Annotated in this window: 96 protein-coding genes, 1 pseudogene and 2 riboswitches (2 of these 99 only partly in view); of the genes and pseudogenes, 12 read left to right on the forward strand and 85 right to left on the reverse strand. The window is 43.9% G+C overall.

Annotated elements, in window-relative coordinates; translation table 11 throughout:
• A protein-coding gene (locus V1499_RS21220; protein ID WP_409272359.1) for an LTA synthase family protein crosses the window boundary here: on the forward strand, positions 1 to 1084 show its 3' portion. It extends 803 nt beyond the left edge of the window; 1084 of the gene's 1887 nt are visible here — the last part of the coding sequence; its start codon lies off the left edge, out of view; its stop codon occupies positions 1082 to 1084.
• 130 nt (positions 1085 to 1214) lie between these two features.
• Here V1499_RS21220 and V1499_RS21225 read toward each other — a convergent pair whose 3' ends face one another.
• From V1499_RS21225 to V1499_RS21320, 20 genes and pseudogenes are all read right to left on the reverse strand, one after another.
• A complete protein-coding gene (locus V1499_RS21225) occupies positions 1215 to 1547 on the reverse strand; it encodes a hypothetical protein (RefSeq protein WP_409272361.1) in 333 nt (110 codons plus the stop codon).
• 42 nt (positions 1548 to 1589) lie between these two features.
• Positions 1590 to 1883 carry a hypothetical protein gene (locus tag V1499_RS21230; protein WP_409272362.1) on the reverse strand — a complete coding sequence of 98 codons (294 nt, stop codon included), beginning with the start codon at positions 1881 to 1883 and terminating at the stop codon, positions 1590 to 1592.
• A 622-nt stretch (positions 1884 to 2505) separates the two neighbouring features.
• Positions 2506 to 2692: pseudogene (locus tag V1499_RS21235) on the reverse strand (transposase); the annotation flags it as partial.
• Between the two features lie 37 nt (positions 2693 to 2729).
• Positions 2730 to 4166, reverse strand: coding sequence for a lipopolysaccharide biosynthesis protein (locus V1499_RS21240; RefSeq protein ID WP_409272364.1), 1437 nt, complete (start codon positions 4164 to 4166; stop codon positions 2730 to 2732).
• Positions 4167 to 4503: 337 nt separating this feature from the next.
• Positions 4504 to 5787, reverse strand: coding sequence for an O-antigen ligase family protein (locus V1499_RS21245; protein WP_409272366.1), 1284 nt, complete (start codon positions 5785 to 5787; stop codon positions 4504 to 4506).
• Positions 5781 to 6938 (reverse strand): glycosyltransferase, encoded by a 1158-nt coding sequence (locus V1499_RS21250; protein WP_409272367.1) that lies wholly within the window; start codon positions 6936 to 6938, stop codon positions 5781 to 5783. The genes V1499_RS21245 and V1499_RS21250 overlap by 7 nt, the downstream gene beginning before the upstream one ends.
• Before the next feature lie 132 nt (positions 6939 to 7070).
• On the reverse strand, positions 7071 to 8279 hold the full coding sequence (locus tag V1499_RS21255) for a glycosyltransferase (RefSeq protein ID WP_409272368.1): 1209 nt from the start codon (positions 8277 to 8279) through the stop codon (positions 7071 to 7073).
• Positions 8280 to 8407: 128 nt separating this feature from the next.
• Positions 8408 to 9658: a glycosyltransferase gene (locus tag V1499_RS21260; RefSeq protein WP_409272370.1), complete on the reverse strand. Its 1251-nt coding sequence runs from the start codon at positions 9656 to 9658 to the stop codon at positions 8408 to 8410.
• A gap of 11 nt (positions 9659 to 9669) precedes the next feature.
• On the reverse strand, positions 9670 to 10806 hold the full coding sequence (locus tag V1499_RS21265; RefSeq protein ID WP_409272372.1) for an N-acetyl sugar amidotransferase: 1137 nt from the start codon (positions 10804 to 10806) through the stop codon (positions 9670 to 9672).
• Positions 10807 to 10818: 12 nt separating this feature from the next.
• Positions 10819 to 11943, reverse strand: a complete 1125-nt coding sequence (gene wecB, locus V1499_RS21270) for a non-hydrolyzing UDP-N-acetylglucosamine 2-epimerase (RefSeq protein WP_409272373.1) — start codon at positions 11941 to 11943, stop codon at positions 10819 to 10821.
• A gap of 2 nt (positions 11944 to 11945) precedes the next feature.
• A complete protein-coding gene (locus V1499_RS21275) occupies positions 11946 to 13058 on the reverse strand; it encodes a capsular polysaccharide biosynthesis protein CapF (protein WP_409272375.1) in 1113 nt (370 codons plus the stop codon).
• 14 nt (positions 13059 to 13072) lie between these two features.
• Complete coding sequence (locus V1499_RS21280; protein ID WP_409272376.1) at positions 13073 to 14110, reverse strand: polysaccharide biosynthesis protein; 1038 nt, start codon at positions 14108 to 14110, stop codon at positions 13073 to 13075.
• Positions 14111 to 14113: 3 nt separating this feature from the next.
• A complete protein-coding gene (locus tag V1499_RS21285; protein ID WP_409272378.1) occupies positions 14114 to 15301 on the reverse strand; it encodes a glycosyltransferase family 4 protein in 1188 nt (395 codons plus the stop codon).
• Positions 15302 to 15321: 20 nt separating this feature from the next.
• A complete protein-coding gene (locus V1499_RS21290; RefSeq protein ID WP_409272380.1) occupies positions 15322 to 16215 on the reverse strand; it encodes an NAD-dependent epimerase/dehydratase family protein in 894 nt (297 codons plus the stop codon).
• A 12-nt stretch (positions 16216 to 16227) separates the two neighbouring features.
• The gene (locus tag V1499_RS21295; protein ID WP_409272382.1) at positions 16228 to 16866 is read right to left on the reverse strand and encodes a sugar transferase; all 639 of its coding nucleotides are present in this window, start codon (positions 16864 to 16866) and stop codon (positions 16228 to 16230) included.
• A gap of 268 nt (positions 16867 to 17134) precedes the next feature.
• Entirely contained in the window at positions 17135 to 18955 is a 1821-nt protein-coding gene (locus V1499_RS21300) for a polysaccharide biosynthesis protein (RefSeq protein ID WP_409272384.1), read from the reverse strand.
• A 1442-nt stretch (positions 18956 to 20397) separates the two neighbouring features.
• A complete protein-coding gene (locus V1499_RS21305) occupies positions 20398 to 22629 on the reverse strand; it encodes a hypothetical protein (protein WP_409272386.1) in 2232 nt (743 codons plus the stop codon).
• Between the two features lie 419 nt (positions 22630 to 23048).
• Entirely contained in the window at positions 23049 to 24614 is a 1566-nt protein-coding gene (locus V1499_RS21310; RefSeq protein ID WP_409272388.1) for an O-antigen ligase family protein, read from the reverse strand.
• 22 nt (positions 24615 to 24636) lie between these two features.
• Positions 24637 to 25125 carry a tetratricopeptide repeat protein gene (locus V1499_RS21315; RefSeq protein ID WP_409272390.1) on the reverse strand — a complete coding sequence of 163 codons (489 nt, stop codon included), beginning with the start codon at positions 25123 to 25125 and terminating at the stop codon, positions 24637 to 24639.
• A 156-nt stretch (positions 25126 to 25281) separates the two neighbouring features.
• Complete coding sequence (locus tag V1499_RS21320) at positions 25282 to 28671, reverse strand: hypothetical protein (RefSeq protein WP_409272392.1); 3390 nt, start codon at positions 28669 to 28671, stop codon at positions 25282 to 25284.
• 1026 nt (positions 28672 to 29697) lie between these two features.
• On the opposite strand from V1499_RS21320, the gene V1499_RS21325 reads away from it, so the two are divergent.
• The gene (locus V1499_RS21325; protein ID WP_409272394.1) at positions 29698 to 30813 is read left to right on the forward strand and encodes a LysM peptidoglycan-binding domain-containing protein; all 1116 of its coding nucleotides are present in this window, start codon (positions 29698 to 29700) and stop codon (positions 30811 to 30813) included.
• A 212-nt stretch (positions 30814 to 31025) separates the two neighbouring features.
• Positions 31026 to 32543, forward strand: coding sequence for an ATP-binding protein (locus V1499_RS21330; protein ID WP_409272396.1), 1518 nt, complete (start codon positions 31026 to 31028; stop codon positions 32541 to 32543).
• Positions 32544 to 33077: 534 nt separating this feature from the next.
• On the opposite strand, the gene V1499_RS21335 is transcribed toward V1499_RS21330, so the two are convergent.
• A complete protein-coding gene (locus V1499_RS21335) occupies positions 33078 to 37184 on the reverse strand; it encodes a 5'-nucleotidase C-terminal domain-containing protein (RefSeq protein WP_409272397.1) in 4107 nt (1368 codons plus the stop codon).
• Between the two features lie 686 nt (positions 37185 to 37870).
• On the opposite strand from V1499_RS21335, the gene V1499_RS21340 reads away from it, so the two are divergent.
• Positions 37871 to 38746 carry an STAS domain-containing protein gene (locus V1499_RS21340; protein WP_409272398.1) on the forward strand — a complete coding sequence of 292 codons (876 nt, stop codon included), beginning with the start codon at positions 37871 to 37873 and terminating at the stop codon, positions 38744 to 38746.
• Between the two features lie 62 nt (positions 38747 to 38808).
• Here V1499_RS21340 and V1499_RS21345 read toward each other — a convergent pair whose 3' ends face one another.
• The 3 genes from V1499_RS21345 to V1499_RS21355 form a co-directional block, all read right to left on the reverse strand.
• A complete protein-coding gene (locus V1499_RS21345) occupies positions 38809 to 39753 on the reverse strand; it encodes a type II CAAX prenyl endopeptidase Rce1 family protein (protein WP_409272399.1) in 945 nt (314 codons plus the stop codon).
• 438 nt (positions 39754 to 40191) lie between these two features.
• The gene (locus V1499_RS21350) at positions 40192 to 41373 is read right to left on the reverse strand and encodes a toxic anion resistance protein (protein WP_409272401.1); all 1182 of its coding nucleotides are present in this window, start codon (positions 41371 to 41373) and stop codon (positions 40192 to 40194) included.
• Positions 41370 to 42026 (reverse strand): 5-bromo-4-chloroindolyl phosphate hydrolysis family protein, encoded by a 657-nt coding sequence (locus tag V1499_RS21355; protein ID WP_409272403.1) that lies wholly within the window; start codon positions 42024 to 42026, stop codon positions 41370 to 41372. The genes V1499_RS21350 and V1499_RS21355 overlap by 4 nt, the downstream gene beginning before the upstream one ends.
• A 431-nt stretch (positions 42027 to 42457) precedes the next feature.
• On the opposite strand from V1499_RS21355, the gene V1499_RS21360 reads away from it, so the two are divergent.
• A complete protein-coding gene (locus V1499_RS21360) occupies positions 42458 to 42946 on the forward strand; it encodes a sigma-70 family RNA polymerase sigma factor (RefSeq protein WP_409272404.1) in 489 nt (162 codons plus the stop codon).
• A gap of 81 nt (positions 42947 to 43027) precedes the next feature.
• On the opposite strand, the gene V1499_RS21365 is transcribed toward V1499_RS21360, so the two are convergent.
• Positions 43028 to 43192, reverse strand: coding sequence for a hypothetical protein (locus V1499_RS21365; RefSeq protein WP_409272406.1), 165 nt, complete (start codon positions 43190 to 43192; stop codon positions 43028 to 43030).
• Positions 43193 to 43881: 689 nt separating this feature from the next.
• On the opposite strand from V1499_RS21365, the gene V1499_RS21370 reads away from it, so the two are divergent.
• Together V1499_RS21370 and V1499_RS21375 are read left to right on the forward strand one after the other, a co-directional pair.
• Positions 43882 to 45501 (forward strand): SWIM zinc finger domain-containing protein, encoded by a 1620-nt coding sequence (locus V1499_RS21370; RefSeq protein ID WP_409272408.1) that lies wholly within the window; start codon positions 43882 to 43884, stop codon positions 45499 to 45501.
• On the forward strand, positions 45494 to 48589 hold the full coding sequence (locus V1499_RS21375; RefSeq protein ID WP_409272410.1) for a DEAD/DEAH box helicase: 3096 nt from the start codon (positions 45494 to 45496) through the stop codon (positions 48587 to 48589). Before V1499_RS21370 ends, V1499_RS21375 begins: the two co-directional genes overlap by 8 nt.
• 143 nt (positions 48590 to 48732) lie before the next feature.
• On the opposite strand, the gene V1499_RS21380 is transcribed toward V1499_RS21375, so the two are convergent.
• The 3 genes from V1499_RS21380 to V1499_RS21390 form a co-directional block, all read right to left on the reverse strand.
• Complete coding sequence (locus V1499_RS21380) at positions 48733 to 49098, reverse strand: hypothetical protein (RefSeq protein WP_409272412.1); 366 nt, start codon at positions 49096 to 49098, stop codon at positions 48733 to 48735.
• 352 nt (positions 49099 to 49450) lie between these two features.
• Positions 49451 to 49681, reverse strand: a complete 231-nt coding sequence (locus V1499_RS21385; protein WP_409272414.1) for a hypothetical protein — start codon at positions 49679 to 49681, stop codon at positions 49451 to 49453.
• Entirely contained in the window at positions 49674 to 50291 is a 618-nt protein-coding gene (locus tag V1499_RS21390) for a single-stranded DNA-binding protein (RefSeq protein WP_409272416.1), read from the reverse strand. The genes V1499_RS21385 and V1499_RS21390 overlap by 8 nt, the downstream gene beginning before the upstream one ends.
• Positions 50292 to 50552: 261 nt before the next feature.
• Here V1499_RS21390 and V1499_RS21395 point away from each other — a divergent pair, with 261 nt between their 5' ends.
• Positions 50553 to 50990: a YwpF-like family protein gene (locus tag V1499_RS21395; protein WP_409272418.1), complete on the forward strand. Its 438-nt coding sequence runs from the start codon at positions 50553 to 50555 to the stop codon at positions 50988 to 50990.
• Positions 50991 to 51415: 425 nt separating this feature from the next.
• Here the strand turns inward: V1499_RS21395 and V1499_RS21400 are convergent, their stop codons facing one another.
• The 10 genes from V1499_RS21400 to spoIIID all read right to left on the reverse strand — a co-directional run bounded on the left by V1499_RS21400 (position 51416) and on the right by spoIIID (position 62526).
• Positions 51416 to 51640: a hypothetical protein gene (locus tag V1499_RS21400; protein ID WP_409272420.1), complete on the reverse strand. Its 225-nt coding sequence runs from the start codon at positions 51638 to 51640 to the stop codon at positions 51416 to 51418.
• Positions 51641 to 51986: 346 nt separating this feature from the next.
• Positions 51987 to 52421, reverse strand: coding sequence for a 3-hydroxyacyl-ACP dehydratase FabZ (gene fabZ / locus V1499_RS21405; RefSeq protein ID WP_316570515.1), 435 nt, complete (start codon positions 52419 to 52421; stop codon positions 51987 to 51989).
• 86 nt (positions 52422 to 52507) lie between these two features.
• Positions 52508 to 52783: a DNA-directed RNA polymerase subunit beta gene (locus V1499_RS21410; protein ID WP_409272422.1), complete on the reverse strand. Its 276-nt coding sequence runs from the start codon at positions 52781 to 52783 to the stop codon at positions 52508 to 52510.
• A 369-nt stretch (positions 52784 to 53152) separates the two neighbouring features.
• Positions 53153 to 54154, reverse strand: a complete 1002-nt coding sequence (locus V1499_RS21415) for a rod shape-determining protein (protein WP_409272424.1) — start codon at positions 54152 to 54154, stop codon at positions 53153 to 53155.
• Between the two features lie 402 nt (positions 54155 to 54556).
• Entirely contained in the window at positions 54557 to 56755 is a 2199-nt protein-coding gene (locus V1499_RS21420) for a PKD domain-containing protein (protein WP_409272426.1), read from the reverse strand.
• A 181-nt stretch (positions 56756 to 56936) separates the two neighbouring features.
• Positions 56937 to 58079 carry a copper resistance D family protein gene (locus V1499_RS21425; RefSeq protein ID WP_409272428.1) on the reverse strand — a complete coding sequence of 381 codons (1143 nt, stop codon included), beginning with the start codon at positions 58077 to 58079 and terminating at the stop codon, positions 56937 to 56939.
• Positions 58080 to 58085: 6 nt separating this feature from the next.
• Entirely contained in the window at positions 58086 to 58661 is a 576-nt protein-coding gene (locus V1499_RS21430) for a copper resistance protein CopC (protein ID WP_409272430.1), read from the reverse strand.
• A 107-nt stretch (positions 58662 to 58768) separates the two neighbouring features.
• On the reverse strand, positions 58769 to 60082 hold the full coding sequence (locus V1499_RS21435) for a multicopper oxidase domain-containing protein (RefSeq protein WP_409272431.1): 1314 nt from the start codon (positions 60080 to 60082) through the stop codon (positions 58769 to 58771).
• 42 nt (positions 60083 to 60124) lie between these two features.
• A complete protein-coding gene (locus tag V1499_RS21440) occupies positions 60125 to 61636 on the reverse strand; it encodes a multicopper oxidase domain-containing protein (RefSeq protein WP_409272432.1) in 1512 nt (503 codons plus the stop codon).
• A 617-nt stretch (positions 61637 to 62253) separates the two neighbouring features.
• On the reverse strand, positions 62254 to 62526 hold the full coding sequence (gene spoIIID, locus V1499_RS21445; protein ID WP_053368343.1) for a sporulation transcriptional regulator SpoIIID: 273 nt from the start codon (positions 62524 to 62526) through the stop codon (positions 62254 to 62256).
• 521 nt (positions 62527 to 63047) lie between these two features.
• Here spoIIID and V1499_RS21450 point away from each other — a divergent pair.
• Positions 63048 to 64073 (forward strand): Gfo/Idh/MocA family protein, encoded by a 1026-nt coding sequence (locus V1499_RS21450; protein WP_409272434.1) that lies wholly within the window; start codon positions 63048 to 63050, stop codon positions 64071 to 64073.
• Between the two features lie 105 nt (positions 64074 to 64178).
• Here the strand turns inward: V1499_RS21450 and V1499_RS21455 are convergent, their stop codons facing one another.
• From V1499_RS21455 to V1499_RS21480, 6 genes are all read right to left on the reverse strand, one after another.
• Complete coding sequence (locus tag V1499_RS21455) at positions 64179 to 64973, reverse strand: nucleotidyltransferase domain-containing protein (RefSeq protein WP_409272435.1); 795 nt, start codon at positions 64971 to 64973, stop codon at positions 64179 to 64181.
• Positions 64974 to 65587: 614 nt separating this feature from the next.
• On the reverse strand, positions 65588 to 66193 hold the full coding sequence (locus V1499_RS21460) for a pyroglutamyl-peptidase I (protein WP_409272437.1): 606 nt from the start codon (positions 66191 to 66193) through the stop codon (positions 65588 to 65590).
• A gap of 14 nt (positions 66194 to 66207) precedes the next feature.
• Entirely contained in the window at positions 66208 to 67812 is a 1605-nt protein-coding gene (locus tag V1499_RS21465; protein WP_409272439.1) for a gamma-glutamyltransferase family protein, read from the reverse strand.
• 517 nt (positions 67813 to 68329) lie between these two features.
• On the reverse strand, positions 68330 to 68833 hold the full coding sequence (locus tag V1499_RS21470) for a GNAT family N-acetyltransferase (protein ID WP_409272441.1): 504 nt from the start codon (positions 68831 to 68833) through the stop codon (positions 68330 to 68332).
• 163 nt (positions 68834 to 68996) lie between these two features.
• On the reverse strand, positions 68997 to 71006 hold the full coding sequence (locus V1499_RS21475; RefSeq protein WP_409272442.1) for a penicillin-binding transpeptidase domain-containing protein: 2010 nt from the start codon (positions 71004 to 71006) through the stop codon (positions 68997 to 68999).
• 163 nt (positions 71007 to 71169) lie between these two features.
• Complete coding sequence (locus V1499_RS21480; RefSeq protein ID WP_409272444.1) at positions 71170 to 72012, reverse strand: peptidoglycan DD-metalloendopeptidase family protein; 843 nt, start codon at positions 72010 to 72012, stop codon at positions 71170 to 71172.
• 120 nt (positions 72013 to 72132) lie between these two features.
• On the opposite strand from V1499_RS21480, the gene V1499_RS21485 reads away from it, so the two are divergent.
• Positions 72133 to 72570, forward strand: a complete 438-nt coding sequence (locus tag V1499_RS21485) for a VanZ family protein (protein ID WP_409272445.1) — start codon at positions 72133 to 72135, stop codon at positions 72568 to 72570.
• A 457-nt stretch (positions 72571 to 73027) separates the two neighbouring features.
• Here V1499_RS21485 and spoIID read toward each other — a convergent pair whose 3' ends face one another.
• From spoIID to V1499_RS21505, 4 genes are all read right to left on the reverse strand, one after another.
• Entirely contained in the window at positions 73028 to 74059 is a 1032-nt protein-coding gene (gene spoIID, locus V1499_RS21490) for a stage II sporulation protein D (RefSeq protein WP_409272447.1), read from the reverse strand.
• A gap of 260 nt (positions 74060 to 74319) precedes the next feature.
• The gene (gene murA, locus V1499_RS21495) at positions 74320 to 75630 is read right to left on the reverse strand and encodes a UDP-N-acetylglucosamine 1-carboxyvinyltransferase (protein ID WP_409272449.1); all 1311 of its coding nucleotides are present in this window, start codon (positions 75628 to 75630) and stop codon (positions 74320 to 74322) included.
• Positions 75631 to 75662: 32 nt separating this feature from the next.
• Positions 75663 to 76397 carry a YwmB family TATA-box binding protein gene (locus tag V1499_RS21500; RefSeq protein WP_409272451.1) on the reverse strand — a complete coding sequence of 245 codons (735 nt, stop codon included), beginning with the start codon at positions 76395 to 76397 and terminating at the stop codon, positions 75663 to 75665.
• 308 nt (positions 76398 to 76705) lie between these two features.
• Positions 76706 to 76942 carry a DUF1146 family protein gene (locus V1499_RS21505; protein WP_409272452.1) on the reverse strand — a complete coding sequence of 79 codons (237 nt, stop codon included), beginning with the start codon at positions 76940 to 76942 and terminating at the stop codon, positions 76706 to 76708.
• 282 nt (positions 76943 to 77224) lie between these two features.
• Between V1499_RS21505 and galU the strand changes: the two genes are divergently transcribed.
• Positions 77225 to 78103, forward strand: a complete 879-nt coding sequence (galU, locus tag V1499_RS21510; protein WP_409272454.1) for a UTP--glucose-1-phosphate uridylyltransferase GalU — start codon at positions 77225 to 77227, stop codon at positions 78101 to 78103.
• A 576-nt stretch (positions 78104 to 78679) separates the two neighbouring features.
• Here galU and nuoN read toward each other — a convergent pair.
• The 26 genes from nuoN to V1499_RS21640 all read right to left on the reverse strand — a co-directional run bounded on the left by nuoN (position 78680) and on the right by V1499_RS21640 (position 106582).
• Entirely contained in the window at positions 78680 to 80197 is a 1518-nt protein-coding gene (nuoN, locus tag V1499_RS21515; protein WP_316570540.1) for an NADH-quinone oxidoreductase subunit NuoN, read from the reverse strand.
• A 6-nt stretch (positions 80198 to 80203) separates the two neighbouring features.
• Positions 80204 to 81724, reverse strand: a complete 1521-nt coding sequence (locus V1499_RS21520; protein WP_409272456.1) for an NADH-quinone oxidoreductase subunit M — start codon at positions 81722 to 81724, stop codon at positions 80204 to 80206.
• The gene (gene nuoL, locus V1499_RS21525; RefSeq protein ID WP_409272458.1) at positions 81724 to 83589 is read right to left on the reverse strand and encodes an NADH-quinone oxidoreductase subunit L; all 1866 of its coding nucleotides are present in this window, start codon (positions 83587 to 83589) and stop codon (positions 81724 to 81726) included. Before nuoL ends, V1499_RS21520 begins: the two co-directional genes overlap by 1 nt.
• Before the next feature lie 168 nt (positions 83590 to 83757).
• Positions 83758 to 84075, reverse strand: coding sequence for an NADH-quinone oxidoreductase subunit NuoK (nuoK, locus tag V1499_RS21530; RefSeq protein WP_316570543.1), 318 nt, complete (start codon positions 84073 to 84075; stop codon positions 83758 to 83760).
• Between the two features lies 1 nt (position 84076).
• Entirely contained in the window at positions 84077 to 84586 is a 510-nt protein-coding gene (locus V1499_RS21535; protein ID WP_316570544.1) for an NADH-quinone oxidoreductase subunit J, read from the reverse strand.
• A complete protein-coding gene (nuoI, locus tag V1499_RS21540; RefSeq protein WP_316570546.1) occupies positions 84583 to 85002 on the reverse strand; it encodes an NADH-quinone oxidoreductase subunit NuoI in 420 nt (139 codons plus the stop codon). The genes V1499_RS21535 and nuoI overlap by 4 nt, the downstream gene beginning before the upstream one ends.
• Positions 85003 to 85083: 81 nt before the next feature.
• On the reverse strand, positions 85084 to 86094 hold the full coding sequence (gene nuoH / locus V1499_RS21545) for an NADH-quinone oxidoreductase subunit NuoH (protein ID WP_409272461.1): 1011 nt from the start codon (positions 86092 to 86094) through the stop codon (positions 85084 to 85086).
• On the reverse strand, positions 86094 to 87194 hold the full coding sequence (locus tag V1499_RS21550) for an NADH-quinone oxidoreductase subunit D (protein WP_409272463.1): 1101 nt from the start codon (positions 87192 to 87194) through the stop codon (positions 86094 to 86096). The genes nuoH and V1499_RS21550 overlap by 1 nt, the downstream gene beginning before the upstream one ends.
• A 3-nt stretch (positions 87195 to 87197) precedes the next feature.
• Positions 87198 to 88439 (reverse strand): NADH-quinone oxidoreductase subunit C, encoded by a 1242-nt coding sequence (locus V1499_RS21555; RefSeq protein ID WP_409272465.1) that lies wholly within the window; start codon positions 88437 to 88439, stop codon positions 87198 to 87200.
• A gap of 3 nt (positions 88440 to 88442) precedes the next feature.
• Positions 88443 to 88955, reverse strand: coding sequence for an NADH-quinone oxidoreductase subunit B family protein (locus V1499_RS21560; protein ID WP_316570553.1), 513 nt, complete (start codon positions 88953 to 88955; stop codon positions 88443 to 88445).
• Positions 88946 to 89320, reverse strand: a complete 375-nt coding sequence (locus tag V1499_RS21565; protein WP_409272467.1) for an NADH-quinone oxidoreductase subunit A — start codon at positions 89318 to 89320, stop codon at positions 88946 to 88948. The genes V1499_RS21560 and V1499_RS21565 overlap by 10 nt, the downstream gene beginning before the upstream one ends.
• 524 nt (positions 89321 to 89844) lie before the next feature.
• Positions 89845 to 90660 (reverse strand): transglutaminase-like domain-containing protein, encoded by an 816-nt coding sequence (locus tag V1499_RS21570; protein ID WP_409272469.1) that lies wholly within the window; start codon positions 90658 to 90660, stop codon positions 89845 to 89847.
• Between the two features lie 15 nt (positions 90661 to 90675).
• Positions 90676 to 90767: riboswitch (cyclic di-GMP riboswitch) on the reverse strand.
• 158 nt (positions 90768 to 90925) lie between these two features.
• Positions 90926 to 91699: a class D sortase gene (locus V1499_RS21575; RefSeq protein WP_409272471.1), complete on the reverse strand. Its 774-nt coding sequence runs from the start codon at positions 91697 to 91699 to the stop codon at positions 90926 to 90928.
• A 58-nt stretch (positions 91700 to 91757) separates the two neighbouring features.
• Complete coding sequence (locus tag V1499_RS21580) at positions 91758 to 94592, reverse strand: LPXTG cell wall anchor domain-containing protein (protein WP_409272473.1); 2835 nt, start codon at positions 94590 to 94592, stop codon at positions 91758 to 91760.
• Positions 94593 to 94770: 178 nt separating this feature from the next.
• A riboswitch (cyclic di-GMP riboswitch) is annotated at positions 94771 to 94861 on the reverse strand.
• A 284-nt stretch (positions 94862 to 95145) separates the two neighbouring features.
• A complete protein-coding gene (locus tag V1499_RS21585; RefSeq protein ID WP_409272475.1) occupies positions 95146 to 96066 on the reverse strand; it encodes a DL-endopeptidase inhibitor IseA family protein in 921 nt (306 codons plus the stop codon).
• A gap of 466 nt (positions 96067 to 96532) precedes the next feature.
• Positions 96533 to 96940: a F0F1 ATP synthase subunit epsilon gene (locus tag V1499_RS21590; RefSeq protein ID WP_316570559.1), complete on the reverse strand. Its 408-nt coding sequence runs from the start codon at positions 96938 to 96940 to the stop codon at positions 96533 to 96535.
• A 20-nt stretch (positions 96941 to 96960) separates the two neighbouring features.
• Entirely contained in the window at positions 96961 to 98382 is a 1422-nt protein-coding gene (gene atpD / locus V1499_RS21595; protein ID WP_409272477.1) for a F0F1 ATP synthase subunit beta, read from the reverse strand.
• A 100-nt stretch (positions 98383 to 98482) separates the two neighbouring features.
• Positions 98483 to 99340, reverse strand: coding sequence for a F0F1 ATP synthase subunit gamma (locus V1499_RS21600; RefSeq protein ID WP_409272478.1), 858 nt, complete (start codon positions 99338 to 99340; stop codon positions 98483 to 98485).
• 151 nt (positions 99341 to 99491) lie between these two features.
• The gene (gene atpA / locus V1499_RS21605) at positions 99492 to 101000 is read right to left on the reverse strand and encodes a F0F1 ATP synthase subunit alpha (protein WP_409272480.1); all 1509 of its coding nucleotides are present in this window, start codon (positions 100998 to 101000) and stop codon (positions 99492 to 99494) included.
• Positions 101001 to 101024: 24 nt separating this feature from the next.
• On the reverse strand, positions 101025 to 101561 hold the full coding sequence (locus tag V1499_RS21610; protein ID WP_409272482.1) for a F0F1 ATP synthase subunit delta: 537 nt from the start codon (positions 101559 to 101561) through the stop codon (positions 101025 to 101027).
• A complete protein-coding gene (locus V1499_RS21615) occupies positions 101558 to 102079 on the reverse strand; it encodes a F0F1 ATP synthase subunit B (RefSeq protein ID WP_409276360.1) in 522 nt (173 codons plus the stop codon). The genes V1499_RS21610 and V1499_RS21615 overlap by 4 nt, the downstream gene beginning before the upstream one ends.
• Before the next feature lie 187 nt (positions 102080 to 102266).
• A complete protein-coding gene (atpE, locus tag V1499_RS21620; protein ID WP_316570565.1) occupies positions 102267 to 102473 on the reverse strand; it encodes a F0F1 ATP synthase subunit C in 207 nt (68 codons plus the stop codon).
• 68 nt (positions 102474 to 102541) lie between these two features.
• Entirely contained in the window at positions 102542 to 103255 is a 714-nt protein-coding gene (atpB, locus tag V1499_RS21625; protein ID WP_409272484.1) for a F0F1 ATP synthase subunit A, read from the reverse strand.
• 23 nt (positions 103256 to 103278) lie between these two features.
• Positions 103279 to 103650 carry an ATP synthase subunit I gene (locus tag V1499_RS21630; protein WP_409272485.1) on the reverse strand — a complete coding sequence of 124 codons (372 nt, stop codon included), beginning with the start codon at positions 103648 to 103650 and terminating at the stop codon, positions 103279 to 103281.
• A 6-nt stretch (positions 103651 to 103656) separates the two neighbouring features.
• Positions 103657 to 103878: an AtpZ/AtpI family protein gene (locus tag V1499_RS21635; protein WP_409272486.1), complete on the reverse strand. Its 222-nt coding sequence runs from the start codon at positions 103876 to 103878 to the stop codon at positions 103657 to 103659.
• 394 nt (positions 103879 to 104272) lie between these two features.
• Positions 104273 to 106582, reverse strand: coding sequence for a S8 family serine peptidase (locus V1499_RS21640; protein WP_409272488.1), 2310 nt, complete (start codon positions 106580 to 106582; stop codon positions 104273 to 104275).
• 145 nt (positions 106583 to 106727) lie between these two features.
• Here V1499_RS21640 and V1499_RS21645 point away from each other — a divergent pair, with 145 nt between their 5' ends.
• Positions 106728 to 107510, forward strand: coding sequence for an AAA family ATPase (locus tag V1499_RS21645; protein WP_409272490.1), 783 nt, complete (start codon positions 106728 to 106730; stop codon positions 107508 to 107510).
• A 104-nt stretch (positions 107511 to 107614) separates the two neighbouring features.
• On the opposite strand, the gene upp is transcribed toward V1499_RS21645, so the two are convergent.
• From upp to V1499_RS21700, 11 genes are all read right to left on the reverse strand, one after another.
• A complete protein-coding gene (upp, locus tag V1499_RS21650) occupies positions 107615 to 108244 on the reverse strand; it encodes a uracil phosphoribosyltransferase (protein WP_409272491.1) in 630 nt (209 codons plus the stop codon).
• 227 nt (positions 108245 to 108471) lie between these two features.
• A complete protein-coding gene (glyA, locus tag V1499_RS21655) occupies positions 108472 to 109713 on the reverse strand; it encodes a serine hydroxymethyltransferase (protein WP_409272493.1) in 1242 nt (413 codons plus the stop codon).
• Positions 109714 to 109796: 83 nt separating this feature from the next.
• The gene (locus V1499_RS21660) at positions 109797 to 110372 is read right to left on the reverse strand and encodes a TIGR01440 family protein (RefSeq protein WP_409272494.1); all 576 of its coding nucleotides are present in this window, start codon (positions 110370 to 110372) and stop codon (positions 109797 to 109799) included.
• Positions 110373 to 110492: 120 nt separating this feature from the next.
• On the reverse strand, positions 110493 to 110939 hold the full coding sequence (gene rpiB / locus V1499_RS21665) for a ribose 5-phosphate isomerase B (protein WP_409272495.1): 447 nt from the start codon (positions 110937 to 110939) through the stop codon (positions 110493 to 110495).
• Between the two features lie 37 nt (positions 110940 to 110976).
• Positions 110977 to 111432, reverse strand: coding sequence for a low molecular weight protein arginine phosphatase (locus V1499_RS21670; protein ID WP_409272496.1), 456 nt, complete (start codon positions 111430 to 111432; stop codon positions 110977 to 110979).
• A 133-nt stretch (positions 111433 to 111565) separates the two neighbouring features.
• Entirely contained in the window at positions 111566 to 112120 is a 555-nt protein-coding gene (locus V1499_RS21675) for a manganese efflux pump MntP family protein (RefSeq protein WP_409272497.1), read from the reverse strand.
• A 180-nt stretch (positions 112121 to 112300) separates the two neighbouring features.
• Complete coding sequence (locus V1499_RS21680) at positions 112301 to 113353, reverse strand: L-threonylcarbamoyladenylate synthase (protein ID WP_409272499.1); 1053 nt, start codon at positions 113351 to 113353, stop codon at positions 112301 to 112303.
• Between the two features lie 177 nt (positions 113354 to 113530).
• On the reverse strand, positions 113531 to 113974 hold the full coding sequence (locus V1499_RS21685) for a GNAT family N-acetyltransferase (RefSeq protein ID WP_409272500.1): 444 nt from the start codon (positions 113972 to 113974) through the stop codon (positions 113531 to 113533).
• Positions 113975 to 114173: 199 nt separating this feature from the next.
• On the reverse strand, positions 114174 to 114644 hold the full coding sequence (locus V1499_RS21690) for a hypothetical protein (protein ID WP_409272501.1): 471 nt from the start codon (positions 114642 to 114644) through the stop codon (positions 114174 to 114176).
• A 22-nt stretch (positions 114645 to 114666) separates the two neighbouring features.
• The gene (locus V1499_RS21695; RefSeq protein WP_409272502.1) at positions 114667 to 114849 is read right to left on the reverse strand and encodes a hypothetical protein; all 183 of its coding nucleotides are present in this window, start codon (positions 114847 to 114849) and stop codon (positions 114667 to 114669) included.
• Positions 114850 to 114986: 137 nt separating this feature from the next.
• Positions 114987 to 115343 carry the 3' portion of a KGG domain-containing protein gene (locus tag V1499_RS21700; protein ID WP_409272503.1) on the reverse strand. Its footprint extends 30 nt past the window's final position, so only the last 357 of its 387 coding nucleotides appear in the window; the start codon falls outside the window, past its right edge; the stop codon is at positions 114987 to 114989.

The following is a 115343-nucleotide window of genomic DNA, read 5'->3' on the forward strand; positions in this document are numbered from 1 at the left end:
GCTAATCAGTGAAAGCCACTATTACCCGAATACGTACCTTCAGATTGGAAGGGGAAATACATCCGATGCGGAGTTCGTCGCCAACAACTCCCTTTATCCGATCGGATATATCGGCGCCTATAAGGGATATCCAAATAACCAGTATCTATCCCTGCCCGAAGTACTGAACCAGTATGGCTATTCAACAAGTGTAACGCACGGCAATACGCCCGAATTCTGGAACAGGCAAACAGCCTATAAAAGCCAAGGATATGGCGAATTTTACTACCGGGGCCATCCGGAGTTTAAGGACGATGAAATTATCGGGCTTGGCATTTCGGATAAAAGCATTTTCCATCAAATGGCCGCGATGTACAAAAAGGAAAATAAGCCATTCTTTAATTTCATTGTTTCACTGACGAGCCACCGGCCATTCATTCTTGATGAAAAATACCAATATCTAACCCTTCCATCCAAGTTGGAAGGAACTTCAACAGGCAATTACTTGCAGAGCATCCGCTATTTTGACGAAGCGCTTGGTGAATTCATAGCCGAGTTAAAAGAGGAAAACATTTGGGACGATTCGATTTTCGTCGTTTACGGGGACCACTACGGGCCGCTTCCGACTGATCAAGAAGAAATCCGTAGCCTCCTTGGTATTAACTTTAATCAAAAAACAAGGTTCAACATCCCATTGATCATCCATCATCCTGGACAGACAGAACCGGTAGCGAATGGAGGAACCGGAAGCCAGATGGATATCTACCCCACCCTTACCGCCCTGTTAGGGATTGATGATCAGCTTGTCCAGCTTGGCACGACCCTTGATGCGAACCATAAAAGGATTACCGGTTTCGCATTTGAAACAACCCGCTATTCCTTCTTTTCGGACGATTATGATTACCTCGCCTCACATGAGGGAGTATTTGAAAAAGGAATCTGTATCGATAACCGAACCCGAAAAAAGACCGATGTCCAGCTATGCCGGGAAGGCTATGATGATGTATACAAGGATATTCGGATTTCAACACTTCTATTGGAAAATGATTATATTGGAAGAATATTTGATACCGGCACTTTGAGGGCAACGGGGAAAAACAAATAATTCATGTAAAAGGAGCGTTCTCCACAAAGTTTAGCGGAGAACGCTCTATTATCTACATTGCTTATTATTTTTTATAAAAAATGAGCACCAGTAATGACTGATGCCCGTTCCCACTTTGGTATCAAATTAACTATTGGTTTAGTTTCTCAACTGGAATCATGTAAAGATTTGCGAAATTCCGGTAATAGATATTCCCCCGGCCATCCTGCGTAATTTCGTATGCGCCGCTCTCTAGGAGGATTTTATAGGACATATCAGCTGGATTGATTCTGAAAAGCCTGCCTTCCATCGTTCCGTACACAAAGCCATCTTTCCCGGCAATAAGCCTGGCATTGCTGAATCTTCCGGAAATGGCATTTAACAGCTTAACAGACCTGAATTTATTCAGATTAGGATTATAGGAGAAAATCGTCCCGTCCGCAGCTCCCCAAATATCCCCGTCCGGACCCTTTATTAAGGACATGACCATTGTTGCTCGGACAGGAAGAAAAAAGAATTCCTTTTCTTACGGATTAGCAGGGTTAAAACGGAAAAACTTCGCACTGAATTGGTCACGCTGGTAATTCGAATGGATGGAAGTCCCGCCGTATATATATTGATCATCTTGAAGCAATGAGATGATGCTCTGGTTTGTTATATAGTCTTCATGTACCTTGTAGGTCCCAGTTGCCACATTATAATTGAGCAGCAGGCCGCCCTTAAGGGAATCCTGGGCATATGTCCCCGCAAACAAGTGCGTATTGTTGTAGCCAGCCATTGCGGTAATCCGTTCCTGCCTGTACTTATCAAGGGCAATCATCTCTCTTATAGATGATTGATCCCATAATTCATTTGGAGTAATTTCAATAAGTCTTGCTTTTGGGTAGGCACCCCCATATAGCTTCCCATTATGGCACTTTCTAGCTGGTTTACTCCACCAAGCTGGACTCCCTTTCTTTCTATTGTGTGCAAACTTGGTTAGACTGCCAATCAAAAATCCATTTACGTAAACATGTCGATTGGCCGGATCTGTAAATAAGGTATGGAGGTTAACCGGGGGTGAAGGCACTAATGCCTTTTTAACCATAACTACATTTGAAAAGATTTGTAGAGAAAATAATTCCCTTCATTATCTGTAAAGGATTATAAGCACGATTTTATTCGACGCCTCTCTTCAGCGTTTGAGTCAACCCACATTTTCTTTTGGCCAAGTACCAGAACAGCCTCTAAATCATCGAGTACTGCGCTTGGAAACTACACTGTTTTTCATTTAATCTTTTTACTGCACCGCAGGAATACTTGTATTCCCACTTTAAGGATGATGCCTAAATCATCAAACCGTGTGAGACCTTTAAAGAGCTTGAGCGAGAGATTAAGGATAATATGTTGCATTACAACCGCTACAGTATCAATGGGCATAAAAAGATGCCCCCGTACAGGACCAGGAAATATTTAAAAGACATATCATATTTGGACCGCTCTACAACATCAACGTCAGAAATGTCGTAAATGGTTTTAAGCATAATGAATTTAAACATAAGGATGGGATTGATTGCATTCCGGCCATTATCCAAACAATACTTCTCCAAGTTCCTCATAGACAAAGGAAAAATTAACAAGCTCATTGATTCTCCTTAATAATCCCTAAGTCCCTTGTTCGTCATCTCTAATCTGAGTGATTTTTATTTTTATACTTGTAATTCATCAGATGAAAATTCATTTTCATAAACGTGCCAATTTCATAAACTTCTTGTTTAAAAAGAATAAATAGTAATGTGACCAGAAATGAACCTCCTAGGAACAGTATGAGCTTATTACCAATAAAAACCACAAGACTTATCCAAAAAATTAGGAGACTTAACATTATAATTGTTTCCCATATTTTAATATTAAAGTAAAAATATTTAAGTCCAAAATAGGTCCGTAACAAATAAAATACAAAATAGGACAAACAGAGCGCCACTGCTGCGCCTATAGTTCCTAGGCGCGGAATAAACAATAAACATAACAAAATATTTAAAATTAATGAAACACTCGATATTATAATATGAATATAGGATTTCAAAACAAAGTTAACACCTTGGACAGTTGTTTCAGACATAGTGTATAGAACAGGCATTAAAGTTAAAAATGCAATAATTGATGAAGCTTCTCGATATTCTGATCCCAAAAACAAAACAATTATATCTTTAAACAAAACAACCAATATACAAACCATAATCATAGTAATTGTTATGATTTTAGAAATTTTACTAAAAAAATCCCGGTTTTCTGGATTTTTTTTGTAATTTTCAATGCTAACGGGTGCCCATATTACGGCAAAGGAACTTTGAATAATATTGAGAATAGCTATTAATTTAAATGCAGCTGTGTAAATCCCCAATTCTTCATTAGATACCCATTTATTTAATAGCAACTTATCCGTAGATTGAAATAAAATTGCCATAAACGAAGCTCCCAATAGGGGAATAGAATATTTAAGAAGTTCTTTATAACTTATTTTTCGTGTTTCGTTGTCATTGATTTTCCAAAAAGGACGAGATAGATATAAGGTTATTAATGAAAGGATTGAAAATGTGATAATTGTTCCAATAATTACAGCGTATCTGTCCGGTGAAAACAAAAATACAAGGGAAACAATAAACAATAAATCAAATATTTTTTGAAGTACTTGTATTAAAGAATATCGATACCCATATTGCATCATTCGCAAAATTAATACACTAAATTGGAAAATCATTAAAGTCAAAATATATAAAATTAATAGTATCGAAAAGGAACTGTCCGGAGAAATCAATCTAGAAAATTTACTATCAAAAAACACTAGAAAAACCGAAAGGATTAAAGTAATGGTTAAAGTTACAATAAGACATTTCTTTAATAAATCTATTTTCTTTGTTTCATAGAAGAATCGAACAAATGCTTGATCTAGACCTGCTAATGAGATAATACTTAGAAGACTCCCTACTGTAACAAATAGATTGGCTATACCATATTCAGCCGGGGGGATGAGCCTTGTAATAATGGGTATACTTATAACTCCAATAAATAAAGCTGCAATGTTTCCAATTGAGAAAGAAAACATTTTTTTTAGAAAATGCACAATTCATTATCCTTATCTGAATTTTTTTTAATTGATACGTCTGCAAGATTTGATATTCTTTGTTCAGGGATGCTAATTAATCGGTTTACAGTAGATTAAGTGAAAAAAGGTGCTTTTTTTGTTCTTTAGTAGTTATATGGATGCTTCTTATATGTTCATTATGTCTTAATACCGAGTTTCCGAACTTGGTCCATAATGGTATTTCCCATAAAATATCATTTGTTTCCTATAATCAGCAACAGATCATTGCCAGTATTGAATGGTTAGAAAAGAGATTCCTCGTTATAACTGGATCGTTTATAGAACCACCATTATTCCTAAGGAGTTTTATCTTTTTTTAATTTCCCTTTATAAATTCTTCTTTCTTTTTCTCATACAAGCTTATAACAAAATAAAGCAATGTAATAATAATCCACGTAGCTCTGATCCTAACAGCTCCACTTGAAGCAATACTAATTAGAGCAAATGCTGGAGGAAATGACATTATACAAAGAGTTAAAAATTCAGGTAATTTTTGCTTAAAGACTTTTAGTAATTGTATAAATATCATTAGGATTCCCCCAAAAATAATTAAACCGTACTCAGCCATTATCTCCAGGAAGAAATTATGTACATTTATTCCCAGCAAGTTTATGCTTTGCCCTGGGCCCATACCTAGTAAGTTTGAATTCACAAATCCCTCAATTGCAGCTTTCATAAGATTTAACCTTAATATGTCACTTTCTAAATTACCAGCTGAACTTATCTTAAATACCAATTCCTCTGACGAAAAGCTAGCAAGTAAAGTAATAATACTAATTATGAAAAATGATAAAATCATAGAAGTTACGACCTTAAAAGCTAACTTATTATTTTTATATATTTTGAACAATATATATAAAGAAATAAAACAGAGAACATATATCAGCATACCATATATTGGGGCTCTTGCATTTATGTTAATAAGCACCATTATTGATATTATTATTAAAGTAAACGTTATTAATCTATTCGCCTTTGTAATAGCGTAATTTAGAAGCAGAGATACAATGCCAAAACAAATAAATGTTGCTAAATCATTACCGTTAACAAATACACTTACTGGTTTATAATAATAAAACAAAAAGTCTTCAGGACTTAAATCTACAATATGATTACCTGTAGTGATTTCCCAAATAGCGATACTTAAGTGTATTACCAAAGCAACGATTAATCCTTTATTTATAAAAACTAAATCTTCAATACTATGAATATTTAACGCCAATATGATAACAATAAATATATTTACAATTAAAGATAAATAACTAGAAATTGCATAATCATTGTTTAAAATGAACGGCATCTGTAGTGTTGCATAGCCAAACCAGATGATAAAAAAATAGACATATTTTTTAATGTCACATGTTGAGAATCTGATTTTTTTATTTTTATTCTCAAATATAAAAAATAAAATAGTAATTATAGCAACTATCCAAGATAATTTTATTCCAAAAATATTAAAGGCTTCACCTAAACAACTCGTTATAACCAAAAAAAATAAGGCGTAGAGGGTACGGGTACGCTTTACAGATTCCTCACTAACATTACTCGCTTTATTATTTTCAGTAATCCCCTTTTTTTTTGTAAAACGTCCTTTCAGCATCGTTGAATACACCCTTCATAAATAACATTCAATTTGTTAGTTATTGATTTTTCTCCGTATTTCTTTATTGTTATGGCGCTAATTTCCTCTTTTTTATACTTATCATAATTTCCAACCATTTCTCTCATTGCTTCAGTTAATTGATTTTCATTATCTACATCAATTAATATACCGTTTTCTTGATTTATTATGCTATCGGCTCCTCCGTTTCGAGTACCTATAACTGGTTTACCACAAGCCAAAGCCTCAATATATACAACTCCAAAGGTTTCAAAAGCACTAGCTAGTACAAACGCATCACTATTTTGCATATGATACGCTACTTTTTCTCTAGGCAATACTCCAAGCAATGATATTTGATCCCTCATACCAAGACTATCAATCTGGTTTTTCAACTTAGTATACTGTTCCCCTTCTCCAATAATTTTTAATTTAATTTGACTGTTTCCTTTGAAAGCACTTGTAAAAGCAGATATAGTTGGTCCAAACCTCTTTCCAATATTTAGATTGCCAACGCTGCAAAATGTAAACTCATTATTTATTCTATTCCTATGTTTAAACTGAAATAGTGGAGAAACAATGTTGGGGATTACCTCTATATATTTTTTTGTACCTGTTAATTCGATAATACTTTGTTTCAGTCCCTCTCCAACACAAATAATGGCATTGGATAACTCTATACTTTTTTTAAAATAAGAGACTTCTATAGCAGACAGACTTTTATTAATAATACTGCTTGCATGTTCTGTGATCACAACTGGTATATTATGTTTCTTTCCTATCACACTAGCGCCGTATCCTGCCGGAATAAAAGAATGAGCATGTATTACGTCTACCTGTTCACCATCAGCTTGTATTTTTCGAAATAGTCTCTCTAATCGTCTTAAAAAATGATTAAACATTATTCTTTTTGTTCTTGTTATACCAAATGCAGGTGTTACATATGAATATACTAAAACACCCTCATCATAGTATTTTCTTAACTTATAGTTGTCAGAGTCAAAATATCCAGTTCTATCTTTATAGGTAGCATTCAAAATTATTACGTGATGTCCCGCTTTTTTTAAAGCTATTGCTTGTTCCCTAAAAAATGAACCTTTTATTGAATTGTTCTTACTTGAATACCAAGAGGGTATTATTAGGATATTCACAGGTTTAATTGGCCCCCTCAATTTTGTTTTTTAAAATTTAGCAATTATATTTTTAAAACTTCAACTGAAAAAAGGGAAATAATAAATTCCAAATTATCAACATATCAGATCGTACGTTTTAATCTAAGAAAATTAATACTTTTGGAGGTTAAATCTATTATATTCTTCAATTAATATATCTGTGATTTGATTTGATATATCTTCATAATTATAGTTTTGTTTAACATAGTTATAGGCATTTTCCCGCAGTTTTTCATATTCACCTTTATCCATTTCTATACACATTAATATTTTCTCTCTAAAATCATTAACATCATTAGCTTTAAAATTGTATCCATTATTAAATTTCAACCTTTCAATATTAATTGCATTATCCTCAGATAATACTGGTAATGCACAAGCTTGTGCATCATAAAAACTCAGACTACATTCTTTAGGAAAAACTGACAAATCTGCCGATTGATAAAATTTAGGCAGTTCGTTATATTTTTGTGTTGGAAAACGTAAAATTTTATTTTCAGATGACTGGAATATTTCTTCCATTTCATTTATATATTGTTCTGTTCCATTTGAATTTCCAACTATTATTAGAACTATATTTTTATTCTTCTTATTGATAAATTTCTTTTTAAATGCTTCTGCTAAAAATTTCCCACCTTTTGTTTCATCAAGTTTCCCTGTATACACCACAACAAAATCTTCTTCTGATATTGAATACTCTTTTCTAAAATCTTCTCTAACAGAATTATTTGGATAAAATAATAATGTATCGGATCCAAAAGATACAAATGGACATTGAGTTAACGGGATTCCCAAACATTTTTCAACATAATCATCATTTACTGTTCTAATAACTTTAATTTCATGCTTTTTTACTATTGGTGCTATCACTGATTTATAAAAAACTCTATAAATCTTTCTAAATGGATTAACCGAAGACATTTCTACCATATGATTATCCATAATAATAGGGTATTTTAATGTTTTCAATTTAAGTAAATATAGCATTCCGATGTAAGTATCATTACCATGTATATATAAAATATCTGGGGAAAGAGACTCAACTCTTTCAAATATACTTTTCCCAAATATAGCCCTTCCACTAATAAAGGCTTTAATTGGAAGTCTGATAATTTTAACTCCTGTTTGTTTTGTGAATTTCTGATCATATTCCTCAATATTTTCTTTACCAAAAAATTGAGTTAAGAAATTCGGCATTTTTTCCATTTCCGCTGTAATAATTGTCACGTCATGTCCTTGTTTTGACATAAATTTACTTAATATATTTAATTGATATCCTGCATTAGGATGAAAGTAATCCTCGATATGAACAATTTTCATTGTATCAGTCCTCGTATTGTAGTGGTAGAGCTCATTCTAGAAGAATTCCCCTATTTAGAATTCTCTGTTAAAAATCACAATAGTTGGTATAGCACCTAGAAAAAAATTTTTTTTAAAAGGAAAATCCTTTAATAATTCCCATGATAAATTTTAGAATATTTCTCACACATAACTAATTTTGAATAATTATTAAACCCATATTCTGCACATTCATTAATGGATTTAAAGTACGTATTATCTGCTAAGGCGGTAATTAGTTTACTTTCAAGCTGGTTTATATCCCCATATGGAACAAAAACTCCATATCCGTCTGGAGCAGTTTCTTTTGTACCCCCCTCATCAAAGCCAATTACTGGGGTTCCACAAGAAATTGCTTCAATACACGTAGTTGGGAAATTTTCCCTCTCACTACAAATAATAAAAACATCAGCCATTGAATAATACTCTGCAAGTTCATTTTGATTATTTGTTTTGCCTAGGGCTATAATATTCTCCCCGAAACTTTCACTAAGATCTTTGACACCTATTAATATGAACTTAATTTTTGTGTTCTTAATTTTTTCTGCTAATTCTAAAACCCAACGGCCGCCTTTACGAGAAGACATTAAATCAGGAGCTACTGCAAGAACTATCTTTTCATCTGTAATATTATGCTTTTTTTTAAGATGTTTATAAGTTCTAGGATAAAATACTTTCTCTGTATCAATTCCGTTATGTACAACGTGTACATCTTTGTCCTTTAAAAAGGATGCTTTTACTCTATCTGCTAACCATTTTGACGGTGTTACAATTGAAAGGTTATCAAATCCCTCAAACAGTTTTTTCTTTTCATTAAACATTTTCCTCGTAAAATCAAAATACATACTTGAAGGGTATTCTTTCAACCGCGGGCATTTCCCACATTCTGTCTTCCATTTATCACAATCGTATGCATACCCACATTTTCCTGTGTACATAAATTCACAATGAAAGGTCCATACAGTTTTAATATTTTTTTCTTTTAAGTAATTTATCACCGGTGCATAATTCACAAAATAAGCATGAAGTTCATGTATATGAACAACATCAGGCTTAAACTCTTCCATAAATCTGATTAACTTTTTCGTTGCAAAATAAGAATAATTTCCTGTAAGACCTGTTACTCTTGTAAGAAATGCATGAGCATATACTTCCAAATTGCTACTAAATTTATATACGCCAGGTTCATCTGCAATTGGGCCTCTACCGTAACAGACTGCTACAGTATGTCCCTTTCTATTAAGTGAGTCATACAAATCGTATACGATCTTTCCAGTACTGCTATTTTTAAAATTTACATCTATCAGTAATACTCTCACTAATTCTTCATCCCCTGCACTACGCATAATTATATTTATCATCCATAACCTTATTATCGAAAATTCCGTTTTTCCACTCCCAATTTTCTCGCTATTTTAATCGAAAGTTCAATCAACCCTAAAGAATTTTTATAATCTTTATAGGTCTTGTTTTCACCGTTAATTATTTCTTCGAATTCGGATTTGGAGATACCTAACTTACTTGCGATATATTCCTTATCTTCTTGCATAACCTCTTCGTCATAAGGTGACTCTGCCAGCTTTTGCAATGCTTCTTCCCTTGTCATTTGCCCAGTTAAAATTAAATTAGAAAAGTATGATTTTCTTTTGTCATATCCGAATTTCTTTGGTAAATAATATCCCTCATAAAACCTCGTAAAGATATTTTCATAATGCTTATTCTCATATTTTTGCCAGCCAAATTTGTCATACAATTCCTTTTCGGCTGCATCTTTATCATAATGAATAATATCTAAAGGAGCTACACGTTTCATTCCCTTAATGTAAGCATAGTTCAATCTATACTTAAACATGCCGCACATTGGAAGTGTCTTTAAATTAAGCGTTCCAAATTTATTGTGGATGTCTTTTATTAATGTTAAGTCGTTAAGATGTACCCATTCGATGGGCGGTCTAACAGCTTCGGTTGCAATATTAGATCCTGTTAAGACATATTTAATTCCATGCTTGACTGCATAATTGTATAACCCAGCAAATATTACATGATCTTGAGGAAGATCCTGATATGCAACTTGAGACTTAAAAAAAGCAAGCTGCAGATCTTTCATTTCCTCCCAATTAACCGTTTCCGTATACAAATCCAAATCCAATGCTTTAACAAGTCTCTCCATATTTTCTACAGCTACATCTAAATTCCATCCAGTGTCAACCGAATAGAGCAATGGTCTTAAACCCATTTTTTCTTTAGCGATGTAAGCCAGGTATGAACTATCAGTACCACCACTGAATCCAATGATACAATCATATTTTTTTCCTTTGCCTGCTTCACGAATCTCTTTTGAGATTCTTTCTAGTTCTGCATCATTAGTCCTATTTGGCTGCCAGTGCGGCAAGATGTCATTATAATAGCTATTACAATAATCACAAACACCTTTTTCATCAAAAACAATTTTACTATCAGTCGTATCCATCATACAGTTCGTACAAATTTGATATTCGCGCTTTTCCATTTTTCGCTCTCCTTACTTACTCCAGACCACCCTATTTATATAATCTGTATAAGACAGTATTATTCTTAGTACCTTATCAGAAACGTTTGGCATGCTATAATCAGAAACAGTTCTCAATGTATCAGATTCTTGCGTTTCTAATATCTCTAACCCTTGTAAAATTCTTTCGCTTTTCAACCCCGTCATCATAACCGATGCTTCTTCCATTGCTTCAGGTCTTTCATGGGCTTGTCTAATATTTAGAGCTTTAAAACCTAGAATTGAGGATTCCTCACTGATCGTACCACTATCACTAAGTACTGCTTTAGCTTTTATTTGAAGTTTCACATAATCGTTGAATCCTAATGGTTTCAAAGTCTTTACAAGTGGATTAAATTCGATGCCTTTAGCTTCAATCATTTTTTTTGTTCGTGGATGCGTACTTACAATTACTGGCATGTCGTACTTTTCCGCAATAGCATTTAAACTGCCAACTAAATCAAGGAAATTAGTTTCCGAACTTATATTTTCTTCCCTATGAGCTGATATAACGAAGAAATTTCCTTCTGTAAGTTGTAATCTTTCTAATACATTTGATTCTTCAATCGAATTTTTTCTGGAATTTAATACCTCAAACATTGGGCTGCCAGTCTTGATAATTCTATCAGCCGGAAGACCTTCTCTAAGTAAATATTCTCTAGCAATATCACTGTATGTTAAGTTGATATCCGCTATATGATCAACAATTTTTCTATTTGTTTCTTCTGGCACTCTTTGGTCAAAGCATCTATTTCCAGCTTCCATGTGAAAGATTGGAATTTGCTTTCTTTTTGCCGCAATAGCACATAAGCAGCTATTCGTATCTCCCAACACTAAAAAAGCATCTGGTTTTACCTCTTCAAGTATTGGATCAATTTTAATTAAAATATTCCCAACCGTTTCAATTGCAGATCCAGTAGCAGCATCAAGAAAATAATCGGGTTTTTTTAGATTGAAGTCATTAAAGAAAACTTCATTTAATTCGTAGTCATAGTTCTGCCCTGTATGGACAAGTGTATGATCTATTGCATTCGATGCTTCCAATTTATTTATAACAGCCGATAGCCTGATGATTTCCGGCCTGGTTCCCACAACTGTCATGACTTTTAGTTTTTTCATTACTATACCTCCACAAAATATGTGTCCGGTTTAGTTGGGTCAAAGCACTCATTCGCCCACATTACTGTTACCAAGTCACTTACTCCTATATTCACAATAGAGTGTGTATATCCAGTAGGAATATCAACAACTTGTAATTTTTCCCCACTAACTCTATATTCTATGATTTCATCGGAATCAATTTTTCTAAAGCGAATCAAACCTTCTCCACTAACAACTAGAAATTTTTCGTTTTTCGTATGATGCCAATGATTACCCTTTGTAATCCCGGGTTTTGATACATTGATAGACACTTGCCCTCTATCAGCAGTTCTTATAAATTCTGTAAAAGAGCCTCTATCATCACAATTCATTTTAAGATCATATGAAAATTGATTTTCGGGTAAAAAACTTAAGTAAGTACTATAAAGTTTTTTTGTAAGAGGATCCTGCATATTTGGAATGTATAAACTTGTTCTGCTTTCCTTGAACCCCATTATTAATTTTGCCAATTCTCCAAGCTTGATAGTATGTGTTATAGACACTATACAAAAATCGTCCTCTTGCATAGTAGGGTTTCCCTCAAGCGCGCTCATAAATTCTTCTAATACATCGTCTATATAACAAAGGGTTAGTTCTGCGTCTGGATTGCTTATTTGTATATCGATGCCTCTTGCTATATTATGACAAAAAGTAGCCACTACCGTATTGTAGTTCGGCCTACTCCACTTACCGAATAAGTTTGGCAATCGATATACATATACTTTATTATCCGTTTCATAAAAATAATTAAATAATAAATCCTCCACAGCTTTCTTACTTCTGCCATATGGATTATCCATTGTTGCTTGAATTGAAGAAGTTATCAGCACACGCGCTTTATTATTATGTTTTTTCAGCAGCTCTAGTAGATGAGTGGTAAAACCCAAATTACCCTTAATAAATTCATCTCCATTTTTCGGCCTGTTAACTCCAGCTAAATGGAAAACAAAATCACACTCTTTTGTATATGTTTCAAGGAGTAAAGGATCAGTTTCCCTAGTAAATTCAAATATATCGTTATAGCCCTTGTTTTTAAGCTCTGCGACAAGATTTTTCCCTACAAAACCATTTGAACCCGTTACAAGAATTTTCATGAAAAGTACCTCCTTTATTTCATTGCAGGAACCTTTTTATTCCATTGTTTTAATTCGTTTTGCACATAATCCAATTCTAGTAATTTTCCTTTAATTTGTTCTACGTTAAGTATTTGTGTATTATCCGAATTATACTCTTTTCCAGAGGAAAGCATATAATTTCCCTCAGCAAAATACTTATCATAGTTAAGATCTCGTTGATCAGCAGGCACCTTATAAAAACCAGGTAAATCCTCTGCTTTTACATATTCCTCTTTGGTAAGAAGCGTTTCGTATCTTTTTTCTCCATGACGAGTTCCTATAATTTTTATTTCATTTTTCGCATTAAACAATTCTTTTATAGCTTGAGCAAGGTCCCCGATAGTGCTGGCAGGTGATTTTTGCACCATAATATCCCCCGCTTGAGCATGCTTGAAAGCAAAAACTACTAACTCAACGGCCTCCTCAAGCGTCATGAGAAATCTTGTCATATTTGGATCTGTTACCGTAATAGGCTCGCCATTTTTTATTTGTTCTATAAATAATGGAATAACCGAACCGCGAGAGGCCATTACATTACCATATCGAGTTCCGCATATTAATGTCCTATCAGGATTAACAGTTTTCGATTTAGCTATAAATACTTTTTCCATCATTGCCTTCGAAATCCCCATAGCATTAATTGGGTAAGCCGCTTTATCTGTTGAAAGACAAATAACTTTTTTCACACCGTAATCAATGGCCGCTGTCAATACATTATCCGTACCAATTATATTTGTTTTTACAGCTTCAAGTGGGAAAAACTCGCATGAAGGAACTTGCTTTAACGCTGCTGCATGAAAAATATAATCAACCCCATGCATCGCATTTTTAATGCTCGCTAGATCCCTAACATCCCCAATATAAAATTTGAGTTTGTCATTTTTATAAAGCTTCCGCATATCATCTTGCTTCTTTTCATCACGAGAAAAAATTCTTATTTCAGTTATATCTGTTTTTAAAAATCTCTTCATTACTGCATGTCCAAAAGAACCGGTACCACCAGTAATGAGTAAAGTTTTATCTTTAAACATTCATTATCCCTCCAATTTAGTCAGGGCCTCTTCTAATAGTGACATGAATCTTTGTTTGCTAAAGTTTTTGCTATAAAATTCATTGGAGTTTTGAGCCATTGCTTCTTTCTCGTTACTATTGCAGAACTGTAATATTTTTTCAGCTAATTCAACATAATCTTCAGCAGAGCAACATAACCCGCACTCAGCCTCTTTAATTAATCGATTAGTCTCACCGTTTATTGCGCCAATTATCGGTTTACCGGCAGCCATATACGATTGCACTTTACCTGGCAGCGTGTAAGAAATAAATTTGTTATTTTTCAAGGTAACTAACATTGCATCCGCTAATCCATAAAAGTATGGCATTTCGCTTAAAGGCCTTCTTCCATAGAACACAATATTATTTAACTTAAGTTTCTTAGCAAGATCTTTACATTCTTCTAATCTAGATCCATCTCCCACTATATGAAACTTAATATTTGAATGTTCACGTAATTCATTTGCTGCTTTAACTAGTGTATCCACGCTCTGCATATCACCAATATTTCCAGCAAACACAAAATTATATTTACCATCATCAACAACCGAAATGGATTCAGTAAATATTTCTTCGGCATATTGCGGTATATGGTATATTCCACTCTTATTTACATTAAGAACATTTTTAAAATAGTCTTTAAACATGCCAGATGTGACCGCTATGGAATCTGCCGAAGAATAAATCCATTTTGATATATTCTTGAAAATTTTATAAATGAATGAATTTTCTTTTATGCCGCCAGCAGCTAAACTCTCCGGCCATAAATCCAGACAATAAAGTAAAATTTTTTTCTTATGCTTTTTCTTGTAAACAATGGCCGGTATGCCCATCATAACAGGCGAAAGCTGATTCACTAATATTACGTCATAATCTCCCTTTAAAAAAAGCGCCTTAAACGATCCCGATACAGCAAAGCTAAGATAGTTTAAAAAGAGCTTTACCTTATTACTTCCACGGCCTATTTCAAAACTTCGGATAACCTTCACACCATTTAAAACTTCATTCCTTTTCTTTCCATACCGATATCCATCAAGAACTTTTCCCTCTGGATAATTTGGAAGGCCAGTTAGCACTGTTACATCATGTCCCATTTGCACTAATGATTCACAGATGTCTGAGATGCGAAAAGGTTCCGGATAGTAATATTGGCAGACAACAAGAATCTTCATACTAATTTGGCCTCCAGCTTCTATTTAACCTTTGTTAGATACTCTTTGATTTCAAGCTTTAATCCTTCAGAAAGCGGCATCGGCTTATAAGCAAAGTCCTTCGCGGCTTTTTCATGCGCGAAACTTCTATCTTCTCCCATCCTCTGAACCTTCTCTATATAATCAATCTTTCCGAACGAACATGCTTTTAGAAGCCTTGCCAAAATAACTCCTATTTCCAATGGTACACTGATAAAAGTAGTCTTCTTATCTAAAATGCGGCTAATCAGCCTAAATAAATCCTTCATTGAAATTGGCTTTTCACCAGATAAAATATAATCACCATTTAAAATATCTGGCTTCATTAACACTTGATAATATGCCTTACCTAAATCTTTTCCATTAACTGGTTGAATTAAGTTTCTTCCATGATTTATGATTGGAAACAACCTTAACTTATCAACCATTTTTATAAAAACAACCATATTTCTATCATTGATGTTTCCATAAATCATAGTAGGTCTTAAAACGATGACTCCTATATTTGAATTGTTTTCTTGTTTGATTCTTTCAATGTTTTGTTCTATATCCTTATATTCTTCTGAAGCACTTTTATATTTGGAATAAATACCAGTTGTATGGACAAGAATTACTCTCTTAACACCGTTTTTAATAGCTGCTTTCATAAGAGTTACTGAATAAAATATGGAAGCTATATGCACAACAGTGTCAATTCCATACAAAGCTTTATTCATAAACTTTTGATCGTCTAAATTTCCTATTATTTTTTCGATGTTTAAACCAGAACTATCTATCATTGATGTATCAGAATTTTCGCGGACAACACAACGAATTGGGCCATCATATTGGTTTTTAATTAGCTCTTTTAAAAAATATCTTCCACTGTGCCCCGTGATTCCTGTAACCAATATCATTTTTCTCCACCTCTATAACTTCCCTGTTGAACCAGGCATTTTAGTACTTGCAACTTCCTTTAATGCGCTAGTTCCACCTTCGACAACCCCGTCACTCTTAATAACACTTCCTATAGTTCCAAAAAAACATTTGATATCCATCCACAGGCCAAATTGTTGAACGTAGTCTCCATCCAACTTTGCCTTGACATCGATAGGCAGCTCATCTCGTCCATTAATCTGTGCCCAACCGGTCAATCCAGGTAGCACATTATTAGCATTGTATTTATCTCTTTCAGCAATCAAATCATACTGATTCCACAATGCCGGACGTGGTCCAATAATACTCATTTGTCCAATAAATATATTCCAAATTTGCGGTAACTCATCAAGGGATGTCTTTCTTAGAAACTTGCCAGTTTTTGTAATATACTGGTCAGGGTTATCCAATAAGTGAGTAGGAACGTCCTTTGGCGTATCGATTCTCATAGTACGGAATTTTAATATATTAAAATGGCTTTTATTTATTCCAACTCGTTTTTGCATAAAAAGTACTGGACCCTTTGATTCCATTTTTATAGCTATTACTATAATCAAAAAAATCGGTAATAAAAGGATTAGTGCTACGAGGGATAGGGTAATATCAATAAGTCTTTTTATTTTCGGATACATGTCTGTAACACTCCCAAATAAGCTAATGAGCAAATCAGAATGATATTGAATTCGTTCTCTTTCCAAACAACCGTTTAACCCACAAAATTTAGCCCATAAAACTGAACAATTTGCAGAATGGATTAAGTTTAGAAAAACTGCTAGATTACCATTCTAGTTTCCAATGTTCTTTTAAAATAACAAATTTAAATACAAAAAAATTACCCCTACCTAAAATCACACTAAAGTAGGAGCAATTGGTTAATTTCCGAGGTTAAACCCAATTAGATTACTTCACCAAGCTAAGAGTTATATTCTTTTTACGGTTGGCCAAATTAACCACAAATTTCTTCATATCATCATTTGAAAAATTCTCAAATCTCTCAAGAAGGTACTCAATTTCCTCTTCCTGTTCAAGCACCGCTTTCCCGATAAAAATCTTTGGATAAATTGGTACAGGGTGGACTTCTTTCTCATTAAGAAGTTCCTCAAACATTTTCTCACCGGGACGTATTCCTGAGAATTTAATTCCGATTTCTTCTATTGTATAACCCGACAGTTTGATAAGGTTTTTGGCTAGGTCTACAATCTTAACCGGTTCACCCATATCCAAAACAAATATTTCCCCTCCCTTGGCTAGGGCACCGGCCTGAACAACCAATCGTGAAGCTTCCGGGATTGTCATAAAGTAGCGGGTCATGTCTGGGTGAGTAACGGTAACCGGACCGCCCGCCTGGATTTGCTTTTTAAATAATGGAATGACGCTGCCACGGCTGCCAAGGACGTTTCCGAAACGGACTGCGACAAACTTTGTTTCGCTTTCCTGGTCAAGCTTCTGAATGATCATTTCCGCAATTCGTTTAGTAGACCCCATAACATTCGTCGGGTTGACCGCTTTGTCTGACGAAATAAGGACGAAGATTTTTACACCAAATGTTTCTGCAGCTTCTGCAACGTTTTTTGTGCCAAACACATTGTTTTTGACCGCTTCCCTTGCATTGTATTCCATTAAAGGCACATGTTTATGGGCAGCCGCATGATAAACAACGTCAGGCAGATGTTCTTCCATTACCTCAAACATCCGGTTCCGGTCTTTTATATCCCCTATTACCGGAATGATTTCAATCTTATCTCCGTACAATCTTCGCAATTCCATATCAATAAGATAAATGCTGTTCTCCCCGTGGCCAAGGAGAACAATTTTTGAAGGAGAAAAGCTGCAAATCTGGCGGCAGATTTCCGAACCGATTGAGCCGCCCGCACCTGTTACAAGTACAGTTTTACCGGATATTTTACCAGAGATTCTTTTCATATCCAGCTTTACTGGTTCCCGTCCAAGCAAATCCTCCACCTCAACGTCCCGTACATGAGTGACTGATATTTTCCCAGTCATGAGATCCTCAAGCTTAGGAAGGATTTGCGTTTTTGCTTTTGTTTTAGAGCATTCTGTAAAAATACGGTTTAGCGCAGCTTTATTCAAAGAAGGAATTGCAATGATAATATTGTCAATTCCCAAATTTTCAACAGCTTGCTGTATTGAGTCAATTCCACCAATCACCGGAATATCCAGGAAATGAAGTTTTTGCTTCCTAGCATCATCATCAATGAAAGCAACTGGAAACAATTCCGCATCAGGACTTTTAACGAGCTGTCTCACAACCATGCGTCCAGCTGACCCCGCTCCGATTATTAAAGCTTTTTTCTTCGCTTTATTCTTGTACAAATAAGAATCACGAATTGTCCGCCAAAAAAAACGCGATCCACCAATAGCCAGAATATATGTCATCCACGTACTAATAAGTGCCCGAAAGTAGAAACCATCATTGACCAAATGCTCTGTCATCGCAGTCACAATTACAGATAACGTTACAGCTTTTACTATTGCAAACAATTCAGCAGTACTCGCATATTCCCATGCCTTTTTATACAGCCCATAATAAAAAGAAAAAATATGGTGGCTTATAAGCATCGTTATTGCGCTAACGGAAATTGTACCGAAAGATGTGATTCCCAAAGATGGGTGGAGCATAATGTAGCTGATATACACCGCAGAAAGGACCAAGACCGAATCGATAAAGATAAGCAGGGCCAGGCGGGATTTGTAATTCACTTATTCATTTCCCCTTTAACTCTAAAATGCTAACAATATTATCCAATATAAATACCTAATGAAAAAATAGAATTGTAAATTACTGTTCTTTCATTAGGTATCTATCTATAAAAATGGGCATCTAACCCACCCTCACACCATGCAACCGACGACCGGCGTCTAAGGAGGATGAACTCCCACTGCATAGCCGAGTACCTACATGGATAACGGACAGGAGGCATCTCCGTTTGGCATTTGCCAAAAATCATGTTCATCATAGGTGGTGAATTAAAAAATGCCAAATATCCTTTTTGCTTGATTGGCTCTGGACTTCTTTGTATATATTTTTCACAAGCAAAAGCTACTTGGCATTTTTTTGGAGAGCTAAAGAAAGTTCCTTCCTTTACTGACCTCTACCACCTCATGCTACATCCAAATTGAACCCACGAGAATGAATATTGTTAGCATCAATACCGAACAGAATATGATATTGAATGCAATAAACAGCCCTTGTTCCCACTTCCATAATTTCACAAGTAATCCATATTTACATTTTAACCTCTACTATCACTCTAGTAAAGGAAGATACCAAAGATACCAATTTGTACCATAATGGCTGTATTGCTTTTCTGATGGATTATCCTGTAATTCAACCATTCCTAGTATGTTTATTTTCGCAGCTTGAAAAACTCCTTTGTTTTAACCGCCTTATGTTTACCTATTTTCACCTTAACGACTAAAATGGTTCTATAACATTGGTTCAAATAGTTTGCATCCGTCATGGAAAGAACCGGCGGAGTGTTGAATCCTTCCCTGTATGTGAATGTTACGGCCAAATTAGAGATAGTCTTTGATTACCCTTCTCTTTACACGGAGGAGGAAATCTCTATGCATGAATTTAATAGCAACAGCGGAAAAAATGAGGGTCAGTGAAGAAGCTTCATATTATTGGCGTTAAATCAAAATAGCTCACAAGCACGCTAATAAAGGTTATCGCAGCCGTGATGCCAAAAATCATCCCTATCCGTTTTTTATTCGTCTCAAGCAATTCTTTCAAACCAATTGTTTTGTATCTTGCTCTCCCAGCTAGGTACTTTTTTGTAAAATTTATCATCAATTGTCATAGTTTAAGATAAATTGGAATATTTTTTAATTCCACTCTATGTTAATTTAACAATTTTTTCAGGAAAAAGAAAGATGTTTTTAAATTTTATAAAACATAGTCCCAACTTTGACACACTTGAACACCTAATAAACCCTTGTCCTGCCTTAGTTCGGGGAAAACAATATCTTCCCAACGATTTAACTGATTAATAGAGCTGACGAGTCTTTTAACGATTACATCACGATTAAACTTAAGAATTAAGGAATTTACCTATTCATTACACTAAATTCACTTTACTAATTACGTTAAAATAAGAAAAAACATCGGTAATGTCCGATGCTTGGTAATTCTATGTTCATTATTCTATTGAAGGATGTAATTTCTCAACCGGAATCATGTAAAGATTCGCGAGGTTCCGGTAATAGATATTCCCTATTCCATCCTGTGCAATTTCATAAGCACCGCTTTCAAGCATGATGGTATACGACATGTCAGTGGGATTGATTCTGAAGATCCTACCTTCCATCGTTCCGTACACAAAGCCATCCTTCCCGGCAATGAGCCTCGCATTGCTGAACCTTCCGGAAATGGCATTTAACAGCTTAACAGACCTGAATTTATTCAGATTAGGATTATAGGCGAAAATCGTCCCATCCGCAGCTCCCCAAATATCCCCGTCGGGCCCCTTTATTAAGGACATGATCATTGTAGCCCGGACAGGAAGAAAAAAGAATTCCTTTTCTTCCGGATTAGCGGGGTTAAAACGGAAAAACTTCGCACTGAATTGGTCACGCTGGTAATTCGAATGAATGGAAGTCCCGCCATATATATATTGGTCATCTTGAAGCAATGAGATGATGCTCTGGTTTGTTATATAGTCTTCATATACCTTGTAGTCCCCGATTGCTACATTATAGTTGAGCAGCAGGCCGCCCTTGAGGGAATCCTGGGCATATGTCCCAGCAAACAAGTGGGTATTGTTGTAGCCCGCCATTGCGGTAATCCGCTCCTGCCTGTACTTATCAAGGGAAATCAGCTCCTTTATGGATGACTGATCCCATAGCTCATTTGGAGTTATTTCTATAAGTCTTGCTTTTGGATAGGCGCCCCCATATAGCTTCCCATTCATAACAATGCCACTTTCGAGCTGGTTTACTCCACCAAGCTGGACTCCCTTTCTTTCTAATGAGTCAAACTTCGTTAGGCCGCCAGTCATAAATCCATTAACGTAAACATATCTATTGTCAGGATCTGTCAATAAGGTGTGGAGGTTAACCGGGTGTGAAGGCAAAATTGCTTTTTTAACAGTAACTACGTTTGAAAAAGGATTGTAGAGAAAATAATTCCCTTCATTATCAATTAATCCTGTTAGAATGTTTCGTGACGGATTACTTTTTAATTGAACAAAATCAAGGGACAAAGCTGTCCGTTTTCTTGGAAGCCTTGCATTTGTGTTACGAATCGTCCCAGTTCCAAGATAATACGCATAGAAATTACCATCATACGTATAATAAAATTCATTTTTTTCATACTCTATTGGAGAGAATCCCCGGGAATCAGCCACAAATTCCTGTAAAAAGGCTCCTTTTGAAAGGCTGTATAGATTAGCTTTTTTGGAAGGAAAAAATTTAATCGCAATAAGATCATCATCGATTCGTTTCATTTTTTCCGCATAGGACTCTGACTTATAAACTTCTGTAAGAAGCGGAGTTTTGTTATCTAACCTAACATCCCATCTAAAGATGTCAGCCAAAGGCCCTATACTTACATAAAGAGAACTGTCATCCGCTTCAGCCAAGATTGATTTGGCGAATTGTTTGCCAAACGAAGCCGATCGAATAAATTCCCGCTGTCCAGTAAATTTGTTGAAAGCAAAAACAGAAGCCCCGTACGCTGTAGAGCCATATACATATTGATGTGTAACAGCCAAATCTTGAATCGTGGTTTCCGCTGTACCAACTAGCATATCTCCATGGTCTTTAAACTCATGAATATTTGGGTCATAACTATAAAGATGTCCATTGCTGGTCCCCCCTACCCAGACAATTCCGTTTTGATCAACTTCAATTGCCCAGGCACTGGTTGAATTCCCTAGTGAGAAAATACTTTTAGTTTCATTCGTATTCACATCAACCACCGCCAAGGATGAAGGGGTTCCATGAAGGATGATATACAAATAAGCATTCCCGCTTTTATCCATTCCCGCCCTTGATGCAAGTGTGCTAAGGTTGGATACTTGCGTGCCAAGGTCAAAAGGTTCCAATTTTGGCTTTTCAGGAATGACCACAACTGGAGGAGGAGTGCCTTCGTTTCCTGGAGGAGTAGGCGGAGGTGGAGCAGGAGTTTCTGGTTTCGGATTGGCGCATCTTACAGCATTCAACTTTTGCTTCGACGGCGTCCTATAATCTATACGTTCATCCCGCTTAACAAAATAGCCTCCGCCAACCCCAAGATACTCGGCTCTAAAATTATAAATCCTATAAGTGCTTCCCTTTTTTAAAATCTTATCGATTACTAGCTCACCGTCTACCAATTTATAAAGCGGGGTATCTTGTAAAATTAATAGCTTACCAATTTGTCCCGGCTTCAATTCCACACCATCCCAGTAGATTTTTTGGCCTATTTTAATTCCTGTACAATCGATTTGCGAAGCATTAGCATGATTTATTGGAAATATATTAATAATCATTATACAAACTACTAAAAAAAGAAAAAAACGTTTCATTTTAAGTAAATCACTCCTATTATCGTTTAAACCCACTAATACCCAGCCAAAACACACTTTTTCATTATACCAACAATTTGTAAATAATGAGTAATTTTAACGATAAATGGTTATTTGGGACTATAAAAAAAAGAGCATTTTTTTGTGAATGCTCTCTTTCTTGATCTGCATTTTATTTTAAGTTGTCTAGAAGATTAATTTTTTTCAATACATCTGCGATATTTTTGTTGGAAAAACTATCTTCATAAGGGTCTATCCATTGAATGTTACCAAATGAACGATAATTAAGCCCCAACTTCGTTTTTAGAGTCGTCATAAAGAAATTTCGCAGTTACTATCCCGCCAATTATCCACATATGCAAACTCGTGCCAACAATAGTATCGTTGAATAAGGATTGAAGCAGATATGCAGCCCATGCAAATAATAATGCCGTTAAGTAAATTGAATTTCCCTTTATTCTACCTTTTTTGAATAAAAAGGATACTCCATATAGCAATGACATGCCTAAAATACCCATAAAAGCAATAAAACCAAAAGTACCTGTTCCAAAAAGTACTCCAATGTACATACTATGTGGTTTATCTACCGTAACCGTATAAGTTCCTATTTGGGCATGTTTTTCTGGTTCATTTTGTGGAAAAACAAAAGGCAGAGTGTCAAGGCCGTAACCTGTAAATGGTCGCTTCATTACTAAATCAATCGTTCTTTCCCAAATATAAGTCCTTCCCGAGCCTGGTCCATAACCTGCTTCAGGTAATTCGGGAAGCTTAAATTCAGGATTATCAGATGCTTCAACTTTTGGCCCTATAAACAAATTATCCATTATCCTGGCTGTAGATTCTTTTACCTCAAAAGGATTTGAGGTTGTGAAAAATCCAACCGATTCTGTCCATACTAAGGGATTTTTTTGAGCGAGAAATGGTATTAAACCTGTAGCGCTAATTATAAATACCAATATGATTATAAATGACTTCATTCGCTGCTCTGATTTAAAAATCAGCACCAAAATTAATAACAGTAACAAACCCAGAGTAACAAATCCGCTTGTTGACATCGACATTAACATTGTTGCCACTGATATTATCGAAAATATAAAAAACATTATTGTTCTTTTAATTGAAGTTTCTAACATCGCAGTAACCAAGAATAAGATTGTAATTACCGCAAATGAACCGCTCATATAGTTAATCTGATTCAATGTGCCTACTAATTGTGATCCTTCTCCCAATCCAGAACCTTCAGGTAGAAACAATGTAATCATTTTTTTAAATTTCGGGTATTCAAGGGCGTCTTTATGCCAAAAATTCATAACTGTCAATACAAAATTAATTAATACCAGTGGGATAAATAAATAGATTATTTTTCTCATCGAATTTTCTGGATAAGTAATTTGTGTTGCTATAAAAAACAAGATTAAATAGCATAAATACATTATTGCCCCATCATATCTGCTAGGCATTCCATAGAGCGCTAATGTTTTATACGGAGAAAAAACAGTAGCAATAATAATAAATATGCCAAACATAAGCATTAACCAATTTATTGATCTGTGAACAATTTTATAATTTAGAAAAATAACCTTATACAAGAAGAGCAGTACTATTATTGACGTGGCAGTTATAGCAATATATGATTTATGCAGGGCAAATAAATCGCCCTTATATCCACTCATAAAAGTTGCTTCATTTTCAATAATTGGACTATAAAAAGAATCTATACCGGCACTAACGATAAGTGGGACTCCAACAGTTATAGCTAAAAATATGAGAAAAATCAGTCGGTCTATTTTCTTTTGATCCCTCTCATCCTCTTGAGGATCCCTTTTAATATTAAGTGTATAACTCGTCATGTTTTTCCTCCATAGCAATTACTCAAATCGCACCGAGCAATTCATCAACCCTACTGTGGTATTTCTCGTCTACTTCTTGGCCATAAAGGGTTTTGGCTTTCTCCAGGACTAATTTTGCTTCCTGCTTTTGATTGCTGAAATACAACATTTCTCCAAATTGAAGCATAAATATTGGTTCCGTAGACAAAAACGGCTTTAATTCAAGTGCTTTTTTATATTGTCTAGCTGCTGAACCATAATCTTCTTTCATAGCATATGCCATACCCAAATTACGGGTAATAGCTACCGATTCGGGTTGTTCCTTACTAAGCTTTTTTAATATTTTTATTGATGTTTCAATGTCGGTTGAATTTTTATTTTCTGTTTTCACTAATAAAGAAATAGCATATTCATATTGTTGAAATGATTCGGCAAATGCCTTATCCTGCTTATTTCCTGTGATGTTTACGAAAGTAATCGTAATTACAACTATGGCGACGAATAAAAGAAAAAAAATATTAGTTTTTGTCATAATTAGTCCTTTTTTTCATTTTACTTAATTATATTATTTTTTCTATAATCTGTCATTGTAAATCAGCAATTTACTTTATTTCTGTTTATTAATAAACTATCTATTTCACATAAAAGAGGCCTTGCGAAATGTCGCAAGGCCTCTCTTTATTGGACCTTAATTCAAAGTAATGTCAACGTAATCAGATTTGCCATCTTCAATAACGATAACGCGAATTTTTTCTCCAGCAACAGGAGTTACTAATCCATCAAGTGTGAATAGGCCTGTTGATGGGTTATAGCTGATAGTCGTTCCTGTGCCTACCGCATCACCATTACCAAGATTTAACAAAGTAATTGAATCAAATCCATCATTACCAAGTGTGTATCCACCGAACTGGTCTGTTACCCAAACTTTCGCAGAATCGAAAGTTGTAGTAGCAGCAGCTGCCGCAGTGACGGATGTCACATCAGAAGCATCAGTTGATCCTGCCACCTTGTTTTTAAATTCAACTGAAGATGCTGTCAAAGCTTGTGCAGAAACTTTTACATCTTTTGTAATTGTACGTACTCCATCGTTTGTATTGATAACAACCGATACTTGGCCGTTTACATCAGATGTAATTGCACTGTTTGCTCCAGCTACATACCACTTACCACCAACATTTTGAACCAAAATATTGGCATTGTTTGAAGTCACGCTAACAATTGCAGATGAAGGAATTACATATTTGTTTCCAGTTGCATCAGTAGCTGTGATGGATACTTGTTGAGTGTATGCTGCAGCGATATCTGCAGTTGTAATATCACTAGTTGTACCGTCTTGAGCGGATCCACCTTTATAAAGTGTTGGAATGTCAGCTACGGCGTATGTTAAACCGGTTGAAACGTTCTCTGCAACTACAAACGTTTTAGAGACTTGGCTTAATACATCATTAGTTGTTGTATTTACATATTGGAAGGTAACAGTGTATGAACCTTTTTTGCCAGCTGCAGCTAAAATACCGAAAGAAGAAGATCCGTTTGAATCGATTAGTGATTCATTATCTACGGTAATAGCATCACCAGTAGTTGATTGGCTAACAGGAGCAGTTACCGTTAATCCAGCGTCATCTCCTGAAACCTTAGATACTGAAACCTTTACAGCATGACCAGTAACATCTTGAGTTACGTCATATGCCTTGCCATACTGGTCTTTAAATGCAAGCTTAGTAGATGTAGAAGCACCTTGTACAAGGTTGCTAACAAGAGTTGATGGAAGTTCAATTGTAGCTGCTTGACGAGCTTCATTAACATCTAAAACAAAGCTTGATGATTTTCCAGTAGCATTAACTGTTACTGTAATGGTAGTTGTTCCTTTTACATTACCAAATGCTCCAGTGTTTACTAGTTTACCTTTATTTGTACCAGTTGTAGCAATTCCAAGACTGCCGCTTGCAATTACATTGTGATTGGAAGATGTAATTGTGAATGCACTTGGATTAGCTGAAGCTGCAGCAGCAATTTGGTCAACAGTCATGTCAGCTCCAAATTGATCTTTTACATTTAATGTTGCAACTAGTGAATTAGCTGCATCACCAGCAGCAATTGTAGCTGTTGGAGCAACCACGGAAACCTCAGCAGCTTCTGGAGCTTTCACTACATCAAATGTGTAGTTAACAACCTGGCCAGTTGCATTAATTACCACTGTCACGATTACAGGCTTAGCTGTTGTCATTCCAGTTGTGTTTAGGCGCAAATACGCTTTGCCGTCAACCGTTACAAAAGATGCGGATGCATTTGCATCAGAATCAATGATTGTGGTTGCTGCATTTAGTGCAGTTGCATTAGTGATGTTATTTCCATATTGATCTACTGCATTAACCTCAAGGTCAACTGCTGTCGCTTGGTTAACTTCAACTCTAGTTTTATTTGTTGGATACTTAAGTGCTCCGAAAGTTAAAGTTTGAAGAGTAGCCGCATCAGATGCAGTCAAAGTAGCTACAACTGTTGTTCCAGTTGTTCCGTCTACCCCAGTCAGAACGATAGTATCGCCCTTCTTAATCTCGGAACCTTTAACCACTGTAATTTTACCTTTATTATCATCGGTTGCGGTACCTACAGAAGATGCCCAATGAATGTTTGCAGCAATAGCTTCCTTCGTAATGTCAGTACCGTACTGATCTTTTACAGAGTATCCAACTGTCACAGTGTCATTAGTAGTTGCTGATTTCACTGCTTGATTGGATAGAACTTCAATTTTAGCTACCTTTTGAGCAGCTACAGTAACAGATGCAGTGTTCGAACCATCCTTGAACTGGCCACCTGTTACAGTGACAGTGTAGTCACCGGCTACAAGGTTAGTTGCGGAAGAAAGTTCCACAGACTGCTTATCATCAGATAGTTTTGGAGTTAATACGATTGTTGTAGTACCGCGCTTAACTGTGAAAGTAAGGCCATCAAGATTTTCGATTTTGTTGCTTAGCTCAACTTTCAACGTCTTAGCATTTGTAACTGTTAAACCTTTTACAGTTGCAGCAGCAGATTCAACTTTAAAGGAAGCAGCAGCTACAGCTGGAGCACCTTTGTAAGCTACGCTGTATACAACTGCCTGATCAGCAGTAGTTGCTACAACTTTAGGAACTGCTACAGTTAGAACTTTCTTGTCTTCACTAAGAGTGACAGCATCTGGGGTTACCGCTTTTCCTTCAGCGCCGTTGATTGATTGAACAACAACAAGGTCAGCGGTTGTAGGAGCAGCTTCCAAAGCTTTGTCGAAGTTTACTGTTAGTGTTCCGTTAACAGCAGTAACGCTTTGAACCTTAGGAAGAGCAACTCCGCCATTGTACTCGTCTTTCACTTTTTCTACTAGCGGTACAAGATATTTGCCGAATTCGCTGTTCTTATCAAGATCAGCAAGGTGCTTATCGATTTTTTCAACTTGTACTTTCGCGGCATCGAAATTCTTTTCAGCAAGTGCTTTTGTTGCGGCTTCAACAGCCATTTTGATTGTTACTTCAACAGCGATACTGTCGCGAAGCGCTTGAGCTTCTGCTTTGAACTCGCCGCGAAGAAGTTCGCGTGCAGTCTTACCGTATACACGATCAAGAATTACTGTGCGAGTTTTCAACTCGTAAGAGATGGCATGATACTGCTTTTCTGCTGCGTCCCAATTCTTGTCGTTAAGAGCTTTCGCAAGGTCTTCACGCTTTTCATCTAGTTTTGTTGCGTAGTTGTAAGCGTCGATGTATGTAATCACACGCTTACCGATGTAGTCGCTGTAATAGAAATCAAGGCTTGCAAGAAGAGCGTCCTTGTCTTTGCCGCTATAATTGCTAAGAGCCTTTTTTGCATTAGCATAAGATGCTTTTGCAGCATTGTACTCTTTGTAAACGTCTGCCAGGTCAGCAAACTTTCCGTCAGCTGTTACATCGCTGTACGTGTGATACGCTTTTTTGATTTGGGTGATTGCTTTGCTTACTTCTGTTTGGACGTTGTTTGCTGCATCAGTTTGAACTGGTGCTGCAGCAACGAATGCAGAAGCGGCGACTGCTGAAGCAGCAGCGATTTTAATAGCCTTTTTCTTCATACGTCTGGTATTCCCCTTTCGGTATTTTAGTAGTACGACAGTTTCCGCCTGAAAGGCACAAACCATCGCCTAACAAACTTAACGACAATTATACTAAAGCCATTTGGAAATATCAACTAATATATGAATTTCCTGCATACGCTTTAGAAATTTTGTGAAATTAGCCAGGTATTGAGCGGCTTACCAGCACCTTTCACAATTTCTATAATAATACATTTACCTGGGGAAATCTAGTTTTATATGTATATATTTGGCGAAAAAACGGAAACAATTATTGGTTTCGTTGGAAAACCATGGTTTTTTTATTAAAATTGTTAATATTTCGTGAATAAAATCTTTCGAAAATCTAAATAACTATCAAAACCACCACATCCTTTTAATGGATTTCCGATTCAATTTAGCTGGATGACACGAACAGTTATCAGCAGTGTTATTTTCATTTCATTGTATATTGTATGCCGACTTACTTTTCCAGCTCCGGACAGCAGTGACCTTCCCTGTTTATACCTTCGGGATTATGAGATTTAAAGGTGATCCCTTTAAAGTCTTCAAGATTCAGAGTCTAGCCTGGATCATCCCCTCCACCTAATCGTTTTGGTCGCTTCAGGCGGAACAAATTGATGTGATTTTATTCATGCTACTTTTGAATTATGGAATTACGTTTCCCTCATAAGCCATCGCATGTATCCATCCTCTCGATAAACCTCTTCTTTCTTTAATAGTATAGCCCTGTCCAGATTGATCAGGAGAGATTCCCCCCTCCGTCTTCATTCTTATAGATAGAAAAGTATCAAACCCATAGTCATTCGAAACTTCCTCTCCAATACTTCGTCGCCAGTATCAAAATCATTCCCAAGCAATCGCTAATTTCATATGACAACGTATTGTATGCCGCGGTTACTTTTACAAAATCAGTCTTGCCTTAATTGACATCCATATTTCGACTTATTTTTCAAAAAAGGGTTAGTTAAGTGTGTTTCTTATGGTAAAATATTCTTTATTAGAACATTCCTTGGAGGTGAAGTGATGAAGAAGAAAGCAGCAGCCACATTTGCGACCGTTGCCCTTCTTTCAATAGCGTATTCCTCAAGTGCATCAGCTTCGGAACTTTATACCGTGTTGAAAGGCGATACACTTTCCGGAATCGCGGTTAAGACGAATTCAACCGTGGCTGACCTGAAGAAGCTGAACAAACTGGCCTCCGATAAAATCTTCCTTAACCAAAAACTTGTCTTGCCTGGACCAGGATTAAAGGCCCCGGCTCAAGCGAAGCCGGCTGCCAACGCTAACCAGGCTAAGCCAGTAACCTACACTGTCGTAAAAGGAGACTCCTTAAGCGCAATCACTCTTAAAACAGGGGTCTCGATCGCTGATATTAAAACCTTGAACAACCTGAAAAACGATACAATTTATGTTGGCCAGGTCCTTAAGCTCCAGGACGTATCTACTGGAAATGCAAAGCCAGCGGTTCCCGTTAAGCCGGCCGCTCCTGCAAAACCTGCCGATACAACTAAAGCACCAGCTGAACCAGCAAAGGTTCCACCAGCCCAGCAGGCTAAACCATCTGCTCCATCTCAGCCCGCAACCGGCAACATTGGTTCCTACGTTGTGGTGGGCGGTGACACACTTGGGAAGATCAGCCTGCTATACAATACGACTGTGGAAAACCTGAAGGCATTAAATGGCCTTTCTTCAGATATGATCAGGGTTGGCCAGGTACTAAAGGTTCCCGTACCCGCTGAAGCGATCCAACCGGCAGCTCCTGGAGATGGCAACAACATTACTTCTACAGTTATTTCCTTAGGCAAAAGCGTAATTGGCACCCCGTATGTGTGGGGCGGTTCGACGATTGAAGGCTTTGATTGCAGCGGATTCATCTATTATGTGTATAACCAGGCGGGAAACCAACTTGTCCGCCACTCGGCTGAAGGCTACTATAACCGTTCCTATGAAGTTGATAAACCAGTGGCAGGAGACCTTGTATTCTTTGAAAATACATACAAAAAAGGAATCTCCCATATGGGCATCTACCTGGGGGACAACCTGTTTCTTCATGCTGATGCTGTAATCGGGGTTACAATCACTAGCCTTGATGATCCATATTACAAAGCACGCTTTGAAAGCTTTAAGCGGTTCTATTAAAATAGCTCTTTGCAAAAAGTATCATTTTTTAAAGGCATCCAAAGGGTGCCTTTTTTGCTGTTCTATGAAAATCCCTTTTTGCTCTGTCTTTAAGTTTACAAAATGCCGTGGGAAATTTATACTAATTATAGGATATACTGGCTATTTCCGACCTTTTTCCGGAGGGGTCTTTCAGTACGTCTTCGTATGCCATTTTTAGCGGAGGGGGAGCCATGAACAGTCAAATGAAGTATTTAGGCTGGAAAATCAAGGAGCTCAGCGGTGAAGTGGCCGGTTATTTGGACTTGTCCCGAAACAGCGGCAAGTACAGCGCCATTTATAGCCAGCTTGATAATAAACCCTATATGAAGGGGTACATCTTTTATCTGGTCGGGGAATATCTGGCTGAACAGAGCCCCGCCATTAAAGATGATTTATTTTCCTTCGCAAATTTGCTGGGTAGAAAGTCTGTCATTGGAGGCGGATCCCTTGACACTAGCATCGGCCTCTTAAATGAAACGCGTATCCAAGTATTCGACCTTATGGAAAAAGAGATTGAAGCAGGCTCCATAACAGCCAGAGATCTATTTGAGAGCATCAAAATTCTCGACCCCCTGTATCACGCAGTCCTTTCTTCAGTCGTTACCCATTATAACGAGATACTATCAACAACGAGATACGCATTGGATGAATCTGCGGAAGGGCTGAAAGTTACCCTCAATGAGCTTGCTGAGCTGAAGAAGGCACTGAATGAGGCTACAATCTTTGCTGTTATGGATGAAAACGACCGGTTTATTTATGTGAATGAAAAATTTAGTGAAGTCTCAAAGTATTCACAGGAAGAACTTATTGGAAAGCCCGCCTCCATCCTTTTTTCGGGATACCATCCAATGGAATACTTCGAAGAACTGTGGGAGCAAGCTTCTTCAGGAAAAGTCTGGAATGGGGAAATCCTCAACAGGGCCAAGGACGGAACGACTTATTGGGTGGATACGACGATAGTTCCTTTTCTTGATAAGAACGGGAAGAAGTATAAGCATATCTCCATCCAGTACGATATTACAGAGAAAAAACGGACGGAACAAACACTTCAAAAGGCGGAGAAACTTTCGATGGTCGGGGAACTCGCCGCGGGGTTTGCACATGAGATTCGCAACCCGCTGACCACGATAAAAGGGTTTGTCCAGCTTCTTACGGAGACCACAAATGAAACCTTTTTCACCAAAACAATCCTTGATGAAATAGACCGGATCAATTCAATTGTCAGCGACTTTATGATTTTCGCAAGGCCCCATCAGGCTGATTTTTCAAAATGCAACCTCACTTCCATATTACAAGGCGCGGCAAGATTCCTTGAACCTGAAGCTTTGTTGAGGAATGTAATCATTATTACCCACTTCCCCAATGATGAGGTCCTGATTTCAGGAGAAAAGAACCAACTCAAGCAGGTGTTCCTCAATATTCTCAAAAATGCGATTGAAGCGATTCCGAATGGAGGGATCGTAACGATGACGATTGAGGAGCGCGACAAGGAAGTAGCCGTTATTATTGAAGACACAGGAATCGGCATGACTGATGAGCAATTAAACAAGCTTGGCGAACCATTTTTCACTACCAAAGCCACCGGGAATGGCCTGGGGCTTATGGTGACTTATAAGATAATTCAGGACCATAAAGGCCGAATCAATGTTGAAAGTGATGGCCCAAACAAAGGAACGGCATTTATCATTACTTTTCCATACAAAAACTGAGGCTCTCAAAAGCCTCTTTTTTATTTATTTTATGTATTTATTTTCCGGGCAGGCCGTTTCGAACTTATTTCATCCAATCCTCTAAAATTTTTTCGTCATCTTTTACTCATCCTCTTTTTCATTCGCCAACTTCTTCACTCCGAAAAGTTGAACCAGGTAAAAGCTTGTCCGAATTACACCTAATTTGCAGGACGATTCATCGTTTACCCTGAACAAAATCGCGGTAAAGGAAGAATAAGTAAATGAGACATTTGGGTAAGGCCTTTCTACTAAGGAAGGAAATTCACGAGAGGAAAAGGGGAGTTGTAGGGATGAAAATAAAAGCCGGAAACTGGAGCAGGTTAACCCTGCAGGAAAAGCTGTTCATCTTACGGGCGTTAAGCTATCGATCATCAAAACTTAAGTATTAAGGGGATGCGGCATTACTGCATCTCTTTTTTTGTATTTTTTATGGTGGGGCTCCTTGCCGAAAATTTTTTAATATACAGAAAAAGCACCCGGAGCCAGAAACGGCCATCGGGTGCTTGTGTATACCTATGCAGATTTTTTACCCTTTCCAGGTGTTTCACCGGATTGTCCTGGAGGCTGGCTTCCGCCTTGTCCAGGTGTATTGCCAATCTGGCCAGGAGGCGCATTTTTCTGCTTTTTCTTCACAACGCCATCTTTGTCGAGGTGGTACCACCAGCCGTCATACTGTGACCACTTGTCGGTTTGCTGGACGCCTTCCTCGTTAAAGAGATATGTCTTGCCGTCGATTGTGACCGGTCCTACCTGCATGACGCCTTCATCATTGAAATAGTAGGTCGAGCCGTCAATCGTTTTCCAGCCGCTTACACGGGCACCGTCTGCCGAAGGGTCAAGGTAGTACTTTTTGACTTCAAGCTCAAGCCATCCGGTAACCTTCTTGCCCTCCGCATCATAGTAGAACCATTGGCCGTCTTTTTCAACCCAGCCGGTTACGATTTTCGGAGGCTCTTGGCCGGCAAGGATCCGTCCTTCGACTCCCGGTGCTAGCGGACTGTTCTTTTCAATATAAGATGCAAGCACTTCAAAGTCGACGACGAACAATTCATGGATGCGGCCGTCATCCTTGGCCTTTTTGAAGGATGTGTAGCCGTCCCCGCCGTCGGCAACAAACGCATTTGTAGCGACGCGATACGTCTTGTTCAGGTCAATCGCTTCGTATTTGTCGCCGTTCTTGACTTCGACCTTCCAAACCCTTTGCATCGGAGGCTTGGCCGGGTCGTATTGGAAGCGTAGTCCGGATACTTGCGGGAACTTGCCTTGCTTTGTTTCCACCTGTGAAACGCCGTTCTCAAGCGCCGCCCAGATTTCCGCACCGGTTAGATCAAGTGCGACGAGCTGATTTTCAAACGGCATCACTTCAAGGATTTCACCAAGCGTTATGTCACCTACATCAATCGATGCGCGGATTCCGCCACCGTTCTGGATACCGATTGTAGTTGGCAGTGATTCATTTGCTTTTGCCACCATTGCATCGGCAATCATATTGCCTAGGTTTGTTTCCTTTGATCGGACATCATCACGTACCCCGTTTAATGGAACAGTTGTGTGTCCGACGACCTGTTTCCTTAAGTCATCGAGCGGAGCCCTAAACTCTGCAACACGGGCAGCCGCTGCTTCATCTGCCGCATAGCCTTTCAATTCCAGCAACACGCCATTATGGCTCTTGATTACGCCATTTTCGTCAAACGAGACTTCTAGCTTGCCGAGATAATTCAGATACTCGTTCGCCTGGACAATCAGCGTCGGTTCTGGATTCGCAACTACGACAGGCTTGTCAAGCTTCGTGTGTGAGTGGCCGCCAACGATAACGTCGATGCCCTCGACTGCTTTAGCGAGCTCCTGGTCAGGCGCGTAGCCAAGGTGGGAAAGGGCAATGATTTTGTTTACCCCCTGCTCCTTCAAGGCCGCGACAGTGGATTTCGCTTTTGCAATTGCATCGTTGAAAACAATTTCATCGGCCGGGTTGGCAAGGAATGTCGTATCCGTCGTTGTCAGGCCGAAAATACCGACCTTTTCGCCGTCAATTTCCTTAATGATGGCCGGATAGATTTTACCGCCTTCAGGCTGGGCGGCGATTTGATTTTCAAAAAGTTTCCCTAGCGTTGCATCCTCACTTACATCGACGTTTGCGCTCACAATCGGGAAGTTTGCCTTAGAAATAAAGTTTGCCAGAGTTTCAGATGTTTTATCAAATTCATGATTTCCGAATGTCATGGCATCATAGCGGAGCTGGTTCATGAATTCAAGATCGGCTAGGCCCTGGTATTGCTTGAAGTACAGCGTTCCGGAGAACACATCGCCCGCATCGAGAAGCAGGTTGTTCTTCGCCTGGCTGCGTACTTCATTTACAGCCGTAACGAGTTTCGGATACTGCTCTACATGCGCGTGGCTGTCGTTTACGTGCATGATGGTAAGGTCAAGCGGTTTTGGTCCTGCTGGTTCCGGAGTCAGATCAATCTGTGCCACAAGCGGATCGTGGTCGCTGACACGTCCCTGGGCCGCCGAAAAGTCTGCGTTCAAGTGAACGATATCAAGCTCTGATGACTGTGCGAGCCGATTTGACACGAGCATATGGTCAAGTACTTGGGCATTGCCCTGATAATTGTACGTATAGCGCTCAGGCAGCGGAACACTTTCAATCAGATTTGTAAGGTCATCGCCTTTCAAGACTTCAAGTGGTTTGGAGAATTCAAAATCGTTCAAGTCGCCAAGAACAACCACATTCGCATCCGGATTCTTTGTTTGAACATCGGAAACGAAGTTGTTTACGATTTGCGCGATTTGCAGACGCTGGGCTTCACTGCCTAGTACCGGAGGTTGATTTTTTCCGAAAATCGGCTGGTCCCCGCCCTTGGAATTGAAGTGGTTGGCAATGACAATCACTTTTTCACCATTAAAGACGAACTCGGCGGCCAGCGGCTTTCTACTTGAGTTGAATGCTGTATTTGTTGGATCAATACGGCCCGGGTTCAGGGTAAGTGATCCATTTTCATAGTTCACAGCCTGGGTTGCCGTTCCTTTAGGAGCACCTGTTGCCAGTTGGACTCTCTCCGGATTGTAGAGGTAGCCGACACGGATGTTCCCGCCCGGTTCGCCGCCGTCCTTTAGGTTTTCAGGCGCAATATCGGTCCACGCATAGGTCGGTCCGCCGGCTGCCTTAATTGCATCAATCAGAGCCTGATAGTTCCTGGAGGCGTCAGTCGTACCGTCATTTGTCGGTCCGTTGTTGTCCTGGACTTCTACAAGCCCGAGAATATCAGGAGAGTTCAGGTGTTTCACTATTGACTCGGCGATTTTTTGTGTTTTCGCTGTTTCGGAAGCCCGGTAGTTTTCCATATTATACGTTGCAACTGTAAGCTTGTCCGCTTCTTTTTTAATGGTAGTTGTTTCACGTACTGCCGATCCTTCCACCAATTCAGGCAAGCTTGCCTTGTCGGTCAGGATTTTGTAATTCTGAAAACTGTAGCTGACAACTCCGGTTACCGTTCCGTTCAAGCGGTCACCGGTTTTGTTGACATAGTCCCTGTCTCCCATCAGGATATGCATCCGTTCAGGGTTCGCGTTGTCCTTTGTTAAAATTGTCCCGCCCGCAATCGTGTAAGGTTTGCCTGCCACTTTGCCGGCAATGACAGGGATTTCCCCGTATTTCTGTGGAGCAGTGGCAGTTGGATTCTCAATGGCCACGCGCATTCCTTCAATGCTTTCGTAAAAATCGATTCCATCTTCATTCGGGTCGAAGGTTCCGAACCGGTCGTTGTCGATGACTTGGTTTGGAGGAATGATGTCTTTTCCGATCACAAGCGGTGGTGGAAGCTCGTTGTTTCTGCTGATGACAGTTACAGAATTACCTGTTCCCGTCGCATTTAGTTCTGTCATCGCAAGGTCTGTCTGAAGCTTGTCCGAGTATCCATCAAGGACCCATTCCTTAACAAGGCCGTCAACGGATACGAGATCGCCCACTTTGACATTGTGGGTGGGCTTGTAAACAAGGATTCCTTCCGAAGTGTTCGGATCGGTATCGGGGGTTGCGGATTGCATGTAAAAGTTGCTTGCATCCACTACATACGTAACAATTCCCCGTACGCCTTTTACGTTTTGGTCTTTATATGGTGATTCATGGGAACTGCCTTGGATTTCGTGAATCTTCAAGCCTTCGGGAGATGGTTCCGGATCAGGTGAGCTTTCTCCAACGAAGCTCATAGCAGTTGGAGATTTCAAGCCTGGAACAGTGAAATACGCTTCAAGAGACCCAGTGACAAGGATTTGTTTTCCGAGGTTTTGCGGATTTGATTGTAGATTGAATTTATTTCGGAAGTCACCGCTGGGCAGCTGGACCGGCAGTATTTTTGCCGGATCGCGCTCCGTGGCTGAGTCCGCAATGGCTATGTTAGTATTTCCTCCAAAAGGAGCCTCAAAATCGTAATTCCTCGTGCCAACTGTATAAGCAACTATATATCCCTTTACTGTCGCTCTTCCCGTGTTATTCGCAATCGCCTGGGCGACGGTAATAGAATTCTCTTCCGCGCCGGCTTTGCCCGCATACGGAAATATCGTTCCGGCCAGCATGGTTAGAATGGTTGTAAAAATAAATAACTGTCTTTTTAGCGCTTTCAAATCCTGATGCCTCCTTCATAAGTTTGTCTTTCTATTACTTTGCTGAAGTTCAGGTTGCAAACTGCCGGACTTAGTTACAAAAAGTAACTCCTATCCCCTCCCGGATAATGAATTTACTCAAATGCATGTCCATTTTAGCCTACAATATAGTAATACGACTATAGGGCAAAGCTCATAATTATTGTAATTATGCCAATTTTTTGTCGACTCATTTCTGCAAATTTCCGGCTGCTTCTCTCCCCTTTTTCATTAGGGACATCCAATCATGGGAGGAATCTGGCCGAATACGCTCTTTCCCGTCATTATTTGTTGAACGATTCTCTATTCAGTTTCCATGAAGGACTAAGTATAGTGGACATATAGGCAAAAAGTTGGGGTTTGCCGAAAATGCGTTTATTTTAAAAAGCGGGGAGTGAACTTTGATGAAAATTCAAGTAAAAAACTGGAGAATGCTTTCTGCGGAGGAAAAGCAATTTTTGTTGAAGGTACTCAGCAACCGTTTCAGGCGCTAGGTTGGCTGGCACCCAATAAAAAACCTTTCAAAGAAAAAGGGCAGCGGAAAATCCGTTGCCCTTTTAGGTATCCGCAACTATCAGAAAAGGCCTCCTTCCTGTCTTGCATTTTGCCTCAATGGATGAAAATACTATATGATAGATGGGAGAGAGTATATAAAAGGGGTTCATGCTATGAAGGATGAATTGCAGTATATTGGTGAGAAAATTATTGCAAATGATCGTGTGATTGCTAGAAATGTTACGGATATCCTCGACAAGAATGATACGTTCCGCCTGCCCGGCCAGGAAATTCCCCTTGATCGGAAGGTGGATTTTTGCGCAAAATTAATCTCACACTTCGGGGAAGCATTGACTGGGAAAAGGGAGTCCATTCTGCGTGAAATTGAGGAATGGGGAAAGAAAGCTGCTCAAATGGCGATTCGCCATCATGTGTCGCTGACCGATTCCTTAAGGAGCGTTTCGTTTTTCAGGACAGTCGTTTGGGATGTTTTTACCGATGAATTGGAAAAGAAGAAATTTGCAGCGATTACGATGCTTGATGTATCCAAAATCATTGACCCTCTCCTTGACAGGGTATCGAGCGTTGTCGGAGAGGAATTCGAAGCCCATACAAACCGGTTGATGAATGTTGCCTACACCGCGCTTGAAGAACTTTCAGTCCCCGTTGTTCCCATTGTTGAAGGAGTAGCCGTTGTTCCGCTCGTCGGTTCGATCGACACAAGGCGTGCAAAATTGATTATGGATGTAGCCTTGGCCGAAAGTACACGCCTGAATGTCCGGCAAATCATTTTTGACATTTCCGGGGTTCCCGTTATCGATACGATGGTTGCCGACCAGCTGTTCCAGATTTTCAGCGCGCTTAGGCTGACGGGAGTGGAAGCAATTATTACCGGCATCCGTCCGGAAATTTCACAAACAATTGTGAACCTCGGGCTTAACTTCAATTCGGTTAAAACACGCGCCACGATGCGGCAGGCTTTGAATGACCTTGGCATTCGAATGATTGGCAAAGAATCAGATGGCAAAATAAGCCCCAACGAAAAATAAGTATAGAAATGGAAACGCCTGGCCACTTAAGTCCAGGCGTTTTTTCTATAGAATGCACTGTGCTAATCGCCTACCTTAACAGTCGTCTCCTGGAAATTCGGTTTTCTACGCGTTGCCGTTTCAACAATCCACGCCAAAATCATCATTCCAGAGAAGACCGGGGCGGCTAAGTCAAAATAATACCATTGGATTGTCATCAGGATATCGTACACTGAATGGACGGCTATCAAAAGCCAGAGATTACGGCTCCACAACAGAAGCAACCCCAAAATGAGGCCCATATTCGTAAACGTGGCAACAGTGCCAAGCGTTACACTCCACGGCTGAGGATTGGCGAGAGTGTGTCCAATTCCGAACAGGAGTGAACTGATGAATAGGACAGCCATCAGGAAAATTTCCTCCGGCCATTTTGTCCACTTTTGCGGGAATATTTTTTTAAAAAGCATGAGAAAGAGGATCATATAGGAAATCCGGTAAACTTCTTCAAATCCCGCTAGTGTATCGGATAGGAAATCATATCCGACAAGATCGAACCACTCAAATACCTTGAAAGCACCCGCTTCTTCTCCGCCGCTTTCGGCTAACCCACTTTCAACCGCAGCCGCGGATTCCTCCACGTATTCGGCGTAATTATCATTAAAATCCTCAAACAGAATATTGGAATAGAAATTCGTAATGATTGACCCAAGGTAAAACAGCAGAAAGATGACAGCAAATTGGGACACAAGCTGCCGTTTGGGAGCCCCTCCCTTAAAACCGAGGAAAGTGTCGTACTCGGAGGAGAAATGCGTGCCTCCATTATCCACTTCCGTATTTTTCCGCGAAGGCGCTAGCCGTGGATGCAGCTTCCAGGCCAACACGATCGAACCAACCATTAGCAAATTGTAAAAGTCCGAGAAAAAAAAGCTATGCCTCGAAAAATAGAGGACCGCTTCGGATCCGACTGTGACAAGGAGCATCAACAATAAAAGCCGTTTCGATACCGGCTGTACCAAATCATTAATCAAGTTTTTTCCCCGCTCCATATGAATTTATAGTTACCGGCTTTCATGCTATTTGCCGGATCCAACGACCTACCAGCGGTTGGGTGATGTTTTTAGGCAAACAGTTTTGCCAGTGCAAAACAGACCCCGTTAACAACCAGGAGGAACAATCCGCATCCTAGTATCCATCTACTGTTGAATTCCATTTAAGGCTCCTAAATTTCATTATTTTCCACTACTTTACCATAAGATTGCCATTCGGGCATTAAGAAATTTTATGTCCTTTCATACAACATTTTTCGGCATACAGAAAATCAATCAAACGTTTGATTGATTTTCTATTTTGTCCTGTCTTTCCTGGCCCTTTACTATTTTAGCGATGCAGAAAAAGTCGAATATTGGCTCTCCAAAAAACATACCGAAAAAAATAAAACTGCCGGTCCAAAACCAGCAGTTTACTCACTATTTCGTATCTCCTTTGATTTCGAGCAGTTTCTGCCTTAGGCCGCTTTCCATAAGGGCGAGGTCGTGCTCGGCCTGGCGGCGCTTGTTGCGGCCTTCTTCCTGGATGCGGAGTGTTTCTTCAAGTGTGGAAACAAGGCTTTCTTGCGTACGTTTCAATGTTTCAATTTCGACGATGCCGCGCTCGTTTTCACGGGCGGTTTCGATTGTGTTCGTTTTCAGCATTTCCGCGTTTTTCAAAAGAAGTTCGTTCGTTGTTTTCGCGACCTGCTTCTGGGCTTCAACCGCGTGGCGCTGCCTGATGAGGGTCAGGGCGATGGCGACCTGGTTTTTCCAAAGCGGGATAGCCGTCATGATCGATGACTGGATTTTTTCAGCGAGCGCCTGGTTCGTGTTTTGGATCAAGCGGATTTGCGGCGCGCTCTGAATTGTCATTTCGCGGCTCAGCTTCAAGTCGTGGATCCTCTTATCAAGCCGGTCGGCAAATTGCAGCATGTCGCTTACTTCCTGGAACTTCATTTGGTCCCCGGACGCCTCTGCTTCCTTTCTCATAGCGGGAATGACCTCTCGCTGAAGCTCATCATACTTCAATTCACCCGCGGCAATGTAAACATTCAGCGCATTAAAGTATTCCTTATTGTACTCATACAGCTTTTCAAGCATCGCGATGTCCGCAAGAAGGGTGTTTTTGCTCCTGTCTAGCTTGACGGATATCCGGTCAATCTGCGCGCCTGTTTTCTGGTATTTCGACAGTACCTCCTGAATTGAGTTGGACATTTTTCCAAACATCCTGGAAATGAGGGATTTCTTCCCATCATTCAATTCATCGGGATTCACATCGGACAAACGCTTCATGAGCTCATTTATGATTTCCCCAATCTCGCCGACATCCTTTTTCTGGACATGCTCAAGCATCGTGTTCGAGAAGGTCAGAAGCTTTGCCTGAGCCTGTGTTCCGTAGGAAATCATCGCCTGATGGTTTTTCGGATCAATCTGGCTTGCAAGCTGCAATGCCCTCGCCTTGTTTTCTTCAGGAAGCACGTCGATCAGCCGGACCTGCTTTCCTCCCCCATCTGCGGGAGCGGGCGCGATCGCTTCATTCTCCTTGGCACCGAATGGATCCGATAATATATCATCCAATAAATTATTCGTATTCATGGCAGCTGAATTGTTTTCGCTCATTTGGTCCTCCTGTTTTCTTCAATGAATTTGGTGCTTTTCTGATTCTCAAGCGCCTGCTTTGCGACATCAATCTCAAAATCGAGGGTGTCGATGTCGTCCTTGATAATGTGGTACAAATCCTGTTCAACCGCATCCGCGAGGCTGTCCAGTGTACGCTGCGTCTCGTGCAGCATCAGTTCCAGCTCCGTGCTGCGCTTTGGCTGAGAGGAGAGGAAAGCATATTTTTCCGCAAGCTCGATAAGCGAATCGAGGTGCGAAAAATAAAAGCGCTCGGCCTTGTAAAAACGCCTCGGCTCATCCTTCGTCAGCTTGTATATCTTCTTCGTGACCCTTAACAGGTCAATCCGCTGCTTCAAGGACGGAAGATTTTTTATTGAAAATAGGGATTTGTGGAGGCGGCTGATTTTCCGCTTCCCCTCTTCTAAATTCTGCTTTATATAACGATATTCCTTCCGGGTCAGCCGGTGCTGCTTCAAAAACTGTGAATTGGTGTAGATCCCGACCGTTTTGTAGGCGGCGATCCCCCCAGCGATCGATATTCCCGCTGAAAGCCCCCAGCCAACATTAAGCCCGAATACGCTTACCAAACCTGCCGTAAAGGCGGTCGGGATGGCAATGGAAGTCCGTAGTAAAAACGATAAAAATGGATTCATATCAATATCGACTCCTGACTCTATTGATCATGTACTCTTTAGTACGTACAAAACATTGGAATTGTTTCAACAAGATGTAAAAAGTTTATGGAAGTTTTTGCTTCCTGCCTTAACAATACACGAAAAATCCGTGTGTTTCCACAGCCTGTGAATGTAAAAGCAACTAAGTCTTAAGTCGTAGCCGCCCAATTTGTAAGAAAGAACGACACTTAGTCGGGAAATTATCGGAAAATTTTTAAAAAGTGCCAAAATTTGATTTTCAACGGCTATTTGGGTTAAAAAACCGTTTCTCCCAAGGTAAAAACCCCGTTTTCAAGCATTTTATCGTCCAAAAATTAAATTTTCGCGATTCGCCAAACAATTTGGCTGGCTGTATGTTGAAGATACCCGGGAATACAATGGCAAGCGCGCTTTCCTGAAAGGGATCGAAAGTGGAAAGCTTCGATTACACCGCACATCAGTTTGCGCCAATGATTAACAGTATCATCCGCACACTCCAAATTTATAAAAACAAAGACGAATTTTATCAAATAGGCTTGATTGCCCTATGGGAGGCTACCAGGGGGTTCAATCCGGAAAAAGGGAATTTCGAGGGTTATGCGTACAGTTATATTAGAGGGCGAATCTTGACGGAACTCACCAAATCGGCCGCCTTTGCGGATAGGACCGTTTATCCAAGTGAAGAATTTTGGGAATTAGCAGGTGAAGCCGCCGAAGACGAAACCCTGCCCGAGCTGTTTCTTTTATCCTACTGCAAGGACCTGACCCAAAATCAGAAAAAATGGGTCCTTTACACTTGCCTGGATTCCCTATCCATAAAAGAAATTTCCGAAAAAGAGAATGTCAGCGTATCTGCTGTGAAAAGCTGGCGGAAGGGGGCGAAAGAAAAGCTGAAAGCCGAACTGATCCATAAAAACTGATAAAACGAAAAATCCGCCTGCGGAACACCGATAATAAATCAAAAGGAGGGGTGCCAGCTTCAGGCATCCCTCCTTTTCCACTTATATAGTATCCGATTGGGCAATCGGCATATTCTTTAAGTCTACTTTTAAATCTTCAATCATTTTTTTAGATGTCATTTCATTTTCGGTACATCCCCGAACATAGGCCTTTTTAAGGATTTCTTTAAAGATGCTTTGGCCATCTGTTTTGCTGTTCTCCTTCACTCGCCTTTTCTCCTCCTTTTTCAGCTCTTTTTTACTATTCTATTAAAATTTTTGTCGAATGTAAATGTATTCCAGTAACTGCCTGCATGGCTATTTTGTGACAAAATTCGACCACAACTAGGGTTTCGCTGTTGTGAAGCTTCTTTTCCCGCTTGTCCTATTTTTAAAACTAGTACAACGTTTACGTGTTACTCATAATACACTTCGAAAGCGATACGTTTTATTTGGGGAGAGTTTCATATTCCCCGAAATCGTTCGCGGGGGGTTTCTGCGGGAAGCTAGTTTTGGGTATAATAAAAGAATATGGTTTTTGCTAAGTAAAGGTTCCATTTTCGTTGAAAATTCACAGGGTTCGGATTTGATAGGAAACCCTGTAACATACCAATCTACATCGGTATTCCATCTGAGTGGAAATACACCGTGATTCGGACAGTTGATCGCTTCGCTGCATATCAATCCACGTTTTGGGTGGGAATGTATGTAGATTCGGAAAGTTGAAAGCTTCGCCGTTTTAGGTGGAAATGTACGGGGTTCCTGGCAACGTATCGGAATCTGGGTGCGTTGACATGACGCGCACGCAAGAACGGGCGTAACGGAAACATGTATCGGATTCTAATTCCTTGTCCGTAGCGGTTTACGGGCTGCGGGCTGAAACAAGGGTTCATTTTTAAAAAAATGGGGGTGTTCGGATGCGGAATGAAAATTTGGCGGTTGTGTCGGAACGGCTTCGGGATATGCTGTCGCCGCATTCGGAGGAGGATGCACGGCTTATACAGAAGGGGATGCTCCTGTACAGACAGGGGCTTGTATCGCAGCTGCGGGTGGATGAGGAAACAGTTACGGCGGTGGTTCAGGATGTGATGCCGGTGAGGGTCCGCCTTGAGCTTTTGTTTTTCGATATGAGTGAGTGTTCGTGTCCGGGGCGCGGGGTTTGCCGGCACCAGGTTGCGGTGTTTTTCGCCGCTTATGGACGGGAAGGCAGTGTGGCCGAGTGGATTGAGGACTGGCGTTATCCAGTTAAGGAAAAGAAGAAAACGGCAAGCTGGGGAATGCAGCGCGCACGTGAAATGATTAAGGCTTCGGGAGTGGCGGACCCGGATTACAAAAGCTGGCTTCAGTCGTTTTCCGAGGGCTTTGACTCGATTATGCGCTCGAAGAAGCATTTGAATCCGTATGTGGTCGGTGAGCTGTTCGGGATTCATTGGCGCCGGGTGAGGGCCGGCTCGCCGCGCGGGGAGGAGTGGTCACTTCTTTATGAGCTTGCCGGGATCGTGCATTCCTTCCGTGAGCTCGACCAGCTTTCAACGGAACTTCGCCATCAGGCCGAGACTGCGGAGCGGTATTATGGGCATGTGTTTGATGAATTGCAAAGGGCAGCTGAACGGATTGCGAAAAAGCTGGCGGGCATGCCGTTGCCAATTTCGTTTGATCCATTTATCGAGAGCCTGAAGGAGGATGTCCGCGCGCTTTTGTCCGGGCTCCGGCTCGTCCCGTACGAGCGGGCGTTCCTTTATATCGGTGTTTGGTCAGCTCTGTTTAAAAAGAGAGGGAGCCTTGAAGATGAGGCTCGGAAGCTTGAGGAAGCCGTTGATCGGCTGGACGAAGGAGAAAACAGCCATCCGCTTCAGATTGCGAAGGCGCATATACACTTTCTACAGAAGGAAGACAGCCTGGCGCTCGAATCCCTGGCAGGGCTTAACGGGCAGGAAACAGCCCCGTTCCTTCTGCACTGGACGGATGAGCTGGCCGCACAAAAAGAGTGGAGCCGCTCGGGCCATTATATCGATGCTCTTACCCAAAATTTGCGGGAGACATTGGCGCTGATCGGAGGCTATCAGGGACGTACCCAGTTTGCAAGGGCTGTTCTTGACTCAGCCATCCCTTATGTGGAAGGGACCGGGCGCGGAGATGTACTCGAACGGCTTCTCCAGCAATCGCTCCCTTACAGTTATTATGAGTACGGAAGCCTTTTATTCGAACGAGGCGATTATGCGAAATGGGCGGACCTGCAGGCGTTCATGGGCTACCAGTACGGGGACCTGCCGACAGCAAGGCTGAAGGTACTGGAAAAAGAGCAGCCCGAAGCGGTCATTTCGATGCTGCACCAGGCCGCGGCGAAACAAATTGCCGCCAAGAACCGGTCTGGCTACAAGAGCGCTGTACGGATGCTAAAGAAACTGCGGACAATGTATAAGAAGCAAAAGCGGCAGGCTGAGTGGAATGCGTTTTTTGAAGAGCTTATGGAACGGACGAAACGGCTTCGCGCTTTCCACGAAGAATGCCAAAGGAGCAAGTTAATCGATGTATAAAGAACCGTTTATTAAATTGGTTGTCACAGTTAAGGAAAAGCGTTGCCTGATTGGAGCGCAGGGGAAAAACGGCGGATGGCTCCTCCCTGATGCATGGAAATATCCGTTGTTCAGCCGGCATCCTGAAAGCTATTATGGTGCGTTTCTCGAGCCAGCGAAGGAAAACGGGGCTGTGATGATTGAGCTGAACGCCTGGCAGCTTGTGACGCTCTTCGCACGTGAATCATTCAATCGCTTTTTTGAATGGGACTGGGACGAAGTGGCTGAAATTTGCCTCGCCTCATCCCACGTCCTTTATGAAAGCATTCTCGTAAAAGAATGGCTGCCAGATTTCGCCGCCTGGGAAGCGGGGACATTCCGTTGGCGCCTCCCTGCCAGGGTGAGCGATGAATTTGACAGCTCGTTCTGGGAACAGGAGCTTGAAGTGGGCGGCATCTGGATGACTGCCTACGATTTTGTCGAAGAGCTGTATAATCTTGCTCTCGATTCCTATTTGACACGGAATGCCGAAATGCGTGAACTGTTCGGCCCGAAGCTTGGCCTGCTTGAAAGCAGCAACATTCCTGCGGCTGCCTTGGCGCGTTATTTTGACGAAGAAAATTGGCTTGAATGGGTCGGGATCAAGGAAGACGACACACCGTTCACAGTCGGGCTCCGACTAGATGAGCCGGAGGACGGAGAAGGTTTCTGGCTGCTCGAGACGTTTTTACGCGGGAAAAAGAACCCCGATGAACTGTATCGTTCCGATGATCCAGCCATCCCTCCTTCCTGGCGTCCGTATGTGGAAAAGGCTGCCCATGAAGAAGAACGCTGGGTGGAGCTGATTCCGTCGCTAGGGGTATACGGACGGCTGAAGACTTCCCTTTCCGAAGAGGAGGCGTGGGTCTTTTTAACCGAATCAAGTGAAATGCTGTTGGCGCTCGGAGTTGAAATCCTGTTGCCCGGCTGGTGGCAGGCGATGAAAAACGCCAACCTTCGGGTCAAAGCTTCGCTCAAGGGAACGGCGAGCCATAGGCCTTCATTCGTTGGCCTCAATGCAATGCTTGATTTCAACTGGCGCTTCTCGATGAACGGGGTTGATTTGAGTGAGGACGAATTCCGTTCGCTAGTGGAAGAAAAACGCAGGCTCGTTTATGTACGCGGCCGCTGGGTCAAGCTCGATCCGCATTTCATCCGGCAAATCCAGGAAATGATGAAAAAGGCTGAAAAGGAAGGCCTCCATGTCCGCGACCTGCTTGAGCAGGAGCTTGTCGATGAACCCGAAGGCGACGAACTTGAGAACCCGCGCGCTTTTGCGAAAATCCAGATTGAACTGAACAGGCAATGGAAACAAATGATCAAGCAGCTTGGCGAACTAAAGGAAATTCCCATTGTTGATGTGCCGGACGGGCTCAACGGAACCCTCCGCCCATACCAGCAGCATGGCATGAGCTGGCTCCTGTTCCTGCGCCAATTCGGCTTTGGGGCAGTCCTCGCCGACGACATGGGCCTCGGGAAAACGATCCAGCTCATTTCCTACCTTCTTTCGGTAAAAGAAAAAGCCGCCGAAGCAGGAGGTTTGGATGAAGGCATGACGGCTCCCGCTCTAATCATTTGCCCGACTTCGGTACTCGGAAACTGGCAAAAGGAGCTCGAGCGCTTTGCCCCAAGCTTGCGCGTCCATCTCCATTATGGCCCCAACAGACAAAAAGGAGATGGCTTTGCGGAAACGGCTGCCGAAAGCGATGTCGTCCTGACATCGTATGGACTGAGCCATCTTGATGAAGAAGAGTTCAGCAGCATGGAATGGAGTACGATTGCGATTGACGAGGCGCAAAATATTAAAAACGCGAACACAAAACAATCCCGGGCTGTCCGGAAGCTTCGCGGGCTTCATCATATCGCTCTGACCGGGACACCGATGGAAAACCGCCTATCCGAGCTATGGTCGATTTTCGATTTTACGAACCATGGGTATCTTGGAAGCCTCGGGCAGTTCCAGAAACGGTTTGTCATTCCGATTGAAAAGGAAGAAAAGACTGAAAAGGTACGCGAACTCCAGGCACTCATCCGTCCTTTCCTTCTCAGGAGGACGAAAAAAGATGAGGATGTCGCGCTCAACCTGCCGGATAAGCAGGAGCAAAAGGAGTATTGCCCGTTGACAGCCGAGCAGGCATCGCTGTATGAGCAGCTTGTCCAGGATACGTTCACCCAGCTTGAGAAGCTGACCGGTTTCGAACGGAAAGGAATGATCCTTCAGCTTTTAAGCAAGCTGAAGCAGCTCTGCAACCATCCCGCACTCTATCTGAAGGAATCTTGGACTGCGGGAGAAGTTGCCGGTTTCGTTGACAGCGTGGGCAAAAATCGCGGCGTTACTGATGCCGGCGGGGAAATGGACGGCGTTGAGGAAACGGACGGCGGGTTTATGGAGGGCGGCATTCCAGAGGACGATTTCTTGGAGGACACAGTGGAGAAAGAAGGCGCCATTTCGGATGTCAATGAAATCCCCGCTGTAGAATCCATTGGGGGTGCTGAACGAGTGGGTGCGCTAACCGCCCGAGCAGGCTCCTCTCGAAGGGATCTCATTGCAAGATCGGCCAAGATGGAGAAACTCGTTGACCTTATAGACGCGGTGCTGGACCAGGGCGAAAGCTGCCTGATTTTCACCCAGTACATTGAGATGGGTGAAATGATTAAAGCCGCCTTAAAGAGGAAATTTGGAATCGATGTGCCGTTCTTGAACGGCAGCGTGCCGAAAGCCAAACGCGATGAAATGATCGCCCAGTTCCAGGAACATGCATTCCCGGTGTTCCTGCTCAGCCTGAAGGCCGGCGGTACCGGTCTGAACCTGACAGCCGCAAACCATGTCATCCACTATGACCGCTGGTGGAATCCGGCCGTCGAAAACCAGGCGACTGACCGCGCCTACAGGATTGGACAGCAGCGGTTTGTCCATGTCCACAAGCTAATTTGTACAGGTACGCTGGAAGAAAAAATTGATGCTATGCTTGAGAAAAAACAGCACCTCAATGACCAGATCATCCAGAGTGAAAACTGGATTACCGAACTGTCTACAGAGGAGTTGCGCGATCTCGTCTTTTTGAAATAACATTTTCAGAAACAACGAAAAAGGCCGCTGAATGGCAGTTCAGCAGCCTTTTTCTATATAACAGGGGGTTTTTATCCAGTATGTCCATGGAAATTACAACTATACATTCAGGGGGAAACTTTTTATCCGGACAGGGTTCCCTTTTAGGATTCTTCCCAAATTTTCTTCCTTATCGAGTCGCTCTTTAAATAAATGGCCTTAATCTCACCGTAATCCTTTTTCAGAATTTGTATAGTAAAGGAACCGTCCGGCTTGGGGTCAGGGAGCATGTTTCCTTTAATCTCGATAAAAAGATTGTTACCTTCCTTTTCCGCTTTAAAACCTCTATAGTCAGTCGCACTTTCTGCAAAATTCCCTTTTACTATAATCGCTTCTTCCCCTAATTCTACCTCGTTAATGACTATGAAATTCGGGCTCACCGTCTTGGTGAAAAGCTTCGGTAAGGCAACCACAAGCACAATGACAAAAACAACAACTCCAAAAATAATATAAACCGGCCGGTTATTCATTTTACATCCCCCTAATCGTCTCTTTTTGGCTATCTCTTGTTGGATCAGTGATTGAAGGAATATGTTATTTTTCCAATAAATCCCTTCTTTAGATTAGTATAGTTACAGAAGTGGTTGGCAGTCAATTTATTTCTGGAACAGGGAATTTATGAGTGTGGATGCCAATTAGCAGGTATAGGAGAGATTTTTTCGAAAAAAAAGCCGGCGGATGAATTCGCCGGTAGAGTTGGGGTAGGTTTCGGGGAGGCAAATTGATTTTATTTCTGTGGGGGTCTTGGTGAAGTTTTTTAAAAAGGGAGGGACTTCTCGGCAGGGGCATACACCGTACAGATGCAAGGCCGGATGCGGGGGACTAGAGGCGAAAGAGGAATCCTTGTTCCTTTAAAGGCAACTGCGGCATTCTTGCGGGACAGCCATCGCACGATTGTTTCCATTCATTCTCGTATTCAGCGAGCCGGTTCTCCAAAATTAGAATCCTGCTGTGGAGGCTACTGACATGCTCATTTGTTTTTCCTGTCATTCTAATCAGGCTTTCGAGCAGCAATTCAAGGCTTTCCGCTACATTGCTCTTGTTCCTATCCAAATGGGAACTCCTCCTTGGAAGGGGCGGATGGCTCCTTTTCAAAAGTAAAAGGTGGTGAAACCGGCTGGGAGCGATCGTAGGAATCATGGCTTGCCGCCGCGGCAGGTGGGGTTTGATGGAATTGGCTATGTCCCGCTGCCGATCCAACATGGCCGCTTCGAGTCTGTTCCTGATGCAGGGGCTGTTGCTGGCGGAATGGAATCGCTTCAGGTTCCGGGTTTTGCTGGGCGTCCATACCAGGGATTGGAACCGACCGGGAATTTTCCATTTCATGCGAAGCTGATTCGGAAGGTTTGCTGCTAAGGAAACGGATGGATTCGGCAACAACCTCGGTCACATAAACCCGTTTTCCGTCCTGGTTATCATAATGCCGTGTCTGAATCCTGCCGGTGATGCCGACAACCGAACCTTTTCGGCAATATTGAACGGTGTTTTCCGCGGCTTTTTTCCAAAGGGTGCACTGGACAAAATCGGTATCGTAATCACCATGGCTATTTTTATATTGCCTGTTCACCGCCAGAATGACATTTGAAACCGGCGTCCCTTCCGTCGTTAGCTTCAATTCGGGATTTTTGGTCAGCCGCCCTACCAGCGTTACTTGGTTTATCATACATCCAACTCCTTTCGTCGATGCGTCCATCTTAACGCCTATGAAGGAAAAATGTAAAATCACTAAAAATCGTTTTTAAGGCTCCATTTTGCCCCAAAAAGCAGTTTCCTGCTTACAAAAAGATACTTTTGCTGCGCTTTTTCTTCAATTAATGCGATATTCAGCATTTCCCTAGTTATTTTTCGACAAATCCCCTTTGGATGCATGAATCATGGATTATGATATAATACAGGCAAAATTATTGTAGGGAGGGTTGCTGAAGTGAAAACATTTAAACTGGTGTCACTCGAAATCCTCGATGGTGAGGATTCAACGGAAATTCCCCTGGAAAGCGGCCTAATCATTAACAAGGAAGACAAGCATTCCAACTGGCTTCTCGAAGCCTATACCGGGCTCGAGCATTATGATTTTTTCAGAAATTTGTTTGACGCGGGAAACGAGTTTATCGTGGAGGCAGTTATTACGCACAAGGATAACGATCCGGCGTATTTCCAGACCAGGGTTTGTTCCCTGAAAAAGTTTGAAGAGCATATCAGCGTCCTCCTGCAAGGCCAGCTAAGGAAAACGAAAAACAACTATGCCGAAATCCTTCTTGGCCAATTGCTTGACCAAGGCTATAAGGGAAACATGCTGCTTGATGAATTCAAGGACAAAATTCAGCGCAAACCTAAGCTCAAGAACCGAAAATCTGAGGTTTGACGAATAGCGAAAGACAGCTCATTCATTTGGGCTGTTTTTTTAATGAGGGGGAATTGGTGGGTTCCAGGTACAGCAAACCATAATAAATTACCTCACCCCATGACTTACATACAACAAATTCTTTCGACATTCTGAATTCAATCAAACGTTTGATTGAATTTCCCGGATTGCGCATGACAAAAGGGCTAGGAACATAAACCTCCCACGGAAATTGGCGGATTTTGGGGCGGCTGTTTGAGGAGGAATGCCAGCCATGTTTAAATGTCGAGAAAGTACTATCCGAATCGGGATAATAGACGTTGGAGGCTGCCAGTACGATGATTTCGGGTGGTGTCTTTAAAACTCAACCGGAGTCTTTCCTAATTCAAGCTGTAAATATAAAAAGGCCGGAAGATCTCCCCTCCGTCCTTACTTCACCATTTTGCTTAACGGCGTTTTTTCTCGTTGTTTGTATCGTCATTTGTATCGCTAGGAAGGCCATCCTCGTCGACCCTGCCATCGTTATTCGGGTTTACATCGTTCCCTTTATAGTCCTGGTTGCGATCTTGCGGAGGAGGATTTTGTTCATCATCATTTGTTCCACAACCTGCGAGGGTTAGCATCGCACCACAAATCATCCCTGCGAGGAGCATGGACAGCTTCTTTTTCATCAAAAAAGCCCCTTTCGTTTTGTTTTTGGGCCGGACATCGGCTTCTCTTAAAATGCCCCAAAACGAAAGGAACTTGCATCCGGGGATGGACAGAACACAAAAAACATACAGTGCCAGTTACAGTCTAGGATGAAAGTATGCGGCACTGTATGCTTTAATGTTTTTACTTAATAAACTTATTTCAAAAATGGTAAACCTTTTCCAACAAAAATAATCCAAAAGGCCCATCATTTATTGCGCCTGGCACCCAACTGGACGAAAAAGCCACACAGCAGGCTCCTAACACCCACCTGGGCAGAATACAACCGGGGCCTTGCACCTTTTGGCGTCTAATTTAGCTAAACAATCATTTGTTTTGGTCGATGAGGGCAAACATGATTTCAACCTCGCAGGCGAGTTCGCCGTCAACCGTGGCGATTCCCTTGCCTTTTCCCATTGGGCCGCGGAATCGGACCATTTCTACTTCAAGGCGAAGCTGGTCCCCGGGATAGACTTGCTTCTTAAAGCGACAGTTGTCGATGCCAGTGAAAAAAGCAAGCTTCCCGCGGTTTTCCTCACGCTTCAGCATGGCAACAGCCCCAACCTGGGCAAGCGCTTCGACAATCAAGACTCCAGGCATGACCGGGAAGTCCGGAAAATGGCCGTTGAAGAATTCCTCATTGGCGCTTACATTTTTTATACCAACCGCTCGTTTCCCTTCTTCGACTTCAACAATTTTATCTACAAGCAGGAATGGATAACGGTGAGGAATGATTTCTTTGATTTGTTTAATATCAAGCATTTTAGTACCTCCTCATAATATGAACTAATAAAACCATTTTACTGTTTCCGAATAAGAAAAGGAAGGGATTTCTCCCCTCCCCTTATTCACTTCTTGATAAGGTCAAGAATATGTGTCCATGTAGACTTATTAAAAACATCCCCGGCATTTCCATCCCCGAGCACTCCATACCCGAACATCGCCCCGCCTATTGCGCAGACGACAATCAGAAGGATGAACAGGATAATCCTGAGCCAGATTGGAATTAGCCTGATCCGGACGTATTTCCGGTTCCCGGTGGCCTTAGCTATTCTTTCCTTCTTTGATTTTTTATATTGTTCGCGTGTTTTCGGCTCTTGCTGCTTATATGAGATAGAAGACATAATGAACTCCTTTTAAACGGGAACCATGGCAAACCCGGTTCCTTTTTGAAAAATGGATCGAAAATTGCATCCTATATCCCTATTATAAGGAAAAACAGCAAATTAAACATCCTTTTTCACAATCCCCAAATTTAGGAACACTTTGGGCGGCATCATCAAGAGATTTTTTTTCGGATTCACTCAACAGGGCATTCGGCGACAACTAATTTGGGTTGCGGTCATTTTTCCGTGCATCAAAGCTTCCGTGACAGCCTTCCGCGTTTTTCCCATCTCTATCGACCGCCAAAACGCTAAAAAGCTGGCGTTCCCTCTCCAAATAAATAAAAGCCCGGCAAACTCGCCTGCCAGGCTTCCATTATTTATTCACTTTTAGCCCAATTTCCTTCTAGCAATCCGGTCGATGTTGTCGAGCATAACGCCGGTCCCGACAGCTACGCAATCCATTGGATTTTCGGCAACGAGTACAGGCACCTTCAGTTCCTCGGCAAGGAGCTGGTCAATCCCATGTAAAAGGGCGCCGCCTCCAGTCAGGATCACTCCGCGGTCAATAATATCTGCGGAAAGCTCGGGCGGGGTGCGTTCGAGGACACTCTTGGCCGCCTGGACGATTACCGCAACCGATTCACGAAGGGCCATTTCGATTTCCTCGGAATGGACTGTAATCGTGCGCGGCAGGCCGCTGACCATATCGCGGCCGCGGATTTCCAACGATTCCTTGCGTGAACCAGGAAAAACGGTCGCGATTTTTATCTTGATATCCTCGGACGTTCGCTCACCAATCAACAGCTTGTACTCGCGTTTGATATAATTGAGAATTTCCACATCAAATTTATCGCCAGCCATTTTAATCGAGGAGGAAGTAACAATGTCACCCATCGAAAGGACGGCGATATCAGTCGTTCCTCCACCAATGTCGACTACCATGTTTCCGCTTGGCTGGAAGATATCCATTCCCGCCCCGATAGCAGCCACTTTCGGCTCTTCTTCCAGGTAAATTTTCTTGCCGCCACTTTTCTCCGCAGCTTCCCTGATTGCCTTTTGCTCAACGCTCGTAACATTCGTCGGGCAGCAAATCAGGATGCGCGGCTTCGATAAAAAGCCTTTCACGTCAAGCTTGTTAATAAAGTACTTTAGCATCGCCTCCGTCACATCGAAGTCGGCGATCACCCCGTCCTTCAACGGGCGGATGGCAACAATATTGCCAGGCGTACGCCCAACCATGCGGCGGGCCTCTTCCCCTACGGCAAGAACACGGTTTGTATTTTTATCAATAGCAACGACGGATGGTTCATTCAGTACGATTCCCCGGCCCTTTACGTGAATAAGCACGTTGGCCGTTCCAAGATCTATCCCAATATCCCTTGCAAACATTGCTTCTTTTTTCCTCCTCGAAAACGGATTCCACATACTGTCCTAATTTTGTATTGTATCATAACAGTTCCGTTTTCCATACCTTTTCCGGAAGCTTCCATAGATTTTTGACGAAATTTGTTGCATTTTTATGAAAAATGGCGATTTAACAGTCTCGAGTTCCACATCTTCCTTCTGGTACTTCATCTTCGTTGCTTTCCCGCCCGTAAATGGCGATTGATTTATTGTAATTAGATTTCAGAAAAAAAAGTGAAAATACAAAAAGGGCGTAAGCAATAAACGCTTCCGCCCTTTTGAGTTGTCCCGCATTAGCAAAAAGTCAAGCCCCCACCTCTCGATTCTTGGTGTAAATGGGCAGGATAGGTTAGGGATGAATAACCCCCTACAGATTGATGTTTCAGTTTATTTTATTGTTACTCTTACATTTTCAAGTACTCCCCCTGCACTTGAAACGATTGTAAGTGTTTCGCCTGCTGTGATTGCCACACCTGTGCCTCTATATCTAAACGCTCCTAGTGTATCAACCAATCCTTTTGCCACAACCTTATTATTAGCAGGGGATCCTATATAGAAAGTAACCTCAACCCCAAGTCCAAACACTGTGGATGTACCATCGATTCTCCATTCCCTTTTATCTCTTCGATACTCTGCGGATGAGACTGTCAACACATCAGGTTTCGCAGTAATTTCAACTGTATCTGTTGAAGTGGCCCCGCCTGCACCAGTTGCTGTGAGTTCAAAAGTAAGAGTAACTGCTTTTTTAGGGAATGTAAATGTTGGTGTTGGAGTATTTTCTCCATTAAGGACAACCTCTGGTCCCCCGATTTGCCTCCAATTAAATTTTGTTGTGTTTTCCGACCCGCTTCCATTTAGACTAACAACACTATTTTGTTCAACCTCCTGGTCAGGTCCTGCATCTGCAATTGAATCTGGAGCAGAATCAAGGACTTTAACCTTAACAGTGCTGGACACAGAATCAGCAGGGCCAGTTATTGTAAGCTCAAATTCAAGCTCTTCTTCACTTGATGGAGCCGTAAATGATGGCGTTGCAGTATCCGCTCCCGACAATTCAACTTCCGTGCCTGAAAGCTGCTTCCAGGACCAGGATTTTATTGGGCCGGTTGAGCTACTACCGTCCAAAGTTACCATGTTTCCTTTTATGACTGTTTGGTTACTACCGGCAAACGCGACTACTGGCATTGATGTAAACGAAGAACCGGTGATTGTAACTGGAACGATTAAGGTGCCTCCCATGGATGACTTAATGGTGAAGCTTGGTGGTACATAATGTTGGTCAGTTATTACTAAAGTTCCACCTTCTAAAAGCCCGTAGCCCTTCACCTCCAATTGAGGAGAACCAGCTTTATCACTTGACTCAGCATTGAATGTAAGAGTTTTGTTATCAATATCATATAGGGCAGCTGCGGTAATTTTATCAACGAGCTTTATTTCTTTCGAGCTAACCGGACTGTCACCTTTATTTGTCACGAGAATTCTTTCCGGCACCGTTTCACCGCTAAAAGAAAGCCGCGCAAAATATTGGCCGTTTCCTCCTGCCATACGAACAGGATCAAAACCCGTTCCGCTTACTTCAATTGACTGATTAGATTCCTCTGAATAAGCAAATACATCAATTGTACCCCCTGTTTCATCAACACGTTCATAGGTAGCTTGTTGAATTTCCACTCCATTATTGGTTGCTATTTTGCCCATCAATGAAAAGTCATGGACTTCAATACAATCTGGATTTTTTATCGTTTGATTAGGATTATTTGGATTTGGTTCCTCACAGGCAAATGTCGAGAATACACCATTTGTTCCAACCGCTATCCCTGGTCCTTCCACCCGGAGGAAGTTTTGGGGCTTTTTCGTTTTTACATCAATAAAAACACTACCTACAACTCGGTGATTTTCGTTTGGATCACCGATATATCCTGGCGGTGCATCTGGTTTAACATCCGGGTCCCATTTTAGAAAAGTTCCAATACGGCTAGTTAGTGCGAGCTGAGGGTTCCCGCCACCCATGTCACCAATGTCTTGAGTAAATCTGATTTCGCCTAAATCAGGATTTTTTTTATCAGGCTCTGCAGTTAGTATATCCACTCCATATGGATGTGTAATTTTATACGTTTCATGTGCTTTTATGCCTTCGATTCTAAACCTGATACGCCCAAAAATCATCTGTTGCCCATCTGTCGGAACTTCCTGGGTGAAAGCAGCCTCGAGCTGAAAATTAGCAACAACTCTGCCTCCTGTCCCTGTTTCCATTTCAGCACCTGCCAGCTGGTAAAATGCCTCTGAAGGAAAATTATCAGGGAATGAGATTGGCTTTGATGGATCCGGTACATCTTCGGGCAGGATTGCGCATAATGGGTCATTTGCGTCCAGGCAAAGCTGGAGCCGCGTTCCTGCAGAATCTTTAAACCAAACTGGAAACCCGTTTTCGCTACTAATAGGACCCATCTTAGTAAGCTGTTTACCGTCTGAAACCTCATTTGCAGAAGCATTTTCCAAGTATAGTCCCCCAATGACTAACAAGCCACATATTACAACTAGAAGTAAACTTTTCGCTGTTGACTTTTTTCGAAGAAGTTTTGCCATTACGACGCTTCACCTCACAAAAAATTTTTAAAAAAATACTGGATTGTATTTTGAAGTTGATTTCCCCTACAGGCTCTATTCGTTTCGTCTCACTGTATTTGGCTAGCCAGTTAATCAATAACTTGAATGCTTTGTAGATTAGTTGCTTCGGCTGGAAAGTGGGTTTCTTACTATAATCATCTCATGGGCTGTAGTTTACAATTTCCTGCTTACTGCCTGTTTGTACTGGATTTGACTTTACTCTATCCCCTCCAATATCAACTGACAGCATAAAGCCCAAATAGAATGTCACGATAGAAAAGCAGGCTAAAGCAACCGCAAATGCCCGATTCATTTTTTTGAAGCTGATTAAAATAAAACAGATAAACAACAGCGAACATCCGATCAGACTGATGGAAGAAATGGTAGGAGACAGCCCAATAATAGTTTGAGGAAATTCTGTTTTCATAAAAAGCCAATCCACCCATGTGATTGAATTACCCGGTGTGTTGTTCATTACTGCTACGTGTGGAGGACTAAGGGTACCCATTACACCTGTGCAGTAAAATACAAGCATTAACAACAAACACTCAGCTCTAATCCATTTCCGGGGATCAAATGCGTGGTTTTTTACTAATTTTCTAGAAAGGACCCCATTAATCAATGCAAAAGCTAAAACAGGGATAATACTTAAATGCTTAAGAAGCAGCATGCGCCCATATGGAATCGCCCAGCTTTCAACATAACGAATGTCGGCCATAACCAAATCCATGAGAAAGAAACCTGTGACAGAAATAGCGGCCAGGCAACCGATTGCAAGGACGGTAAACCAGTTTAAAAACTCCCTCCAGTTTTCCGAGTCTTCGCTGAACCAGCCAACAATCAGAAGCACTCCTACCCAAACAGCGACCAAGATAAAGTGGGCTGAATGTGAGTATATTCCGTACTTGGATAGCGAAGCCACATGGCTCCCATTCGCAATTGCAAATACCATTAGCATTAACAATTGAAGCCGGTATATTTTCGACCAGTTAAAATATACATTAAGCCATAATAAAAGCGCCCATATCGTCAAAAAAATCCAAGAACGGCCTGCCTGCGTTTCGATCAAGGAGGCAGAAGCCGCACCGAGTAGCCCATAGCTATCTTTAAAAATGAAAATTATATTTAGCAGTGGGATAAAGGAAATGAACACTGTTCCTACTACACAAAGTTGTACTAGCTTTTTAGGTACTAAAATACGAGGCTTCTTTTTTTCTGGAATTAAGTCCAATAAAAAATAACCTGTCAAAAAGGAAATGAGAATGTACTGCCCAAATTCGGTTATAGGAATTAAAACACTCATCGCATTTCACTTCCTCTTTTTAAACAGGTAGGCGATACCAACCAAGCTACCTAGAATAATTGCTGCTAGAGGCAATGGCTGAAGAATAGGTTGTTGCTTTTTTTCTTCCCCTTTCTTTTCGGACAGTACTTTCGGTTGTTCTTTAGTTTCAGCTGATTTCGCAGTATCTTCTTCAAGAACGATTGTCGGTTCATTCCCGGTTTGAAACTCATCGGGATTCGAACTCATTTTCTCCCATTCTACTTGGAAATTTATTTTCCCTTTAATAGGGTGTCCATCCATACCCATCACTTGCCACTCTACAAGGTAGTTCCCTTTTTCCAATGGCTCTGTTACTTTACCTATTATCTTTGAGCCATTAACTTGAACTTGTTGCAGTTTTTGCTCCTTCCCATCCTTTAAAAGCTTCATTGTACTCATTTTTTCGATTGTGTCATCAAAAGAAACCGTTAATTCCTGGAGTTTTTCTGTAACCAGCTGGCCTTCAGCTGGAAAGGAGCTAACAACACTCGTATGTGCACTAGTCATAGATGGTGCAATAATTACAATGAAAAATAGAAAAACCAGGAGTTTTTTTATCAACTTTTACACCTGCCCAGGTTTATTAAAAATAATAGTGTTCTATAGATTAAAGAGAGCAACCTCTACTCGATTGCCCTCTACAATCATCTGCAGCTAAAATCCCTTTGTTATTTAATTTGAATCGGAATCCTGCCATTGAACAGGAATGCATCACTTAAGTGGTGCCTGTATTCCACTTGGGCAAAACCATCTATAGGCTGCTTTGCTCGAATGAGTACGTCAATGCGTTGGGCAGTACTCATCTCAATTGGAGTCCCTACTGGATGTGTGTATGGGTGATTGTATTTTCCAAATGGCGGAACACCAAGGGCACGCCCATCAACAGCAATCACAACAACATCGACTGGGAAACTGACCTTTATTTTTGTATATGCAGCACAAAGAATCCGGACTAAGATGGTTTGGTCAACCTTTGCAGCGATAGAAATTTGCATACCTTTTACTCCACTGTTTAAATCAGCGGGAAGGGAAATACCTGGTTTTATTGATGCGGTACTTCCGAGACGTCCTGGAAAATTCACTCCGGTTACGACGAAGTAATTTGGGTTGTAATCATGAAATGCAAAGAAATCATATTTCCCACTGTCATTTTCACGGAATCGATCATCTACCCCGGGTCTATTTCCATGCTTTGCGAAAGTTTGATGGGCATGGCTTGCTTGTTCACGCCATACCGAATCGATATCATCAATAACCCACAAAGCCTCTACATCATATGGAACCGTCATTGCAACAGGGTCTCCGCTTTCGAGCGTTCCACCTATGAAGCCTGGGAATTCCGGGAAATCATTCAAGTTTGCTGCAGTCCTGCGCGGATAGCCGCCTATATTTTTCCCATCAGTTGGATCAAAGGCATCCGGTGGCTCAACAATGAGAAAGCCATATAGGCCAAAATCAAAATGTTGAAGAGTATTTCGATGGCAGTGGTAAAAATAGCTGCCAATATGATTAGGCTGCCATTGGTAAGTATACTCCCCCAAATCCATTGACGTGTGGCCAACACCATCATTCATTGCTGTGGGCTCAATCCCGTGCCAATGAATGGTATGTGGTGTTTGACCATGCCCTTCTACGTGCGCATGAAAAACAACTCCCCTTGGGACTCTGATGGTTGGCCCGGGAAAGGTTCCGTTTTTTGCCGCAGGAACATCAGGATTTCCAATTAAATAAAATTCAAGCTTTTTTCCATCCCACATACTTAAGTCAGTCCCATGCATCAGGTATATCCTCTCAGTATTTGGGATGGCATTTGTTGCTCCACGAACAGTCGCGGCAACAAATGCAGGAACGGGGTTCGTCGGGTTAAGCAGTTCAGGTGTCGGCGGGCTTGCCTGCGGGGGATCGAATGACTTAACCCACTCTGCTTCATGGCCTTCAACAGACCTGCGTGGAATTAGGAAACCAGGTTTTGAAAACGACATGGCTCTTCTCCTTTATTTAAATAGCTCTTATTTGACTTAAATTTAATGGCCACCCTTATGGGAACCGTTTTCCGGAGGTTTAGGTTCAATCTGATTTCCTTGACCAGCAGCTTCTGAACTTTTCATTTGCATAGAGCCATTTCCATAGCCAGCGGCGGGCCCTGTGAATTCCGGTCCATGATTTGTTGGTGAGTTTGGAAATGTAATGACTCCCTCTGGGGTGTTTCGGTCACCAATGATTGCTAATCCGCTCATCATGCCAAGTCCATAATTTCCTCCCTGGGCGGATTGGCTTGTTTCTGCATGATCGTGCATAGGATAGCAAATCGGCGACAGGCGGACAGAAATATCGAAATTCCCTGTTCTTGTTCCAATCTCAGGAAAATGCATATTAAGTTCGTCCGTTGGCGGCCAAACAGGATGAGGCGCGGATCCCGGAATTGCAGGATTTCCAATAGACATAAGTGGCTCATCCGCAAGTCCAATTCCTCTCACATTCGGGATGTCAGGCGGCCTTGTGAACGGCACCACCCATTCGACCGTCTCAAGCGGATTAGATGTGTAAGTATCCAGCCATATTACATTGTCCATCGCTTCACCGTTTACCCCTGTAACATAAACATGGTTTCCATGGAGATGAAGTGAGTGCATGGATAAACCAGCATTCAGTATACGGATAATCGCCGGTTCACCTACCCTGTGATTTGGAGCAATATAGGGATTATGAGCAGCAAAATAACCGGATTGGCCATTTATCGTAAAAAATTCTGGTTTTTTGTTTTTTCCATCAGACCTGAATCGGTCAGTTTGGAACGATTTCACAAACTGGGCCGCTGGATAGTCTTTTCCAGCTGTATAGTTTCCTACTTCCGTGAACAAACGGGAACTCGCTTCGTGGAGAATCCAGATGTACTGCCGAAATGCAGGAGTATGCGATGCGGGATCACCCTCCTCCCACGATAAACCGGGAAAATGCTCAGAAGAACCAAGATCATCGAATAATTGCTGTACAGCTGGTGTCGGGTTCGAATAAGGCGTATAGTTATGTCCCCCCACAGGTTCATTCGGCATGACTACCAATGCTCCATGGAGCCCCATCATCCGATTTACTGGCGCATTCAAGTTATCGTAGTATAAATAGGTACCGGCTGCATCAGGGACAAATTCTACTGTTTTTGTTTCTCCCGGCCTAATCGGGCCTGTATCAACCAACCCGCTTATATAGAATGCATGAGGTTCATCCAAAGCATTGGTTACCGTGACTTTCACGGTACTACCAACTGTTGTTATAATATTTGGGCCGGGTATCTCTGCCGGAAAGTTCTCCTCTTTATAAAGCCAAAAATAGCACTGTGCTTTATTTTCCGAGTTATGCGTTACCATATTCTTCATAGCATCCGTAATCGTGAATTTTAATTCCTGTGCTAAAACCGTGGTATTGGCAAGCTGTGAATCTCCAGAAATCCAGGAGGGCATCATGCTGCCTATCAGTAATGTCGCAATTCCTCCGCCTGCATATTTTACAAATTCCCGTCTGTTCATCGTTTCTTTCATACACACTCCTTTTATGGCTCATTAGTAAGTCCAAAGTATCGAGTTTTTTCCAGAAATATTCCACAAGCATAGTAGTTTATTATTATTCAGGAGGTATTCCCAAAATAACTTGCCCCTGAAAATTTTCCCAACATGAAAATAGTGACAAATTATTTAGAAACATGGACAATTAACCACAATAGAAAAAATGAGTTATGTATTCTTCCCGGTTCAACACACGAGTGGAAACACCGTGAAATAGGTACAAGAGTAAGAGTTTGTCCCGCAATGAAGGGCAGTAAAACCCCCACTGTTTGCCCTCTAATATGGCAATCAATAAATACTGAAGGAAATCCCGCTTCTAAACACTAAAAATCACCCACTGAAACAATGGGTGATTATTAAGCCTATTACAGTTCAAATCCATTATTTTAAATACTCTTGTTTATTTATAGGTTCTAATTAAGTATCTTCTTTTCCAACTGAAACAGGAAACGAATACACTAATCTCCCGTATCCTGCTCAATTCGGGCTAAAAGGAGTAGCCAACCAGCTGCTCCTTTTTATTCATTGCCTTAAATTAAGGTGGCCAACGTTTTAATGCGACTTGAAGAAATTTGTTTTTTTCTGGAAGTTTTTTACTTTACAGGCTCGCTTTCCGCATCTTCCTTCTGGTATTTCATTTTCGTTGCTTCCCCGCCCCTCAAATGGCGGATTGATTTATGGTAATCAAGGATTTCCTTCACTTCGTTTGCAAGCTCCGGGCTGATCTCCGGCAATCTTTCCGTTAAATCTTTATGGACCGTACTTTTGGATACGCCGAACTCTTTCGCAATTACGCGAACCGTCTTCCTCGTCTCCACGATATACTTTCCAATCTTGATTGTTCTCTCTTTGATGTAATCGTGCACACCACTCGCCCTCCCTTAGGTTGGATGTGAGAAGTGTGAAATGAGACCCGTTATCACTTCGACGAATTCTGCCTTCCGCACCCATGAACCGGCGCGGCAGATGGCGGCCTTTTTCACAAAAAAAGCCCTGCCCTCTGGCCCTGTGAGGTCTAAACAAATCCCTGGCTAAATACACATTCTCCTCAAAACGACTCTTCACCTCAAACACTCTCTTGTACAGGTTTGATAACAGTTTATTAGCTTGGATAGGCGAATATGCACACCGGACAAGGAGTGCCGGGAAGTTTTTGTAAAAAACGGACAATGCACCATGTTTCCTTTCCCGCTTTTGTTCCCCGCACACGAGCGATTCCGAGGAAAAAGCAGCCGAAAAATAAGGAAATTTCCACAAAAAGGGCAAGCCCATCGGATAGGTTGGATATTTTCCTTTTTAGAACTCAATTTGATACAATAACCGTAGGTCTTTAAGTGCCCAGCTTAACAGGGCAGAAAATTCTACTTGCCAATCACAGGAGGATACAATGACTAAACTAAAGTTTGCAGTACTTGGATGCGGAAGGATTTCGTACAAGCATATCGAAGCATTAATCAAAAACAGCGAGTATGCAGAATTGGTTGCAGTGTGCGATATTGATGAGAAACAGGCTGTGGGGCGGAAGGAACAGTACGAAGCCAGTATTCAGGGCTCTGACGTAAAGGTTTATACGGATTACATAGAAATGCTTGAAAAGGAGCAGCTTGACGTCGTTACAATCGCGACAGAGAGCGGCTACCATGCTAAGCATGCCATCGACTGCATGAATAGCGGCGCCCATGTGCTTGTTGAAAAGCCAATGGCGCTTTCCGTCGAAGATGCGGACAACATGATTGCGGTCGCGAAGGAAAAAGGCAAGAAAATTTGCGTTTCTCACCAGAACAGGTTCAACCCTCCAATCCAGAAGCTTAGAAGGGCTATCGAGGAAGGGCGTTTCGGCCGCATTATGAGCGGAACAGCGCGGATCCTCTGGACGCGCGACATGAATTACTATAAGCAGGCCCCATGGAGGGGAACTGCCGCACTGGATGGCGGGACTTTGATGAACCAGTGTATCCACAACATCGACTTGTTGCAATGGATGCTTGGCGGCGCTGAAATTGAGCGGATCCACGCTGAACGGGAAACATTCCTTCGTGATATCGAAATGGAGGACTTCGGTGCTATCCTGATCAGGTTCAAGAACGGTTCAATCGGAATTGTCGAAGGCAGCGCCGTCGTCTATCCGAAAAACCTCGAAGAAACGCTGAGCATTTTTGGCGAAAAAGGAACGGTTGTCATCGGCGGCCTTGCTGTCAACGAAATCAAAACATGGCAATTTGCCGATGAGCGCGATTACGACAAGGAAGATACAAGCACCGATATCGACAGCGTCTATGGAGAGGGCCACACGCCGCTCTACAAGGACTTCATCGATGCCATTAATAAGAACAGGGAACCTCTTGTTAACGGGGAAGAAGGCAAAAAAGCGATGGAAATCATCCTGCGCGCATACGAAGTTTCACCGAAATAAGGAAGACAAAAACACAGCCGGCGCGGCTGTGTTTTTTGTTTGTGGAAGATCGTTTGTAAGAATGCGGATTTCGCCATGTTCCTTTTAGGAATGCCCGTGTATCTTCTATCTCCATGCTTCCTCCAGTGTTTCCCGGAAAAGTTGGTTCAGCTGTTCAGTCGGGTCTTCAATTTTGACATTGAGTGTTTTGGCATATTCCTCTAGGCGGCTAATTTCCTCCTCAATAAAGTGATTGATCACCTCAATTCTCGGCTCCAGGTCAAGTTCATCCCCGGCGATTTTCCGCTTAAACAAAATCATCACTTCTTCCTTTAGGACGCCAGTTGGAAGAATATCTTCGACGAGCTCCTTAAACTCCATTGGCGGAATTGTATTGTATTTTTCAATCCACTTCGCCGCCAGGATCGGACGAAGCACGTAAAAATACTTTTTAATCTTTACAGAAGCGCCTTGCAGATAATCCCGGTAATTTCCCTTTGCCATATTGAGATAATGATGGATTCCTGAGACAGGCGAGTAAATGCTTCCGCTCAGATCCCTTAATTTATCGATTGCTGTACCTGCTTGGTAATAGACAATGCTGGATCGGAGCCATTCGAGCAATGGAGGGTTGGACTTACGGAACAGCCTCAACGCCTTGGTCAGCTCCCATCCGCTCACATCGAGCAACTCATCAATCGGAATGGAAATGGGATCGTGCTTTGGGATTTCAATTACATCCCTCCCCGGGTCAATCGATAAATACCAGTCCTGTTTGTGAATGTAAATAAACCGGACATCGTAGTCGCTGTCCTTGGATGGAAACCCCCACGCCCGGCTCCCGGACTCACAGGCAAACAAAATTTTGATGTTGCAGTCTTTTTCAATTGTATTAAGAACGTCGAGGATATGGTCTCTCAAAATGACTTCCTCCTAATTTCAAAAAATAGGTTTTTGTCAGTAACAGCGGACGTTGATGATTTTATCAGCATTTGAGCGCCGTTTATCAGCGAACGCGCATGGGTTATCAGCATTTGGATGCAATTTATCAGCGAACACGTTTGGGTTATCAGTATTTGAACTCGATTTATGAGCAAACACGTTTAGATTGGCATCGAGCAGAGTTTATCAGTAAAAGTACCTGGCCTATGATTATTGAGCCCGGTTTATCAACGAACGTGCTTGTGTAATCCAAATTTTGTCGCTCTATCAGCCTTTAGATAGGTTTTATCATTAAATGCGCAGGTTTTATCAGTAAATGTACATGGTTTATCAGTAAATGTACATCGTTTATCAGTAATTGGACGGGGTTTATCAGCGAATGCAAGGATTTATCAGCGAATGCAAGGATTTATCAGCAAATCACAGCGGTTATCAGCATTCGGGGATCTCCCCCGGCTGGGTTTCCCACTAGATAGCAAAACCAGGGGATTCAGTCCCCTGGTTAATCGTTAACATAAATTTTAATAGCCTATTGGTTGTCAAGACGGGGTCAACTAGAACCCGTTATCCCTATGTAACTATCATTCTCTCTTTTACCCAAGCGCCGCAATTAAAACCTTCACTGCGTCAAGAAGGTCTCTGTCGCTCCAGGATGGCATGGTTTTTTTCCCAGCCACGGCAAGCCCATGGGAAGCCGGAATATGGACGAAACCGGCCGGAATTTCCTTACCTGCTTCAGCAAGCTCATGAAGCACGGCATACATGACATTGTTGCAAAGGTACGTTCCAGCGGTATTGGAAACCTCGGCGGGAAAGCCGCTTTCTTTCAACGTATTTACCATCCGCCTGATTGGAAGTGTTGAAAAGTAGCCGTCCGGCCCGCCCTCGACAATCGGAGCGTCCTCAAGCGTGACACCATTGTTGTCAGCAGCTCCGTCACGGCAGTTAATCGCAATCCGTTCCGGCGTGATTGATGAACGACCGGCAGCGAGCCCAAGCGAAATGACTGCGTCCGGCTCCTCCTCGCGCATTTTTTCCAAAAGCCGACCGGCAGCTGAATTATAATCCACAGGCAAAAGCAAGCCCTTAATTTGGTAACCGCCAATTTCCTGCCCGTCCAAAGCGGATACAATCTTTTCTGTCGGATTGATCGGAAAGGACAAAAACGGCTCAAAGCCTGTCAAAAGCAATTTCTTCACTTACAACCCCTCCTTTACCAGCTGGCAATGCTGCCATCGGTCCTGTGCTCGGTACCGCCCGTCAGCACGCCTGTCTGCGGGTCCCGGACGATAATCTGCCCGCGCCCGAACCCCCCTGAATCATAGGCCATCGAAATTGCATGCCCTTTGGCGGCAAGCTGTTGGATAACATAATTGGGGAATTCGTGTTCAACGTCAACCCTAAGCCCCTCGATCCATTGCCAGCGCGGAGCATCCAGGGCAGCCTGCGGGTTCAGGCCGAAATCGACCATATTCATCACGACCTGTACATGCCCTTGCGGCTGCATGAAGCCCCCCATCACGCCAAACGGGCCAATCGCTTCCCCGTCCTTCGTCAGAAAGCCCGGAATAATCGTATTGTAACTCTTCTTGCCCGGCTGCAGGCAGTTCTCATGATTTGGATCAAGCGAAAAATCGACGCCGCGGTTCTGCATGGCAATCCCGGTTCCAGGCACCACAATCCCCGAGCCAAAGCCCATATAATTGCTCTGGATAAAAGAAACCATATTGCCTTCCCCATCGGCTGTTGCGAGATAGACAGTACCTCCTTTTGGAAGGCTGCCTGGCTCAGGCACCTGTGCTGTTCCCTGAATATTCGCGCGGGCATTTTTCGCGTATTCTTCCGATAAAAAGTCATCCACTTTCGCCCTCATCGTACGCGGGTCGGAAATATAGGCTTTCCCATCCGCGAACGCCTGCTTCATCGCTTCAAGCTGGATATGGATAGCATCCGGGCTTTCCCGGTGCGTAAAATTGTATTCTTTTAAAATATTCAACGCCATCAGGGCAATCAGGCCCTGCCCATTAGGGGGGATTTCCCAAACGTCATACCCCTTGTAATTGACGGAAATTGGTTCGATCCACTCCGCCTGATAGGCCGCGAGATCCGATTCGTCAAGGAAACCACCTGCTGCTTTTGAAGCAGCGGCAATCTTCTCAGCGAGACGGCCGCGATAGAAGCTTTCCGACTTTGTCTCCGCGATTTCCCGCAGTGTGCTGGCATGGTCGGGGGACTTCCACATCTCACCTGGCTCCGGTGCCCTGCCGTCTGGCGTAAACAACTTGAACCACTCATCAAATTCCGGCCCATTGAGCCTAGTTTGAAAAATTTTGTGCGCCCTGGCCCAGTACTTCGCGGTGATTGGCGACAATGGGAAACCATTTTCGGCATACTCGATGGCGGGCCGCAGAACGTCTATGAGAGGAAGCCTTCCAAATCGTTCGGACAGCATCACCCACGAAGACGGTACCCCGGGAACGGTAACAGGTATCCACCCGGCCAAAGGCATTTTTTCATGCCCAAGCTGTTTGACCTTGTCGATTGAAATGCATGCAGGCGATGGCCCGCTCCCGTTTAATCCGTATAGCTTGTTCTGTGTCCAGACGAGCGCGAACGCATCCCCGCCAATCCCGTTTGACGTCGGCTCGACGACAGTAAGGCAAGCAGCTGTCGCAATGGCCGCATCAATTGCATTCCCTCCCTGCTGAAGGATGCGAAGCCCGGCTTGGGCCGCAAGTGGCTGCGATGTGGCAACCATTCCGTTTCTTGCAACAGCCGCCGTCCGGCGTGATGCAAATGGATAATTTAATAGTGTCAAACCCTTTTCCCCCCGGCAATAGAACATAATTTTTTAGAAACATTGCCTTCTGTTTACACTTGGATCCATGGTTTAAATCGGTAAAACTGGAATTCCTTCGTTACACGAAAAGTATACCAAAAGACCCTTTCAGCTGTCTAAAGGTTCTGAAAAATAGGTAACAAATATTTTACTGATGAGGTAAAGGGGTGTTAACATACGGTGATATTTTTGTATGTGCTTGTGTCACGTGGGACCTAACCACAGTCTACGCCATATCCCTGCTCCAACCTATTCTTGCAGCCAAATATTCCTTCAGGAAACGTTAATGGCTTTCCGCGTTTAAAACAGACAGTCTTCATAAGGGGTATTAAGACACTTTCATTTACTTTCCTCTTTCAAAACTGTCTTCATCGATGCCTTGGATACGCAAACAAAATAAAAAGGCGGGAATTAACCCGCCCCCCAAAGGGACACCATCCTATCGGGTGATGATTTATCCCTTTTTTATTATGGAAAGTCTATCAAATCAATCCGTTTACGCTTCTCTAAGGTCCATATGGAGAATATACTGTTCCCCCATCCTTCCCATAATCCGCCTTCCTCGGTCCACAAATCCTGACTTCCGGTATACGTGCTGCGCGGCGAGGTTGGCGTGGTTCACCGCAAGGATTATTTCCGTTTTACCAGGAAAATTCCGTTTAACAAAGCCCCCAAGCTGTCGAAGAGACAGCGTAGCGATCCCGAGGCCCTGATAGCTGCTGTTGATGGAATATGCCCTCAGCAGGATGGCTTCCTTATTCTCCGTAAACTGGGCAATCCCCTCTCCTTCATGCAGGACGAAAAAACCGGCAGGCTCACCGTTGTACAAAATTACGACAGGATGCCTGCCTCTGTCCTCCTCGCATGCTTTCAATGCTTCCAAAGGCATCGCTGTAAACTTCCGCTGCTCCTCAGGCAATGAATACCTTTCAAAATAAGCGCGATGCCAATCGTTATAAAATTCGAGTGCCCCCGCTTCAGCTGCTGTCCTTTGCTCCAATTGTGAATCCCCTCTTTAAGTCATTTTCTGTACTGTTCCTTACGTTCTTTCCCTTCGGTGCACTAGGCTACTTTTTGAATTTCTCCTGTAATCCGCCCGCCCGCTAACTTTTCAGCGCTAATTAATGTCCTGTCCCTTACTTTTTTTGCACTTCATTAGGCTCTTACTCTTTCTGCGCTTCAATAAAGATGTTTTTGACGAGCTTGACAGGAATTTGTGAGCCGCCGCGCTTTTGGACGTTTTCAACGAGCATGGCGACGAGCATATCCCCGGCATCGGCATTATAGGCGACAAACCAGCCGTTCTCTTTGCCAGTTTCGCCTTGGGTGGCCTTGATCTCAGCTGTGCCCGTTTTCCCTGACAAAGGATAGCCTTTTATTTCCGCCGTGCGAGCTGTCCCGCCCGGATCGGATACAACCTTCCGGAGAATCGCGCTCACCGTTGAAGCGGCTTCCGGCGAAATAGCCTGTTCCTTCAGCACCTGCCCATGCTGGTCATCTAGAAGAAGGATAGGTTTAATCATATTCCCGCCGTTCAGGAAAGGCGTGTATGTTGCTGCCAAATGGACGATATTCATCTCCAGCTGCGCTTGTCCATAGCCGGCGTCAGCAAGCAGGATATCCTTATCAAGCGAACCTAGCTGCGATGCCTGGAGCGGGAACGGGTAGCCGAAATCTTCCTCGAACGCAAGCTTCTTCATTCCTTCGCTAAAGCCCTCTTTGCCAAGCTTCAGTGCTGTCTGCGCAAAATAAATATTGTCAGAGAACACAAGCGCGCGCTCAAGATTTACATTGGCGGCCTCATTCACCCGTGTGACAAAGTATCCTCCCCACGAGGCGTCCTTCTGCCATTTCAGGCCTTTTATGTTCATCACATCCGCCGGATTGATCGCATTCGCCGTCAGTGCCGCCCCTGCGACAATCGGCTTGATGACCGATCCCGGCGCGAACTTTTTATTGAACCGCGTATTAAGCGGTTTATTCGGATTATCATCGAGCGATTTCCATTCAGCAGCCGACATCCCGAACACCACTTGGTTCGGGTCGAAGGACGGCGAGCTGACAAGCGCGAGCGTCTCCCCTGTTTTTGGGTTGATGGCGGCCACGGCCCCAGCTTCACCCTTCATCTGTTCGGTAATCTTCATCTGCAGTTCCGCATCGACCGTAAGCTTGACTGGCTGTCCGTCCGCCACCGGCTTTTCAGCAAGAACTTCCTGCCCACCGTCGTCCTTTTTAATCACAATTTGGACTCCGGGTTCGCCTCGAAGTTGTTCCTCATACACCTGCTCAATGCCGCGCTTGCCAATGATGTCTCCGCTTGAATAACCCTTGCCCTCCAGCTTCTCAAGCTCTTCCGCTGTCAATTTCCCAACATAGCCGACAAGATGGGCAGCCGCGGCTCCATACGGATAAATCCTCGATTCCACCTTCTTCGTCTGGACAGGTTTCAGCTTGATCAATTCTGCGATCAAAGTCTCATCGTTCATCGACACCTTTTTAAGCGGCACAAAATATTCCGGCTTTACCCAGCTGGCCTTCACCTGCTTTTCAATGCTTTCCGGCACCATATTGAGCAATTTTCCGAGCTGGGCAATTGTTTCCGCTTCCTGCCCTTCCATATCCTTTGGAACGACACCCACCTCATACACAAGCCCGGTCGTCGCGAGCGGATTCCCTGTCCTGTCAAAAATCTCGCCGCGTTCAGGGGTTTGCGTCGACAGGGAGATTTTATCCCCCTTTCTAAGCTGAGGGAAAATATAGGTTGTATTCCAATCGACATACCAATCTTCTTTTTTGTCCCGCTCCTCCTTCACGAGAAAGGCATCATGGCCGAACTCAATCGGGCCGGCGATGCTGTCCATACTTGCCGTAATGCCGTATGTAGCTTCTTCGCCTTCCTTCTGCTTGTCCTCTTTCGGCTTCGTAAAACTCACCTTCAAATTGCTGATCTCGAGGTCGCCATAAATCTTTTTATATCGTTCCGTAAAATCCTGTTTACTGATGGAAGCTTTTGCTTCCGTGGACAGATACGAGTACATTCCGTCAAAATCCTGTTCGTTCCACAGCTTCACGTAGTCGGAAAATCGGTCTGACGGGTCGGGTTTTTTCTCCGTACAGCCTGCCAGGACGGCTGCCAGAATCACAGCAGAAACAATCATGAACAGCTTTTTCATCACCCATCCCCCTTTTCATTTTGTCTCATTTTACCATAGGTTACGGAAATTCCTGAAGGAGGACACTTTGCGTGCAGGGGGTTGCTCCGAACCGCCAGTAGGGCGTGGGCCAATTTTTCACACAAAAAAAAGAGAGGGTTATCCCTCCCTATTCAACGTATGATTATGAACTTTTTTTAACTCCGGATTTGTCGGAAGAGTCGCCGGATGGCTCATTGAGTCCGTCTTCAGTGGATTCGGCATCTTCTTCATCAACAGGGGCATTGCTTTGCCCTTCACCCTCGGCTGCTTCTTTCTTTTTGGAGGGTTTGGCGGTCTCGCTGTTTTGGAGCGAGCTAAGCGGCTTGTCGAAAAAGTCAGCCGGATTGACCGCTACGCCGTCTTTCCGGATTTCAAAATGGACGTGCGTGCCGCCTTTTTGGTTTACCTGGCTTTGGCCTGCCGCGGCAAGTACCTGCCCTTTATCAACCTGGTCGCCAGCCTTGACCTTGATGTCTTTCACGGACTGATACTGTGTTACAATACCTTTGTCATGCTGGATTTCGATTACATTGCCAAGCAGCGAATCCTCTTCCACCCTTGTAACCGTACCGCTTAATGATGCTACGACATCAAATCCGGAACCATCCTTCATCGCAATGTTGAGGCCGGTATTCGGAACATAGGTGTTGTTGTGAACAACCAATGCTTCCTGCTGCTCTTTCGGATCGGCGGAGTTATCATAGAATTTCTTCTGAATGACCGCGTTCTCCTTGTTTGCGACCGGCATCGCGATGTTCTCAAGCGATTTGTTCACCTCAAGGGCCGGCTCGTTGAACTTCTTTTTGGCGTTTTCAGTAGTTTTGTTGTAATTGTACTTTTCCGCTGAATTTCCGCTCATTTGATACCAAAGGACACCTGTCAGAATGATTGCCGCACTTGCAATGTAGACTGCCGGTACTACCCAGCTCTTTTTAAGAAAACGTTTAAAACCTCGAGAAGATTGCTTTTTTTCTTCCTCTCTCATTATCATCACCTCAGCAATCATTCTGAACACAATGGTAGAATTATATACATTGCCAGATAAATTTTTGGAATATTTTTTGTCATTAGGCGAATTTTTATGCATCACGAAGGAGGATTTTTTATGAAATTTGTTCTTATATGGGTGGTCAGGCTGCTCCCTTTCATCTATATGGCCATGATTTGGACCATGTCCAGCCTGCCAAGCAACCACTTCGTCGAGCTCCCCGACTCGTCCCTCGACCGGACAATCAAGGAATCGCTCCACCTGATTGAATTCGCGATTCTTTACTTGTTGTACGTCCTTGCCGTTCTTTCTGGGAAAATAAAGTTCAAGAGAAGTGTGAATATGCTCCTCGCAGCCGCTGCGGCCCTTTACGGGCTCACGGATGAAATCCACCAGTCGTTCTACCCCTATCGCTCCGCATCGCTGTTTGACCTCTTTAAAGACGTCCTGGGGGTTGCTATAATCTATTACTTTGTGGATGGCGCTTTATTCAGAGGGAAGTTTAAGGGTCTGGGGAGATTGCTTTTGAAATGGAAGGAGTCCATGCAACGCTGAGGCAGTTATTACAAAACATAGAAAACAATAGCTGAATAGGAAGCACGGGATAGAGGCAAGGGTCGGAGTTATTCCATCTCACCATCTATCCTTTTTAATTTGCAATTTAACGCACTTTGCTTGTATTTATATTTATCCCGCATATCTTCCATCGAGGTTCAATTGAAAATTGCTGTTTATTTTAAGTTCCATGCGCACTATAGTACGCATGAAGTTTCCTTAGGAGAACTTTATCCGGGTATTCGGCATTATTATGCGGGTGTTCGGCATTATTATCCGGGTGTTCGGCATTATTATCCGGGTGTTCGGCATTATTATCCGGGTATTCGGCATTATTACCCGGGTGTTCGGCATTATTATCCGGGTGTTCGGCATTATTATAGGGTTATAAAAGGTGAACAACCAGCAAAACAGAAAAGCCGCCCAAGACACAGGCCGGCTTCCCAAAAACGTTATATTATTTCCTCGCAGATGCCGTAATCGTAGCAAGCAGGCTGTCGGCGGGGCTGATTTCAATTCCCTTGTAGTAGTATTTGACGATTTGCTGATAGGATTTTCCCTCTGCGGCCATACCGTTTGCTCCATATTGGCTCATTCCGACTCCGTGGCCGAAACCGCGGGTTGTAATGTGGATCTCATCCCCATGCCGCTCCCAGGTAAAATCTGATGATCTCAAATCCAACTCATCGCGGATTTTTCGCCCGGTTAGTATTTTTCCATTAAAATCAACTTTCCCGACTCGGTTGCCCGCCGTACGTCCGATTATTTTTCCGATTGTTTTTGAATTGCCCACTTTCACGCCAAGCCTTCTTTCAAAATCAGAAACGGAAATGCTCATCCTGTCTTTGAATTTTGGGGATTTCCTGTCCCAAGGACTTTCCACGCTCCGCAAATAAGGAAACGCATTTTCCCAGTAATCCTCCGAATTTTCGGTGAACCCATTGCTAGTTGAGAAAAATGTTGCAGTGATAACCTTCCCATTATATGTGAGAATCTGGCCGTCGGTTGAGCGGACCGCTTCCGCTATTTTCTTCTTTTTCCAGCTGTAATCCCTGCCCCATATTCTTTTCAACTCGGCATCGCTTTTATAAACTTGATGGATTTCGGTATCGCTCACCTGCGCCCCTTCCGGAAGGCCAGTTTTTTCCTCTGTCATCAGTTGTTTGACAATATACGTCCGCGCCGCTAGCGCCTGTGCCTTCAATGCTTCCTCTTCAAACTCGGCGGGCATTTCAGCGGCTACGACCCCTTCCAGGTACTTGTTCAGAGGCAGCTTCTCTACCTTTTTTAGCCCCGTCCTGTATACCGTGACTTCCGCTGCCGTATCGGCTTCTTGTCCGTTTTCCTCAACTGGGGCTTTTTGCAGTTTTTCACCCAGGCTCCCATCCACTCCCCTGTCCTTGTAGGGAAGAACAAGCAATGCCGGGATTACAAGCGTTACCGCAAACAGGAAAGATGCTAGTGCGATGATCGATTTCATATTTTTCATGAACGAGCCTCCATTTGAAAAGTAAACGGCCGGCATAGCCGGCTCCGCTTCAATAAAACATATGGCAATGGACAGGCAGTTATGACTGGAAATTGGCTTATGTATCCAAGCATCAAAAAGCTTTAGTTTCCATTCCTTATACAAGCCGAGCCACGTTAAAAGAAAAGCCGAAGCAAGGCATCTGTCAAACATCTGACAGCCCTTCCTTCGGCTTCCTCGTAATCGGCTCTATATAATGGCGATTAATAAAAAACAAAAAATTATGCATTCAAATCAGTAACAAGCGTTTCCTCTTCCGTGAAAACTTCTACTGGATCGGATACGCGCTCTACATCGGCTCCAAGTGCCGCAAGCTTTTGATGGAAATTTACGTAGCCGCGGTCGAGGTGTTTCAGTTCCGTTACCCTGGTAACACCTTCCGCTACCAGTCCAGTAAGGATAAGAGCAGCTGCCGCGCGAAGGTCGGTTGCAGCTACTTCCGCTCCTTGAAGGTTCGATTTACCCGGAATAATAACGGATCGTCCTTCGATTTTTATATCTGCGTTCATACGACGGAATTCTTCAACATGCATGAACCTGTTTTCAAAAACGGTTTCGGTGATCATTGAGGTGCCCTCCGTTCGGAGAAGCAGCGCCATCATTTGTGATTGCATGTCGGTCGGGAAGCCTGGATGCGGCATGGTTTTAATGTCGACCGCCTTGAGCTTATCGGTACCAATTACCCTGACACCGTCCTCTTCCTCAACAATGGTAATACCCATTTCCTCCATTTTCGCAATCAATGATGATAAATGTTCGGGAACAGCCCCCTGTACAAGGACATTGCCGCCTGTGATTGCCGCGGCAACCATGAATGTCCCAGCCTCGATTCGGTCCGGAATAATCGCATGATCCGCGCCGAACAATACATCCACACCTTCGATTCTGATCGTGCCTGTACCTGCGCCGACAACCTTTGCGCCCATCTTATTCAAAAGATTGGCCAGGTCAACAATCTCTGGCTCCTTCGCCACGTTTTCAAGGATTGTGGTACCTTCAGCAAGCGTAGCCGCCATCATGATATTTTCAGTAGCTCCTACACTCGGGAAATCGAGGTAGACTCTCGCGCCTTTCAAGCGGCCATCAACTTCCGCTTCAATAAATCCGTTTCCGACTTTTACCTTCGCACCCATCGCTTCAAAGCCTTTCAGGTGCTGGTCAATCGGGCGCGAACCAATCGCGCAGCCGCCTGGCAATGCCACGCGGGCCCTGCCATTGCGGGCCAACAACGAACCCATTACTAATACTGAAGCACGCATTTTCCGAACATATTCGAATGGTGCCTCCTCTTTCAACTCTCTGGATGCATCTACTACAACTTGATTATTTTCAAACACGACTTCTGCGTTTAAATGGCGTAATACTTCGTTGATCGTATATACATCGGAGAGAGCCGGGACATCACGTATTATGCTTTTTCCATCACTGGCCAACAATGTTGCAGCGAGTACAGGCAGTACAGAATTTTTGGCACCCTCAACCCTGACCGTTCCATTCAGCCTATTTCCGCCGCGGACGATGATTTTTTCCAAATGTATTCCCCTCCGCGTCCAAGTTCACTATATTAATATTCAATCGTAATGATGGGGGTTCCGACTGTTACAGCCGCATACTTTCCCCCTGTCGAGCGAACAGCAATTTGTACATTCATTCCATATCCAAAAGTGTCGGTAAACAATGGCGAAAACGCCGAAATTGAGATGAAATCTTTTTCCCTGATTGCCTCGGTTTCAACGGCATTTAATCGTTTCATTATGCGATTTGTTTTTTGGGATAAAGCCCTTTCCATTCTATCATCGAAAATGCCACTGATACAAGAGAAAATTGGCGGTTCGCCTCGAAATATGTCATCCATGCGATCCTTAAATACACCATTCGCAAAAAAGGCCGCACTTTCTTCATTCCATTCTCCGCCCATGACTCTATATATTATATACGCATTTACCTTATGGGGTGTGCGGGTCGAAACAATTTGAAGATATTCCCTGCCGTAACCTAATGCCGGAGATACAGCCTCCGCTTCCCATTTCTCGCCCGTTGCCGAGAAAGACCATTCCCAGCCTGGGAACTTGTCCTGAAGCCGCGCAGCATACTCCTCCAATTTCCCGGGTGAATCGGAGTCCTCAATTATTTCCCGTGAATAAACCGTCCACTCCTTAAGCAAACTATCTTCGGCTTCCAATACAGCCGCAAGCTTAATTAGTTCCGGTGCACTGTCAGCTTCAATCGTTCTATTCCCATGTTCAAACAGTACAAAACCAATAATGGCAAAAATTGATAAAACTAGCTTTGTTTTCATGCTCCGATCCCCTTCCCCTCATTAACATTTTTACCAAGGGGTTGTGGGGTATACATGGGAATTCCCGTCACTTTTAGACAATGTGCAAACAAACCGCGAAATTTGTAAAATAATGCACAATAATGATTGTACTCAAAATCAGTCGGCTTGAACACATGTATTAAGTCCTATATACAAGGCTAAAAAGCAAATTTTATAAAACCTTTCACGATGGAAAGTTCACTTTATTCAAAAAGGCACGAAAAGTCATTTTTCCGGCCGGTTTTTTAAATTTTAGAAAAAAAAGAACTGTAGAAGCGGCCTGGCCGTTAATCAAAAATAGCCGGCAGCTGGCGGGAAAGCAGAAGGTAATCGAGGAAGAAGTTGCTCACAGTGGTACCGATGGCAATTACCAGCAATATGTATAAAACCCTTGCCTGCAGTACACGGTTTGCCCTTAATAGTTTTTCAAAATTCAATGCCTGAATTGCCCACCATGCCAATGTGATGCACAATAGATGTACCAGAATCCCAACCAATGCGCCCGTTCCGAGATCAGAAATCAATAAAACGCCCCCTTCGCATGCTATATGTGCCATGCCGGATGAGCATGAGGCACTTAGAGAAACCGTCGGTAAACAAAGGGAGCATTTAGGAAATTCCCCTTGTCTGATATTATTTAGTGTGAAATCATCATTCATGATATGATAGTAGAAAAGCTTCAATCTATAGCCTCTCCCATACTATTGTATGGATAGCCGGAGGGAAAAGCAATCTTTTGAACCGCCTCCTTGAAGGGTTAAGATTCCAGAAAATGTAAAAAATAATTTGGTATGAAGGTGATTTTTATGAAGAAGGTAAGAAAAGCGATTATCCCGGCCGCTGGGCTTGGAACCCGCTTTTTGCCTGCGACAAAAGCAATGCCAAAGGAAATGCTTCCGATTGTCGACAAACCAACCATCCAGTATATCGTTGAGGAAGCAATCGAATCCGGCATAGAGGATATCATTATCGTTACCGGCAAAGGCAAACGGGCCATTGAGGACCATTTTGACCATGCATTCGAACTTGAGCAAAACCTGCTTGAAAAGGAAAAATTCGAGTTGCTTGAAAAAGTCCAGGCCTCATCAAATATGGTGGATATTCATTATATACGCCAAAAAGAGCCTCGAGGGCTTGGCCATGCGGTATGGTGCGCGCGCAACTTCATCGGCAATGAGCCATTTGCCGTCCTGCTGGGCGATGATATCGTCCAGGCGGAGGTACCGTGCCTAAAGCAGCTAATTAACCAATACAATGAAACCCTGTCGTCCGTAATCGGTGTCCAACGGGTGCCTGAAACGGAAACCCATCGGTATGGAGTAATCGATCCTTTAGAAGAGTACAACCGCCGATACCAGGTACGTCAGTTCGTTGAAAAACCAAAGCCAGGGACAGCCCCATCGAATCTAGCAATCATTGGACGCTATATCCTGACCCCGGAAATATTCATGTTCCTGGATAAGCATGAAATTGGCGCAGGTGGAGAAATACAGCTAACCGATGCCATCCAAAGCCTGAATGAAATACAGAGGGTATTTGCCTACGAATTTGAAGGGAAGCGTTTTGATGTTGGGGAAAAACTGGGCTTCATTGAAACGACACTTGAATTTGCGCTGCAAAAGCCTGAACTCAAAGAGGATTTGCTTGCCTTTATGAAAAAACAGCTTGAACTGAATGAGAAATAATGACCAGCCGCATTCATAAATGTTTGGTGGACTGAGCAAGTAACGATAACTAGCCGCATCCATATTCATGGGCGCGGCTTTTTTTGCGTATAAAAACAGATTTTGATCTGTGGAGGCGAGATTTAAAACATTTTCTGTTTTTCGGGACTCATATCGCTCTTTCAGACGCTTGTGTGTCCCGATTCCGGGGGTTTCGGGACTCACTTCACTCCTAAAACCGAATCTGTGTCCCGATTTCGGGGGTTTCGGGACTCATATCGCACCCAGACCCCAATCTGTGTCCCCCTGGCTAGCCCAAAACGCATCGTAAATCTCTCAAAACGAAACTAAGGGCCCTCCTTTCAAAGGAGCAGCCCTTAGCTTTTTTTCCCTTATATGTGTCCCCTTTGATCATTATGCGGCTTCCTTCCCCCAAAGGTCCCCGCATATCCCTTTTTCCAGGCAGCTTCCTTCCCTCAAAGGGAGCCGCATGGCATTCAATTCCGGCGAATTTCCTTCCCCCAAAGGAAGCACACCGTCTCAGCCTTCTGAAAAGCCTAGAAGCATTCAGGAAGGTACCGATAGCCCACAGTATCCCTACTTCAAAAATTCCCCGAAACCGCCGAAGTTGTTATGCAGGAAGTCCAAAGCAAGATTCGGCATGATTCCAAACAGGACGCTCGCTGCCACTGTAATGGCCAGAGCCGCTAGGATACCCGCAGGAATCTTGAATTTTGTATCATCCGCCGCTGGACGGAAGAAGATCTGTGTCAAAATACCGAAGTAGTAAACATACGATATGACAGTGGTGGCAATCATAATTGATGCAAGAACATAATGCGGGTTATTCTCATCAATGAACGCACTTAGGAAAATGTTCATTTTGCCAATAAATCCTGCGGTACCCGGAAAACCTGCCAATGATAGGATCAAAATCCCAAAAGCTGCGGAAAGCAATGGTGCTTTTTTGTATAGGCCGGCGAAATCCTTGATATCCTCCGACCCCGCCTTTTCACTCATCAGCTGGATGATGGCAAACGCCCCGATATTCATGAACGTGTATGCCATAAGGTAGAACCACACGGCATCAAACATAAAGTAGCTAAGCGATGTAAACGCGACAAGGATGTATCCCGCATGCGCGATGCTTGAATACGCAAACAGGCGCTTGATGTTCCTCTGCCTGAGTGCGACGACGTTTCCAATAATCATCGTTGCCGCCGCAAGGAATGCGATATAATCCTGCAGTTTCAGCAATAACGGCATTGATCCTGGACCCTCTGTTATCGTCATGCCAAAAACTGTAAGCATGATTCTAATTACAACAATGAATCCAGCCGCTTTGGAAACGACGCTCAAGAAAGCCGTTACCGGAGTCGGTGCTCCCTGGTACACATCCGGAGCCCACATATGGAACGGAGCCGCCGCAATCTTAAAGGAAAGCCCGACCAGAATCATGAAAAATGCGATACCAAGAAGATAGACCTGCTGGCTGGACGTGATGTTTGCAAGCGTGTTGGCAATTTCCTTAAGGTTCGTCGAGCCACCGATTCCGTACACATAGCTCATCCCGAACAAAGTGATTGCAGTCGAAATGCTGCCATTAATGACGTACTTCATGGCTGATTCATTCGAATTCAGCTGATTCCTTCGTATACCCGCTAGAACATAGGAAGAAATGGACAGCAACTCAAGTCCGACAAACAGCGTGATTAAATCACCGCTTGACGACATGATCATCCCGCCAAGAAGGGCTGTCAAAAACAGATAGAAAAATTCGCCTTTGTATTCAGCAAATCCATCCTTTGGCTCATAATGGATCGCCAACAGCATGACAAGCGCGGATCCGCCAAGCAGGATCAGCTTAAATACCTTACCGAAGCCATCAAGCCGGTACGTATCCTCGAGAATGGACGTAACTGGCGCATCAAGCATGCCCACCAAGGAAATCCCGGCCGCAACAATGGCAGCAAGTGACACCCAGCCGAACATTTTCCGGTCGCTGGACTTTGGCAAAAACAGATCGAGAATGGTTATAAGCGCGGCTGTACCGAGTATGATGAACTCAGGCGCCATAATGCCCCAGTTGTATGATAGCAATTCTTTGAGTTCCATAGTTCATCAACCCCCCAGCCCAAGCATGATAGTTTTAAGTGCGGATTCCAGCGGTGAGCTGAGCACACTTGGGTATACGCCGATCAGGACAATGAGGAACAGCAATGTCAATGCCGGCACATATTCAACCCCTTTTAAATCCAGGACTCCCGTAAATTCACGCTGCGGCATGCCATACGTGATGCCGAGGATTGCCCTGAGGAGATAGGCGGCTGTCATGATGATTCCAATGCATCCAATGGCTGCGAGGACTGGCATTTCCTTGAATAAGCCAAGGAAGGCCATGAATTCGCTGACAAATCCCGACATCCCCGGAAGGCCAAGAGATGCCATCCCTCCAGCGAGCAGGATACCGGCCGCAACCGGCATGCCTTTTGCCAGTCCGCCCAAATTGGCGATGAGCGACGTGTCCATACGCTCATAAAATACACCAACCAGGAAGAACAGCAATGCGGAAATGAGGCCGTGCGAGATTACCTGGAAGATTGCACCCTGGATCCCCGCTTCGTTCAATGCTGCAAGGCCAATCAGGACAATTCCCATGTGAGAAATCGACGAATACGCCAAAACCATTTTAAAATCCGTCTGGATAAAAGCAAGGAATGCTCCAAACAGGAGATTCACTACGCCAAGGATAGCCAGCACGACGGCGAGCTGTTTGAACTGCTCCGGAAAAATGCCCATCCCGAAACGGATTAAACCGAAGGCGCCAATTTTCAAAAGAATCCCTGAGTGAATCATGACAATCGCGGGAGGCGCCTGAACGTGGACGCGGAGCATCCAGCTATGCAATGGGAAGATTGGCAGCTTTATTCCAAATGCCACCAATAAGGCGATTAAAAGCCCCATTTTCGCCCCATCGGAAATCGGAGCCATCAATTGCGCATCCGGATTTGCCATGAGCTGCTCCAGCAGTTCGATATTCGATGTCCCTGTCCTCGTGAACAGGACCATGATAACAATCAACAGGACAGCCGAGCCAAGCCCGTTGTAAATCAGAAAGCTGTAAGCCGCTTTTTCTTTTTCAAAATAACCCCATTTTCCAATCAGGAAAAACATCGGAATGAGCGTTAATTCGAAGAAAAGGAAGAACAGGACAAGGTTTTGCGCTGTAAAGACGCCCAGCATGCCTACTTCCAGAAGAAGGAAGAGCATAAAATACCCTTTCCACTCCTTTTTGATCATGCCTGATGCGATTGCAGCCAATGAAGCGACAACAGCCGTCAGGACAATCATCAGGAGGGAGAACCCATTAATCCCTAATTCGTAATAAATGGAAAAGTACTTCTCTCCCATTTGTTTGAAACCGCCAAACTGGATCCAATCGACCCTTGTTGAGAAATCGGCCAAATCCTTACCGGCAAGATAATGCGCATAGGCCGCGAGCGATAGGAGCAGTGCCGGAAGAGTTGCAAGGAATCCAACCAGTTTTATCGCTTTTTCATTTGTTTTTGGCAAAAATGCCAGGACGATAATGCCGAGCAGCGGGGAGAACACCAAAATGGTCAGTATAGAAGAAAGGTTCACTACAAATACCCCCCTGTCAGCGCAAAGATGACTGTCAAAACGGCCAGTCCGATAAAGGCAACCGCCGCATATGTTTGGATTTGCCCGGATTGAAGCTTTGAACCCGTTTTGGCAAATGCGCGAATTGTTCCGGCAACAGCAGAAGCTATCCCTTCAACGAGGAACACATCGATATAGCGGAAGAAATGGCTAATCACTTTTGTTGGATTGATAATGGTGAGACCGTAAAACTCATCAATGAAATATTTGTTGTAAAGGACGTTGTAAGCCCCAGGCGCCGCCGAGCTGAGCCAGTCGCGGGACAGCGAACGCTTCCCGTACATGAGCCAGGCAAGGTAAATTCCAGCCAATGAGACAACTGTTGCCGCGATCATGATCCAGGCAGGGCCTTCAATATGGCCGTGGCCCAAAGCCGGATTCCCATCCACAAGCCAGTCGCCAAGGAACGTTCCGAACCATGGCGTGTTGACATAGCCGGCCACGACTGCAAGCACACCAAGCACCATCATCGGCATTGTCATACTGGCTGGTGATTCATGGACATTCTTAACGTTCGAACGGGATTCACCCCAGAAGACCATGAAGAAAAGCCGAAACATATAAAACGCTGTAAAGAATGCCGCAATTAGTGCTAGCAAGAATAATACGGGATGGCCGTTTTCCCAAGCGGCAATCAAAATTTCATCTTTACTGAAAAATCCTGAGAACAATGGCACACCGCTGATGGCGAGCGTCCCAATCAGGAATAGCGGGCCAGTTAGTTTCAGCTTTTTCCACAAACCGCCCATTTGCTCAATATTTTGTGTATGGACCGCATGAATGACACTTCCAGCCGCAAGGAACAAAAGTGCCTTGAAGAATGCGTGTGTCATCAGATGAAACACGCCGGCAACATAGCCAGCAGAACCGAGCGCAAGCATCATGTAGCCGAGCTGGCTGACCGTTGAATAAGCCAAGACTCGTTTGATGTCTTTCTGAACAAGGCCGATGCTCGCCGCAAAAATCGCTGTAAAGGCTCCGATAATCGCCACCGTCAGCAACGCAGTTTTACTGGCGGCAAAAAGCGGGAACAAGGCTGCCACCAGATAGACACCGGCCGCTACCATCGTTGCGGCGTGAATCAATGCCGAAACAGGAGTCGGGCCTTCCATCGCATCCGGAAGCCATGTGTGGAGCGGGAACTGGCCCGATTTGCCCATGGCGCCAATGAAAATCAGGATGGCAATCAGGGTGAGCATTCCTGCGGTGATGGCTCCTGCATCAACCGCGGCAAAAATTTCATCATATTCGAAGCTTTTCGTTTGCCAGAATAATAGAATCATGCCGATCAAAAGCCCGACATCCCCAATCCTGGTCATGATAAAAGCTTTTTTGGCCGCCGCCTTCGCTTCTTCCTTGTAAAAATAAAACCCGATCAACAGGAAGGAACCAACTCCGACGAGTTCCCAGAAAATATAGGTTTGCAGGAGGTTTGGCGATACGACAAGGCCAAGCATCGCAAATGTAAATAACCCAAGATACGCGTAAAAAACCGGAATGCGCTCGTCACCGTGCATGTATCCCTTGGAATAGATATGTACGAGACAGCTAACAAGCGACACGATAAACAGCATTAATGCATTAAGTTGGTTCACTTCAAAGCCCGCTGTTAATTGAAAATCTCCTATTGTAAGCCACACGGCCTCGGACTTGTATGTTGGCGCCGAGAACCGGTCTATAAGTACCGCCACTGACATTGCCAGCGAAGCGAGTGTCAGCGCGATTCCGACAAAGGCGCTTGCCTCTTTGAGCCGTTTACCAAATAGAAGAAGAATCAAAAACGATAAAAGCGGGAAAAGCGGTATGATCCATGCATTTTCCATCAATACACTATCCCCTTTATGAACGCGCGTTCTGATACAGAAGTATTTCTGGCTGCGCGCCTGATTTCACCCTGCTGCACAGGGTTTCCGCAGGTGCAGGTCCCGCGGTGGAAGAATTCCGGGCAGCCTGCTCATGGTGCCGGCAGCCCACTAATCCGGAATGAATCACAGTTAGTTTTTCATAATATCCATTTCATCTATGTTTACTGTCTTCCTGTTCCTGTAGAGGGAAATCAGGATTGCCAGGCCTACCGAGACCTCGGCGGCTGCCACTGCCATCACGAACAGTGTGAAAATCTGCCCGTCAATGGAAGGGGTGATTCCATACTTGCTGAATGTAACGAGGTTGATGTTAACCGCATTCAGCATCAGTTCGATGGATATAAGAACGATTACTGTGTTCCGCTTTGTCAGGGCTCCGTAAAGGCCGATACAGAACAAAATCAGGGCAAGCGCGAGGAAGGCAGATGCAGGAACTCCAGAGTTCATATTATTCCGCCTCCTTATCGTCTTTTTTCGCAAGAATGATTGCGCCTACAAGCGCAACAAGCAGAACAACCGAAACTAATTCAAACGGGATAATGAACCTGGAGTAAAGCGCAATCCCAATCTGCTCAGTATTGTTCACATGGAGCTCGGTTGAGCCGGGGCCAAGGTCGAGATTGTATATTCCCAAATAAAACGCCGCTGCAAATCCGGCGACGCCAAGCAGCAGTAGGAACTTTCTCCATTTCCCCGTGCTAGACTCACTTTCATCATCATGCTTTGTAAGCATGATTCCAAAAAGCATAATGATTGTAATTGCCCCGGAGTAAATGAGAATCTGGGCCGCCGCCAAAAATTCCGCGGACAGCAGGACAAATATCCCGGCGATGCTGATAAAAGTAAATACGAGAGCGACAATAATGTGGATGACCTTTGTTAGGTTCAATAAGAGCACGCCCCCGATGACTGCCACTAGCGCAAGTGACATAAAAGCCAAAAATTCACCTGAAATCATGCCTTATTCACCTTCCGAACATTCTCGTCATTTTCATCCAGCCACTCAAGGTTTTTAAAGAGGTAGTCCCGGCTATACTCGGCAAGCTCGAAATTATTCGTCATTACGATTGCTTCAGTCGGACAAACCTCTGTACATAAATCGCAAAGGATGCAAATTTCAAAGTTGATGTCATACGTATCAATCACTTTCCCCTTTTTCGTCGGGTCCGGATGTTTTTTGCCTGTCAACTGAATGCACTCTGTCGGACATATGTTGGCGCACTGGTTGCAGACGATGCACTTTTCAGGATAGAACTTCTGGATTCCCCGAAACCGGTCCGGAAGAGGAAGCGGTTTTTTTGGATATTCGTATGTGATTTTTTCCTTGGTCAGGTTTTTAAGGGTATACTTTAAGCCTTTTGCCAATCCAAGCATGTTTTTCACCCCTTTGGTGCGTGATAAAAGAAATCTGTTTTTCCTGTCGGGAACGCTAGTCGTGCCAATCCCCGTTTATGTTTAAAACAGTTTAAATAGTTCTTTGATCAATGCGGTAAGGAAGACGTTTGCCAGCGCTACCGGCAGCAAAACCTTCCAGCCGAATTCCATCAGTTTATCCGCCCGGAAACGAGGGTATGTTACGCGGAACCAGATCAGGATAAAGATGACTACGCTGAATTTCAGCGAGAACCAAACAGCTCCTGGGATGAAGTCCAGGATTGACAGCGGCGGAAGCCAGCCCCCAAGGAAAAGTACAGTTGTCAAAGCGCCCATAGCGAAAAGATAAACGTATTCCGCAAGCATGAAGAACGCCCAGCGGAAACCGGAATATTCAATATGGTAACCCGCGACAATCTCGGATTCGCCTTCAGGAAGGTCAAATGGCGTCCTGTTCAATTCCGCTACGGATGCGATTAAAAATACAATGAAACCAATTGGTTGAAGAAGGATATACCAGCCATTCCGCTGCGCATCAACGATATCGTTCAAGTTCAGGCTTCCCGTTAACAGAATGATGCCAAGGACGGACATGACAAGCGGAATTTCATAGGAAATCATCTGGGCAGCCGCCCTCATACCGCCCAAAAGCGCGTATTTATTGTTGGAGGCCCAGCCGCCAGTCACAATTCCGACCGTTGTTATGCCAGAGATGGCTATATAATATAGAAGGCCGACGCCGATATCCGCAAACTGGAATTTGTCCGTAAACGGAAGGACGGCCAGTACCATGAAAGACGGTGCAAATGCGATGACAGGCGCAAGGATGAAGAGCGGCCTATCGGCCATTTTTGGTATAACATCCTCTTTAAGAAGGAGCTTCAATACATCGGCCACAGTCTGCAGGAGACCCCAGCGGCCTCCGACATGGTTCGGCCCGTGGCGCAGCTGCATGTAGCCCATCACCTTGCGCTCGGCAAGAATGCCATATGTTACGAATGCAAGCACTACCAATAGCAAAACGGTTGCAAGCAGGAAGAATATCCCGAAGTTAACGAGCCCGGGGGATGAAGTAAGTAGTTCCTCTACCATTAACCGTCCACCTCCCCTAGGACAATATCAATTGCTCCGAGAATGGCAATCATGTTCGCCAGGTTTTCTCCGACAAGCAGCTTCGAGAGAATCTGAAGATTATAGAATGACGGCCTCCTGAATTTCAAGCGGTAAGGCTCTTTTTTCCCATCACTTGCAATGTAGCAGCCAATTTCCCCACGCGGCGATTCAATCCGTACATACGCTTCGCCTTTTGGCGCTTTGATGATTTTCGGCACTTTGGCAAGGATTTCCCCGCCTTCTGGGAATTGTTCGCATGCCTGCTCCAAAATTTTGAGTGATTCCTCAATCTCACGAATCCTTACATGGTAGCGGGACCAGCAATCCCCGCCTTCCTCTGTGATTACATCAAATTTGAACCTGTCATAGATAGAGTATGGCTCGTCTTTTCTCAGGTCGAATTTAACGCCGGTACACCTAAGATTTGGCCCTGTCAGCGAATACTGGATAGCCTCTTCCTTCGTATAGCGGCCAACTCCTTTAACCCGGTTCATGAAGATTTCATTCCCGGTGACAAGCTGGTGATAGCCTTTAAGCTGCTCCCTCATATAAGGAATAAACTCCTGTACCTTTTGGATCCAGCCCTCCGGCGCGTCCCATTTTACCCCGCCAACGCGCATGTAGTTGAAGGTCAGCCTCGCACCCGACAGCTCATTCAGCATGTTGATAATCATTTCCCTTTCACGGAAGGCATAAAGGAACGGGCTCACTGCCCCCATATCCAATAAATAAGTTCCCCACCAGACAAGGTGGCTTGCGACCCTGTTCAATTCCATCGCGATAACCCTGAGGTATTCGGCACGTTCAGGGACCTGGATACCCATCATCGTTTCGACGGCATGGCAGATGACGTAATTATTCGTCATCGATGAGATATAATCCATCCGGTCTGTATATGGGATGATTTGTGTGTATTGAAGATTTTCAGCTATTTTTTCGGTACCTCTGTGCAGATAGCCAATTACCGGCTGGGCATGAGTAATGGTCTCCCCATCAATCTTGACGACAAGGCGGAACACCCCATGGGTACTCGGGTGCTGCGGCCCTACGTTTAGCAGCATTTCTTCTGTACGTATCATTGGTTATACCTCCACGTCGTATTGCTCGTAGTCTTTTCTAAGTGGATGGCCAACCCAATCCTCTCCCAGCAGGATTCGATGTAAATGCGGATGCCCCGTGAATGTAATGCCAAGTAAATCATAAGCCTCGCATTCAGGCCAATCTGCTCCAGCCCAAAGCGGCTGCAGGGATTCAATTGTTGGCGCGTTACGGTCAATCTTTACTTTCAGGGCTACAGATTGCCTGTTTTTATATGAGAATAAATGCACATATAGTTCCAAATGGGTTTCAAAATCGCTGCCATGCAACTCGGATAAATAATCAAACCCAAGTTGTTCATTAAATTTTAGGAACTGGGCCACTTTATAGTAGGTATCATGTTTTGCGACCAGCGTCGGTACATCTTTTGAAAGTTTATTAATATAGTAATCTTCAAGAACGTCTTTCCCAAGATGCTCCTCAATGACTTTTACATATTTATCAAGATAAGGCTGATTCGGTGATGGAGCTGCCGTTGCTTCCGTATCTGCTTCCCCACCATCCTTGGCTGCTGCTGCGGCTCTTGCTTTGGCAGCTGCGGCGGCTTTTGCTTTGGCGGCTGCGATTGCTTTCGCTTTCTCATCGTCCCCGCCTGCTTCCGAAGCGCCTTCTCCTGATTGCTTTTCAAGCGCCGCTGCCTTCGCTTTCGCGGCTGCGGCCGCCTTTGCCTTTGCGGCGGCGATTGCTTTCGCTTTCTCATCGTCCCCGCCTGCTTCCGGCACTCCTTCTCCCGATTTCTTCGCTAGCGCCGCTGCCTTCGCTTTTGCTGCTGCGGCTGCCTTTGCCTTCGCGGCGGCGGCTGCTTTCGCTTTTTCATCGTCCCCGCCTGCTTCAGGTGCGCCCTCTCCCGATTTCTTCGCGAGTGCGGCCGCTTTTGCTTTCGCTGCTGCTGCCGCCTTTGCCTTCGCGGCAGCCGCAGCTTTCGCCTTTTCATCCGAAGGGCTGGAATCAGCAGGATTCGCAACCGCTTTCATATTTGTGTTATCTTCCGCTGATTGTGGAGGGGTTGATTCGGGATTTCCCTTTTCAGTAACTTCCCCAACCGCATTTTCCGTTATGGAATTTTGAGTACCGCCAGACTCGGAGCCTGCATCAACCGGTTTATCCGTTTGCGCGGATTTTCCCTCGGCTTGTGCTGCCCTTGCTGCCCTTTTCGCTGCCGCGGCTGCCTTTGCTTTCTCAACCGCTTCTTTCTTTAATTGCTCCAGATCTTTCTCCCCGCTCATCGGTTAGATCACCTTCTTCCCCGTCTTCGCCTCGTAGCGAATCTTTTCTCGAAGTTTGTTGATTCCATAGATCAACGCTGCTGGATTCGGCGGGCAGCCCGGGATATAGACATCTACCGGGACAATTTGGTCAACGCCTTTTACAACCGAATAGGATTTTATATACGGCCCTCCCGCAGTAGCGCATGAACCCATTGCAATCACCCATTTAGGCTCTGGCATCTGGTCGTAGAGCCGGCGGACAATTGGCGCCATTTTCTTGGTAACCGTTCCCGAAACAATCATACAGTCGGATTGCCTAGGCGAGGTACGGAAAAACGATCCAAACCTGTCCAGGTCGTAATGTGAGGAACCGCTGCCCATCATTTCAATCGCGCAGCAGGCAAGCCCGAAAGTCATCGGATAAAGGGAGTTGCTCCTTGCCCATGCCTTAACCTGCTCAAGCGTTGTCAAAAACACATTCCTTCTCATTTCTTCCATTTCCTGAGGTGAGATACCATCCAATTTTAAATCCATTTTAACACCTTCTTTTTCCATGCATAAACAAGCCCGAGCACAAGCATCAATACGAAAATAAGCATTTCGATCAACGCAAATATCCCGAGCTTTTCATAAGCTACAGCCCACGGGTATAAAAACACCGTTTCGACATCGAAAATAACAAACATCAGGGCAAAAATATAATAGCGGACATTGAATTGAACACGGGAATCGTGAAACGGTTCAATACCGCTTTCATATGTTGTATACTTCGCATCGCTTGGCTTATACGGACGCAGAAGCTTACCCAGAAACAATGCCACTACCGGCAGTAAAACCCCCAGACATAGAAACACAAAAACTATCAGATAATTATTCTGATATAAATTCAAGTATTCCATGCCCATCCCTCCAATGTTGTAAAATTTTCAAACTAATGAAATTTGTAACCGAATTCATTATAGCATTGTTAGATTTCTGTGTCGACAAGCCTATTGGCAAAAAGAGGCTCCCCCTTCCTTCCCTAAAAAATTCAATCCATTCCCTCCTATTTTGAAAGAATACTTGGGAAAATAATGCTTGGATACAAGGCATACATGCTATAATGGAAGCTTTGTTTCGCATCCCGGCAACAAATACGAATGTGTCCGCCCCTACACTTTACATGTGGCAAATTCGGCTGTCAGTGAGGTTTGTCAACGTACCGCATATTTTTTCCCATACTTTAGCTTTTTTCAAAAAAATGTCGAAAAAGGCGTTTGCCCCTATTCACCTTCCCCCAATATTCATTCCATTTTATTCTATATAAATTGATTCATTCCTTTCAACCCATTATTCAAAAGGAATTAGGGGTTGATTGACAAATTTTGGACACAAAAGCCCGCCTGAACGGCTTTTCATCGCACATTTAGGCGGGCAATATTGCTCAATATTCTTTTTCCTTACTATAAAGGGTACTCTTTTTATAAATGGACGACGCTTTTTTTGAACTGGCATCGACCGTTGTATCGATAACCACCCATTTATTCATTTCCTTTATATAGACTTCATTCCAGGCATGGTATCCTTTTACCCCTGGCGTATATCCCATTACAACTTTTGCGGGAATGCCTTGGCTTCTAAGCATGGCGGCGAACAAGGAGGAATAATCATAGCAGATTCCCTTATTCTCCTCGAATGTAGCTTCTATACTTGGAATGTATCCAGGCTGGACCGTTTTCAGTTTTTGAGAATCATACTTTACATTTTTTACAATATAGCTATGAATGGCTTTTACCTTATCTTCGTTCCTCTTAAACTTCGAGGTCAATTCAGCTGCCTTTTTAATCGGCTTCATTGATTTATTCCAGTGAACATTTTGGACGGATTGCAGGTAAACCTGGTTAAGATCCTTGAGCGACAGTTGTACGGCAGTTTGATGGACAGGAAGGTAGCTCGTCCCTTTAATCTGCTCGTAGACACTGACATTGTAGCTCCCATTTTTCATTTGAAGGGGAAGATAATTGATAGTACCATCGTTTGGGAGGTCATAAAAATAGACGTTCCCGGATTTCTCGATCGCAACCTTTACCCTTTTCCCTACCTGGTTGCTATACTTGACTCCGATTACCCCACTTGCAATCAAGCTTGTATCAACCGGCTGTGCAACCGCGTTGGCTGCTGCCTTTTCAGACGGCGCGGAAATTGAATATGCTGGGATGAAAAGTACTATAAAACAAAGGCAGACAAAAAATTTGCGCAAAAAAATAACTCTCCTTTCGGTAGCCAGGCTGCCACTCTTTTCATGGAAAAGACTGAGGCCCTATGGCTTTGCGTCCCTATTTTTCAATAGGTTTGCCGTTTTCGTTGAAAAGTTTTTACTATTAATATAGTAGTAGTATAATTCATACTTACAAAATTTTCTACATGCTTTTTAAAAAGTTCAGGAATTTGTCAGGATTTGTAATTCGGTAACCGGATAGTAGCTGAAAAACAGAAAAATACCACCTTATTGAAAAGGGTGGCATTTACTTGCTTTCTATTAATTCCGCCTGGACAATCAGCCGGTGGGTAGCTGTTTTTATCGGGGTGCAAGTAACGAGGGTAAGAATCCGCTTTTGCGGGATTGCATTTAGAACCGAAGTATCCGTCGGCTTAACAACCTTTATTTTATATACCTTGTAGGTATACGTCTTGTTTTTGTCTTTAATGACAATCGTATCGCCTTTCTCCATTTCATTCAGCCTGTTGAACATTTGCCCGTAGGCGCGGCTTCGGTGTGCCGCAATGGCGCTATTTCCCGGTTGGCCGGGCAGTGCTGTCCCTGTTATGAGGCCCGCCCCTTTTTTCATGTTCTTCATGGTAGCTCCCTCAAGGACTGGTATCTTTAAACCGATTTTTTTGATTTGCAAAACTGCCATAACCTGCGAAGATGCTTGCTGTTTCTTTTTCCCGGAGGAAGCATTTTGGGTTGGCACTTTTTTGTTTAAGGATTGAACCGTGGTTCCATTTTGGCCTGCCTGTTGCGTTTCACTCTTTTTCTCGGTTTCTTGTTCTTCTGATTCATCATCCGAGCTTGCTGAAGGCACTACGTCGAGATCTTGTCCGGATGAAAAGACTTCATCAAGGCCACGATAATGTTCCGCAGCGGAACTCCCAGCAGCTGCCGAAGCTTGGCCAGAAGGCTCCCATTCCTTAAGAAGTTTTTCCTGCATATATTCACTGTACATTCTGTTGGACATTGGAAATAAGAGAAATCCGCACCCTATTAAAATCAGTAAAATTGCCGCCGTCTTTTTCATTAGCAAACTCCTTCAATGAAATAGAGGGAGGAGTTCAGCCTCCTCCCTCCCATGTTATTTAGCTTTGCACTTTGCCTGCGCGTAGCATTCCAAATCCAGCAATCGCCAGCAGCATTCCAATGAAGTAGTATGGCATCGGGCTGGATTCACCCGTTTGAGGAAGCGATCCATCAAACCCGCCTACATTTCCTCCTGGTGTTTCATTGTCACCAATATTTATAGGAGGATTTTCATCACTTTCCCCGCCTGTTGCAGGATCTTCAGGATCTACCACTGTTCCAGGATCGGTTCCGCCGCCGGTACCAGGGTCAGTCCCGCCGCCATTGCCTGGGTCGGCAGGTAGTGGAGGTGGGGTGATTGATTCACAAATAAGCATTACATGGAGGATTTTGTCAACCTTATTTACCTGCAGCTTGTTCATTGTGAATGTAGTCGGAGTTCCGTTTAACTCCACCTCAATACCCATGATTTCATTCAAATCGAGGTTGACATCAACAAGGGCTCCAGATTCTTTAAGTGTGAAGGCAATAGTTTGCCCATTGTTCAGAAGGATTTTTCCGTTGGCTCCAATGTTTGCACATCCGCTGGCCAGCAGACTTATCCATGCAAGTTCTTTTGCCTCAACGATTGGCCCGCCAGGTGTTGGGTTTTCCGGAATGACGATTACTGGTGGAGCCGGTGGAGTCGTACCGCCCCCGCCACCGCTATTGTCTCCAGGAGGGGTTGTTCCGCCACCACCGTTATCTCCCGGAGGTGTTCCGCCACCGCCGCCGTTATCCGCAGGTGGTGCTGCAGGGCACTCCAGCTTTAAGGTCAGCAACCCATTTAAAACTATTTTAGATGCATCAGGTTGTTCAGATAACTTGAATGTTTTAACCTGCCCGTTAACTGTTACTTCAACGCGATCAATCAAATCCAATGCCAAAGCGGCTTTAAGATCAACCATATTGTTTAGAACTTCAATCTTTGTTCCATTTTTTAAAACCACTTCGGTTTTAGTGATCGTTCCGATACAGTTTGATAGATCTAGTTTTATTTTGGTAAAAGCACTGCCGCCTTCCGCAAGGTCGCAGTCAAGCTTCACGGTTAACGTTCCATCTTTTAATGTGATCAGGTTCGCTGCCAGATCGGCCAGTTTAATCATTTTTACTTGGCCGTACACGGTCAGCTTGAAACCTTCAATGTTATTAATGCCGAGATCCAACAACAATTCGAGTGTTTCCGAATTAATTTGTACTTCTGTTCCATTCTTCAATAATAGAACTGCATTCTCGACCGGGCCGATGCAGCCTTCAATCAACAGCTTGATTTTAGTGATAGCAGGTACAACTGGAGGCTGCTCCTTTTCACAATTAATTTTAATTATTATTGTGCTGTTTACAGTTTCTTCCGTAACATTGGAGTCAGACAGCAAATACATTTTTGTTGTATCCCCGTTTTGCAGCTTTACCCCTACGATATTCTCCAGCTTTACGCCCTCCTCAAGGGTCAGAAGGAGGTTGAGGAGCGATGTGAATTGAACTTCTTTCCCATTGGAGAGAACAAGCCACGCTTTGTCGAAAGGCCCGATACATCCTTTTACAACAAGCTTTACTTTTGTCAATTGAGGCTTTTCAGCCGGTGGCTTTTCCCCGCAATTGATTGTTATTACAATTTTCCCGTCAATCTTTTCCTTGGTTACTTTGGCGTCTGTCAGAAGATAGGTTGTCTCTTTATCTCCAACCTTTAATTTTACTCCTTGAATTCCCTCCATGTTCATGTTGCCTTCAAGCTCAAGTAGCAGCTTTCCAAGGGAGGTAAACTCCATTTCGGTTCCATCCGAAAGGATCAGCCAAGCTTTATCCACCAATCCTACGCAGCCTTTTAGGGCCACCTTGACTTTTGTCATTTCAGGTTTTTCAACCGGAGGCTTTTCGTTGCAGTGGATTTTGATCACTATTACTCCGTTTACCGTTTCTTTCGTTACCTTTGCATCTGTCAGCAAGTAATCTGTTTTTTTGTCTCCAACTTTTAACCTGATTCCAACGATATCATCAGGATTTTCATCCAGGAAAAGCATCAGATTGCTTAAGGAAGTAAACTCAATTGGGTTTTTCCCATTTAGAAGCAGCCACGCTTGGTCAAAAGCTCCAACGCAGTTTTTAACAACAAGTTTAACTGCGGCTCCGGCCTTTTCTTTACATTCAATTTTAAAAATTTTAGTCCCATTTTCATTTTTTGGAGATTTAACATAAACATCATCTTTATTGTAAACGAGTTCCTTACCGCCTTTTAGGACTACTCCTACTTTGGAGATATCATCCAGCTCAACATCCAGTTCATTCATGCCCTTGGTAAGATTGATTCTAGTATTTTTGTCGTCGTTAAGGATAAAGAAAGTACTTTCAGCCAGCGGATTGCATCCCTTAATCAAATTCACCTTATATTTGTTCTTCTTTCCGTTATCGTCCTTCCCGCTGCCGTTATCGTTTCCATTACCGGGATTCTTGTCACCTTCCTGGCCGCCACCGTTATTCTCTTCTTTTACAACATAAGAAAACGTAATGCTGGTAATATCATTACCCGCTAGAGCAGGCAAGATGCCGGATTTCCCACCACTAAAATCGTTTAATGATGATTGCCCAATGTGAATGCTTTGTATTTCAAGATTGGAGGTCCAACTCCAACCTCCCGCACCTCCCGCAGTTTCCACGGTAATTTCCAGTGGACCATCAAGATCTTTATATGTTCCCGCCACAAGGTTTGATACGTTGAGGACGAAAGTTTTAGTTTCTCCTTTAGTTTCTTCTTCTCCCCCTTGTTTCGCGAACGCGGCTCCCACAGGAAGCATATTAAAAATCATAAGTAGTACTGAAAGAAATATCGCAGCGTTTCTTACTACAATCTTTTTCAAATAATAACCCTCCTGTCCTATTCATTTATGTTATAAACAAAAATTACCGAATATTCAGTCTTATGTTGACAAGACACCTCCCTGTTGTAAATTTATATTTAATAATGATAAGGACATATCATCCTTCATTATTATTAAAAAATAATGTAAAACACCAAAAAGCTGCCAGAAAAAGGTTTCTGGCAGCTGGACGGCCATTCCGAGATAATTCGGAAGCAGGCTCCGAGGCTTTGCGTCCCACCCTTTCGAATGGTTTGCCTTTAGCTTCTAGTATGTACTTACTAACACTTAAATAGCTGATGCATTAAGCCTTGATTACAGTTTATTGATTACCCGGATATATCCTCAATAAACCAATTTGAGTATTTATTTGCAATAAAGGTAGAAAATACCTAGATGGGATGTAGGCCAATTGAATAAAATTGGCCTTTTTTACCATAAATAATTACAGAATTCGATTTTAGGGGTTGCAATAGCAATATAGTTTTATGAAGAGTAAAAAAGGGGTCCAAAAGGAAGAAACCTGCCCAAAACGGACAGGTTTCTGTTTAAATTACTTGAGGTGACGGGCGGTACCATAGCTGGCAATCCTAAAATCCATATCACCTGTTTGCTGAATGAGGAAATACATTTCATTTTCGCCAGGCTTTAATGATCCTTTATATCCTGCATCCAGTTCTACGAAGAATTTAGCCTTATATTCTACATGAACCTTTGACCTGCCAACTTCTTTCAATTCCCTTACCTCAACCTTTTTAATTCCCTTCTTAAATTCATCGACCCAGGCGGTTGTTGAAGGATCCACGAATTGTTCCTTTGATACGCTGGAATTCACGAGAAGATATTTAAAGAAAGCGAAAGCCGGGTTGATATTAAACGGCACATCCAAGTCAAGCACCGGTTCACTGCTTACTCTGTAGCCAATTGACGGATAGTAGTTGTATCTAACAATATAGGCTTCTTTTTCAACTGTATCGCCCACAGGAACTACGAGGCGGAAAACCTTCACGCTCTTGTCATTCCTTACAAATTGGGCTTCGGCTTTATCCCATTGCAGGAGTGAACCCCCGTCTGCCTCAGGCTGGGCAAGCTTTCCCTTATAAACGATAATGCCACGGTCTTTGATGAATTTTTCGGCTGCATGATGTGTTAAGGTTTTCTTTAAGTAAGCCAACAGTTCCTTTTTTGTGTCGATGGAGCTGGAAAGGTAGCGGTACGATGTTCCCTTGTAGGCAAACGTTTTATACTCTCCTTCCTTATAGGACCCTCCCATTTGGACGTAGGCTGATGCCTTCGCCAAATCCGCTGCCATTTTTACAGCCTGCTTGGCGGATAGCTCGGTTGATGCTTTTGCTTTTTGTGTTGCGGCATTTTTATTTGTTCCTGCAGCAAACGCCGCATCGGTAGTTTGCAAAAGAGGTGCTCCTAGTAATGCCAATGTAAGACCTGCAATCAATACGTTTTTGTTTCTCATGTTTATTCCTCCCACTCATTTTGTCATGCAATTGAGTAGTCGGCGGGATAATGGAAAAGGTTACATAATTTACCTTGTTTTATGAAGAAAAACAATTGTATCGTTCTTCTACACTAAATTGGCTAAGGGAGTGGCCGAACGGCAGTGTGCAACCGGGCCTTCGGGCATTAAAAGAAGTAAAGTCTTTTATTTCGGTTCAAAGATGGAAACCCATCCTTTCGTCCGACGATCATTCTCAAAGTCTGGCTGACAAATTAAATTAATCATGAAATGGGAGGATAAGCGGAATCTCCCCCTTTTTGTGTTATAAAAATTTACTTTAAAGGAGATTTTGTCTTTTACATTTTTATAGATAAACGACTTCTTATGATTGGAGAGCCCAACTGTTTATTTTCCGCAAAGAAAAAGCCCCCAATATGGAGCTTTCACTCCAATTGGGGGCGGTGTCCTAGTTAATATATTGTTTTTACAATCTTCTCTCTGCTACGGCCAGACGGTTAATGGCGCGCTGAAGCGCAAGTTCCGCACGTTTGAAATCGATATGCTCCTGCTGGCGCTCCCGGAGGCGCTGTTCGGCCCTCTCCTTCGCACGCAACGCACGCTCGACATCAATCTCATCCGATTGTTCCGCGGACTGGGCCAAAATGGTTACCTTCTCGGGACGGACTTCAAGAAATCCTCCGCTTACCGCAACCAGTTCAGTTTTTCCTTCCTTTTTCATCCGGACGGCCGCAATTTGCAGTGGTGCGACCATCGGAATGTGTCCTGGAAGAATTCCCAGTTCACCGCTTTGTGCTTTCGTGCTTACCATTTCGACATCGGCGTCATAAACCGGGCCATCGGGAGTAACAACACTGACTTTGATAGTCCTCATTTTTCACCCTCCTGGCTTGTTTAGACCTCTACGCCCATGCCTTTTGCAGCTTCGATAACGTCTTCGATGCGGCCTACTAGGCGGAATGCATCTTCCGGAAGATGATCGTATTTTCCATCAAGGATTTCACGGAAGCCTTTGACAGTTTCCTTAACTGGCACATAAGAACCAGGCTGGCCGGTAAACTGCTCGGCAACGTGGAAGTTTTGCGAAAGGAAGAATTGGATCCGGCGCGCACGATGTACCACTAGCTTATCCTCATCGGCAAGCTCATCCATACCAAGAATCGCAATAATGTCCTGAAGCTCGCGATAACGCTGAAGCGTCTGCTGAACTTGGCGGGCTACATTGTAGTGCTCCTCGCCAACAATTTCAGGCGTCAATGCGCGAGATGTCGAAGCGAGCGGATCCACCGCAGGGTAAATACCCATTTCGGAAAGCTTACGCTCAAGGTTTGTCGTTGCATCCAAGTGGGCGAAAGTCGTTGCCGGAGCCGGGTCGGTATAGTCATCGGCTGGAACGTAAATTGCCTGAATTGATGTAACGGAACCTTTATTTGTAGACGTAATCCGTTCCTGGAGGCGGCCCATTTCTGTCGCAAGCGTCGGCTGGTAACCAACCGCGGATGGCATGCGTCCGAGAAGGGCGGATACCTCCGAGCCTGCCTGCGTGAAACGGAAAATGTTATCCATGAAGAAGAGAACGTCCTGTCCCTGCTCATCACGGAAATACTCAGCCATTGTCAAACCGGTAAGGGCTACACGCATACGCGCGCCAGGCGGTTCGTTCATCTGACCGAATACCATCGCTGTCTTTTTAATAACGCCCGAGTCAGTCATTTCATGGTAAAGGTCATTTCCTTCACGTGTGCGTTCGCCAACACCGGCGAAAACGGAAATCCCACCATGCTCCTGGGCAATGTTATTGATCAATTCCTGGATAAGGACGGTTTTCCCTACACCCGCACCACCAAAAAGGCCGATTTTACCACCCTTAATGTATGGTGCAAGCAGGTCAACTACCTTAATTCCCGTCTCAAGAATTTCGACTTCGGTCGAAAGTTGCTCGAAAGTAGGAGCCTCGCGGTGAATGGAATCCCTACGGGCGCTAGCCGGAACTGGTGCGTCCAGGTCAATTGAATCACCCAGTACGTTAAAGACACGCCCAAGTGTTACATCCCCAACCGGAACAGAAATAGGGGCGCCTGTGTCCACTACTTCAAGTCCGCGTGTCAGCCCGTCCGTGGAAGCCATTGCAATGGTACGGACAGTATCGTCACCAAGGTGAAGGGCTACCTCAAGGGTCAGGTCGATATCGACTTCTGATTCATTGCGCGCTTTGGAACTTATCTTTAATGCGTTATAGATTTCCGGCAGGTTGCCGCTGTCAAACTTAACGTCAACAACCGGTCCCATAACTTGCAGGACATGTCCTGTGTTCATCGTTTTCCCTCCAATCTGAAAAATCCGGGGACCATGGCCATGCCATTGCCTTTTAAGGCAATACAGCAGAAGACCTTGGCCGCTCAATCGTGTCGCGTGTTTACTCCAAAGCAGATGCTCCGCCGACAATCTCCGTGATTTCCTGAGTGATTGCCGCCTGGCGGGCACGGTTATATTTCAAGCTATATGCATTGATAAGCTCTTTTGCATTGTCGGTTGCATTCCTCATCGCCGTCATCCTGGCAGCATGCTCGCTAGCCTTGCTATCTAGGAGAGCGCCATAAATAAGGCTTTCCGCATACTGTGGGAGGAGAACTTCAAGAATTTCCTCGGCATTTGGCTCGAATTCATAGGATGTAAGCTTTGTGGATGCGGAAATATCCGTTAATGGAAGCAGCTTCTTTTGGATTACTTCCTGTGAAATCGCACTGATGTAGTGGCTGTAATACATATACAGTTCGTCAAATGTACCATCGGAAAACATGCCCACCGTACTGCTTGCAATTTCCTTTATATCGTCAAATGAAGGCTGGTCGGAAATGCCGACTATATCTAGTACGACATTCATGCCTCTTTTACGGAAAAAGTCGCGTCCAATCCTTCCAATTGCAATAATGCCAAATTCATCATTCGATTTATGACGATCCTGGATTGTCTGGTACAGCTGGCGCAAAATGTTGCTGTTATATGCGCCCGCAAGCCCCCTGTCGGATGTGATGACAAGGTAACCAGTCTTTTTAACCGGCCTTGACTGGAGCATTGGATGGTTAGCATCCTTGCTGCCAACCGCAATCGAAGCCGTCACTTCCTGAATCTTTTCCATATAAGGGACAAAGGACTTGGCACTCATGACTCCACGGTTCCATTTTGCCGCCGATACCATTTCCATCGCCTTTGTAATCTGGCTCGTTTTCTTTGTGGAAACAATCCTGGATTTAATGTCGCGTAATGATGCCACTGGTTCTCACCACCCTTATCAAAGTTAAGGCCGAGAGCCGCGTTGGCCCCTGCCTGTTATTGTTGGAGAATATACCGGCCCTGGCGCCCTTCCAGGCAAGCTCCCGTTATGGGGAAATCGTGCCAACCGGAAGGGCTCAGCGCCATAGCCATTATTCCGAAACTGCAAACGTCTTTTTAAATCCGTTGATTGCAGCAGCCATATCGTCGTCGGAAGCAAGTTCCTTCGTCGTACGGATATGGTCCAACACGTCTTTGCGGTTGTGGTCGAGCCATGTGTAAAATTCATTTTCAAATCGGCGGATATCGCCAACAGGAATATCATCAAGGAAGCCGCGTGTCAGTGCATAAAGAATCATGACCTGCTTTTCAACCGCAATCGGTTTGTGCAAGTCCTGCTTGAGCACTTCTACTGTGCGTGCTCCTCGGGCAAGCTTCGCCTGGGTTGCTTTGTCAAGATCGGAACCGAACTGGGCAAAAGCTTCCAATTCACGGTAAGAGGCAAGGTCAAGGCGCAATGTACCTGATACCTTTTTCATCGCTTTGATTTGTGCGGAACCCCCTACACGGGATACTGAAAGACCAGCGTTAATCGCCGGACGTACACCCGAGAAGAACAGGTCTGACTGCAGGAAGATCTGACCGTCAGTAATGGAAATTACGTTCGTTGGGATATAAGCGGAAACGTCTCCCGCCTGTGTTTCAATGAACGGAAGGGCCGTGATTGAACCCGCGCCTTTCGCATCGCTCAATTTCGCCGCGCGCTCAAGAAGGCGGCTGTGCAAGTAGAATACATCCCCTGGATATGCTTCACGGCCTGGAGGGCGGCGAAGTAGAAGGGAAAGTTCACGGTAAGCGGCAGCCTGTTTTGTAAGGTCATCGTAAACGACAAGGACATGCTTGCCTTCGTACATGAACTCTTCAGCCATTGATACTCCCGCGTATGGAGCTAGGAACAAAAGCGGCGCCGGCTGGGATGCTGATGCGGTTACAACGATTGTGTAATCAAGCGCGCCGTACTTACGGAGCGTTTCAACCGCGTTCCGGACTGTCGATTCTTTTTGTCCGATTGCAACATAGATACAAATCATGTTCTGGCCTTTTTGATTCAAGATTGTATCAATGGCAACAGCTGTTTTACCAGTCTGGCGGTCACCAATGATCAATTCACGCTGTCCGCGGCCGATAGGAACAAGGGCATCAATCGCCTTAATCCCGGTTTGGAGCGGCTCATGAACGGATTTACGGTCCATAACCCCTGGGGCGACCGCTTCAATTGGACGTGTTTTAGTAGTATGGATTGGGCCCATGCCATCGATTGGCTGGCCTAGCGGGTTAACGACGCGGCCAATAAGCGCTTCGCCTACCGGAACCTCCATGATGCGCCCTGTACGGCGTACTTCATCGCCTTCGCGAATTTCCGTATAAGGGCCAAGTATGATAATACCGACGTTATTTTCTTCAAGGTTTTGTGCCATCCCCATAACGCCGTTCGAAAACTCAACAAGTTCCCCAGCCATGACATTGTCGAGGCCATGAGCACGGGCAATACCGTCACCAATCTGGATGACTGTACCAACATCACTCACTTGAATTTCTGACTGATAGTTTTCGATTTGCTGTTTTAACAGCGCACTGATTTCTTCAGCTTTGATGCTCATGAGTTTCACCCCTATCTACAAATCTTAGGTCAATAGTTTACGTTCAAGACGGTCCAGCTTGCCTCGCAGGCTGCCATCGAAAATTCGGTTTCCGATCCGGACTTTGATTCCGCCAAGAAGGTCGGTATCAACAATATTTTCAATCCGGAGAGCATTTTTCCCAACCCTTGCCGCAAAAGAAGCTGAAAGCGCGATGCTCTCTTCGTCCGACAATGGCCGGACGCTGTAAACTTTTGCTTCGGCTATGCCCCTCGCATCATTGGCAAGCTCGATAAATCCATCCGCCACTCCGGGAATTTCATTTTCACGATGGCGGTCAATGAGGATCATAAGGGTATTTTGGACATATGGGTTAAGGTTCGTAAAAGCGCCCTCAACAATCGCTTTCTTTTGATCCAAAGAAAGCCTCGGGGAGTTCAGAACCGCATTCAATTCCTTGTTGTTCGCAAAAACATCTTTCACAACGCGAATTTCTTCTTCAATAGCGTCGAGGAGGCCACGTTCCTTCGCAATACGGAACAATGCCAGCGCGTACCTCTTGGAGATTATCGATGTGCTCATCGGCCTCTTCCTGCCTCTTGAATGAATTCGTCAATCAGCTTTTGCTGATCCTGTTCGCCCAATTCCCTCTCAATAACTTTCGAGGCAATCATGACGGATAGGGAAGCAACCTGCTCGCGGATAGCCGCGACAGCCTGTTCCTTTTGCTGTTCGATTTCAAGCTTTGCGGATTCCTTGATCCTGTCTGCCTCGGCGCGGGCGATCGAAATGATTTCCTCGCGCTGGACATCGCCCTGTTTTCGGGCATTTTCAATAAGGCCTTGTGCTTCAAGGCGCGCTTCTTTTAAAAGTTCACGCTGCTCCTCAAGATGTTTTTTGGCATCCTGGTTCGCTTTTTCAGCCTGGCTGATCTCATTGGAAATATGTGTTTCACGCTCTTTCATGATGCCCATCAATGGACCCCATGCAAACTTTTTGAGCAGTGCCATCAGCACAATGAACATGACGAGCTGGAAAAGAATATCCCCGCCGTTAAATAGGGGCTCTGCCGCACCCAAAACAAAACTGCTTGTCAACACCCTCGAGTCACTCCCTTCAAGAGTCATTCCGGAGATAGCCCCGGATACGTGTATGTGAAAATAGTTTACAAGTCAATTACTTCTGATGGATGTTTCTATGGTTTACCCAACATAAAAACAGGGCATAAAGCAATGGCGAAGGTTCATTATGGAATGATCTTCGCCATTATTGAACAATGCCCAGCTATTATTGAACCATGAACGCGATAACAACCGCGATGATAGGAATCGCCTCAACTAACGCAACCCCGATGAACATAGTTGTCTGAAGCATACCACGAGCTTCTGGCTGGCGGGCAATGCCCTCAACTGTTTTTGAAACGATAAGACCGTTACCGATACCTGCACCGAGTGCTGCCAATCCAATTGCAATTGCTGCTGCTATAGAACCCATTTAAAAGCTCCTCCTTAATGTATGGTGAATAAGTTTATTTTTTTGTCCATATAATGAACAGGTATATATTAATGGTCGCTGCTGACCTTATGGGCCAGATAAACCATCGTTAACATTGTGAAGATAAACGCCTGGATGGCGCCGATAAAGACAGAGAATCCTTGCCAGGCCAGCATTGGGATAACTGCTGCCAAACTCCCCCAAAATCCGGTTGCCATGCTTCCGGCAATAAGAGCGAGGAGAATTTCCCCGGCATAGATGTTACCATAGAGACGCAGGCCAAGCGTGAGGGTATTCGCAAATTCCTCAATGATTTTGATTGGGAACATGAACCAGAACGGCTTGAAGAATTCTTTGCCGTAAGCTCCGGCCCCTTTCATTTTAATGCCGTAGTAGTGTGACAGTCCGACAACCATCGTCGCCAAGGTCAGTGTGATGACCGGGTCTGCGGTAGGGGATTTCCACCACAGTTCATTTTTGTAGACGATTGAGAACGGCAGACCTAGAAAGTTTGAAATCGCCACATACATAATTAGGGTGATTCCGAGGATGTGGAATCTTCCGCCAGTTTTCCAGTCCATCGTACTATTGATAATGCCTTTGACAAAGTCCATGACCCATTCCATGAAATTTTGCATTCCAGTAGGCTTCATGGCCAGCCTGCGTGTTGACAGGACTGCGATGAGGAACACAACTAACGACGCGATTGTGATCATCAGAATGTTCGCCATGTTGAAATACAGACCAAAAAACGGACCCACTATAGGATTTTCATGATGCAATAGTATTCACCTCGCTTCTCTTGCTATTTGCGTAAAAAGGCTTGCTTTAAAAAATCTATCATAATGACAATATAGGATGTCATTAATCCCACCACAACGCTGATTAAATGAAATTGTTCGGGGTACTTCAACGCGATAATTGCCGCAAGGGCAGCAGTGGCCATTCTGTTGAAAGACCCGAGTGACCGCACCTTTTTGCCCTTCATCACAGCATCGCCGAACTTGTCTGTTTTCCTTACCATGAGCCACAAATTGAACAGGCTGCAGGCTGTCCCCAAAACGAGTCCGGCAAAAATAGGTTTGTGCGCGGTAAATCCCCAGCCAAGTACATATAATGAAAGTAAAAAATAGAGGTATCTTCTGACGCGGAAATAAATGGCCCTTAAATCGGACATATCATGTTAGTCTCCTGAATAATATTGCTTAACGAGGCGGAGCATGGCGTAGATTCCGGCCGCCAATCCGAGGAAAAGCCCAACGACCAGGAAAAGCGGTTCCGTCCCAGCTTTGCCGTCGAGCCACCTGCCCGCAAAAATGCCGATGAGCACGGATCCGGCCAACTGGGCAAGGATTCCCGACATAAGCGCCATTGCCTGGAATGGGGTTCGGTCGTTCCTTCGCATACGGTTACATCCCCTGCTTCGAGAATGGAAATCGGGCAAAACATCGTAAAAAATATGTATGAAAAAATCCTGTTTCAATGTGCAACATTTCCCCAGGAATGCTATGTAAACCCTATCATTTTATGCCCTTTGTAAGCATACAATAGCACCCTGTTATTGTCAATCCAAATGCGGTTAATCTATTCACAAACATAGGGGGGAAACGACTTTTTTCGCCAGAAACCGCATATAGGGGAAGGTTTTTAAATTGGAAGCGTTTTCACTATGTGTGAAGTGAATCTTGTGTTCCATAACAAAAAGCCTTTTTTTTCATCTGTTTTCAGCGCTAAATTCCTTCTTTTTTTGTTCGTTTTTTCAAAACAAAAAAGCTCCCTTTTCTAGGAGCCGTTTTCTTTCAATTAAATTGGGCGGTCGTTTCAAAAAAATCCTCTTTTCCCGCTTTTCTCGCAAATACTTTTACAATATAAATTCCCGGTTCCGGAAGGACTACTGGATTGATTTCCCGTTTCAGCATCCCCCTGCCGACCTTCCTCCCATAATCAAGGAAGCCCACAAATCGGAAATCGTTTTGGCGGAAAAGCGCGATGCCGAATTCATCCGCACCGCCAGGTAGGTAAACCTCATAGCGGAAAACTCCCGGCCTGTCTCCCTCCCCCATGGCGAATCCCATCACCCTTGGATAGTCCGGTTCGGTAAGCGCGAGGATAAAAGGAATTCGAATAGGCTTACCATCAGCTTGTAGCAACAATGCCCCATCGACAATCCTCCCTTTATAAACGGACGGGTCTGCAGTCACTGTCACACGCACCCTCTTCTCTTCACCGGTACCCAAGGTAAAGGGGAGAGGCAGTTTCCAGGCCAGCCCATCATCCTGAGGGGGAATCGAAAACGAATAGCGTATTGTCTTGCCACTCACATTTTTAACAATCAGTTTACTGTTTTGTGATGCCTTCCAAATTGGTTTGGCAATTTTTCCGAAAGTGAGCGAGCCGGGAAGCACAAGTGTCGCCGGAGCGGCTGCTTTGTCGGCCTGGATTCTTCCAGCCCCCTGTTCAAATGTCCTGTACGGCTGGGCATGGCTATTTTTTAATACAATAGCTGTATTCATTAACGCGGCCTTCATTTCCGCCGGCTCCCATTCGGGATGCGCCTGTTTAAGGAGAGCGCACACTCCCGCGACATGTGGAGCTGCCATGCTCGTCCCATTGAGAGCAAGGTAACCGCCGGGAACCGCGCTTGTAATCGCCACCCCCGGGGCTACCACATCCGGCTTGATTTCCCATGTTCCGGTGACAGGTCCCCGCGAACTGAAAGCCGCAAGCCTGTCACTATCATCAATTAGCTCGATTCTAACGGGTCTCCCGCTTCTTAACAGCTGATTGCCAGCCGCCGCTGACACCGTCCCCACTGGTATAGGAACGGATTCCTCCAAATTGCCGTAAAAAATACCCTTTGTGTTGTTATAAATAATGACTGCTCTTGCTCCCGCCGCAAGGGCATGTTTCACTTTTTCCGTGAAGGTAATTTTTCCACGCTTGATGACGGCAATTTTATTTCTTACGCCATTTAATTCTTCCGGCCTGCCAAACTTGCCGTCCACAATTTCAGCCAATGGCCCCGGCATCCACTTTCCCGAGCCTGCCATCTTTTCAATCCGAATTCTTTTTCCTGTTTCTTCTATAATAATAGTGGGAACCTTCATGAATGGCGTCGACGCACCGACGGAAATGGCTTTGGTGGCCGTTCCCGGTGCTCCCACCGTCCATTGGCCTGGGCCTGAATTCCCCGATGAAACAACAGGGACAATCCCTTTTTCCGCGGCTCGGTTTAGCGCGGTTGAGACGGGAAGGTCGGGCCCGTTGACGGCGTTTCCAAGAGATAAATTCAGAACATCCACCCGATCTTTGATCGCTTCTTCAATGGCAGCGAGTACAAGTTCAGTCGTCCCTTTTCCGCCAGGCCCCAACGCCCTATATGCTTTGATGGTTGCACGGGGCGCCACTCCCTGGATTTTTCCGTTACCTGCGATAATGCCCGCGACATGGGTACCATGGATTGTCGCTGCCTCCCCCGGTTCCTTTGTCTCCATCGGATCCTCATCCTTATCGACCAAATCCTTGCCGCCACCATAATTTCTTCTTAAGTCCGGATGTGTATAATCTACTCCGGTATCAATTACGCCCACTATCACTCCTTCTCCGGTCAGCCTTTTGCCATTCCTGTCAAAAAAGCCACGGAGCCTATTCGCACCAATCATTGCCGCTCCATTGGCTTGAATCTCTTCTGTATCCAAGCCTCCCTGTAATTGTTTTAGATTGACGTTTATTTTGTTGGATGGAATCGGCCGGATGCCTTTATGGCTATTCCCATGACCCGACAATTCTTCTTCGATACGATAAGTTTGCAATTCGGAGAACGACTCCACATTCGAATCTTTTTCAAGCTTCCTGATTTCTTCCAGCTTTCCCTCGATTGAAAAGCCATTCAAAGCCTCTGAATAGATATGCCGCACCTTAATAGATGGAAATTTTCGCAAAACCTGATTTGCCACCTCCTGTGAAGCAGGCTCTTTCAGGATCAAAATACCTCTTTTCACTTCTTGGGGTTTCATTTCCGGTAAGGGGGGGATTTTTAATGCCCAAGCCGCCTCGGTACCCGGTTGGAGGAGAAATACAATAATAAATGTGCTTATTAGTTTTTTCATATACCCTGTCCTTTTTCTGATAGGGTTTGAATAAAAATGTCATTCTATTCGATACCTCAGACTATTCATAAAAGATAGAATGTCCTCGCCATCCTGGGTGCTTTTTGCTATTGTAAAAAGCAACAATGCTTGGAGGCGGAATTACATGGTTCTTTTACGAAAAGTGGCCTTTACAAAAAAAATAGAGGAAAGTCATTATCCATTCAACCTGCCGCTAATTAAAAATTTCAAGGAATTAGCATTCGAAAACCCAGTTACGATTTTGGTTGGAGAGAATGGGACAGGAAAATCGACTTTCCTTGAAGCAATTGCGGCAAATTGCGGCAGCATCCTGATTGGAGGCGAGCCGATTGATACCGATCCGGCTCTCGCGCCGGCCCGGGAGCTTGGGCAGAAGCTGAAACTCTCGTGGAGTGTCCGGACAAAAAATGGCTTTTTCTTCAGGGCAAATGATTTCATCACCTATTCCAGAAAGCTCGCTGAAATTAAAGCAGAGTCGCGGCAAGCCTATCGGGAAATCAAGGAACGGGATCCCTATAGCCTGGAAGTATTGCCCTACGCGCGCACGCTTTATGAACTTGAACAATTATATGGGGAGGGGCTTGAGGTCCGCTCTCATGGAGAAAGCTTCCTTGATTTGTTCCAGGCACGGTTCCGCCCCGATGGACTGTATATTCTCGACGAACCGGAAGCGCCGCTCTCCCCCATCAAGCAACTTTCGCTCATATCGTTGATTCTGGAAATGGTAAAAGAAAACGGGCAATTCATCATTGCTACCCATTCCCCCATGCTGATGGCCATACCGGGAGCCGATATTTACACACTGGATGATGGTGAATTTACGAAAACGGATTACCGGGATGTAGAGCATGTCCGGCTGACAAAGGATTTTCTCGACGATCCGCAGCGATTTTTGCGGCATCTTTAATATATGGCTGCCCTCCTATCTGGCTTTTCATTTCGCCAGTCATATTTTTCTCGCTACATGCAAAAACCGAACAGATTTGGTATCCGTTCGGTTTTTTTCGAAAATTATTTTGTTCCAAAAAGCCTGTCGCCAGCATCGCCAAGGCCAGGGATGATATACCCATGGTCGTTCAGTTTCTCGTCAAGGGCAGCGATAAAAATGTCAACGTCAGGATGAGCGTTTTTGAAAGCCTCCACGCCTTCAGGGGCGGCAATCAGGCACATGAATTTCACATGTTTGGCTCCGCGCTTTTTCAGGGAATTGATTGCTTCGATGGCCGATCCGCCTGTTGCCAGCATTGGATCGACGACAATAAATTCACGCTCCTCAACATCGCTTGGCAGCTTCACGTAGTATTCAACCGGCATCAAAGTCGCAGGGTCACGGTAGAGTCCGATATGGCCAACCTTTGCGGCTGGGATTAGCTTAAGAATTCCATCGACCATCCCAATTCCGGCACGGAGGATGGGGATAATCCCTATCTTTTTACCAGAAAGGACCTTTGATTTCGTCACACTTACGGGAGTTTCAATTTCAATGTCCTCAAGTGGCATTTCCCTGGTGATTTCAAACGCCATTAGCGTAGCGACCTCATCGACAAGCTCGCGGAACTCCTTTGTTCCGGTGTTTTTATCACGTATGTAGGTGAGTTTATGCTGGATTAACGGGTGGTCAAATACGTATACTTTTGCCAAAATAATCGCCCCTTTACTAGTAGTATCCTCTTGAATAGGTTTGCACACTTCGTCTAATTTTACAGAAAAAACTTTTGCTCGGCAACAAGGAATGCCTTTTCTAGCCATTTTCCTTAACTGGGACTTCAAGGAAATTATTCCCTTGCCTGTCCATAAAAAAACCGGCCCGTTAATTATCGGGCCGGTGAAGACATGGCAGGTTCTCCAGTCTCATTGGTTCCTACCTATCAATATTCAGGGTATAGGGTGAACTTGGAAGTGAGCGCATCGACGCGTGCCTTTGCTTCATCAAGTTTGGCTTCATTCTCATTGTTCTTCAAGGTGAACGCCATAATCGAGGCGATTTCCTTCATCTCTTCTTCCCCAAAGCCGCGGGTGGTGACGGCAGCCGTACCAATTCGGATGCCGCTTGTTACAAACGGGCTTTCAGGATCGAATGGAATCGTGTTTTTATTGACAGTGATGCCGATTTCATCAAGCACTTTTTCCCCAACCTTGCCTGTCAAGCCAATGTTGCGCAAATCGACCAAAATCAAATGGTTGTCCGTTCCGCCGGAAACAAGTGTGATCCCTTCTTCCTGAAGTGCTTTGGCAAGCGCCTTTGCATTGGAAATGACACTTCCCGCATACTCCTTGAACCCATTGTTTAGTATTTCACCGAATGCAACCGCCTTTGCCGCGATTACATGCATGAGCGGGCCGCCCTGGATGCCAGGGAATACGGATTTATCTATTTTTTTCGCAAACTCCTCACGGCAGAGAATTAATCCGCCACGCGGGCCGCGCAGTGTTTTATGCGTTGTGGACGTGACAAAATCAGCGTAAGGCACTGGATTCATATGCAGCCCAGCCGCAATAAGGCCGGCAATATGGGCCATATCAACCATCAGGTAAGCGCCAATCTCATCCGCTATTTCACGGAATTTCTTAAAATCTATTTTCCGGGGGTACGCGCTCGCGCCGGCAACAATCAATTTAGGCTTGTGTTCAAGCGCTTTTGCCCGGACATCTTCATAATTGATTCGTTGGGATTCTTCATCAACGCCGTACTCGACAAAATTATATTGGACGCCGCTAAAATTGACAGGGCTGCCGTGAGTCAAATGGCCGCCATGCGAGAGGTTCATCCCGAGGACGGTATCGCCTGGTTCAAGAATTGTAAAATAGACTGCCATGTTCGCTTGTGCTCCTGAGTGGGGCTGGACATTCGCATGCTCGGCACCAAATATTTCCTTGGCGCGGTCGCGGGCAAGGTCTTCGACAACATCGACATATTCACAGCCACCGTAATAGCGCCTTTGCGGATATCCCTCCGCATATTTATTGGTCAGAACTGACCCTTGGGCTTCCATTACAGCCTCACTGACAAAATTCTCCGAAGCGATTAACTCAATCTTTGTGCGCTGCCTTTGCAATTCCTGCTGAATCGATCCAAATACCTGTGGGTCCCGCTTTGCCAAATGCTCCATTAACTAATCCCCCTCAGAAGTCGCGTTTCTATTTATTTCGAAAATTCGATACTATTTTAGCAGTTTTTTGGCGAAAAAGATACTCACGTACAGGAAAGATTTTCTTGGGTCCGTTCGTATACGGCCCGCGGTCCGCCAATTAGCTTTGGCCTCGTTTTGGCAAGAACGACATTCGCGTGCCCAACCGCCCGCCGGCCAACCCTGACCGGGACAGCAACCGCTTTCAGGTGCATGCCGATCAGCGTGTCGCCAATATCGATTCCCGCATCCGCTTTAACCGATTCCACCACAACGGCATCGTCGATTTTTCCAAAAGCATAAGTGGCCATCGCCCCGCCGGCCGTCCGGGCAGGAATAACCGAAACTTCCTCTAGCCCCCTTCGCTCCGCAGCATTTCTACTGATGACAACAGCCCTATTCAAATGTTCACAGCATTGGAACGCAAGCTCCGCCCCTGTCCGCTCACGGAACTTGTCCAACTGCCGATAAAGCATCTCAGCGACTTCCACTGTTCCCGCGGTACCAATATGTTTCCCGGCCACCTCGCTTGTGCTGCAACCGACGATAAACAAGCTGCCCGGTTTCAGTTCCACCTTCTCGAGGAACCCGTCGAGGATTTCGCTGAATTCCTGTTCCCACTTTTCAATATCCTTCTGCATTAGTATCCCTCCTCTGATTTTTACTATTGAACAATGAAGCCCCGCGCCGTCATCAAAAACGTCCGCGGGGCACTATCTCCTACAACCCGCAAATAAATCCTCCGAAACTACTCGATGGGTTTACAGGTGTTTTTCCTCATATTCTTTTATTTTGCCAACACGGCCTGCATGGCGTCCCCCAGTAAACTCCGTTGAAAGCCAGATTTCCGCAATATCCCGCGCGAGGCCCGGTCCGATGACGCGTTCGCCCATGGCAAGCATGTTTGAGTCATTATGTTCACGAGTCGCTCTGGCGCTGAAGGTATCATGGACTAGTGCACAGCGGATTCCCTTTACTTTATTCGCGGCAATGCTCATACCAATTCCGGTTCCACAAATAAGAATGCCCCTGTCGAACTCCCCGGATGCCACTTTTTCAGCAACCGGCAAAGCATAATCGGGATAATCGACGGACGTGCTGCATTCACAGCCGAAATCCTCATATTCAATGTTCATTTCATTAAGAAGAGTTGCTATTTCCTTGCGGATGTTGATTCCCCCGTGATCTGATGCGAGTGCTACTTTCATGATTGTTTCCTCCTAAAGTAAAAAGACTATAGATCAATTATTCCCTTTTTTCAGGTTCCATGAGCTTTTTGGCTGCTTTTTCTATGAGCCTGCCAAGCTCCGAGAAGGTGTCCCGGTAAACATCGGCATCGCCTCCAAAAGGATCGCCGACATCTGGATAGCCTTCCCCTTCGGCAAACTCCTTTAGCGTATAGGTTTTACCAAAAGCCTCTGGAAACCGGCTGGTAATCGCCTGTTTATGGGTAATAGTCATGGAAAGGATGACAGTTGCCCACTCTATGTCTTCCTTTTCAAGACTCCTTGATTGATGGGAATGGCTAATCCGGTTCTCATCCATTACGAGGATGGAATTCGGTGATGCGGGCGCCCCGTTGACAGCGAAAACCCCGGCAGACCTCACTTCAACCCCGGGAAGCTGTTTGCTTTTTAAAATTGCTTCGGCCATTGGGCTCCTGCATGTATTCCCAGTACAAACAAACAAAACTCGATGCATGTTCGGGCCTCCTTTCCTTCCATTATATAGCCCGTTTGCGCTATTTTCCAATCTGCCAATTCGGGGTGCCAGTTCTTGAAAGTCCAATCAAATATAAAAACGGCCCCCTTCTGGAGAGCCGTTCCATGTTTCGTTATATTGGCAGCAGCAGTTTCAGGCCGAATGCCAGCAAAATCACACCGCCAAGGAATTCGCTGTATGATCCAAGCCACCCTTGGACCTTTCTTCCCGCCAGCAGTCCAGCCCAGGTTAATATTGTTGCAGCTAATCCGAAACAAAGGATGGCCGCCATGGTCCTCGTTCCGTAAATCCCCAGTGTCAACCCAACTGAAAAACTATCAAGGCTGACACTCAGCGCAAAAAATACAAGCCCAAAACCAAGCGGCGTAATCACGCTTTCCTGATCCTTTTTGAGCCCTGCCCAAATCATCTGGATTCCAAGCAGGACAAGCAGCAAGCCGCCAATCAGGGATGCGAATGCCCCAAACTGCTCGGACAGGAACCTGCCCGCAATCATCCCGACCAAAGGCATCCAAACGTGAAAAATGCCAATGGTAATGCCGACTTTAAAAATCTGCCGTAGCCGAAGCCTGTACATTCCCATTCCCAAGCCCACGGAAAATGCATCCATTCCAAGTGCAAACGCCATCAGCAACAGTGTTGCCAACTCTCCAACCATCATCGACATTGTGACCAGCTCCCCGGACATGCTAGTTCATCATATGCACGTCCAGGTATGTTTAGAAGGTGTGGATAACGGATTATGGACGGCCCGGCCAAGGAGCGCGACGCTTTCCTGGAGCATTCCTCTATGTTGAGCTTTCATGAAATGCGTCACTTTCCTTAGGGATCAGTTGGAAGTTCCTTATCAATTCTCATGTTCGAAAATGACCTTGTTCCCGGCAGCTTTCATCAATCGGTTCATAATGGCATGGCCAACGCCTACTTCAGGGAACATTTCGCTAAAAATCACATCGGCTTCGGATTCATTGAACATCCGAAGTGTATCATAAAGCGACGCGGCGACCGTATCGAGGCTATCCCGCTTCCCGCAGGCAATGACCACATCCGCCTTGTAGAAGCCCGCACTTTCCTCAGTCGCCAAGATGCCAGCCCGCTTACCCTCTTCCATTTGTTGTGTTGCCAGCTGCTGCAAGTATTCACGGCTTCCGGCAACCAAATAAAGCGGAGCTTCGGGGGCATAATGCCTGTATTTCATGCCTGGCGCCTTCGGATTTGCATCCTCCGCCGAAAGAGCGGGATCCACCTCGACGCTGCCGATTACCGATTCAAGCTGCTCCCTTGTAATTCCCCCCGGGCGCAGGATCGTTGGAACCTCGCTAGTACAGTCAAGGACGGTTGACTCCACGCCAACCCCCGTTGGCCCGCCATCGACAATTCCGGCAATTTTCCCGCTCAAATCAGCCGCTACATGGGCGGCTGTTGTGGGGCTTGGTTTTCCGGAACTGTTAGCACTCGGCGCAGCTATCGGAAGCCCGCATTCCTTAAGAATTGCAAGCGCGACAGGATGGTCAGGCATCCTGACCCCTACAGTCTCAAGGCCCGCAGTGGCCTTTTCCGACAATGCACTTTTTTTCTTTTGTAAAATAAGCGTCAAAGGACCTGGCCAAAACGCATCCATCAGCCTGTCCGCTACGCGAGGAATTTCCTCTACAAAGCTTGCCATCTTTTCTCTCTCAGCAATATGAATAATGAGTGGATTATCTGATGGCCTTCCTTTGGCCAGAAATATTTTTGCAACTGCCCCATCATTTTCTGCATTCCCGCCAAGTCCATATACGGTTTCCGTGGGAAATGCGACTACTTCATTTTCGGCCAGAAGCTGGGCGGCCAGTTTGATTTGTGGATTATTTATCAACTTTTCCACAGCGTTATCCACTGTCCAACGTTTTGTTTCCATCTTTTTTCACCTTAATTCATTTACGCCATTTATCTCAATACATAAGACAAAAAGGCACTTTTCGGTTTCTTTTTCCTTGAAAGTATAAAAGAAGAGATGGGTAAACACAAGGCATTATCCACAATTTGTGGATAATCCTATTGAAATGGTGGATAACTTTGTGGATATATCCACATTTTAGAATTGGAATTTCATAAAAACCGAGTTTTCCACATTTAGTATCTCCATAACATGCGCAGAGCGGAAAAATGCCTCTGGAAGCTCGCTTTTTACAATCATGCTGAAGCCGGCCATTTCAAAGAAAGGAATCGCGGCCCTCTTATTTGTCGCGAGATAAACTGCCTTTAATCCTTTCTTATTCGCCAAATGAAGCATTTGCTCAAACAGCTTGAACAATTTCTGTCCCCCAAGCCCTTCCGAAAGCGCAAGCGACCGAAGAAGCCCGAAATCACCAAATAGCATAATGCCAAGGCTTGCCTTTATTTCACCATCATTTTCAGCGATAAGGAATTGCTCTGCCATTTCCTCGTCAATACCGGCCGTACCCAAGCCCGCCTTTTCCAAAAAACCAATGATTCTGGCAAGATCCTCACGTGTGCCGCTTTTCAATGACAATTCCATCTCTCCCACTCCTGTTCTAGTAATCTACTCTATGACTATGTAGGAGGGAAAAAGAATAGAACTATCACGACTAAATGAAAAGCGTCGAAGCCTGGATACGGATGAAAAAAGCAGCATTCCATCAGAATCCTCTCGCAGATTTATTTCTGCTTCTAAACGCGTAGCCACTTCGGACTTATTCTCTATTATTAAAAACAACCTAGCTGCCTAAAAAGTTTTTGTAAAGCATCCTCTTGGGCTGAAGAGGAACTCTATCATTCAAGCCGATTTGAGTGGCATCCTTTTCGCATGTTGACCTGATAATGTCATTCAACGGGATTTGAGCGACTTCCTTTTCGCATTTTGCCCAATCAATGTCACTCATCTGGATTTGAGTGACTTCTCTTTCAGATTTTGACCAATCAATGTCACTCATCCGAATTTGAGTGACTTCCTTTTCGGATTTTGCCCAATCATTGTCACTCATCTGGATTTGAGTGACTTCCTTTTTGGATTTTGCCAAATCAATGTCACTCATCTGGATTTGAGTGACTTCCTTTTTGGATTTTGCCCAAACAATGTCACTCATCCGGATTTGAGTGACTTCCTTTTCGGATTTTGCCCAATCATTGTCACACATCTGGATTTGAGTGACTTCCTTTTCGGATTTTGCCCAAACATTGTCACTCATGCTTATTTGAGTGACTTCCTTTTCAGATTTTTGCCCAATCATTGTCACTTATCAGGATTTGAGTGACTTCCTTTTCGGATTTTGCCCAATCAATGTCACTCATCCGAATTTGAGTGACTTCCTTTTCGGTTTTTACCCAATCAATGTCACTCATCGGGATTTGAGTGACTTCCTTTTCAGATTTTGACCGATCAATGTCACTCATCCGAATTTGAGGAGCATCCTTTTTTAGGATCTGGCGAGACTTTGTCATTCATCCAAAATCGAAAAATTAAAAGTTCCTGTTGAACGTTGAAAAAGGCGCCCAACCAACCGATTGGGCACCCTTTAAATACAGAACTCTTATTTGTTGTTATTGTCCCAGCGGGCTTTTCCACCTTTTTCGCCGATTTCTTCATAGAAATTGCGGTCATGGTTATTGCTGGTTGCTTCGCCGCCTTTACGGCCAATTTCTTGATAGAAATCTTTTCCGTGGGACTCAGCTGTCGTTTCGCCGCCTTTGCGGCCGATTTCCTGGTAGAAATCTTTATCATGGGATTCAGCTGTTGCCTCCCCGCCTTTACGGCCGATTTCTTGGTAGAAATCCTTATCGTGGGATCCAGCTGTTGCTTCCCCGCCTTTACGGCCGATTTCCTGGTAAAAATCTTTATCGTGTTTTCTGCTTGTTGCTTCTCCACCCATACGTCCTGCTTCTTCTCG

The sequence above is a fragment of the Neobacillus oceani genome, assembly GCF_046237595.1.
Classification (GTDB): domain Bacteria; phylum Bacillota; class Bacilli; order Bacillales; family Cytobacillaceae; genus Bacillus_D; species Bacillus_D oceani.

What these genes read in the sequence shown, in the direction of transcription:
- V1499_RS21225 (WP_409272361.1), bottom strand. Translation starts at nt 1,547, where the DNA reads ATGTCCTTAATAAAGGGTCCGGACGGGGATATTTGGGGAGCTGCGGAC.
- V1499_RS21230 (WP_409272362.1), bottom strand. Translation starts at nt 1,883, where the DNA reads ATGATTGCCCTTGATAAGTACAGGCAGGAACGGATTACCGCAATGGCT.
- V1499_RS21245 (WP_409272366.1), bottom strand. Translation starts at nt 5,787, where the DNA reads ATGCTGAAAGGACGTTTTACAAAAAAAAAGGGGATTACTGAAAATAAT.
- V1499_RS21255 (WP_409272368.1), bottom strand. Translation starts at nt 8,279, where the DNA reads ATGAAAATTGTTCATATCGAGGATTACTTTCATCCTAATGCAGGATAT.
- V1499_RS21260 (WP_409272370.1), bottom strand. Translation starts at nt 9,658, where the DNA reads ATGATAAATATAATTATGCGTAGTGCAGGGGATGAAGAATTAGTGAGA.
- V1499_RS21265 (WP_409272372.1), bottom strand. Translation starts at nt 10,806, where the DNA reads ATGGAAAAGCGCGAATATCAAATTTGTACGAACTGTATGATGGATACG.
- wecB (WP_409272373.1), bottom strand. Translation starts at nt 11,943, where the DNA reads ATGAAAAAACTAAAAGTCATGACAGTTGTGGGAACCAGGCCGGAAATC.
- V1499_RS21275 (WP_409272375.1), bottom strand. Translation starts at nt 13,058, where the DNA reads ATGAAAATTCTTGTAACGGGTTCAAATGGTTTTGTAGGGAAAAATCTT.
- V1499_RS21280 (WP_409272376.1), bottom strand. Translation starts at nt 14,110, where the DNA reads ATGTTTAAAGATAAAACTTTACTCATTACTGGTGGTACCGGTTCTTTT.
- V1499_RS21285 (WP_409272378.1), bottom strand. Translation starts at nt 15,301, where the DNA reads ATGAAGATTCTTGTTGTCTGCCAATATTACTATCCGGAACCTTTTCGC.
- V1499_RS21290 (WP_409272380.1), bottom strand. Translation starts at nt 16,215, where the DNA reads ATGATATTGGTTACAGGAATCACGGGGCACAGTGGAAGATATTTTTTA.
- V1499_RS21295 (WP_409272382.1), bottom strand. Translation starts at nt 16,866, where the DNA reads ATGTATCCGAAAATAAAAAGACTTATTGATATTACCCTATCCCTCGTA.
- V1499_RS21310 (WP_409272388.1), bottom strand. Translation starts at nt 24,614, where the DNA reads ATGACGAGTTATACACTTAATATTAAAAGGGATCCTCAAGAGGATGAG.
- V1499_RS21315 (WP_409272390.1), bottom strand. Translation starts at nt 25,125, where the DNA reads ATGACAAAAACTAATATTTTTTTTCTTTTATTCGTCGCCATAGTTGTA.
- V1499_RS21320 (WP_409272392.1), bottom strand. Translation starts at nt 28,671, where the DNA reads ATGAAGAAAAAGGCTATTAAAATCGCTGCTGCTTCAGCAGTCGCCGCT.
- V1499_RS21325 (WP_409272394.1), top strand. Translation starts at nt 29,698, where the DNA reads ATGAAGAAGAAAGCAGCAGCCACATTTGCGACCGTTGCCCTTCTTTCA.
- V1499_RS21330 (WP_409272396.1), top strand. Translation starts at nt 31,026, where the DNA reads ATGAACAGTCAAATGAAGTATTTAGGCTGGAAAATCAAGGAGCTCAGC.
- V1499_RS21340 (WP_409272398.1), top strand. Translation starts at nt 37,871, where the DNA reads ATGAAGGATGAATTGCAGTATATTGGTGAGAAAATTATTGCAAATGAT.
- V1499_RS21350 (WP_409272401.1), bottom strand. Translation starts at nt 41,373, where the DNA reads ATGAGCGAAAACAATTCAGCTGCCATGAATACGAATAATTTATTGGAT.
- V1499_RS21355 (WP_409272403.1), bottom strand. Translation starts at nt 42,026, where the DNA reads ATGAATCCATTTTTATCGTTTTTACTACGGACTTCCATTGCCATCCCG.
- V1499_RS21370 (WP_409272408.1), top strand. Translation starts at nt 43,882, where the DNA reads ATGCGGAATGAAAATTTGGCGGTTGTGTCGGAACGGCTTCGGGATATG.
- V1499_RS21375 (WP_409272410.1), top strand. Translation starts at nt 45,494, where the DNA reads ATGTATAAAGAACCGTTTATTAAATTGGTTGTCACAGTTAAGGAAAAG.
- V1499_RS21380 (WP_409272412.1), bottom strand. Translation starts at nt 49,098, where the DNA reads ATGAATAACCGGCCGGTTTATATTATTTTTGGAGTTGTTGTTTTTGTC.
- V1499_RS21390 (WP_409272416.1), bottom strand. Translation starts at nt 50,291, where the DNA reads ATGATAAACCAAGTAACGCTGGTAGGGCGGCTGACCAAAAATCCCGAA.
- V1499_RS21400 (WP_409272420.1), bottom strand. Translation starts at nt 51,640, where the DNA reads ATGAAAAAGAAGCTGTCCATGCTCCTCGCAGGGATGATTTGTGGTGCG.
- fabZ (WP_316570515.1), bottom strand. Translation starts at nt 52,421, where the DNA reads ATGCTTGATATTAAACAAATCAAAGAAATCATTCCTCACCGTTATCCA.
- V1499_RS21410 (WP_409272422.1), bottom strand. Translation starts at nt 52,783, where the DNA reads ATGTCTTCTATCTCATATAAGCAGCAAGAGCCGAAAACACGCGAACAA.
- V1499_RS21415 (WP_409272424.1), bottom strand. Translation starts at nt 54,154, where the DNA reads ATGTTTGCAAGGGATATTGGGATAGATCTTGGAACGGCCAACGTGCTT.
- V1499_RS21420 (WP_409272426.1), bottom strand. Translation starts at nt 56,755, where the DNA reads ATGGCAAAACTTCTTCGAAAAAAGTCAACAGCGAAAAGTTTACTTCTA.
- V1499_RS21425 (WP_409272428.1), bottom strand. Translation starts at nt 58,079, where the DNA reads ATGAGTGTTTTAATTCCTATAACCGAATTTGGGCAGTACATTCTCATT.
- V1499_RS21435 (WP_409272431.1), bottom strand. Translation starts at nt 60,082, where the DNA reads ATGTCGTTTTCAAAACCTGGTTTCCTAATTCCACGCAGGTCTGTTGAA.
- V1499_RS21440 (WP_409272432.1), bottom strand. Translation starts at nt 61,636, where the DNA reads ATGAAAGAAACGATGAACAGACGGGAATTTGTAAAATATGCAGGCGGA.
- V1499_RS21450 (WP_409272434.1), top strand. Translation starts at nt 63,048, where the DNA reads ATGACTAAACTAAAGTTTGCAGTACTTGGATGCGGAAGGATTTCGTAC.
- V1499_RS21475 (WP_409272442.1), bottom strand. Translation starts at nt 71,006, where the DNA reads ATGAAAAAGCTGTTCATGATTGTTTCTGCTGTGATTCTGGCAGCCGTC.
- V1499_RS21480 (WP_409272444.1), bottom strand. Translation starts at nt 72,012, where the DNA reads ATGAGAGAGGAAGAAAAAAAGCAATCTTCTCGAGGTTTTAAACGTTTT.
- V1499_RS21485 (WP_409272445.1), top strand. Translation starts at nt 72,133, where the DNA reads ATGAAATTTGTTCTTATATGGGTGGTCAGGCTGCTCCCTTTCATCTAT.
- spoIID (WP_409272447.1), bottom strand. Translation starts at nt 74,059, where the DNA reads ATGAAAAATATGAAATCGATCATCGCACTAGCATCTTTCCTGTTTGCG.
- V1499_RS21500 (WP_409272451.1), bottom strand. Translation starts at nt 76,397, where the DNA reads ATGAAAACAAAGCTAGTTTTATCAATTTTTGCCATTATTGGTTTTGTA.
- galU (WP_409272454.1), top strand. Translation starts at nt 77,225, where the DNA reads ATGAAGAAGGTAAGAAAAGCGATTATCCCGGCCGCTGGGCTTGGAACC.
- nuoN (WP_316570540.1), bottom strand. Translation starts at nt 80,197, where the DNA reads ATGGAACTCAAAGAATTGCTATCATACAACTGGGGCATTATGGCGCCT.
- nuoK (WP_316570543.1), bottom strand. Translation starts at nt 84,075, where the DNA reads ATGAACTCTGGAGTTCCTGCATCTGCCTTCCTCGCGCTTGCCCTGATT.
- V1499_RS21535 (WP_316570544.1), bottom strand. Translation starts at nt 84,586, where the DNA reads ATGATTTCAGGTGAATTTTTGGCTTTTATGTCACTTGCGCTAGTGGCA.
- nuoI (WP_316570546.1), bottom strand. Translation starts at nt 85,002, where the DNA reads ATGCTTGGATTGGCAAAAGGCTTAAAGTATACCCTTAAAAACCTGACC.
- nuoH (WP_409272461.1), bottom strand. Translation starts at nt 86,094, where the DNA reads ATGGTAGAGGAACTACTTACTTCATCCCCCGGGCTCGTTAACTTCGGG.
- V1499_RS21550 (WP_409272463.1), bottom strand. Translation starts at nt 87,194, where the DNA reads ATGATACGTACAGAAGAAATGCTGCTAAACGTAGGGCCGCAGCACCCG.
- V1499_RS21555 (WP_409272465.1), bottom strand. Translation starts at nt 88,439, where the DNA reads ATGAGCGGGGAGAAAGATCTGGAGCAATTAAAGAAAGAAGCGGTTGAG.
- V1499_RS21560 (WP_316570553.1), bottom strand. Translation starts at nt 88,955, where the DNA reads ATGGATTTAAAATTGGATGGTATCTCACCTCAGGAAATGGAAGAAATG.
- V1499_RS21565 (WP_409272467.1), bottom strand. Translation starts at nt 89,320, where the DNA reads ATGGAATACTTGAATTTATATCAGAATAATTATCTGATAGTTTTTGTG.
- V1499_RS21575 (WP_409272471.1), bottom strand. Translation starts at nt 91,699, where the DNA reads ATGAAAAAGACGGCGGCAATTTTACTGATTTTAATAGGGTGCGGATTT.
- V1499_RS21585 (WP_409272475.1), bottom strand. Translation starts at nt 96,066, where the DNA reads ATGAGAAACAAAAACGTATTGATTGCAGGTCTTACATTGGCATTACTA.
- V1499_RS21590 (WP_316570559.1), bottom strand. Translation starts at nt 96,940, where the DNA reads ATGAGGACTATCAAAGTCAGTGTTGTTACTCCCGATGGCCCGGTTTAT.
- atpD (WP_409272477.1), bottom strand. Translation starts at nt 98,382, where the DNA reads ATGAACACAGGACATGTCCTGCAAGTTATGGGACCGGTTGTTGACGTT.
- atpA (WP_409272480.1), bottom strand. Translation starts at nt 101,000, where the DNA reads ATGAGCATCAAAGCTGAAGAAATCAGTGCGCTGTTAAAACAGCAAATC.
- V1499_RS21610 (WP_409272482.1), bottom strand. Translation starts at nt 101,561, where the DNA reads ATGAGCACATCGATAATCTCCAAGAGGTACGCGCTGGCATTGTTCCGT.
- atpE (WP_316570565.1), bottom strand. Translation starts at nt 102,473, where the DNA reads ATGGGTTCTATAGCAGCAGCAATTGCAATTGGATTGGCAGCACTCGGT.
- V1499_RS21630 (WP_409272485.1), bottom strand. Translation starts at nt 103,650, where the DNA reads ATGTCCGATTTAAGGGCCATTTATTTCCGCGTCAGAAGATACCTCTAT.
- V1499_RS21635 (WP_409272486.1), bottom strand. Translation starts at nt 103,878, where the DNA reads ATGCGAAGGAACGACCGAACCCCATTCCAGGCAATGGCGCTTATGTCG.
- V1499_RS21640 (WP_409272488.1), bottom strand. Translation starts at nt 106,582, where the DNA reads ATGAAAAAACTAATAAGCACATTTATTATTGTATTTCTCCTCCAACCG.
- V1499_RS21645 (WP_409272490.1), top strand. Translation starts at nt 106,728, where the DNA reads ATGGTTCTTTTACGAAAAGTGGCCTTTACAAAAAAAATAGAGGAAAGT.
- glyA (WP_409272493.1), bottom strand. Translation starts at nt 109,713, where the DNA reads ATGGAGCATTTGGCAAAGCGGGACCCACAGGTATTTGGATCGATTCAG.
- V1499_RS21660 (WP_409272494.1), bottom strand. Translation starts at nt 110,372, where the DNA reads ATGCAGAAGGATATTGAAAAGTGGGAACAGGAATTCAGCGAAATCCTC.
- rpiB (WP_409272495.1), bottom strand. Translation starts at nt 110,939, where the DNA reads ATGAAAGTAGCACTCGCATCAGATCACGGGGGAATCAACATCCGCAAG.
- V1499_RS21670 (WP_409272496.1), bottom strand. Translation starts at nt 111,432, where the DNA reads ATGCATCGAGTTTTGTTTGTTTGTACTGGGAATACATGCAGGAGCCCA.
- V1499_RS21675 (WP_409272497.1), bottom strand. Translation starts at nt 112,120, where the DNA reads ATGTCGATGATGGTTGGAGAGTTGGCAACACTGTTGCTGATGGCGTTT.
- V1499_RS21680 (WP_409272499.1), bottom strand. Translation starts at nt 113,353, where the DNA reads ATGGAAACAAAACGTTGGACAGTGGATAACGCTGTGGAAAAGTTGATA.
- V1499_RS21685 (WP_409272500.1), bottom strand. Translation starts at nt 113,974, where the DNA reads ATGGAATTGTCATTGAAAAGCGGCACACGTGAGGATCTTGCCAGAATC.
- V1499_RS21690 (WP_409272501.1), bottom strand. Translation starts at nt 114,644, where the DNA reads ATGAGTGACAATGTTTGGGCAAAATCCGAAAAGGAAGTCACTCAAATC.
- V1499_RS21695 (WP_409272502.1), bottom strand. Translation starts at nt 114,849, where the DNA reads ATGAGTGACATTGATCGGTCAAAATCTGAAAAGGAAGTCACTCAAATC.